Source organism: Emticicia sp. TH156, assembly GCF_002855535.1.
Lineage (GTDB): Bacteria > Bacteroidota > Bacteroidia > Cytophagales > Spirosomataceae > Emticicia > Emticicia fluvialis.
In genome coordinates this window covers 1-115343 of sequence record NZ_PKRS01000010.1, presented here as the reverse complement: position 1 = coordinate 115343, position 115343 = coordinate 1, and the positions used below count along the sequence as shown (strand labels likewise).

Annotated in this window: 93 protein-coding genes and 1 pseudogene (1 of these 94 running past the window's edge); 46 read left to right on the top strand and 48 right to left on the bottom strand. The window is 41.4% G+C overall.

Features of this window, described 5'->3' with window-relative positions; translation table 11 throughout:
* The 6 genes from C0V77_RS18390 to C0V77_RS18365 all read left to right on the top strand — a co-directional run.
* Positions 1-1931, top strand: partial view of an ATP-dependent Clp protease ATP-binding subunit gene (locus tag C0V77_RS18390; RefSeq protein ID WP_101727825.1) — the 3' portion only. Its footprint begins 607 nt before the window's first position; the window shows 1931 of its 2538 coding nt (coding positions 608-2538); its start codon lies off the left edge, out of view; its stop codon occupies positions 1929-1931.
* A 70-nt stretch (positions 1932-2001) separates the two neighbouring features.
* A complete protein-coding gene (locus tag C0V77_RS18385; RefSeq protein WP_101727824.1) occupies positions 2002-2772 on the top strand; it encodes an O-methyltransferase in 771 nt (256 codons plus the stop codon).
* Between the two features lie 51 nt (positions 2773-2823).
* Positions 2824-4074: a cysteine desulfurase gene (locus C0V77_RS18380; protein ID WP_229236320.1), complete on the top strand. Its 1251-nt coding sequence runs from the start codon at positions 2824-2826 to the stop codon at positions 4072-4074.
* Between the two features lie 18 nt (positions 4075-4092).
* Positions 4093-4521, top strand: coding sequence for a SufE family protein (locus C0V77_RS18375; protein ID WP_101727823.1), 429 nt, complete (start codon positions 4093-4095; stop codon positions 4519-4521).
* Positions 4522-4528: 7 nt separating this feature from the next.
* Positions 4529-4840 (top strand): DUF59 domain-containing protein, encoded by a 312-nt coding sequence (locus C0V77_RS18370; protein WP_101727822.1) that lies wholly within the window; start codon positions 4529-4531, stop codon positions 4838-4840.
* A 106-nt stretch (positions 4841-4946) separates the two neighbouring features.
* Positions 4947-5369: a BrxA/BrxB family bacilliredoxin gene (locus tag C0V77_RS18365; protein ID WP_101727821.1), complete on the top strand. Its 423-nt coding sequence runs from the start codon at positions 4947-4949 to the stop codon at positions 5367-5369.
* A 92-nt stretch (positions 5370-5461) separates the two neighbouring features.
* On the opposite strand, the gene C0V77_RS18360 is transcribed toward C0V77_RS18365, so the two are convergent.
* The gene (locus tag C0V77_RS18360) at positions 5462-6190 is read right to left on the bottom strand and encodes a TIGR00730 family Rossman fold protein (protein WP_101727820.1); all 729 of its coding nucleotides are present in this window, start codon (positions 6188-6190) and stop codon (positions 5462-5464) included.
* 119 nt (positions 6191-6309) lie between these two features.
* Here C0V77_RS18360 and rpiB point away from each other — a divergent pair, with 119 nt between their 5' ends.
* Positions 6310-6738, top strand: coding sequence for a ribose 5-phosphate isomerase B (rpiB, locus tag C0V77_RS18355; RefSeq protein ID WP_101727819.1), 429 nt, complete (start codon positions 6310-6312; stop codon positions 6736-6738).
* 24 nt (positions 6739-6762) lie between these two features.
* Here rpiB and C0V77_RS18350 read toward each other — a convergent pair whose 3' ends face one another.
* Complete coding sequence (locus C0V77_RS18350; RefSeq protein ID WP_229236319.1) at positions 6763-8172, bottom strand: hypothetical protein; 1410 nt, start codon at positions 8170-8172, stop codon at positions 6763-6765.
* Positions 8173-8292: 120 nt separating this feature from the next.
* Between C0V77_RS18350 and rbfA the strand changes: the two genes are divergently transcribed.
* The 6 genes from rbfA to C0V77_RS18320 all read left to right on the top strand — a co-directional run bounded on the left by rbfA (position 8293) and on the right by C0V77_RS18320 (position 15861).
* On the top strand, positions 8293-8670 hold the full coding sequence (gene rbfA, locus C0V77_RS18345; protein ID WP_101727818.1) for a 30S ribosome-binding factor RbfA: 378 nt from the start codon (positions 8293-8295) through the stop codon (positions 8668-8670).
* Between the two features lie 34 nt (positions 8671-8704).
* A complete protein-coding gene (locus C0V77_RS18340) occupies positions 8705-9910 on the top strand; it encodes an ABC transporter permease (protein ID WP_101727817.1) in 1206 nt (401 codons plus the stop codon).
* A gap of 19 nt (positions 9911-9929) precedes the next feature.
* Positions 9930-10934, top strand: a complete 1005-nt coding sequence (locus tag C0V77_RS18335; RefSeq protein ID WP_101727816.1) for a hypothetical protein — start codon at positions 9930-9932, stop codon at positions 10932-10934.
* Between the two features lie 76 nt (positions 10935-11010).
* Positions 11011-13527: a M1 family aminopeptidase gene (locus tag C0V77_RS18330; protein WP_101727815.1), complete on the top strand. Its 2517-nt coding sequence runs from the start codon at positions 11011-11013 to the stop codon at positions 13525-13527.
* A gap of 45 nt (positions 13528-13572) precedes the next feature.
* Positions 13573-14595 (top strand): SPASM domain-containing protein, encoded by a 1023-nt coding sequence (locus C0V77_RS18325; protein WP_101727814.1) that lies wholly within the window; start codon positions 13573-13575, stop codon positions 14593-14595.
* A 60-nt stretch (positions 14596-14655) separates the two neighbouring features.
* A complete protein-coding gene (locus tag C0V77_RS18320; RefSeq protein ID WP_101727813.1) occupies positions 14656-15861 on the top strand; it encodes a nucleoside permease in 1206 nt (401 codons plus the stop codon).
* A 76-nt stretch (positions 15862-15937) separates the two neighbouring features.
* Here C0V77_RS18320 and C0V77_RS18315 read toward each other — a convergent pair whose 3' ends face one another.
* Positions 15938-17158: an FtsX-like permease family protein gene (locus tag C0V77_RS18315; RefSeq protein ID WP_101727959.1), complete on the bottom strand. Its 1221-nt coding sequence runs from the start codon at positions 17156-17158 to the stop codon at positions 15938-15940.
* Between the two features lie 184 nt (positions 17159-17342).
* Here C0V77_RS18315 and C0V77_RS18310 point away from each other — a divergent pair, with 184 nt between their 5' ends.
* The 12 genes and pseudogenes from C0V77_RS18310 (at position 17343) to C0V77_RS18260 (ending at position 30140) form a co-directional block, all read left to right on the top strand.
* Positions 17343-18305, top strand: a complete 963-nt coding sequence (locus C0V77_RS18310; protein WP_101727812.1) for a hypothetical protein — start codon at positions 17343-17345, stop codon at positions 18303-18305.
* A gap of 28 nt (positions 18306-18333) precedes the next feature.
* Positions 18334-19299, top strand: a complete 966-nt coding sequence (locus tag C0V77_RS18305; protein WP_101727811.1) for a hypothetical protein — start codon at positions 18334-18336, stop codon at positions 19297-19299.
* A gap of 33 nt (positions 19300-19332) precedes the next feature.
* Entirely contained in the window at positions 19333-20796 is a 1464-nt protein-coding gene (locus tag C0V77_RS18300; protein ID WP_101727810.1) for an MBOAT family protein, read from the top strand.
* 317 nt (positions 20797-21113) lie between these two features.
* Entirely contained in the window at positions 21114-22337 is a 1224-nt protein-coding gene (locus C0V77_RS18295; protein ID WP_101727958.1) for a sterol desaturase family protein, read from the top strand.
* Between the two features lie 137 nt (positions 22338-22474).
* Complete coding sequence (locus C0V77_RS18290; RefSeq protein WP_101727809.1) at positions 22475-23761, top strand: O-acetylhomoserine aminocarboxypropyltransferase/cysteine synthase family protein; 1287 nt, start codon at positions 22475-22477, stop codon at positions 23759-23761.
* A 160-nt stretch (positions 23762-23921) separates the two neighbouring features.
* A pseudogene (locus tag C0V77_RS23615) lies at positions 23922-23996 on the top strand (hypothetical protein); the annotation flags it as partial.
* Positions 23997-24322: 326 nt separating this feature from the next.
* A complete protein-coding gene (locus C0V77_RS18285; protein WP_101727808.1) occupies positions 24323-24757 on the top strand; it encodes an Rrf2 family transcriptional regulator in 435 nt (144 codons plus the stop codon).
* 102 nt (positions 24758-24859) lie between these two features.
* Positions 24860-26293, top strand: coding sequence for an NAD(P)/FAD-dependent oxidoreductase (locus tag C0V77_RS18280; RefSeq protein ID WP_101727807.1), 1434 nt, complete (start codon positions 24860-24862; stop codon positions 26291-26293).
* A gap of 58 nt (positions 26294-26351) precedes the next feature.
* On the top strand, positions 26352-27611 hold the full coding sequence (locus C0V77_RS18275; RefSeq protein WP_101727957.1) for a YeiH family protein: 1260 nt from the start codon (positions 26352-26354) through the stop codon (positions 27609-27611).
* A 211-nt stretch (positions 27612-27822) separates the two neighbouring features.
* Positions 27823-28449 (top strand): redoxin domain-containing protein, encoded by a 627-nt coding sequence (locus C0V77_RS18270; RefSeq protein ID WP_101727806.1) that lies wholly within the window; start codon positions 27823-27825, stop codon positions 28447-28449.
* A gap of 54 nt (positions 28450-28503) precedes the next feature.
* Positions 28504-29085 carry an alpha/beta hydrolase gene (locus C0V77_RS18265; RefSeq protein ID WP_101727805.1) on the top strand — a complete coding sequence of 194 codons (582 nt, stop codon included), beginning with the start codon at positions 28504-28506 and terminating at the stop codon, positions 29083-29085.
* 152 nt (positions 29086-29237) lie between these two features.
* Positions 29238-30140, top strand: a complete 903-nt coding sequence (locus tag C0V77_RS18260) for an aldo/keto reductase family oxidoreductase (protein ID WP_101727804.1) — start codon at positions 29238-29240, stop codon at positions 30138-30140.
* Positions 30141-30192: 52 nt separating this feature from the next.
* Here the strand turns inward: C0V77_RS18260 and C0V77_RS18255 are convergent, their stop codons facing one another.
* From C0V77_RS18255 to C0V77_RS18235, 5 genes are all read right to left on the bottom strand, one after another.
* Positions 30193-31053, bottom strand: a complete 861-nt coding sequence (locus tag C0V77_RS18255) for an MBL fold metallo-hydrolase (RefSeq protein ID WP_229236318.1) — start codon at positions 31051-31053, stop codon at positions 30193-30195.
* Complete coding sequence (locus tag C0V77_RS18250) at positions 31040-31960, bottom strand: serine hydrolase (RefSeq protein WP_101727803.1); 921 nt, start codon at positions 31958-31960, stop codon at positions 31040-31042. Before C0V77_RS18250 ends, C0V77_RS18255 begins: the two co-directional genes overlap by 14 nt.
* Positions 31961-32130: 170 nt before the next feature.
* On the bottom strand, positions 32131-32790 hold the full coding sequence (locus C0V77_RS18245; RefSeq protein ID WP_101727802.1) for an oxidoreductase: 660 nt from the start codon (positions 32788-32790) through the stop codon (positions 32131-32133).
* Between the two features lie 80 nt (positions 32791-32870).
* Entirely contained in the window at positions 32871-34151 is a 1281-nt protein-coding gene (locus C0V77_RS18240; protein WP_101727801.1) for a type IX secretion system plug protein domain-containing protein, read from the bottom strand.
* A 175-nt stretch (positions 34152-34326) separates the two neighbouring features.
* A complete protein-coding gene (locus C0V77_RS18235; protein ID WP_101727800.1) occupies positions 34327-34992 on the bottom strand; it encodes an ABC transporter ATP-binding protein in 666 nt (221 codons plus the stop codon).
* A 181-nt stretch (positions 34993-35173) separates the two neighbouring features.
* On the opposite strand from C0V77_RS18235, the gene sucC reads away from it, so the two are divergent.
* The gene (sucC, locus tag C0V77_RS18230; RefSeq protein ID WP_101727799.1) at positions 35174-36394 is read left to right on the top strand and encodes an ADP-forming succinate--CoA ligase subunit beta; all 1221 of its coding nucleotides are present in this window, start codon (positions 35174-35176) and stop codon (positions 36392-36394) included.
* A gap of 209 nt (positions 36395-36603) precedes the next feature.
* On the opposite strand, the gene C0V77_RS18225 is transcribed toward sucC, so the two are convergent.
* From C0V77_RS18225 to C0V77_RS18175, 11 genes are all read right to left on the bottom strand, one after another.
* The gene (locus C0V77_RS18225; RefSeq protein ID WP_101727798.1) at positions 36604-36954 is read right to left on the bottom strand and encodes a heavy-metal-associated domain-containing protein; all 351 of its coding nucleotides are present in this window, start codon (positions 36952-36954) and stop codon (positions 36604-36606) included.
* A 32-nt stretch (positions 36955-36986) separates the two neighbouring features.
* Entirely contained in the window at positions 36987-38024 is a 1038-nt protein-coding gene (locus tag C0V77_RS18220) for a YncE family protein (RefSeq protein WP_101727797.1), read from the bottom strand.
* A 63-nt stretch (positions 38025-38087) separates the two neighbouring features.
* A complete protein-coding gene (locus tag C0V77_RS18215) occupies positions 38088-40343 on the bottom strand; it encodes a TonB-dependent receptor (RefSeq protein ID WP_101727796.1) in 2256 nt (751 codons plus the stop codon).
* A gap of 45 nt (positions 40344-40388) precedes the next feature.
* The gene (locus C0V77_RS18210) at positions 40389-41141 is read right to left on the bottom strand and encodes a heavy-metal-associated domain-containing protein (RefSeq protein WP_101727795.1); all 753 of its coding nucleotides are present in this window, start codon (positions 41139-41141) and stop codon (positions 40389-40391) included.
* 60 nt (positions 41142-41201) lie between these two features.
* Positions 41202-41789, bottom strand: coding sequence for an AraC family transcriptional regulator (locus C0V77_RS18205; RefSeq protein ID WP_101727794.1), 588 nt, complete (start codon positions 41787-41789; stop codon positions 41202-41204).
* A 108-nt stretch (positions 41790-41897) separates the two neighbouring features.
* The gene (locus C0V77_RS18200) at positions 41898-42341 is read right to left on the bottom strand and encodes an HYC_CC_PP family protein (protein WP_101727793.1); all 444 of its coding nucleotides are present in this window, start codon (positions 42339-42341) and stop codon (positions 41898-41900) included.
* A 68-nt stretch (positions 42342-42409) separates the two neighbouring features.
* Positions 42410-42763: a tRNA-binding protein gene (locus C0V77_RS18195; protein ID WP_229236317.1), complete on the bottom strand. Its 354-nt coding sequence runs from the start codon at positions 42761-42763 to the stop codon at positions 42410-42412.
* Positions 42756-43358, bottom strand: a complete 603-nt coding sequence (locus C0V77_RS18190; RefSeq protein WP_101727792.1) for a M949_RS01915 family surface polysaccharide biosynthesis protein — start codon at positions 43356-43358, stop codon at positions 42756-42758. Before C0V77_RS18190 ends, C0V77_RS18195 begins: the two co-directional genes overlap by 8 nt.
* Positions 43359-43372: 14 nt before the next feature.
* A complete protein-coding gene (locus tag C0V77_RS18185; RefSeq protein ID WP_101727791.1) occupies positions 43373-44218 on the bottom strand; it encodes an HAD-IIA family hydrolase in 846 nt (281 codons plus the stop codon).
* 14 nt (positions 44219-44232) lie between these two features.
* Entirely contained in the window at positions 44233-45276 is a 1044-nt protein-coding gene (locus C0V77_RS18180) for a hypothetical protein (RefSeq protein WP_101727790.1), read from the bottom strand.
* Positions 45273-45644, bottom strand: coding sequence for an MmcQ/YjbR family DNA-binding protein (locus tag C0V77_RS18175; RefSeq protein ID WP_229236316.1), 372 nt, complete (start codon positions 45642-45644; stop codon positions 45273-45275). The genes C0V77_RS18180 and C0V77_RS18175 overlap by 4 nt, the downstream gene beginning before the upstream one ends.
* Before the next feature lie 135 nt (positions 45645-45779).
* Here C0V77_RS18175 and C0V77_RS18170 point away from each other — a divergent pair, with 135 nt between their 5' ends.
* Together C0V77_RS18170 and C0V77_RS18165 are read left to right on the top strand one after the other, a co-directional pair.
* Positions 45780-48521, top strand: coding sequence for a DUF1553 domain-containing protein (locus C0V77_RS18170; protein ID WP_101727788.1), 2742 nt, complete (start codon positions 45780-45782; stop codon positions 48519-48521).
* The gene (locus C0V77_RS18165) at positions 48518-50002 is read left to right on the top strand and encodes a DUF1501 domain-containing protein (protein WP_101727787.1); all 1485 of its coding nucleotides are present in this window, start codon (positions 48518-48520) and stop codon (positions 50000-50002) included. Before C0V77_RS18170 ends, C0V77_RS18165 begins: the two co-directional genes overlap by 4 nt.
* Positions 50003-50104: 102 nt before the next feature.
* Here C0V77_RS18165 and fumC read toward each other — a convergent pair whose 3' ends face one another.
* On the bottom strand, positions 50105-51505 hold the full coding sequence (gene fumC, locus C0V77_RS18160; protein ID WP_101727786.1) for a class II fumarate hydratase: 1401 nt from the start codon (positions 51503-51505) through the stop codon (positions 50105-50107).
* Between the two features lie 199 nt (positions 51506-51704).
* Positions 51705-52097 (bottom strand): Co2+/Mg2+ efflux protein ApaG, encoded by a 393-nt coding sequence (gene apaG, locus C0V77_RS18155; protein WP_101727954.1) that lies wholly within the window; start codon positions 52095-52097, stop codon positions 51705-51707.
* A gap of 193 nt (positions 52098-52290) precedes the next feature.
* Here apaG and ung point away from each other — a divergent pair, with 193 nt between their 5' ends.
* Positions 52291-52956, top strand: coding sequence for a uracil-DNA glycosylase (ung, locus tag C0V77_RS18150; RefSeq protein ID WP_101727785.1), 666 nt, complete (start codon positions 52291-52293; stop codon positions 52954-52956).
* Positions 52957-53175: 219 nt separating this feature from the next.
* A complete protein-coding gene (gene guaA, locus C0V77_RS18145) occupies positions 53176-54705 on the top strand; it encodes a glutamine-hydrolyzing GMP synthase (RefSeq protein WP_101727784.1) in 1530 nt (509 codons plus the stop codon).
* Between the two features lie 209 nt (positions 54706-54914).
* Here guaA and C0V77_RS18140 read toward each other — a convergent pair whose 3' ends face one another.
* The 3 genes from C0V77_RS18140 to C0V77_RS18130 all read right to left on the bottom strand — a co-directional run bounded on the left by C0V77_RS18140 (position 54915) and on the right by C0V77_RS18130 (position 58090).
* Positions 54915-56147, bottom strand: a complete 1233-nt coding sequence (locus C0V77_RS18140; protein WP_101727953.1) for a glycosyltransferase family 4 protein — start codon at positions 56145-56147, stop codon at positions 54915-54917.
* A gap of 106 nt (positions 56148-56253) precedes the next feature.
* The gene (locus C0V77_RS18135; protein ID WP_101727783.1) at positions 56254-56820 is read right to left on the bottom strand and encodes a WcaF family extracellular polysaccharide biosynthesis acetyltransferase; all 567 of its coding nucleotides are present in this window, start codon (positions 56818-56820) and stop codon (positions 56254-56256) included.
* A gap of 13 nt (positions 56821-56833) precedes the next feature.
* A complete protein-coding gene (locus C0V77_RS18130; protein ID WP_101727782.1) occupies positions 56834-58090 on the bottom strand; it encodes a prephenate dehydrogenase in 1257 nt (418 codons plus the stop codon).
* A 210-nt stretch (positions 58091-58300) separates the two neighbouring features.
* On the opposite strand from C0V77_RS18130, the gene C0V77_RS18125 reads away from it, so the two are divergent.
* A complete protein-coding gene (locus tag C0V77_RS18125) occupies positions 58301-58627 on the top strand; it encodes a DMT family protein (RefSeq protein ID WP_101727781.1) in 327 nt (108 codons plus the stop codon).
* Positions 58628-58697: 70 nt separating this feature from the next.
* Here C0V77_RS18125 and C0V77_RS18120 read toward each other — a convergent pair whose 3' ends face one another.
* The 3 genes from C0V77_RS18120 to C0V77_RS18110 all read right to left on the bottom strand — a co-directional run bounded on the left by C0V77_RS18120 (position 58698) and on the right by C0V77_RS18110 (position 64559).
* Positions 58698-60008 carry a hypothetical protein gene (locus tag C0V77_RS18120; RefSeq protein WP_101727780.1) on the bottom strand — a complete coding sequence of 437 codons (1311 nt, stop codon included), beginning with the start codon at positions 60006-60008 and terminating at the stop codon, positions 58698-58700.
* A gap of 133 nt (positions 60009-60141) precedes the next feature.
* Entirely contained in the window at positions 60142-61446 is a 1305-nt protein-coding gene (locus C0V77_RS18115) for an amidohydrolase family protein (RefSeq protein WP_101727779.1), read from the bottom strand.
* A gap of 41 nt (positions 61447-61487) precedes the next feature.
* Entirely contained in the window at positions 61488-64559 is a 3072-nt protein-coding gene (locus C0V77_RS18110) for an amidohydrolase family protein (RefSeq protein ID WP_101727778.1), read from the bottom strand.
* Between the two features lie 120 nt (positions 64560-64679).
* On the opposite strand from C0V77_RS18110, the gene C0V77_RS18105 reads away from it, so the two are divergent.
* Together C0V77_RS18105 and C0V77_RS18100 are read left to right on the top strand one after the other, a co-directional pair.
* Positions 64680-65732, top strand: coding sequence for an aminodeoxychorismate synthase component I (locus C0V77_RS18105; protein WP_101727777.1), 1053 nt, complete (start codon positions 64680-64682; stop codon positions 65730-65732).
* A complete protein-coding gene (locus C0V77_RS18100) occupies positions 65668-66285 on the top strand; it encodes an aminotransferase class IV (RefSeq protein WP_101727776.1) in 618 nt (205 codons plus the stop codon). The genes C0V77_RS18105 and C0V77_RS18100 overlap by 65 nt, the downstream gene beginning before the upstream one ends.
* A gap of 50 nt (positions 66286-66335) precedes the next feature.
* Here the strand turns inward: C0V77_RS18100 and C0V77_RS18095 are convergent, their stop codons facing one another.
* The 7 genes from C0V77_RS18095 to C0V77_RS18060 form a co-directional block, all read right to left on the bottom strand.
* Positions 66336-68459 carry a PQQ-binding-like beta-propeller repeat protein gene (locus tag C0V77_RS18095; protein WP_101727775.1) on the bottom strand — a complete coding sequence of 708 codons (2124 nt, stop codon included), beginning with the start codon at positions 68457-68459 and terminating at the stop codon, positions 66336-66338.
* 37 nt (positions 68460-68496) lie between these two features.
* Entirely contained in the window at positions 68497-71793 is a 3297-nt protein-coding gene (locus C0V77_RS18090) for a hypothetical protein (RefSeq protein WP_101727774.1), read from the bottom strand.
* Between the two features lie 78 nt (positions 71794-71871).
* Positions 71872-73041, bottom strand: a complete 1170-nt coding sequence (locus C0V77_RS18085) for a Gfo/Idh/MocA family protein (RefSeq protein ID WP_101727773.1) — start codon at positions 73039-73041, stop codon at positions 71872-71874.
* A gap of 167 nt (positions 73042-73208) precedes the next feature.
* Complete coding sequence (locus C0V77_RS18080; RefSeq protein WP_101727772.1) at positions 73209-75332, bottom strand: heavy metal translocating P-type ATPase; 2124 nt, start codon at positions 75330-75332, stop codon at positions 73209-73211.
* 35 nt (positions 75333-75367) lie between these two features.
* Positions 75368-77530, bottom strand: coding sequence for a TonB-dependent receptor (locus tag C0V77_RS18075; protein ID WP_101727771.1), 2163 nt, complete (start codon positions 77528-77530; stop codon positions 75368-75370).
* 88 nt (positions 77531-77618) lie between these two features.
* Positions 77619-77942, bottom strand: a complete 324-nt coding sequence (locus tag C0V77_RS18070; RefSeq protein WP_143706127.1) for a DUF6660 family protein — start codon at positions 77940-77942, stop codon at positions 77619-77621.
* Positions 77943-78110: 168 nt separating this feature from the next.
* Positions 78111-79967 (bottom strand): CocE/NonD family hydrolase, encoded by a 1857-nt coding sequence (locus C0V77_RS18060; RefSeq protein WP_101727768.1) that lies wholly within the window; start codon positions 79965-79967, stop codon positions 78111-78113.
* A 441-nt stretch (positions 79968-80408) separates the two neighbouring features.
* On the opposite strand from C0V77_RS18060, the gene hisG reads away from it, so the two are divergent.
* From hisG to hisD, 3 genes are read left to right on the top strand one after another with little or no spacing between them, the layout of a single operon-like run.
* A complete protein-coding gene (gene hisG / locus C0V77_RS18055) occupies positions 80409-81278 on the top strand; it encodes an ATP phosphoribosyltransferase (protein ID WP_101727767.1) in 870 nt (289 codons plus the stop codon).
* 22 nt (positions 81279-81300) lie between these two features.
* Positions 81301-81606 carry a phosphoribosylpyrophosphate synthetase gene (locus C0V77_RS18050; protein ID WP_101727766.1) on the top strand — a complete coding sequence of 102 codons (306 nt, stop codon included), beginning with the start codon at positions 81301-81303 and terminating at the stop codon, positions 81604-81606.
* Positions 81607-82875 carry a histidinol dehydrogenase gene (gene hisD / locus C0V77_RS18045; RefSeq protein WP_101727765.1) on the top strand — a complete coding sequence of 423 codons (1269 nt, stop codon included), beginning with the start codon at positions 81607-81609 and terminating at the stop codon, positions 82873-82875.
* Between the two features lie 113 nt (positions 82876-82988).
* Here the strand turns inward: hisD and C0V77_RS18040 are convergent, their stop codons facing one another.
* Both C0V77_RS18040 and C0V77_RS18035 read right to left on the bottom strand, forming a co-directional pair.
* Positions 82989-84746 carry a glycoside hydrolase family 9 protein gene (locus tag C0V77_RS18040; RefSeq protein WP_101727764.1) on the bottom strand — a complete coding sequence of 586 codons (1758 nt, stop codon included), beginning with the start codon at positions 84744-84746 and terminating at the stop codon, positions 82989-82991.
* Between the two features lie 314 nt (positions 84747-85060).
* On the bottom strand, positions 85061-87019 hold the full coding sequence (locus C0V77_RS18035) for a sialate O-acetylesterase (RefSeq protein ID WP_101727763.1): 1959 nt from the start codon (positions 87017-87019) through the stop codon (positions 85061-85063).
* 363 nt (positions 87020-87382) lie between these two features.
* Here C0V77_RS18035 and C0V77_RS18030 point away from each other — a divergent pair, with 363 nt between their 5' ends.
* Entirely contained in the window at positions 87383-87847 is a 465-nt protein-coding gene (locus tag C0V77_RS18030; RefSeq protein ID WP_101727762.1) for an SRPBCC family protein, read from the top strand.
* A 77-nt stretch (positions 87848-87924) separates the two neighbouring features.
* On the opposite strand, the gene C0V77_RS18025 is transcribed toward C0V77_RS18030, so the two are convergent.
* The 5 genes from C0V77_RS18025 to C0V77_RS18005 form a co-directional block, all read right to left on the bottom strand.
* Complete coding sequence (locus C0V77_RS18025) at positions 87925-89277, bottom strand: serine hydrolase (RefSeq protein ID WP_101727761.1); 1353 nt, start codon at positions 89275-89277, stop codon at positions 87925-87927.
* Between the two features lie 38 nt (positions 89278-89315).
* Positions 89316-90023, bottom strand: a complete 708-nt coding sequence (locus C0V77_RS18020) for a LytTR family DNA-binding domain-containing protein (RefSeq protein ID WP_216824452.1) — start codon at positions 90021-90023, stop codon at positions 89316-89318.
* 3 nt (positions 90024-90026) lie between these two features.
* Positions 90027-91568, bottom strand: coding sequence for a sensor histidine kinase (locus C0V77_RS23410; RefSeq protein WP_229236315.1), 1542 nt, complete (start codon positions 91566-91568; stop codon positions 90027-90029).
* A 134-nt stretch (positions 91569-91702) separates the two neighbouring features.
* Entirely contained in the window at positions 91703-93685 is a 1983-nt protein-coding gene (locus tag C0V77_RS18010) for a S9 family peptidase (RefSeq protein ID WP_101727760.1), read from the bottom strand.
* A gap of 99 nt (positions 93686-93784) precedes the next feature.
* A complete protein-coding gene (locus C0V77_RS18005; RefSeq protein ID WP_101727759.1) occupies positions 93785-94639 on the bottom strand; it encodes an AraC family transcriptional regulator in 855 nt (284 codons plus the stop codon).
* A 277-nt stretch (positions 94640-94916) separates the two neighbouring features.
* Between C0V77_RS18005 and C0V77_RS18000 the strand changes: the two genes are divergently transcribed.
* Both C0V77_RS18000 and C0V77_RS17995 read left to right on the top strand, forming a co-directional pair.
* Positions 94917-95918: a phytanoyl-CoA dioxygenase family protein gene (locus C0V77_RS18000; RefSeq protein WP_216824451.1), complete on the top strand. Its 1002-nt coding sequence runs from the start codon at positions 94917-94919 to the stop codon at positions 95916-95918.
* Between the two features lie 2 nt (positions 95919-95920).
* A complete protein-coding gene (locus C0V77_RS17995) occupies positions 95921-96742 on the top strand; it encodes an aldo/keto reductase (RefSeq protein ID WP_229236314.1) in 822 nt (273 codons plus the stop codon).
* Between the two features lie 116 nt (positions 96743-96858).
* Here the strand turns inward: C0V77_RS17995 and C0V77_RS17990 are convergent, their stop codons facing one another.
* Positions 96859-98010 carry a LacI family DNA-binding transcriptional regulator gene (locus C0V77_RS17990; protein ID WP_101727758.1) on the bottom strand — a complete coding sequence of 384 codons (1152 nt, stop codon included), beginning with the start codon at positions 98008-98010 and terminating at the stop codon, positions 96859-96861.
* Positions 98011-98453: 443 nt separating this feature from the next.
* Between C0V77_RS17990 and C0V77_RS17985 the strand changes: the two genes are divergently transcribed.
* From C0V77_RS17985 to C0V77_RS17955, 7 genes are all read left to right on the top strand, one after another.
* Complete coding sequence (locus C0V77_RS17985; RefSeq protein WP_101727757.1) at positions 98454-100388, top strand: sialate O-acetylesterase; 1935 nt, start codon at positions 98454-98456, stop codon at positions 100386-100388.
* 17 nt (positions 100389-100405) lie between these two features.
* On the top strand, positions 100406-101608 hold the full coding sequence (uxuA, locus tag C0V77_RS17980; RefSeq protein WP_229236313.1) for a mannonate dehydratase: 1203 nt from the start codon (positions 100406-100408) through the stop codon (positions 101606-101608).
* A gap of 39 nt (positions 101609-101647) precedes the next feature.
* The gene (locus C0V77_RS17975) at positions 101648-103747 is read left to right on the top strand and encodes an alpha-glucuronidase family glycosyl hydrolase (protein WP_101727756.1); all 2100 of its coding nucleotides are present in this window, start codon (positions 101648-101650) and stop codon (positions 103745-103747) included.
* Positions 103744-104547: an SDR family NAD(P)-dependent oxidoreductase gene (locus C0V77_RS17970; RefSeq protein WP_229236312.1), complete on the top strand. Its 804-nt coding sequence runs from the start codon at positions 103744-103746 to the stop codon at positions 104545-104547. Before C0V77_RS17975 ends, C0V77_RS17970 begins: the two co-directional genes overlap by 4 nt.
* Positions 104548-104590: 43 nt before the next feature.
* Entirely contained in the window at positions 104591-105637 is a 1047-nt protein-coding gene (locus tag C0V77_RS17965) for a glycoside hydrolase family 43 protein (RefSeq protein ID WP_101727755.1), read from the top strand.
* Positions 105638-105666: 29 nt separating this feature from the next.
* Positions 105667-106716 (top strand): endo-1,4-beta-xylanase, encoded by a 1050-nt coding sequence (locus C0V77_RS17960; RefSeq protein WP_229236327.1) that lies wholly within the window; start codon positions 105667-105669, stop codon positions 106714-106716.
* A 211-nt stretch (positions 106717-106927) separates the two neighbouring features.
* The gene (locus tag C0V77_RS17955) at positions 106928-107347 is read left to right on the top strand and encodes a hypothetical protein (RefSeq protein WP_101727753.1); all 420 of its coding nucleotides are present in this window, start codon (positions 106928-106930) and stop codon (positions 107345-107347) included.
* Positions 107348-107416: 69 nt separating this feature from the next.
* Here the strand turns inward: C0V77_RS17955 and C0V77_RS17950 are convergent, their stop codons facing one another.
* The 6 genes from C0V77_RS17950 to C0V77_RS17925 all read right to left on the bottom strand — a co-directional run bounded on the left by C0V77_RS17950 (position 107417) and on the right by C0V77_RS17925 (position 114986).
* The gene (locus C0V77_RS17950) at positions 107417-110554 is read right to left on the bottom strand and encodes an efflux RND transporter permease subunit (RefSeq protein ID WP_101727752.1); all 3138 of its coding nucleotides are present in this window, start codon (positions 110552-110554) and stop codon (positions 107417-107419) included.
* A 9-nt stretch (positions 110555-110563) separates the two neighbouring features.
* On the bottom strand, positions 110564-111625 hold the full coding sequence (locus C0V77_RS17945) for an efflux RND transporter periplasmic adaptor subunit (RefSeq protein ID WP_101727751.1): 1062 nt from the start codon (positions 111623-111625) through the stop codon (positions 110564-110566).
* A 45-nt stretch (positions 111626-111670) separates the two neighbouring features.
* Positions 111671-113020, bottom strand: a complete 1350-nt coding sequence (locus tag C0V77_RS17940) for a TolC family protein (protein ID WP_101727750.1) — start codon at positions 113018-113020, stop codon at positions 111671-111673.
* 74 nt (positions 113021-113094) lie between these two features.
* Positions 113095-113562 carry a GbsR/MarR family transcriptional regulator gene (locus C0V77_RS17935; RefSeq protein WP_101727749.1) on the bottom strand — a complete coding sequence of 156 codons (468 nt, stop codon included), beginning with the start codon at positions 113560-113562 and terminating at the stop codon, positions 113095-113097.
* 142 nt (positions 113563-113704) lie between these two features.
* A complete protein-coding gene (locus C0V77_RS17930) occupies positions 113705-114592 on the bottom strand; it encodes an AraC family transcriptional regulator (protein WP_101727748.1) in 888 nt (295 codons plus the stop codon).
* Between the two features lie 10 nt (positions 114593-114602).
* Positions 114603-114986: a DUF983 domain-containing protein gene (locus C0V77_RS17925; RefSeq protein WP_101727747.1), complete on the bottom strand. Its 384-nt coding sequence runs from the start codon at positions 114984-114986 to the stop codon at positions 114603-114605.
* Between the last annotated feature and the right edge of the window lie 357 nt (positions 114987-115343).

Here is a 115343-nt window from a genome sequence, read left to right as displayed (position 1 = left end):
TAGGCAAACTTGACCCGATTGTTGGCCGTGAGAAAGAAATTGAGCGTGTGGCACAGATTCTTTCAAGACGTAAGAAAAATAACCCGATTCTGATTGGTGAGCCTGGTGTTGGTAAAACTGCCATTGCCGAAGGCCTTGCTTTAAGAATTGTACAGAAAAAAGTGTCGAGGATCCTTTTTGGCAAAAGGGTAGTAACGCTTGATCTCGCATCGCTGGTGGCAGGTACTAAGTACCGTGGCCAGTTTGAAGAAAGAATGAAAGCCGTGATGAACGAGTTGGAGAAATCGCCGGATGTGATTTTGTTCATAGATGAGATTCATACCATTGTAGGCGCCGGTGGAGCCAGTGGCTCGTTGGATGCCTCCAATATGTTCAAACCAGCTTTAGCCCGTGGGGATATCCAATGTATTGGGGCCACCACGCTTGACGAGTACCGTCAGTACATAGAAAAAGATGGAGCTTTGGCACGTCGTTTCCAGATGGTGATGGTTGAAGCCACCTCTATTGAAGAAACCATTGAGATTCTGAACAACATTAAAGATAAGTACGAAGATCACCACCACGTTAACTATACGCCTGAAGCGTTGGAATCTGCGGTTAAATTATCTGAAAGATACATTACCGACCGCTACTTGCCAGATAAAGCCATTGACGTATTAGACGAAGTAGGGGCTCGCGTACACATCAATAATATCTCGGTACCACCGGATATCGTAATGCTGGAAGAGCAGGTAGAACTGATAAAGAAAGAGAAAAATCAGGTGGTGAAGAGCCAGCGTTATGAAGAGGCTGCACAACTGCGCGACCGTGAGAAAAAACTGTTGGAGCAATTGGAAAAAGCCAAAATAGCCTGGGAAGAAGAAGCCAAAACCAAACGTTATAACGTAACAGAAGATAACGTTGCCGATGTAGTAGCCATGATGACTGGTATACCAGTGAAACGTGTAAACATGAATGAAGGAGAGAAAATCCTGAAAATGGGAGACGCGTTGAGAGGGCGAATCATTGGCCAGGACCCGGCCGTTGAAAAACTCGTTAAGTCTATTCAGCGCACACGTGTGGGTTTAAAAGACCCTAAAAAGCCGATTGGTTCGTTCATTTTCTTAGGGCCTACCGGTGTGGGTAAAACAGAGCTGGCCAAAACACTGGCAGAATATCTTTTTGATAAAGAAGATGCCTTAGTGAGAATAGACATGAGTGAGTACATGGAGAAATTCAGTATCTCTCGCCTTGTCGGAGCGCCTCCCGGATACGTAGGTTATGAAGAAGGTGGCCAGTTGACGGAGAAAATCCGCAGAAAACCTTATTCGGTTGTTTTGTTGGATGAGATTGAAAAAGCTCACCCGGATGTTTACAATATACTTCTTCAGGTTCTCGATGATGGTGTGTTGACTGACAGCCTGGGTAGAAAAGTTGATTTCAGAAATACAATTATTATCATGACTTCGAACATCGGGGTGCGTGACCTGAAAGATTTTGGAACAGGCATTGGTTTTGCCACCAAGGCCCGAAACGAAAATCAGGACGAAATGGTGAAAAGCACAATTCAGAATGCCTTGAGAAAAACCTTTTCGCCTGAGTTCCTGAATCGTCTTGACGATGTAATTGTGTTCAATTCTCTGGGTCGTGAAGATATCCATAAAATTATTGACATCGCATTGAAACGCCTTACCTCTCGTATCAGTAATATTGGTTATAAAATAGAACTGACCGAAAAGGCCAAGGATTTCTTGGGCGACAAAGGATATGACCAGCAATATGGCGCCAGACCATTAAACAGAGCGATTCAGAAATATGTGGAAGACCCACTGGCTGAAGAGATTCTGAAAGGTGAAACCAAAGAAGGTGATACCATTCTGGTTGATTACAGCGGAGAAGGCGAATCGCTTACTTTTAAAGTAATGAATAACGAAGCCGAAATTGAAAAGTAAAATTTGAGTTTCTTGGTAAATAAACAACAAAGGCACGGCTTTTAGCTGTGCTTTTGTTATTTTTGCGCTTATGATTTTTGATTATCTGAAATACATTTTTAGTGCCGGAAACGAACACGACCTGCACTCACCTTTTTTATTTGATTTTTATACAAAGGTGCTTAAAAATTCAGAAACTGCTGAAGCATTTAAGGCAGTAGAGGCATTGAGAAAATCGTTGTTGAAAGATGAGAGAACAATTGAAATAACCGATTTTGGGGCGGGTTCAAAAATTAACAAGTCGAACCTTAGAAGGATAAAGGATATTGCCCGAAACTCGCAGAAGTCTCCTAAACTGGCACAGTTGTTCTTCCGGATAATACGCTATTTCAATTACAATCAGATATTTGATTTAGGCACTTCATTGGGTATTACAACGGCTTATTTGGCCACTGCCAGTTCTGCAGCCAAAGTTTGTACGTTTGAAGGTTGCCCGCAAACAGCGGCAGTAGCCATCCAAAACTTTGAGAAATTGGGAATTACAAACGTTGAGATAATAACCGGAGACCTGAACGAGACGCTTCAAAACCAATTGCAGCAAACAAACCAAATTGATTTTGCTTTTTTTGATGCCAACCACAGATACGAGCCCACCATTGATTACTTTGAAAAGTGTTTAGCGAAAGCACACGAAGACACGTGCTTTGTTTTTGACGATATCTACTGGTCTGAAGGCATGAAAAAAGCCTGGGATTATATCAAATGCCATCCGCGTTCAACAATTACAATTGATATTTTTTATGTGGGGATTGTGTTTTTCAGATGCAAACAGCCCAAGCAGCATTTTATACTAAAATTTTAAAGCAAAACACTTTTCATATTTAAGGGGTACCAAACTAAAACGCCTTTTTAGATGTTAGGTAAAAACAGAAATTATAGAGCAACCATGTTAGATATACAGAAAATTAGAGCGGATTTCCCGATTCTGGATGAGCAAGTGAATGGAAAAGATCTGGTATATTTTGATAACGCAGCCACTACCCAGAAACCTTTACCTGTACTGAATGCACTGGCCAATTACTATGGGCATTATAACGCCAATATTCATAGGGGCATACATAATCTGGCCGAGAAGGCAACTGCAGCATTTGAGGAGTCACGCAAGGCTATTCAGAAATTTCTTAATGCCAGGCTTACCGAAGAAGTAATTTTTACATACGGCACCACAGATGGTATTAATCTGGTGGCGCAAACATACGGGCGCGCATTTTTAAAAGCCGGCGATGAAATCATTATCAGCACAATGGAGCATCATTCAAACATTGTGCCCTGGCAAATGCTATGTGAGCAAAATGGTTGTATCCTGAAAGTGATACCCATAAACGATAATGGAGAGTTGCTAATGGAAGAGTATGATAAGTTGCTGTCAGAAAAAACCAGATTTGTATCGGTAGTACACGTTTCTAACGCTTTAGGAACCATCAATCCGGTAAAACAGATTATTGAAAAGGCGCATCAGGTAGGCGCAAAGGTGTTGATTGATGGCGCCCAGGCTACTTCTCATATAAAAATTGATGTTCAGGATTTAGATGCAGATTTCTATGTGTTTTCTGCTCATAAAATCTATGGCCCTACAGGTATGGGCGCTTTATACGGCAAAAAAGATATTCTTGATGCAATGCCACCTTACCGTGGCGGTGGAGAGATGATTAAGGAAGTTACTTTTGAGAAAACAACTTATAACGAATTGCCATATAAATTTGAGGCTGGTACCCCAAACATTGCAGACGTAATTGCAGTTAAATATGCACTTGACTACGTAAATGCGCTGGGCAAAGAGAGTATTGCAGCCTACGAAAACGAACTGCTGGCGTATGCAACCGAGCAACTGTTGCAGATTGAAGGCCTCAGAATTATAGGTCAGGCAAAAGAGAAAGTATCTGTTATCTCATTTGTGATTGATGGCGTACACCCGCAAGATATCGGGGTGATTCTCGACCAGCAGGGTATAGCCGTTCGCACTGGGCACCATTGTACTCAACCGTTAATGAAACGATTAGGAATACCCGGAACTTCAAGAGCCTCATTTGCTGTTTATAATACCAAAGATGAAATTGACAAACTGGTAAAGGGTATAGAAAAAGTAAAGAAAATGGTACTTTAATTAACTATAAACATAAGCATGACCATTAACGAAATACAGGATGAACTCATTGAGGAATTTGAACTTTTTGATGACTGGGAAGGGAAATATGAGTATATCATTGATTTAGGAAAGAAATTACCGAAGCTGGCCGACGCATATAAAACAGAAGAAAATATAATAAAAGGGTGCCAGTCTGTTGTTTGGCTGCATGCTTTTATGAATGGCCATAAACTGATGTTTGAAGCAGACAGCGAGGCTATTATTGTGAAAGGCCTTGTAAGTATGCTCCTGAAAGTGCTTTCAGGCCATACGCCGGAAGAAATTCTTGGGGCCGACCTTTACTTTATCAATAAAGTAGGATTAAGCAGCCACCTGGCGCAAACCCGCTCAAACGGGCTTGCCTCAATGGTGAAACAAATGAAAACTTATGCAGTAGCGTTTCAGTCTTTAGAAGAAAATAAATAATATCCCAATGACCGACCAGGAACTTAAAGATAAAGTAGTAGAAGCCCTGAAAACAGTATATGACCCTGAAATACCAGTAGATGTGTATGAGTTGGGTTTAATATACGACATCAAGGTTTTTCCGGTTAACAATGTTTACTTATTAATGACACTTACGTCTCCTTCATGCCCTTCAGCGGAGTCAATACCTGTTGAAATTGAACAGAAAGTTAAGGCCATTGAAGGCGTAAGCGATGTAAGTGTTGAACTAACTTTTGACCCTCCGTACACCACCGAGATGATGTCTGAAGTAGCCAAACTGGAATTAGGTTTTATGTAATATGATAGTCCGGTTTATTAAAAAGAAACTGACCCCTTCTGTCTGGTAAGCCGGTTAATAAGTATTTTTTAAACCCCTGCGGGTCGGGGACTTATTCATAAATGTCATGTATCCTCCACATTTAGTAGCACCTATGAAAGCCGAATTAGTAAATGTCGGCTTCCAAGAATTACTGACTCCGTCAGACGTTGATAATTTCATTGAAAACCAAAAAGGAACATCTGTTGTAGTAATTAACTCCGTTTGTGGTTGTGCGGCAGGTACTTGTCGTCCGGGTGTTAAACTGGCATTAGACCGTTCTGAAGTAAAGCCAGATAACCTGGTAACTGTTTTTGCAGGTGTTGATACCGACGCCACTCAGCAATTGCGCTCATATATTCCGTTCCCTCCATCGTCTCCGGCTATTGCCATTTATAAAGATGGTGAGCTGGTACATTTTGTAGAAAGACACCACATTGAAGGCCGTTCGGCAGAAATGATTGCCACACACCTTACAGCCGTATTTGAAGAAATAGGCGAAGAGGCGTAAGCCAAATTAATAAAGAAAACCTCACCTTTTATTTCTCTTGTATCAGAACGAGAGAGCAAAGGTGAGGTTTATTTTCAGGCAGCTATCTGAAATCAGAAGTTTGGCTTTAAAAGGTATTTGGCATAAAAATCAGTAATTACCTTTACTGCATCTTCTGCGGTATCTACCAGCTTTATCAGATTCAAATCTTCCGGGTTAATATTCCGTTCGCTATTGCACATGGTTTCTTTCAGCCAGTTCAGTAAACCGCTCCAGTATTCAGTACCGACCATAACAATCGGGAAGCGCGCAATTTTCTTGGTCTGAATCAGCGTAAGGGCTTCAAACAATTCATCAAGCGTTCCGAAACCACCGGGCATTATAATAAAACCCTGAGAGTACTTCATAAAGCACACCTTACGTGCAAAGAAGTAGTCGAAGTTAATGCTTTTGTCAGGGTCAACATAAGGGTTGGGTACCTGTTCAAAAGGTAGTTTAATGTTTAGTCCTACCGACTTACCTCCGTTTTTACTGGCGCCCAGATTCCCGGCCTCCATAATACCCGGGCCACCGCCGGTTATAACACCATAGCCTTTTTGTACCAGTTGCTCGGCTATTTCTACCGATAGTTTATAGTATTTGTGGTCTGGTTTGGTTCTGGCAGAGCCATAGATTGTAACACAAGGGCCAATTTTGGCCAGTCTGTCAAAACCATCTACAAACTCAGCAACAGTTTTAAGTATTTGCCATGAATCCTGGCTATGAATTTCGTTCCATCCTTTTTCAACAAATGCCTCACGGATTAACAACTCCTCGTTTGATTCTATTTCGTTTTCGCTCATAATTATAATAATAGAAAGTTTGTCGTGCAAAATATAATTCTTCCCATCCAATATCACAGGAAATGGATTATGAAAACGTATATTTGCAAAAAAAAGTTTGAACCAACAAATTTATATCAATGAAAGTTGCAATAGGCGCCGACCATGCCGGGTACGAGTACAAGAATATTATCTTACAATGGTTGCAGGAACAAAACAATGAAGTAACTGATTTTGGCCCTGATTCGGGCGATTCAATGGATTACCCTGATACGGCACATCCATTGGCAAGTGCGGTTGAAAGTGGTGAATATGAATTTGGTATTCTGATATGCGGCAGTGGCAATGGCGTGTGTATGACAGCTAACCATCATAAGGGAATCAGAGCCGGATTAGCCTGGAATGTAGAGGTAGCAGAACTGATTCGCCAGCATAATAATGCCAATATTATTTGTCTCCCTGCCCGCTTTATTGACATTGATTTGGCCAAAGCTTGTGTAACTACTTTTCTGAATACGGCTTTTGAAGGAGGCAGACACGCCAGAAGAGCCGATAAAATATCATGCTGATACTATGGTTTATCAAAGGAAGTTTCAGAACTTCCTTTGATAAACACCTTTCATATCTGTGCTCTTGTAATCAACTGCCAGTGCAGGCAGGCGTTCAAAAATCTTCGGAACAACATTTTGTTTGTCGATAATTATTTTCGGAGGGTCTTTCTTGAAATTATCGAAAATATTAATGATACTCTCGTAATTGTCGGGGTTCTGTAAGTCAATCTTAGACAATTCCCAGTTCAGGTAACAAGTAGCGGGCGTTCCCCATTTATACTCATCAATTCTTTCGCCAATAATCAGCATCTTTTGTCCACGCATATTTGCAGGCAGGTAACGAGGCTTTATTCTCATATCAGACAATTGCTCGAAACCTTTACCAAAAATTGGTGTTGCGCCCTGATACTGAACAAACAAAACAACCAGTACTAATGATGTAAAAACCAACTCTGGTAAAAATGTACCTTTAAAATGTAAAAAGAAGGCCGTGCAAAAAAAAGCAAAGCAAGGAATAAAAATAATAAACTGCATGGGCGACACCGTTGGCGAAAGAAACAAAGCCAGAAAGGCCACCACAACCCATAGTAGCATAATCTGCTGAATACGCTGCTGATAATTGCTGTATCTGGTTGCCTGAGACTGCCGAAGGAAGCCCAGAAATGCAAAGGCTGCAGGTAATGTTATAGCCAGCAGCGAGCTCTTGAAGTCTTCGAGGCTATATTGTTTTATTTTCAGCATTCCGTTGAACCAGTTATACTGAAATTCGTCGAGGCTATCGTTAAAATAAAAAAACAGGGCGGCCAGTACAACAGGAATAATAAAGCCAAGCAGGGTAAGGAAATACTGTCTTAAATTGGCGTTGGTAAAGAAAATAAGCGAAGCGGCACACCAGATAATAAAAACCATGGCAGGCTGATAAAACAATACGGCAATACCAATGTATAAGCCGATTTCAAAAACTTCGTCTGACACACCTTCGCGGCGTTCTAATTGCTTAATGGTTTTGTTAAAAGCAAACAGCAGAAAAGTAGTGGCTAAAAGAACCGGCGATAACTTACTCATATCAAACGACAGATTCATGAGCAATATATACAGCAAACCGGGGGCATAGTTTCGTTCAAGAAACGCGTGGCGCGTGTTACATATAAAAACAAAATACAAAGCCTGAAAGTACACCAGCAGCATGGCAATAAACTCATAGGCAAACTGGCTACGCCCGAAAGATAAATCAATGAGCCAGTAGATGAATGCCGACAGCGGACCAACGTTTGTCCATAATTCTTTATAGAGAAAGTTTCCTTCATGAAGTTTCTCACCAACCAGCATCCATTCCAGTTCGGGTAGTAATACAGGTAACTTTTCCCCCAGAAAAGGAAGCTTCAGTAAAATCACCAACAATAACAATGACAGAAAATGGAAAAGCGTATTGAATCTGAAAAACGTTAGCAAGGCTGTATTGTTTATATATTTTTGGCAAAGTTATGAAAAAAGTGCTTGATGCGCGTAACTTTACTTTACATAACCGAAAATAGTGCTGATATTTGTATATTATTATTGAATTTGAATAAAATGGAATCGAAAAGACAAAGACAAGTAGCGAAACAAATTCAGAAAGATTTGGGAGAGATTTTTCAGAGAGAAATGAAACAGGTGTTTGATAAGGCTTTTGTTACAATTACAGACGTAAAAACTACTCCCGATTTAGGTATCGCCCGTGTTTACTTAAGTTTTTTATTAACCAAAGATAAAGAAGGACTGCTGGAGAGCATCAGAGAAAACACCAAAATTATCCGTAATCACCTCGCTGCACGCGTACGTCATCAGTTACGTATTGTACCCGAATTGCAGTTTTATCTGGATGATACTGCAGAATACGCCCAAAAGATTGAGAATCTGTTTGCCGGTATTGTTATTCCGCCTGCCCCTTTAGAAGACGAAGAAGAATAGTAAACCAGATACCTAAGATAACATACAAAACAATTTGAATCTAGCCTTTTTAATAGCCAGACGTTATTTTTTATCAAGAAAGAAAAGAAGTTTTATTAATTTCATTTCTTTCATGTCTATGTTGGGCATTGGGGTAGGTACCATGGCAACTGTGGCGGTTTTATCGGTTTTTAATGGCCTTGAAGAACTAAACAGAAGCATATTTAAGTCGTTCGACCCGGATATTAAAATAACTGCTACTGTGGGTAAAGTTTTTACGCCCGACACCGGTAAATTGGCTCACCTCAAAAAACTGCCGGGTGTTGATTACGTTACGGAAGTAATTGAAGACAACGCCCTGGTAATATATCAGAACGGCAAAATGGTGGTTACGCTCAAAGGGGTAGACGATACATTTCAAAAAAATAGTCGCCTGAAAGGGTCTTTGGTAGAAGGGCAGTTTTTGATTAATCAGGATGGCATTGATTACGCCTTTATAGGTGGTAACGTTTATGGCGCTTTGAATATCTCGCTTGATAACTTGCTTGAACCACTGGAAATCTGGTATCCAAAAAATCAGAAAAAGCTTTCGCTCATTCCGGAAAACAACATTAATAAAAAAGTTCTGAATATTTCTGGTGTTTATGCTTTGGAGCTACTACACGACGATTACGTGTATGTGCCTCTTTCTGTAGCCAAAGAACTGACAGAATATACCAGCCAGCGCACAGCTTTGGAAGTTCAGCTGAAACCAGAAGCCAATACTGAAAAAGTACAAAAGGAGATAGACCGCATTTTTGGAAACAAGTATGTGGTAAAGAACAGAGAAGAGCAGAATGCCAATTTGTTCAGAGCCATTAAAATAGAAAAGTTGTTTATTTTTATTGCTCTTATTTTTATAATCGGCGTGGCGTCGTTCAATATTTTCTTCTCTTTAACAATGTTGGTGATAGACAAAAAAGAAGAAGTCAGGACATTATATGCAATGGGCGCCGATGATTCGTTAATAAAAATGATATTCTTTACCGAGGGCGCCATAATTTCAGTTATCGGCACTGTTACTGGCCTTGTTTTAGGGCTGGTTTTCTGCCTGACTCAAGAACGCTTCGGATGGTTGGGCATGGGAATGGATACCGCGCTGATTGATGCCTACCCGGTTAAAGTCAATCCTTTTGATTTTCTGATTACTGCTGTGGCCGTTATCATTATTACCTTGCTGGTTTCTTATTTTCCTGCCAGGCGCGCTACCGGTCATATCTGACTAATAAATGTTTTTTTCAATGAACCTACTCTGTAAAATTTGCTTGCCGGCACTTTTTGTTACACAATCGTTTGCGCAAGACCTAAGCCTGCTTTCTAAGAAATGGATACTTCTGAATAGCAGAATCGAAAATAAAGATATTTATCTGGCATCTTACAGCCCTTCAAAACTAAAGGCTGATTCTTTTGTTATTCATTTTCTTCAGGATGGTAAAATCGATTATGATTATGAGACCAACCACTCATCAAAACATAGCAGAAGAACAGAGTTTCTTGACCTGGACACCGAGGTTTCGGGATGGCAATATGAGGCTTCCGAAAATATAATGACCCTGACCCTGAAAGGGGGTTACACCAGCATGGATGAATTTAATTTTAAACGTAGGTACAAAATGGAAAAAATAGCCGGAGGATACGTACTGAAAAATACCACAGATATTGTTAATGAACTTGCAGTAGTTAGTGTGCCAACGCAACCGGAGGAGTCGAAATTATTGGTTAAAGAAAGTAATGTTGAACCTGCCGCCATGGCAACAAGCGTTGTTGCAGGGCATTTGCCCGAATCTGTAAAAGAAACGGTGCATGAAAAAGCCAGAAATGTAAAAGACCATAAAGCCATAAGTAAGGCCGTATTAATGCCAACCAGACGCTGGATTCTGGTAGGAAATAAAATAACTAAAAATGTTATACGTTTAACTTCTTTTGATGCATCAAAATTCAGAATTAATACGCTGGTATTAAATTTTGAGGCCGATGGGAAGATTAGCTATGAGTACGAAATGGACCCGGAGCTGGAAGCCTGTGCTGGCATAAATTTTCTGGATATTGATACAGACGAGTCTGGTTGGGCTTTTAACGAAACTACCAATGTGCTAACATTAACCATTAAAGGAGGGGTATCAAGTCTGGACGATTTCAAGTTTAAAAGAGATTACAGAATTGAACAAACAGGTAACGAGTTTGTGTTGCATAAATTAACCGAGCACTATTTTATAGATTTTAAAAAGCCGCATCGCAGCAGATAAAACCAGTGGCAGTTCATTACAGAACTTTAACTGGGGTAAGTACAACAAAATTTTACTGAATCAACAATGTAGCCTTATGATACGCAGTTATTTTCTGTTTATATTTTTGAGCATTACTATTAACGTTCAGGCGCAGGAAATGCAACGTCTGATGCCAGCAAATGGAAAGTATAATCCGGAACGCACCAAAAAGAACGACCTGATTCATACAAAACTTGAATTATGGCCAGATTGGAAAACACAATATATGCACGGAGTGGCTACCATAACTTTTAAGCCACACTTTTATGAACAGCAAGCACTTGAACTTGATGCCAAAGGTTTTGAGATTCAGAAGGTAACCATGAATGGTCAGAATCTGAAGTTTGATTATGACAAACGTGTACTGAACATCAGACTGGGGAAAACATTCACCAGAAAAGATACAGCACAGGTTCAGATTGTTTATGTGGCAAAACCAAACGAACTCCCATCAGGAGGCAGCGATGCCATTACAGCCGATAAGGGTTTGTATTTTATAAATGCAGATGGCACTGACCCTGACAAACCCAGACAAATCTGGACTCAGGGAGAAACTGAGGCCAATTCCTGCTGGTTTCCGACTATTGATACGCCCAATCAGAAAACCACACTTGAAATTTTTATCACCTTAGACAAAGCTTCTACCGACGCCCGGTTTGTTACCCTTTCTAATGGAAAACTGATGTATTCAAAGGTAAACACTGATGGTACCCGCACCGACTACTGGAAACAGGATAAACCCGCTGCCCCGTATCTGACCATGATTGCCATCGGGGATTTCAGAAAAGTAGTTGACCCACGCTACAAGATTTTTGAGGTAAGTTATTACGTAGAGCCAAAGTTTGAAAAATATGCCATCAATATTTTCGGGCGTACACCCGAAATGATTACTTATTTTGAAAACCTGCTGGGTGTAAAGTATCAATGGGATAAATACGCCCAGATTGCAGTAAGAGAATATGTGTCGGGAGCTATGGAAAACACCACCGCAACCGTGCATGGCGATTTTATTCAGAAAGATAACCATCAACTGGCAGATGATAATGATGATGGCGTAATAGCCCACGAGTTGTTTCACCACTGGTTTGGAGATTTGGTAACCTGTGAGTCATGGTCTAATCTGCCATTAAACGAATCTTTTGCCAATTATTCAGAATACCTCTGGGCGGCACACAAGTACGGACAGGACGAAGCCGATTTAGTGGCTCATATAGCTTTTAACCAGTATTTTGGCGAAGCGCAGGAAAAACAGGAGCCGCTTATCAGATACAGATATCATGATAAGGAAGATATGTTTGATTCTCACTCTTATGCCAAAGGAGGCAGGATTTTGCATTTGCTTCGTAAACAGGTGGGGGATGATGCTTTCTTTGCCGCACTAAAGCTTTATCTTACCCAGAATGCTTTTAAAACAGCCGAATTGGACCAACTCAGACTGGCGTTTGAAAGTGTAACTGGGCAAGACCTCCACTGGTTTTTTGACCAGTGGTTTATGAAACCCGGCCACCCGGATTTACAGGTGGTGCAGGAGTTTGCCAACGGTAAACTAAAATTAACAATCAATCAGATTCAGGATACCACTTATGCCCCTGTTTACCGATTGCAGCTACCTTTAGAAGTTTGGGCTAATAATCAGAAAACTACCCATGAGGTGGTAATTGATAAAGCCACGCAAACATTTGAGTGGCCATTGGCTGCGGCTCCGCAATTGGTTTTGCTCGACCCTGAGAACGTGTTGGTCGGAAGAATTTTGCATCAGAAAACCCAGGAAGAGTATATTTATCAATATTACCATGCCGAGCGTATTCCGGCTCGTTTGCTGGCGCTTGAAATACTCACCTTTGAGCCTGATGACGACAGCACTGCTACTAACCCGGCGCTTGATAAAACCATAAGAAAAGTATTGCTTGATGCAACCAAAGATAAATTCTGGCGTATCCGCCAGCTGTCCGTACAGAAATTTAATGATTATGACGGAGATGATTTTCTGGAAGTAGAAAGAGCTTTGCAGAGCCGCGTGCAGTCTGACGACCGCTCTTATGTGCGTGCCGATGCCATTCTGGCAATGAAGGGTTTTCAGAATGCTCAGAACGATAAGCTATTTCGCCAGGCACTTACTGACACCTCCTACACGGTACAAGCTGCTGCGCTAGAGGCGATTCTTGCCAGCAGCCCGCCAGATGCAGGAGAACTGGCAAAAAAATATGAGCAGTCTGCCATTACAGCCATTTTTGCTGCTGTTGGCGGTTATTATGCCGAATCTGCATCGCCAGAAAAATTCAACTGGTTTTATGAACATTTAAATAAAATGAATGGCGGAGACTTGTATCAGGTTTTAGGTATATTTGGTACATATCTGGTTAAATCGCCACAAGATGTTCAGAAAAAAAGTTTGCCACTGCTAAAGAAAATAGCAATGAAGAATACCCAGTGGTATGTAAGATTTGCCGGTATGCAAACGCTGGCCCTGCTTACCGATATTCCGGAAGCCAAGGCGCTTCTGAAAGAAGTAATAGCTGCCGAAAAAGATGAGCGTTTGCAAAAAGTATATCAGCAATATAAAGATTTGTAAATAAATGTGCCCATTTTTGAGAACCATAATGTTTTAATCCACTCTATGAACAGGAATCTGAAAGATGGTCTGAATTTTTTCTCAAAGGTTACCCCGGCCCGCGCCTGGAATGCTCTTATGAATGTATTCAGTTATATAGCGTCTAAAATGACCGGCAAACCTGTACATAGAGGATTACCCATTGCTATATCAATTGAACCTACCACCTCGTGTAATTTGCGCTGCCCTGAGTGCCCCAGCGGTTTAAGGAGTTTTACCCGCCCAACGGGTATGCTTGAAGAGAGGCTATTTAAACAAACTATTGACGAACTCTCGGAGACACTTTTATATCTTATTTTCTATTTTCAGGGTGAGCCTTATCTGCATCCCAGGTTTCTTGATTTGGTAAACTATGCTTCTCAGAAAGGCATTTACACGGCTACATCAACCAATGCACATTATCTGAGCGATACCAATGCAAAAAGAACCGTGGAGTCGGGTCTTGACAGGATGATAATTTCTATTGACGGCACCACACAAGAGGTTTATCAGCAATACAGAGTAGGGGGGAACCTCTCAAAAGTAATAGAAGGTGCCAGAAATATTGTAAAGTGGAAGAAAGAATTGAAATCGGCAACACCACATGTAATTTTTCAGTTTCTGGTAGTAAAACCAAACGAACATCAGTTAGAAGAAGTAAAACAACTGGCTGCTGAAATTGGCGTAGATGAAATAGCCTTTAAAACAGCACAGATTTACGATTATGAAAACGGTTCAGATCTGATACCTACCATTGATAAATATGCCCGCTACGCCCAACAGGCCGACGGCAGCTACAAGATAAAAAATAAACTACTGGACCACTGCTGGAAAATGTGGCATTCGTGCGTTATTACCTGGGATGGACTGGTGGTACCCTGCTGTTTTGATAAAGACGGAGATTACCGGCTTGGAGACCTGAAGCAAACCAGCTTTAAAAGCCTTTGGCAAAGTACTCCTTATACCAATTTCCGGCAGTCGCTTATCCGGTCTCGTTCTGAAATAGAAATGTGCAAAAATTGCACCGAGGGAACCAGGGTGTGGGGTTGATATTTCGCCTTTCATTTTATAGATTTGCCCTTCTTTCATTTTTTAACCAACCGAACCTCTATGAAGCTCGACTTACGAATTAAATTAATGCTTATGATGTTCCTGATGTTTGTTACCTGGGGGTCATGGTACGGACAAATGGGCAAATACCTATTTACTACACTTAATGCCACAGGCGACCAGATTGGGCTGGCTTATACTACCTTTTCAATTGCGTCAATCGCTGCTCCTTTTTTTATCGGCTTAATAGCCGATCGCTTTTTTTCAGCGCAAAAAGTAATGGGAGTTTTGAATATTCTAGGTGCTGTTATTCTTTATTTTCTGATTCAGGTAAAAAGCGCCGACACCTTTATATGGTACATTCTGGCCTATACGCTCACTTTTGCGCCTAATCTGGCGTTGTCGAGCTCTATTGCCATGAACCAGATGAAAAATCCTGAAAAGGAGTTCCCGACTATTCGTGTGATGGGTACCGTAGCCTGGATTGTAATTACCAATATTATCGGATACTTTGGCGTAGGCGATAAAGTTGAGATTTTCCAGATTGCCATGGTTACATCTTTGGCCTGGGGTTTGTTTGCCTTTACTTTGCCTGATACCCCTCCAAAGGCTACCAAGGCTACCTCGTTCGGACAGATTCTTGGTACAGATGCCTTTGTGCTTTTCAAAGACCGCTCATTTCTGGTTTTCTTTATCAGTTCAATTCTGGTTTGTATTCCGTTATCGTTCTATTACGCGCATGCCAACCTTTCGTTGACTGAATCGCACATGACCAACGTTGAAAACAAGATGTCTTTAGGGCAGGTTTCTGAAGTGTTGTTCATGTTATTGATTCCGTTTGCCCTAACACGCTTTGGTATCAAGAAAATGTTGATTGTTGGTCTGATAGCATGGATTATCCGCTTTATATGCTTCGGTTACGGTGATGGTATTTCTTCAGAGTGGGTTCTATACATTGCCATTGTGCTCCACGGCGTATGTTATGATTTCTTTTTTGTAACCGGCCAGATATATACAGACAACAAAGCAGGCGAAAAAATCAAGAGTTCGGCTCAGGGGCTTATTACCCTGGCTACTTATGGTGTTGGTATGGGTATAGGCTCGCTTCTTTCTGGTCGCGTGCTTGATATTTACACCACCAAAAATGCAGCAGGTGAGTCTATTCATAACTGGCAGGGAGTATGGATGGTTCCGGCAGGTATTGCAGCAGCCGTTTTGGTTTTCTTTGTATTAATATTTAAAGACAATACACGTAAGGCAAATTAAGAAATTGTTTTATCTGCGTATCATAAAAAATGCTCTATCGGCCGATAGAGCATTTTTTATGATACATGAAGATTTTTTATTCTTTAAATTTAAGGGCTTCAACTACCCGCATTTTAGATACAATAAATGTAGGAATCGTTATTACCGCCAGTATCAAAATAATGGTGGCAATGTTCAGAATGGCTATTACTGCCCAGTCCCAAGCAATGGGTACATGATCAATATAGTAATTTTCAGGATCCAGAGGTACCAGCTTAAAGTAAAACTGAATAAAGCTAAGCCCAATACCCAGTATATTGCCATACAACATACCTTTCAGAATAATTTTCAAACCATTATAGACAAATATCTTGCGTATCTGGGTGTTATCTGCTCCAAGCGCTTTTAGCATGCCTATCATTGAGGTTCGTTCCATCATCATCACAAGTAAAACCGATATCATATTAAAAGAGGCAACAACCAGAATAAGCCCCAGCACAATCAGTATGTTTTTGTCTAGCAGGCTAAGCCAGTCAAAAATTGCCCTGAACATATCAGTAACACGCCTGGCTTTCATATTCAGGTCAATTTCTGAATTTATGGTTCCGGTGGCATAATCCAGGTCATCAAAATTTTTGAGAAAAACCTCATAATGGCCACAGGTGTTGTTATCCCACTCATTCATTTTCTGCACCAGGGCAAGGTCTCCGATAATAAAGTTCTTGTCAAATTCTTCCAGACCGGTTTCATAAATACCAACAACTTTTACTTTTCTTACTCTGGGTGGGCTTTGTATGAAATAAACAAGCACCTCATCGTTAAGTTTTATTTTTAATTGTAAGGCAATGCGCTTGCTGATTATTACTTCGCTTGAAAACGTAGAATCTGCAAGGTTTAATTGTCGCCCCTCAACCAGATTCTGCGAGAAAACGGCCCAGTCATAATCTTTACCTACGCCCTTTACAATAATCCCTGCCAGTTCTTCATTAGATTTAAGCATGCCAGCCTTGTTTGCAACTGCCTGTACGTGTTCAATCATTGTGTTTTTGCGGTATCCGGCATAAAAATTTGTTTTTATTGGCATCGGAATTTCCTCATACGATTGATTCAATGTAATTTTGCTCACTTGTATGTGTCCACTAAGGCTGAAAAGTTTATCTTTGATGGCCTGTTTATAGCCAATCAGGATTCCGAAAGAAATTATCATTACAGCCAGGCCAATGGCAATACTGGCGATACCGACTTTAACTACCGTAGAGGTAAAAGATTCAGACTTGGTTTTCTGGATTCGCTGAGAGATAAAGCGGGGTAAATTCATATTTTGTTCAATACAGGCCTGCAAAATTGCCGGGCAGTGTTTTTTTGCCCAAGATTTTACAAAACTATCATTTTTGTTTATTATTACCTTTATATTTTAAACAAATGAGCAGGCAAAGCATCGGTTTTTACATCAATAAAAGCCGTTTGATAATGGTCAGGAAGCTGACAAAAAGATGTAATACATGAATCAGAAAATTAAGCTGCTTTTATTTAAAATAGGTATTCTGGGATTAGCCACACTAGGAACCATCGAAGCCTTATATCAGATTAACCCCTATGCAAAAAAAGAAGCAGAGATATCGTACACTGCAAGTATAATAGAAAAATACGGCAGGCTCAAAGCACTTCCCTCACCCAAAATTGTATTAGTTGCAGGTTCTAATTTTGCTTATGGCATTAACAGCCAAATGATACAAGACAGCCTTCACCTGCCGGTAGTGAATATGGCAATGCATTATAATTACGGTTCTGATTTTATGCTTCGCCAGATAGAACCGCAATTGCATAAAGGAGACATTGTAGTGATGGGCTTTGAGTATATTGTAGAAAGCAAAGGCAATATAGGCGAGAAAATTACAATGGCCAGAATGTACCCTGAAGCCGCCAGTTGGTTTGACTACAAAAGCCCTATTCAATACCTGAAAGAAAATGCCATAGCCCGTGTTGCTAATATGAGGCTTACTATAGACAGATTTTTAAATAATGATATAACCCCTGCTGTTGAAGACACAACGAGTGTTTTTTTTAGAAGGGCTATTAACAAATATGGCGACCTCATAAGCCATATAAATAACCCACCTCTTAAAGTAATTCCGCCTGCCATTTTAGACGACAGCACCTCTATGCTGCCAGCCATTGCAGACATGAACCACTTTTACCGCAGGGTAAGTAAGAACGGCGTAAAGGCTTATTACACTTTTCCATCTTACGCAAGGTCTTCTTACAAGACCGATAAACCAGTGCTTGACAGGCTGAACAAGCAGCTTACGGAAGGATTAATGTTTCCGGTTTTAGGAAAACAACAGGATTTTATTTTTGCCGATAGCTTGTGCCAGGACATGGTATACCACCTGAACGCAAAAGGACGGGACCTAAGAACAGGCTTACTGATTGGCCTGATGAAAAAAGAAATGAGTATGAAATAAGGTATTATATGAGGGATGAATGGAATCGATGCGAAAGTTTGTTATAAAAGTTTTAATATTCAGTATTTCTTTGGCCGCTTCTGTAATTCTGCTGGATAATCTCTATATCCACAACAATTACCGGTACGATTATCTGGGAGGAATACTAAATGACAAACATAAAGTGGCTGCACAAACGCCTTCACCTAAGCTAATATGGGTTGGTGGGTCGAGCATTTCTTTTGGTATAAATAGTGATACCCTTCAACGCCATTTGGGTATTCCGGTAGTTAATATGGCGCTTGTTGCTCCGCTGGGTACGTATTTTCTGATGAATGATGCATTAAAGGAGGTAAAAAGGGGGGATAAAGTATTTATTACCACAGAGTACGATATTTCAAGATTTGGTAATGAAGAGGTTATCAGGTCTGCCATAGATTTTTACCCGCAAGGCGCAAATTTTGTAAAGAAAGAAAAATCTTTTTTAAAGCGGGTGAGCACGGATATCAGGCACAGATTTTCTAACATCCGTAAACTGTTCTGGACTTCGATGGGCATTAATAAGAGTGCCTATGCCCGAATTGAAGACAGCACATCGGTGTATTTCAGAGGGGCGTTTTCTGCAAAAGGAGACATTGTGAGCCACGTTAATAACCGGCCTTCCAGGTTTGTGTTTACCATGTTTCCTAAAGATACCATCGATTATTCAGGCCAGATAGAAGATATTAACCATTTGATTCGGGAGGCTGAAAGAAGAGGGGCTGAGGTAAACTTTGTTTTTCCTCCTATAGCCAAATCTACTTACAGGCATGGCAAAATGGCCGTGGAGTCTGTAGAAAGCCAGATTAAAACAGGCCTGAAATGTACAGTTTTGGGTAGTGCCATAGATTTTGTCTATGAAGATAGCTCTTTTTTTGATACGTTTTATCATTTAAAACCGTCGTCAAGAGATGATAATACCCAGAAGATACTGGAGTTATATAACCATAAGCCTTTAGTACAACAAATAGACTAAAATAAGCCATAAAACTTTTTAAGTTTTTTTATTATGATATTCAATTCTATAGAGTTTGCCATATTTTTTCCAATTGTAACTTTGGTGTATTTTCTGTTGCAGCATAAGCATCGCTGGTGGTGGTTGCTGGCTACCAGTTGCTATTTTTATATGTTTTTTAAGCCTGAGTACATTCTCATTCTGGCTTTTACTATTGTAGTTGATTATTTTGCCGGTATACTCATTGAGCAGTCTGAAGGTAAAACCCGAAAGTGGTACCTGATTATGAGTCTGGTTGCCAATATTGGCGTGCTGGCGGTGTTTAAGTATTATAATTTTTTTAAGCTGGCATTAGGCGAAGCCGGATTGGTAAGCTGGCCTTTGCTTGATATTCTGCTGCCCATTGGGCTATCTTTCCATACTTTTCAGGCGATGAGTTATACCATAGAAGTATACAGGGGCAACCAGAAAGCAGAGCGGCATTTTGGGATATATTCATTGTATGTAATGTTTTATCCGCAGTTGGTGGCTGGGCCTATTGAACGCCCGCAGAATATCTTGCATCAGTTTTATGAAAAACATACCTTTGATTACGACCGGATAACAAGTGGTTTGAAACTGATTGGCTGGGGCTTGTTTAAAAAAGTTGTGATTGCCGACAGGCTTGCGCTTTTTGTTGATAAAGTTTACAACACACCGCTTGAATATGAAGGTCTGCCTATAATTGTAGCCACCATTTTTTTCTCATTTCAGATTTTCTGCGATTTCTCAGGCTACTCTGACATTGCCATTGGCACCGCGCAGGTAATGGGCTTTAAGCTAATGAAAAACTTTGACAGACCTTATTTTTCAAAAAATATCTCGGAGTTCTGGCGCAGATGGCATATTTCATTATCATCCTGGTTCCGCGATTACCTCTATATTCCATTGGGTGGCAACAGGGTAAGCAAGTGGCGATGGTATTTTAATCTGTTTTTTGTTTTCACAATCAGCGGTTTCTGGCATGGCGCTAACTGGAATTATATAATCTGGGGCGCTATACATGGCCTGTTTTTGGTGGGGGCTATTATAACCGCAAAGCCTCGTAATTTTATAAACAACTTAACCGGGCTTACCAAATGGCCATGGCTGTTTAAAGTGGTGCAGATTGTAACCACATTTGTGCTGGTTTCTTTCGCCTGGATATTTTTCAGAGGTAGCTACATTGAACTTGGCTGGACCTGGCACCTGGTTACCCACCTTTTCACTAACATGCCTGGTTTAACCGAATTGTCAGATGCTGACTACATTGCCCGCAATATTTTTCTTGGTAATGGTGCCAGAGAGTTTTTTACAGCTGTAGCTCTAATCATTTTTATGGAAACCATTCATTACATTGAGCGAGACAAAAGCATTCGCAATGTAATTTCAACCAAGCCTACCTGGGTACGGTGGGGTATTTACTATCTGTTTGTAATGATGTTCTTTATTTTGGGTGTTTTCGACTCACCAGCGCAATTCATTTATTTCCAGTTCTGATTTTTAATGGATTGATTCCTTAGAATTTTTTATATCTGAGAAAGAGGTGAAAATATTTTTATTAATCTACTTGTTTGGTAGATTAAATGTATTTTAATTTGTATCAGAATCAGATAATCATCAACAGACGGAGAATTTCTTCAGATATATTATTTGAGACCACGGTCGTGAGTCTTATACGGAAGACAAAGAGTTTCATAAACTCTTTCAGGTGGTTCGAAACCACTCACGACAACCACAGTTTTGAATCTTGATTTAGTTGGATGTTGAACCACGCTATTGATTCAGTAAATTATTTAACAAAAATCAAACCTGCTATGGTACTCAATTATTTGGCGCTGGCTGTACCTTTCTTTTTGTTTTTTATCTGGCTTGAGTATTTCATTGCTAAAAAGCAAGGTAAGCCTTACTTTAAATTCAATAGTTCAATAGCTAATCTGAATGTTGGCATAGCCGAACGGCTGATTGATTTATTCACGGCCGGAGGTTTCTATTTTTTTTATGACTACCTGCATAAGAACTTTGCTATTTTTGATATTCAGCCAAGTTTGCTTTTATGGATTGCTCTTTTGCTGGCTACCGATTTTCTATGGTATTGGTATCATCGTTTCGGGCATGAAATTAATCTGTTCTGGGGGGTTCATGTAGTTCATCATACAAGTGAAGAGTTTAACTATACTGCCGCAACCCGCATAACTATTTTTCAGGCAGTGGTGCGCACTTCATTCTGGTCTGTTTTACCGGTTATAGGTTTTCCGGCAGAAATGATTACCGTTATTCTGTTAGTACATGGTATATATCCCTTTTTTACACACACTCGTTTGATAGGTAAACTGGGCTTGCTTGAGTACATTATCGTTACACCATCGCATCACCGGGTGCATCATGCCAGCAATGAGCAATACCTCGATAAAAATTATGGCGATATGTTTATCATCTGGGATAAGCTCTTTGGTACTTATGCCGAGGAAAAAGAGGAGCCTTCTTTTGGGTTAACCAAACAATTGGAGAGCTATAGTTTTTTATGGCAGCATTTCCATTTTCTGGTTGAAATTGCCTACGCAGCCAAGGAACAGAAAGGTTTGAGGAACAAGCTAAAAGTAGTTTTTGGGAAACCCTCTGATTTTGACCCTGAGATTCGGGTCAGAGCTGAGAAGCGATTTCTGGCTGTAAGAAAAGTACAGGCCTATACCACAAAATTCAGAGCTTATGTAATTGCCCAGATAGCATTTATAGTTACTGCTTTATTTTTGCTTTTACTGCTTGAACACTACGTGCCGGTATTTTTGCAGGTATTAGCGGCTTTATTTATCTTGGTAACTCTGATTAACTGTGGCGCTATTCTCGACCAGCGCCGCTGGGTTTTTTATCTCGAATTTGCTCGCGCAAGTCTGGTTCTGATCGCCACTTTTTATTATTTCCCTAACCCAACAATGGTGGGTATGTCAATTTTGTTAATCTTAATAAGCCTGGCTCGCTTTTCAAGCCTGCAAAGACACTACCTGTGGTTTATTTACGGAAAAAGAAAGGCTTTTAAATAGTTATAGATGTTTTATCATCGTAATAGGTTATGGTAATTAAATTAGCTTGGTTAATTTTTAACCAAGCGTAATTTTTTTCGTAATTATGAAAAATTTTTTTACTCAATTTATAAAGTACAATTAAAACCAATTAGAACATGAAATTTGAAACCCTTCAGCTGCATGCCGGACAGGAAATTGACCCGACAACCAACGCCAGAGCAGTACCTATTTATCAGACAACCTCTTATGTATTTAACAATGCCCAGCATGGCGCTAATCTTTTTGCGCTGAAAGAGTTCGGCAATATATACACCCGAATTATGAACCCCACCAACGATGTATTCGAGAAGCGCATTGCCGCTTTAGAAGGTGGGGTAGCCGCGCTTGCGGTTAGTTCAGGGCATGCTGCACAATTTGTGGCTATTAATAATATTACAACCGTTGGCGACAACTTCGTTACAACCTCTTTTTTATATGGTGGTTCTTATAATCAGTTTAAAAACTCGTTCAAAAATATTGGTGTAGAGGCTCGTTTTGCAGATGGCGACAAAGTAGAGAGTTTTGAAAAACTGATTGACGAGAAAACCAAATTTTTGTACCTGGAAACAATCGGTAATCCGGGCTTTAATGTGCCTGATTTTGAAGCTTTTGCCAAGCTGGCACAAAAATATGATTTACCACTAATTGTAGATAACACTTTTGGCGCGGGCGGCGCTATTGCACAGCCCATAAAATATGGCGCCCATGTAGTGGTTGAGTCGGCCACTAAATGGATTGGAGGGCACGGTACAACCATGGGTGGCGTTATTGTTGATGCCGGCACTTACAATTGGGGCAATGGCAAATTTCCTCAGTTTACTGAGCCTTCGCCTAGTTATCATGGTCTGGTGTTGAATGATGTATTTGGTATCGGTGGCCCATTTGGTAATATTCAGTTCATAATCAGAGCAAGGGTAGAAGGTCTGCGCGACTGGGGCCCGTCTCAGAGTCCGTTTAACTCATTCTTGTTAATTCAGGGGCTTGAAACCCTTACGCTAAGGGTAGAGAGAATCAGCGAAAACGCCTTGAAACTGGCACAGTGGCTACAGGCACATGAGCAGGTAGAAAGTGTCAATTATCTGGGTCTGGAAAACAATCCTTACCACCAACTGGCTAAAAAATACCTCAACCGCGGCTTTGGTGGTGTGCTGTCATTCAAATTGAAAGGCGATAAAGACCGTGCATCGAAGTTTGTGGATAGCCTGAAATTAATTAGTCATCTGGCTAATGTAGGCGACTCGAAAACATTGATTATCCACCCTGCATCCACTACGCATTCGCAGTTGTCAGATGCAGAACAGGTAACAGCCGGAGTTGAACCTACTCAATTGCGCATATCGGTTGGTATTGAACACATTGATGACATCAAAGCTGATATTGAGCAGGCTTTTGCTGCGCTTTAAACGGTTACAGTTAAGACCTGCAACGCCATTATTTGCAGGTCTTATACTCTTACAAGTAACATGGCAAACTAGATTGCTGATGCAAAAATAAAAAGGAGATTTACCACGCCTGAAAGTTTTATATACCGACAAACCCGACGAAAACTGAAAGGTTTATCTTGATTTCAATAATGTCATAAGCCCGCTATGTGCTTTTACTCATTACGCCAATTGTCCTTTAACCAAGGCAAAATAAGTTGCCGGTTGCCATTCGGGCAGAGGACAAAACGTATGAACAGCACTCAAAATTTTACGTAACTTTAGTTAAGGCCAGGTAGCCTCAAAAAAAGCAATGTGGTTTTTTGTACTCTGATAGGCTTCATTGTTTTTTTAAACTAATGAAGCAGTCTGGCCTGGCTTAGCATTAGCCGGGTCAGATTTTTTATGGGGTAGATAAGCCCTACAATTTATAATAATTTAATCTACTAAATTGGTAGATTATATAGAAATATAGATTATATTTGTACATCAATAAACTAAACTAAATACTATTTCATCAATTACAATTAACAACCGGGCGCCATGATTTCTAAAAAAGCTAAATATGCCTTAAAAGCCCTGAAGGTTTTGGCAGAAAAATATGGTGAAAAAGATTCACTTACTGTAACCGATATTGCCAGTGAAGAAAGCATACCTAGGAAATTTCTGGAAACTATTTTGCTTGAATTAAGGAATAATGGACTGCTAACCAGCCATAAAGGCAAAAACGGTGGTTATTCTTTAAGCATGGAACCCTCTAAAATTACGCTGGCAAGAATATTACGTATAACAGATGGCCCAATTGCGCCCACATTATGCGTGTCTATTTATTATTACGATAAATGTGATGATTGCGGCGACGAAGAAACCTGTGCCATACGACCCATTATGCTAAAAGTGAGAGACGCCAACCTGAAAGTTTATGAAAACACAACCCTGCTTGATTTCGTTAATAAAAAAGAGCTGGCCCTGGCATGATTCAGCTTAGAGCGGAATAAAAAGGCAGGAACACTTTTTTAAGTTAGCTCAAGTGAGTATTTTCAAATGGGCTAATTACGTAAATCAGTAAATTGAGGTAAAATGGCAAAAAAAGAGTATGATGCGGTAATAGTTGGGGCTGGCCCAAATGGGTTAGCTGCGGCTATAACCTTACAGCAGGCAGGTTTATCAGTATTACTGATTGAAGGACGGGGGAAAATTGGTGGCGGGCTTCGGTCTGAAGAACTCACATTGCCTGGGTTTATACATGATGTTTGTTCGGCTATTCATCCAATGGCACTGGCATCGCCTTTTTTCAGGTCGTTGCCTCTGACAGATTTCGGACTCGAATTTATCCAGCCCCCTGTCGCAGCCGCTCATCCGTTTGACGGCGGTTCAGCTGCCTTGCTTCTCCGCTCTGTGGTAGAAACAGCCTCTGCTTTTGGAATAGATGAAAAAACGTATTTCAAGTTAATTCAACCTTTAACTGCGGGTTTTTCAGGGCTGGTAAATGATATACTGGCGCCTTTACATTTGCCTAACAATATATGGCAGTTTACAAAATTTGGTCTCAATGCCTTGCAACCGGCTTCAATGCTTGCCGGGCGATTTAGCTCAAAAGAAGCAAAAGGCTTGTGGGGTGGTATGGCAGCACATTCAATGCTTCCGCTTGATAAATTAACCACCGCCGCCATCGGTCTGGTTTTACTTTCAGCTGGGCATGCGCATGGGTGGCCTATACCCAAAGGAGGCTCAAATCAGATAGCCACAGCTTTGGCAGCTTATTTCCAGTCTTTAGGCGGGCAGATAGAAACCGGTGCATATATAAAGTCATTGCAGCAATTACCTTCATCAACAGCTGTGTTATTTGATGTTACCCCCCGGCAGCTATTACAAATAGCTGGCCATACCTTCTCTTCAGTTTATCAATCACAACTGAAAAGATACAGGTATGGCATGGGGGTTTTTAAAGTAGACTGGGCATTAGCAGAGCCGGTACCATTTACTAATTCCGGTTGCCGACAGGCCGGTACTGTTCATATCGGGGGTACATTTGATGAGGTTGCCAATGCAGAGAAAATGAACTGGGCAGGTAAGCATCCTGATAAACCTTTTGTTTTATTAGCGCAACAAAGTATATTTGATACCACTCGCGCACCGAAAGGAAAACATACATTGTGGGGTTACTGTCATGTGCCTGCCAATTCAACTCTGGACATGACAGACCGAATTGAACAGCAGATTGAACGCTTTGCGCCCGGGTTCAGAGACAGGATTCTGACCCGGCATACCATGAATACGGAACAAATGGAAGAATATAACCCTAATTATATAGGGGGTGATATTAACGGTGGGGCTCAAACGCTTTCTCAGCTTTTTACAAGGCCCGCTCTCAGGTGGTCTCCTTATCGTACCTCCACCAAAGGTCTTTACATTTGTTCTTCCTCAACGCCTCCGGGTGGTGGGGTACACGGTATGTGCGGATACCACGCTGCACAAAGAGTTTTGAAAGATTTGTTTCCTCAGCACAGTTAAACAGTAATTAAGTATTTGAAACATAAACCACTATAACCCTCTAAAATTTCGCATGGACATGCCTACACCTGCCAAGAAAATCTTTTTTACTGAAGACTCAACCGTTATTTTACTCGGATTTTCAATCATTATTTTATCTATTTTGGGGGTATTGTTACCAACCCCTTCATTTGGCTGGCAAACCAGCAATGATTTGCTAACGAAAGTACTGTCTTATGATAACATTGTAAAAATTCTGGTGTTGTTATTAGCCGTGCTTACCTGTGCTATTGTTGGTGCCTTGGCACTCCGCAAGCCGGTAGTGCCTTTGCTGGCTGGTATACCGGTTATTTTTGTGCTTACCATGCTGGCACTTATTATAGCCGGCAACAATAAAGTAAAAAACCTAAACCTGGAAGCGGTGATTTTTAGTTTGCTGATAGGCTTAGTTATTGGTAATACCTTGCAATTACCTTTGTGGTTAAAAAACTCTTTGTCAACCGAGGTTTTTGTGAAAATAGGGCTTGTGATTTTAGGTACCAGCGTAATATTTTCCGATATTCTGCAAGCAGGTTTGCTGGGGCTTATTCAGGCTTTGGTAGTGGTAGTATCAGTATGGTATTTTGCATTCTGGGTATCTAAAAAATTAGGTATTGATGAAGAAATGGCCATTATGCTGTCAAGCGCTGTTTCTATTTGCGGCGTATCTGCGGCTATTGCTACTTCAGGGGCCATTAAAGGAGACTCTAAAAAGTTATCGTACGTTATTTCACTGGTGCTGATAACCGCTATACCTATGATGATTTTTATGCCTTACATTGCCAAAGCGTTGGGCTTGTCTGAAGAGGTAACAGGCGCTTGGCTGGGTGGTACAATAGATACCACCGGCGCTGTAGTTGCATCAGGAACACTGGTTGGGGAAGTGGCGTTGAAAACCAGCACAATTGTAAAATTTTCGCAGAATGTTTTGTTGGGAGTTGCTGCTTTTGCCATCTCTATTTACTGGACCTACACTAACAATCCGCTGGCAAAAGATAATGAAACAAAACCATCATTGACCGTAATTTGGGATCGTTTCCCGAAGTTTGTACTCGGATTCCTGGCTGCTTCGTTGCTTTTTTCTTTCTTTGTGCCTGCCGATACCATCAATGCAGTAAAGGGCAGCCTGAAAAATCTGCAAGGTTTATGGTTTGCTTTGGCCTTTACAAGTATTGGTCTTGAAACAAACTTCAGGGATATTTTCAATAAAGACAACAAAAAGCCACTGTATGCCTTTTTAATTGCACAAACATTTAATATTTTCATTACCCTGTTAATAGCTTATTTTCTGTTCAGATAATTGACTTAGAATAACCATAGCTTATGGCATGTTTAGTTTAAGCATGCCATTTTTTGTTAATTCAACAGGCACTGCAATAGTATCTTGTAGTAGATTATATGGATATACTATTTTATCTAAAATTAATCTACTAATATACTAGACTATATAGATTATTTGTTATATTTGCATCGTTAACGGAAAACAAAGTATTTTAATCGATTCAGACGTTATGAGCAATTACACACCCAAATCGGCTTTCTGGGATACAGATATTCAGGTAAAAAGAAACAACAGTAAGTTGTTGCCATTGCTTACTGGCTCTAAAGCACCCGATATCACTTTCAAAAAAGATTTGGGCATCTGGCAACAGGTTTCTTATCGGTTTAATTATACCCAGGCTACCATAAAGTCAATAATGGATAATAAGCCTCTGGTTATCAGTTTTTTATCTGGCGGCTGGAATAACTACGGTTTAAAACACCTGAAGTTACTGAGCCAGGCGTATCCTGAGATACTTGCTTTAGGAGGTAATCTGCTGGTAATTGTGCATGCTTCGTATCAGGACGTTAGAGAAATGGTGCAATACTTTGAAATTCCGTTTAATGTAATTGCAGACCCACATAACGAGATATCGGAAAAGTTCGGGCTTTTTTCGAAGGATGTACCTGTTTGGGATAAGGTGTCTGGCATTTCAGAAGAAGTACCTATTCCGGCTACCTATGTACTGAATCAATATGCAAACGTCATTTATCATACTATAGACGAAGATTTTTTACATACATTTTCGGCAACCAAAGTGCTGGGGGCTGTGTTTGCGGCTGTCAACAGGGTTCCGTTTGTTAATTATGCTGCCTGACACGCAGTCACAAAGTTTATCCGTTTGTTATTTATTTAATAAACAAAAAATAGCATGCAATTCAGAACAGACATCAATTATCTGACAATCCCGGGTCTGGCAAGTTCTGGTCCGAGGCACTGGCAGACTATTTGGGAAAAACAGAGTCCGGCTGTTTTTACCAGAGTAGAACAGGATAACTGGGATCTGCCCAATCGTGCCGAATGGGTTGACCGTCTGAATAGATATATAAGTAATCTTAAGCAACCTACCTTATTGGTAGCACATAGCCTGGGGTGTTTAACTGTGGCGCATTGGGCTCAAAAGTTTTACTCTCCATTCGTTAAAGGCGCTTTGCTGGTTGCCCCCGCAGATGCAGAATTATCAGAAAGGCTGAGTTTTGTAGAAGGGTTTAGTCCGATACCAAATACAAATCTGCCGTTTGAAACCCTTGTTGTAGCAAGTACCAACGATATATATGCCTCTATTGAACGCTCAGCATATTTTGCACGCCAATGGGGCAGTGCATTTATCAACCTAGGGGCAAAGGGGCATATCAATGCCAGTTCAGGCTTTGGTGAGTGGGCGGATGGTAAAGCTATTTTGCACGATTTTACCAGCCGGTTGACAAAACCAGCTGAGGTGGCCTATTTGTAAAGCTGGTATTTGTCAGGAATAAAATACTATCTGGCCTTGCTATAAGTAAGGCTTTGCGCTGAATGGTTGATTGTATTTTCACAATTTTTTACATTTACATGAAATATCCGAATTTTAATTATTTTTGTGGCGGATACAATTAAACTAACCTAATGAAAAAAGTTTACCTGAGTGATTCGGGCCCTAAAGTTTCGGAGGCAATTTACGGGTTCTGGCGATGGAACGATGAGGGACAAAGTACCACGGCAAAAATTGAAAAAATAATTAATCTCTGCCTTGAGCTGGGTATTAATACTTTTGACCATGCCGATGTTTATGGAAATTATACCATTGAAGAGCATTTCGGTAAAATTATAAAAAGCAAGTCTTTTAAGAGGGAAGACATTGTTCTTTTTAGTAAATGTGGTATCCGGAAGTCTGATGATGGTTCGTTTGATTACTATGATACATCAAAAGAGCATATTCTGAAAAGTGTTGATAATTCACTGAAAAGGCTAAAGACTGATTATCTTGATATTTTTCTGCTACATCAAAGCGATTTTCTTTCAGACCCTGAGCAAACCGCAATGGCCTTGGCACAGGTGGTAAATTCTGGCAAGGTTAATCATATTGGTGTGGCCAACTTTACTGTTTTTCAGCATCAGCTTTTGGCCTCTTACCTGTCTATTCCGATTGTAACTAATCATATTGAGTTAAATCTGATGAACACAAGCGCCATTGAAGATGGCCGGATAGATTTCATTAAGCAAAGTTTTAGCAAACCATTGGCCTGGGCGCCTTTGGCAGGAGGAAGGATTCTTAGCGGAGAAGACGAAAAGGCCGTTAAATTAAGAACAGTGCTTGAAAAAATTGGTGCCAGGTATAATGCTAACATTGAGCAAACGGCCGTTGCATGGCTTATGAAACTAGGTACATTGCCCATCATAGGATCAACATCAGAAAGCCGCATCCGTAATGCTGCCAGCGCCTCAGCTGTTAAGTTAACTCATCAGGAATGGTACGAGATATACAGAGTGGTTGGTAACTCTTTAAATACCGATATAGGGCATGAATAAAATGCTGGCAAATCCATTGCAGGCCTATAATACCTGCAATGGATTTTATTTTTCAAACTATTTCAGTGCTTTCTCCTAATTCTAATACCCTGTAAGGGGTTTCTATCTCTTTTGCTTTCAGAACAAAATTATTGGGGTCTTCTGTGTTAAATTCAAACAGGTCATAATGGTGCGGAATAGTAAGCCTTGCGCCAATTTCTTTACCCAGCCTCGCTGCTTCTTCAAAATTCAGATTTCCGGCTACTTTTCTTTCTGGTTTATTGCCGTTTATGGGCAATAATGCTACATCAACCTGAAAAGGTTTCAGTGTTTCAACTATACCTTCATACCATAGGGTATCGCCTGAGTGGTAAACTTTATATGGCCCGAATTCGGCAACAAAGCCCATGTATTTCAGTTTTCCTGCCTCGTCTCTTTCAAGTTGGTTATGTGCAGCAGGCAATCCATAAACTTTGAATGGGCCTATTTCGGTACTTTCATTATCGCTTAAGCCAATGGGCCAGTTGTAGGTACATTTTAATCTTTCCACAACAAAACTTCGGTTAGCTTCCGGGATAATCATGCTAATGGATGGATTAACCTCTAAAAGAGGTAGTAATGTTTCTGCATCCAGGTGGTCGGTATGATTATGAGACGACGTTACCACGTCAATCATATTCAGCAATGCAGGCTTAATGACTATTTCGCTGATGCGTGTATGCGGCTTGTCTGTCTGCGCATATTTTTTGGTGAGGGAATCTGACAGGTATGGGTCAAAAAGCAGGTGCCTGCCATTATACTGAATCAGAAATCCACTTTGGCCAAGCCACCAAAGCCTGAATCCCTCTCTTTTATCAATTGTGCTTTGTATGTCCTGAAGTAACTCCCTGTCTTTTTTGTAAGCCTGTATCATGTTGTATTTAGAAATTATCATAGCCATCAACCGGCTTCCATTTTGATTTAAGTTCATAATAATGCCACAGTAAGGCACTTACTTTACGCAATAATTCAAAGCCTTCGTTGGTGCGGGTCCAGGATTCGTCCTTCTGGTTTTTTGTAATAATACTGTAAACGTATTCTCCGCCTGGCGCGTGCACCAGAACAGTTTCAGAACGAGAGCGGTTCACGGCTCCGTTTTTGGTAGCAACCTTTACATTTTCAGGAATCTGTGATAATCCGTGGCTATCCCAGAACTGCCTGCCCAGATTCCGGTACATTCTGTCTGAATAAGCCGGTGATATAATTTCACCTCTTCGCAACAAAGTTAATAACTTCGCCATTTCGCGGGGGCTGGTCTGTCCCCAGCCATATTGGCTACGGTACGCTTCCCTGCCGGGAGTTCTTGAGTTAACTCTTGTTACAACAAAGCCCAGGGAGTCGAGGATTGCATTAATACGATTTCCGCCACCTGCTAAAGCTTGTAGCCATAAGCTGCCGGTATTGTCGCTAATGGTACACATCAGCATCATTACATGACTCAGCGGAATTTTCGCGCTGTCGCGAAGCGAGCCGACGATGCCATCGTCATAATGTAAAGAATCCCGGTAAATCAGTTCCTGCTCGTATTGCAAAGAACCCTGGCGTATTTTATCAAAAGTACCAATCATTATGGGTATTTTAACCATGCTGGCCGTAGGAAACACGGTGTCTGCATTAATAGCCACATACTTGTTGGTTTTAAGATTCTGAACATATATGCCTGCATCTCCATTAAAACCATTAAGAATTTCCTGTAGCTGCGCTTTCAGTTTTTTGTCTTCTTTTAAGGTTTGGGCAGTGGCAGAAGATACGTAGGCAATCAGGCATAGGGTAAGGATGAAGTAAGTTCTATGATTTTTCATTGAGTATCGGTAAAGCCACGAATATATAAAATTTCGGTGGCTTTAGCTGTTTCAAAACATTAGAAATGCTTACCTTCTCAACTAAATGCCATTTACCAAGCCTGATTAATAATTGAACAAACAAGTTTTATGGCAAGAATTGTTGATTTGGCTGGAGCAACACCAATATGTTATAACGTGATTGGAGTGATTGACGCAAAAGATTGCATTTCGGCTGATGTTACAATTTTTTTGCCTTTATGGCCTCTTTGCGCAATGGTAATCATGGCATTGGCAACGGTTTCACCTTTAATGGCCTTATATTTGGCCGGAATCAGGAAGTCAAGGCCTTTCATAATAACAGAAGCCATGCCCTCACCGGCTCTTGATTCTTTTCGTTCTCCTAAAAGTAAAGAAGGCTGAAAAACCACAAGGGTAGGGAAATGCAAATCGGTAAGAGACCTTTCAATTTCGCCTTTTACACGGTTATAGTAAAACACTGAGTTGGCGTTGGCACCCATTGCGGTTACAATAAAGTATTGTCTGGCGCCATTTTTAAGTGCAGCTTTTGCAATTTCAAAAGGGTAAGTAAAATCTACCTTATAAAAGGCTTCTTTTGAGCCCGCCTGTTTCATGGTCGTTCCCAGGCAGCAGAAAATATCATCGGCCACTACTAAAGAGGTATCCAGATGGTCAAAGTCAACTATTATCTGCTCTAATTTGGGGTGCTGAAAACTCAAAGGTTTTCTGACCAGCGCTTTTACTTTTGAATAGGCCGGGTGATTAATCAACTTTTGGGTAAGATGACCACCAATTAAACCCGTTGAACCAATGATTAAGGCGGTTTTCATAAATTTACGAAACTGATATACCTTTTTAACAGCAAAAATCTGTGTTTGTTCGCAGCCACAAAAAATTTAATCCGGTTTTATTATCTGCGCTTGTTAAAATCTATGAGTTTATAGCCCACAATTCTTTCAGAACGGGCAGTTACGGGTTTATGATACACAAAAATCTCATAAGTATTCTCGGTTTCAGCAAAGTTTCCTTCAAATGCTGTTTCGTCCGGCTTGCCATCTGTTACAACAACAAAATCATAGTTATAAATCCCCTGCTTTAACTGGATTGTAGCCGTGTAGCCTCCGAAATTATTGTCATAGGCCATTTCATTTAGTTTATCCAGCCGCCAGTCATTGAAACTGCCGTTTACAAATATTTTTTCATTGGCGGCTAGTTCCTGGCTTTTCAGGCCAAATGTCATAAAAATATAATCAGCATCGGTTTCGGCACGGTTACCTTCTCGATTGTCAATTATATACATACCGTTGAAATCGTTCTGTTCAATATAAACTGCTTCGCTTCTGTCTCTCTGCGGCGCAACCCACATATCATCTTCTTTTCCTCTTTGTATTTTGTCTATAAACATACCCCGGTTATAAGTACTTCGCGAGTCAAAGAAACGAAATTCGTTTCCTGCGGCAAAGGTGTTTTCATCATCAAAAAAGCGGTACTCCAATGCACTGCTTGAATTATTAACACTGAAAGGTTTCAGATTTCTGATGGTTTTATCCCAACGGTAATTCTGCCGGATAATCACCTTAAATTCATCGCGCGGCGACATGACATTATATCCTGCATAATTTAACTGAAAATCAATTTGCTGGTGCGTTTTAAATTTTGATGGGTTCTGAGCCTGTCTGATGGTCCCTCCGGCACCTACGGCATTTTCATAAACCATAAACCGGCGGGTCAGAATTATATCATCCCGTTTTCTGTCGCGCCATACCACCACCAGATAATTGCCGGACAATAACATGCCGGGCAGTGCAATTTTATAATGGTAAAAAGGTACTTTGGTATTCTGAGATACCTGGTAGTCGTTGATAATGAGGTCGTTATACTCTGGCATATATTCTATTTCAGAAAGCGCCGACTGTTTCCAGTCTATACCGCAATGTAGAATTTTAACATGATATTGCTGGTATTGTGCGTTCAACTCGTCAAATTCAAGCCAAAGATGATGGTTGTCTTTTAATGCTATCACGGGCGGATTGAGACTTTTGGCAGGGTCGTCGGCATTTCCAACCAGTGGGTATAACTGCACCGACCTGATGTTGGGTTCATAGGTATAGTCTTCAAATCGCAATTGCTTATTTTGAGCAGCCAGCCATTGAATAGGGAAAAGGAGTAATATAATAATCAGTTTTTTCATAAAGAGTAGAATCTATCTCGAACTTTGCCGCGACGGCGTACCGTTTTAACTGATTAAATGATTTTTTATCATGAATTATTGTTCTAAGGCTTTGAATGAAATGAAATCAGCAATAAAATGAATTCAATCAGGTTAATCAAACAAATCAGTTCAATCAAAGTTCAGACAAAATTACTCATAACATCTGCCCGTCTTGCATAACCAGTTTACGGTCTGACATCTCAGCCAGATTTTCATTATGCGTAATGATTACAAATGTCTGATTGAGTTTTTTACGAAGTTCAAAAAATAAATGGTGTAATTCTTCGGCATTTTTAGAGTCCAGATTACCACTGGGTTCATCAGCAAAAACTACTGACGGCGAATTTATGAGCGCTCTTGCCACAGCTACGCGTTGTTGCTCACCGCCTGATAATTCAGAAGGGAAGTGATTGATTCTTTCACCTAAACCCAGTAAAGTGAGCAATTCTGTTCCTTTTTTTTCTATCTCGGCATTTGTTCCTGCTTTACCTCTGCTTTGCTGTATCCAGGCAGGCAGGCACACATTTTCAAGAGCGGTAAACTCGGGCATCAGGTTATGAAACTGAAAAATGAAACTTATTTTTTCGTTTCTGAAACGAGCCATCTCTTTGTCTTTCAGTGACTGATAATTGATGCCGTCCAGGATTACTTCTCCCGAATCAGCTTTATCAAGGGTGCCAAGTATATGCAACAGCGTAGTTTTACCCGCACCGGACGCACCGACGATAGAAACAATTTCACCCTGATTGATAGAAAGGTCAATGCCTCTTAATACTTGCAGATTGCCGTAACTTTTTTTTATGTTTTTTGCTTGAAGCATAGTTGATGCGCCGGAGTGATTTCTGTGGATACAGTACCCGTTTTTTCTTGATTACCTGGCTCATGTTACGATTTCTTTAAATCGTAAAAAATGATTAGGCAAAGTAAACGATATTTGATTGATAATTAATAATTGTTCACTAATTTAGCGAAAATTTTATAACCTCTAAAATCTACTTTACATGAACGTTCATGAGTATCAAGGTAAAGAAATACTAAGCCGTTATGGTGTAAGAATCCAACGTGGGATAGTTGCCGAAACTCCGGAGCAGGCTGTAGAAGCTTACAAGCAGATAGCTGAAATGACAAATTCTAAGTTTGCGGTAGTAAAATCACAAATACATGCGGGTGGACGTGGGAAAGGTAAAATCGTCGGTACCGAACAACGTGGTGTACAATTAGCAAAGTCTGCCGAAGATGTGGAGCGTATTTCTACCAACCTTCTGGGGAATGTCCTGGTTACACTACAGACAGGTGCCGAAGGTAAAACAGTTAACAAAGTTTTAGTTGCTGAAGATGCATATTATCCGGGCGACAGTGAGCCTAAAGAATACTATATGGGTATTTTGTTAGACCGGGCCAAAGGTTGTAATGTTATTATGGCCTCAACTGAAGGTGGTATGGACATTGAAGAAGTAGCTGAACATACGCCTGAGAAAATTTTTAAAGAGTGGATTGACCCACGTGTTGGTTTGCAGGCTTTTCAGGCCCGTAAAATAGCCGACAAACTGGGTTTGACAGGTGAAGCCAACAAAGAAATGGTTAAATTTGTAGGTTCACTTTACAAAGCCTATGTGGAGTCTGACTCGGCCATGTTTGAAATCAACCCTGTTTTAAAAACATCTGATAACAAAATATTGGCTGTTGATGCAAAAGTAAATCTGGACGATAACGCTTTGTATCGTCATAAAGATTTAGCTGAAATGCGCGATAAAGCCGAAGAAGACCCATTAGAAGTTGAAGCTGCCGACAACGACCTGAACTACGTAAAACTAGATGGTAATGTGGGTTGTATGGTAAATGGTGCCGGTCTGGCTATGGCTACTATGGACATCATCAAATTATCTGGTGGTGAGCCTGCTAACTTCCTTGACGTAGGTGGTGGAGCCAATGCCAAAACGGTTGAGGCCGGTTTCAGAATCATTCTGAAAGATCCGAACGTGAAGGCGATTCTGATTAATATTTTTGGTGGTATTGTTCGTTGCGACCGTGTCGCTACTGGCGTTGTTGAGGCCTACAAAGCTATCGGCAAAATTCCAGTACCTATTATTGTTCGTTTGCAAGGAACCAACGCTGCTGAAGGCGCTGCCATTATTAATGAGTCAGGGCTGGAAGTTTACTCAGCTATCTTGCTAAAAGAAGCAGCAGAATTAGTTGAGAAAGTATTGAAAGAAAATGCTTAATTGATATTTTCTGGTTAACTATAACGGAAAAGGAGGTGTTATCACCTCCTTTTTTATTGGCATTCGATATGTTACTCTTCCTAAGAGAAATCAACGAATAAAGTGGTGCGTCACCCCGGTAACCAGATAGCAAAACAAAGGAACATTTTGTTTAGTGAACCCGACTAAAGTCAGGAGATTCAGCTTGGTAACCCTCTTCCCTTTGCCGATTAATCTTTATGCGCAGCCGCTGATTTCTGACAGCAAGATGGCAGTGCATCATGCGACTTCTGGTCTGCAGCTACTTCATCTGCATCATAACCAATTTTAGAAATAGCTCCTTTAATTTTCTCGGGGCTGGTTTTCTTAGGGTTATAAGTAACAGTTACTACTTTATTATCCAGATTAAGGTTCGAGCCTACAATTCCTTTGGTTAGGCCCAGGTCGCGTTCAATGCGTTTTTTGCACATACCGCATATGGCAGAAGTTTTAATTTTTACTTCAGCGGTTTTAGGTGGGTCTAACTTGGCAAAACCGTTAAAAACAACGCCAAAGAAGACAATGAACAATAAATTTTTCATGTTGGTAAATTAATTGTTTGGTTATAAATCTATTATTCTCTTAAAACAATTCCGTTTGGGTTCAACCCGACAGGTATATCCATTATTTTTTCGTGTGCGGCAGTATTAATGACAGACACCGTATTGCCGCGCTGATTGGCCACATAGGCAATCTTTTCATCTTTAGAAAACTTAACAGCATGGGCATCATCACCCGTAACAATAGTTGATTTCAGCACCCACTTATTATTCTTTCTTTCAAAATAGGCTATTTTGTTCTGGCCTGCCTGGCAAACCCATAATTCGTTTAATCCTTTATGATAAGCCACCTGCCCGGGTTTAAAATCTAAATCTATTGATTCGGTGGCATTCATGGTGGCGGGGTCTACTACATTAATAGTCAGCAGGTTTTTGTTTTCAACATAAATATATCCGTCATCGGCCAGCCAAACATTCGTTGGAAACTGGTCTACCTTAATGTATTTCTCTACTTTTTTCAGCTTTACATTCACTGCCAGAATGAAACTACTTTCGCCTAGCGCCACAAACGCGTAACGGCCATCTTTCGAAAAAACCACTTCTGTTGGGTCGGCTCCCAGAAAAATCTCGTCTTTAAGTACACCAGTGGCTGCGTCAAACACGTGCATTTCTCCGGCATGATTCGTAGAGGCCGTCCATATCTCTGTATTATCGTGCGTAAAAACAGCATTGAAATTTACGCGATCAAGCTGCATTTTTAACAGACTTTTGCCATTATTGGCATCAATAATAGCTATGCCACCTTTTAAATTGGTTGCATTGTGCAACTGATCATGGCTTAATGTAAAATCAAATTCCGGTAGGGCAACTGACAGCTTTTTGCCGTCGGGCGATAACTCAATATGGTGCGGAAAACGCCCCAGGTCTGTGAGCTGAATTAATTTCTTTACTTTACGTTCGTTCAGGTCAATTATTGAAATGGTATTACTACCTCCGTTTACCACATACGCAGCAGGAAAATCAATACTTTCGGTAGGTATTTCTTCTTTATCTTTACACGAAACCAGAAATACTGAAAACGAGAATAAAAATACCTTATAAATTTTGTTCATAAGCCTATTGTTCTTTTCATTTAAACGTTCAATTGCCTGCCGAACGTATAAAAACCCATTTACTTAAATCCGGCCCCCTAATTTATATCTGGTGCCAAAATAAATCATTCTTCCAACAACCGGCCCCCAGGCGCTTCCGGCATCAAATCTTGAACCAAATGGAGTATCAGGAGTTACAATTGGGTCTTTTTGTGAAAAGTTATTCAGGTTTTCACCACCCAAATATAAATCCCATCTACGAAACGACCTGCTTACCTGAGCATTGATATTGACAAAGGCAGGCGCATATTGAATAGGCATGGTTTCATAACTGGTATGCTGATAGTTTGGTGAAAGGTTGGGTACACGCCTTGTACCGTTGTATTGCAGGGTAAAGTCCCATTTCCATTTATCATAGGGCAGGGCATAACCTACATTGAACAAAACTCTATCGCGCGGTATAAACATTTTTCTCACCGTAACTGCCTGGTTATAAGGCTTACCCAGGGTTTGATAAACATCGGTGTACCTATACGCTATTTTAAATTCAAGTCTGCTAATAGGAACCAGATTTAATTCAATCTGTGCCGAGTTGGCATAGTTCTGTTTGCTGTTTATGCTGCCATCTGAGTTGTAAAAATACAAAAATTGCGGATGTTCAGTATCAGCAATCAGCTGGTTTACAAAATTGGTATGATACAAATCAAGAATGATGTTTGATTTTCCAAAATGTCGGGTATAGCTCAATCCATAATTCCAGCTGATTTCAGGTTTGATTTTATCAATGAACCTTACTGTTCTTGAACTTACCAGATTGCCGAAGTATTCTGCCAGAGGGTTAGGTGTACGGAATCCTTTACCGGCCGACAGCCTGATGGCATTGACAGAATTAACATTATACAAAACGTGCAGGCGAGGTGTGAAAATTGTGCCATACAAATTGTGGAAATCGGCCCTTGCCCCAGCCACTGCCGTAATTTTGTCGAGATATTTATAGGTGTACTCAAAAAATGCCCCCGGTACTACTTCCGTACGGGCAAGCAGGGTATCAGCAAATGTTTCATGGTAATTGTCGTAAAGGATACTAAAGCCCGTTTTGTAGGTATGATTTGTATTGCCTATGATGTCCTGATAAATCAGATTCCCATACATTGTATTCTGCCTGCCGTTGTATGGCCTGAATCCAAACTCAGACCTCGAGTCATGAATAACGCCGTTCAGAATCAACCCCAGACCCCGGTACGGCTTATTCTGGTATAATTTGGCTGTTTTTGAAAATAATTCAACCCGGTTGGTGGTATTGGTAAATTTGTAAATGGTGTTGTCAAGCGCTAATGGGTTTTTGGTTATCTGCCCACCCAGACGGTCTTCGTGTAGAAACTTTACACCAAATTGCGCCATAATTTTATCTGACTCGTATTTCCATCGGTTAATAAAATTCACCTGCGTATATTTGGGCAAATCATAAAAGTTGTCGTGGTTGTTATCAATGCTTGTTTGTAAAGTAGAGCCATGCGTTAACAAGCCGACAGACCATTTTGGTTTGCCTGTTTTGGGTTTCAGAATTTTAGCAAGATTCAGGTTTACTTCGCCGCGTCCGAAGCTGTTTACATAGGTATTCAGATATACTTTTTCTGCTAAGTCCGGTTTTTGAAGCTCAACATTTATCTGGCCCGTCATAGACTCATAGCCGCTTACAACAGACCCGGCGCCTTTGCCTACATCAATAGACTGCACCCACGTGCCAGGTATATAATTCAGGCCAAAAGTAGTTGCCAATCCCCTTATAGCAGGTATGTTTTCTGCATTGGTTTGCACGTAAGTACCTGCTAGTCCTAATAACTGAATCTGCTTTGAACCTGTAACGGCATCGGTATAGCTTACCGAAACCGACGCATTGGTTTCAAAACTCTCAGACAGATTGCAGCAGGCGGCTTTTGCAAGGGCTTTAGAGGTAATGATTTCGGTCTGTATGGGCGACATTCTATCTATGGCAGTTGAACCGCTTTTTACTACTACTTCCTTTAGTTGATTCTCAGATTTCAGATAAACTTTCAGCTCGGTTTCATTAGTAATGGTAAGAGTATCTGACCTGTAGCCAACAAAACTGATAACCAACCTGCCAGACTTGGTGCGCGGAATTGTGAATTTTCCTTCAATATCGGTTTGGGTAGCCACTTTGGTACCCAGCCAGTACACAGTGGCACCTATGATGGCTTCTTCTTTGGCATTTGAATTGTCAAACACTGTGCCGGTAACATTCTGGCTAAAGGCAGTACCTAAAGATCCGGCCATTAAAAAAAGCACACCAATTAATTTATTAATTTTAAAGCTGTTCATTTGGTTTAAGTTTTACAAAGCCCTGCGCTTTATAAATGATTAAATTTAGTATGTTAACAACATAACCACTGCCATGCCTACCATCAGCAAGTCTTCAATTATTGTAACCGTACTCATAGGTAGGTTAAAAACAGCTCCAAGGCAGGCACACCGTATTTTTTTCTTGTTTAAGACGCTCAAAATAACTCCTATTGAACTAAAACCCATAACTATAATGGTTACAATATTGGTTAGTTGAGGTTGATAATTTATCAGATAAGCCAAACCTAAAGCTAACTCAATAAAAGGATATATGTAGCCATAGGCAGGTGCTTTCATAGCCAGTAAGTCATACATGGCATAGCTTTCTGCAAAGCCTTTCAGGTTTAAAAACTTAAAGAAAGAGAAAACAATAAAAAAGCCGGCCATAAAATGATTCATGAAATGCATCGGGCTGAAATGCGCTGCCTCAAAAATGTTGGAATGAAAAGCCGTGATGGCAGATATGCCAGTAATGAACCCGAAAATTAGCAACAATGGTTTGTAAGTGGCCAGCCAGCTTCCTGGATTTTCTTCTTCAAAAGCCTTTGCCTGCGCTACGGCGAAGGCAACTTTGTCATTAATGTTATATTTGAGATACGGTTTCAATGCGTCCTGAAATAGGGCTAATGGAATGTTTTTTTCCATTTCAATAATAGCCGTATTATTGGTTTTGTCTGGCTTAACTGATTTTACCCCTTCAACTTTGCCCAATACATGTTGTATTTTATATTCACATGCCTCGCAGGTCATGCCTGTAACTTCATAAGTTTGTGTCATTGGTTTATATTTTAATGATACAAAAGTAGTGGATAGCCTGCACCAGCGCATTACAGAATTTTATGCCAGACTTACATGTTTTTTGACAGCATCAATAGGTATAAGTGTATTTTCTTTCCTGGACTTAAAAACACTGGGGCTCACACCCACCACCTGTTTAAACTGATTGGAAAGGTGCGCCACACTACTGTAATCTAACTGCCAGGCAATTTCAGACAGGCTTACATCTCCGTTCATAAGTAAGGCTTTGGTACGCTCAATCTTTTGGGCAATAATGAATTTTTCGATTGTAGTTTTTTCAGTTGAAGAGAAAAGACTGCTCAGGTAAGAGTACTCATACCCGGTTTTCTTCACCAGAAAATCAGAGAAATTTTGAGAGACGTTTTTTTCGCCTTTATGATGGTGGATTTCATTAATTATAAAATGCTTGATCCTTTCTACAATTGTGGCTTTGTGGTCTTCTATCAGTTCAAAACCTTCTTTTTGCAAGGTTTGCCGAATAAGGTTGTACTGAAAAAACTCGTCGGTGTGGTTTATAGTTACCATGCCCAGTTCTACTTTTAAAACACTTAAGCCTATTGCCTCAAGCTCTTCACGCACAACACGCACACAGCGGTTGCAAACCATATTTTTAATGAGTAATTGCATAAGTATGATAAATTAAATAATTAATTACTGGATATTATCCTAAAACAAGGATAAACGCAAAAACCACAAATCGTGAAAGACTTGCGGAAAATTAATTACTTAATTGTATCAAATTAAAAAAGATTGATGGGCAATAACTATATCACGCCCGACGAGCGGATTGGGGGAGGAACTCTGAGCCAGAGATGATTCCTGGCTTTCAAAGATAGTTTCGATGATGGTTTTAAAAAGCTCAGTAAATGTAGCTTTAAGCCAATCGATACTACTTTGTGTAAACTTGGCTACAAGTTGAGAAACAGACGAAGAATACTCAACATTTTCATATTTTTCTTCTTCAGTACAACAGGCTGATTTTTTAACAATTACACCTTTGTTGTCAGTCAGAGCAGATTTAGCGTTCTTGGCCGCACAACATAATTCTCCGTTTTTATGAAGTGAAACAGACTTACCCTTTACTATACAGCTATGTTCAACAAAGCCAAACCCTGTGCTGCTTAGCAACACAACCACGGCCATGATAACACTAAAGAGTCTGGATAATGCTTGTTTCATTCGTGTAATTAGAATTATATACAAATGTACGTATAATAACTGAGACTTCCAAGACAATTCAATAATATTTATGCCAGCCTGCTGCCATTTGGTACTTGCCTTTCCGCTTCGGCCAATACAACCGAGCCGTCGCTCAGAATAAAACCCGTAGTGAGAACCTCCGACATAAAATCGGCAATTTGCCTGGGCGGGAAATTGGTAACGCAAAGCACTTGTTTGCCTACCAGCTCTTCTTTTGTATAAAAAGTAGTTATCTGAGCAGACGAGCGTTTGATGCCCGTTTCCGGACCCAGATCAATCAATAATTTATAGGCCGGTTTCCTGGCTTTCGGAAAATCATCAACCTGAATGATGGTACCGACACGTAGTTCAACTTTTTCAAAATCTTCCCAACTAATGTGTCCTTTTGGCATTTTATTCATATTCAGTTTTAAATTTGTTCCATAAATTATCGGCGTGCTGTCTTATTACTTGTGGTAATGCCAGAAAAGCAGCATCCTGCTGTTTTTCATCAGTATTTTTAATGCCTTTAATTAACGTTTTACCTCTGATGGCAGCCTTTTTACCATTTTGCAGCACAATGAGTTTTAATCCTGACGGACTTACGTCGCCGTTGCAGCCGGTTTTATACATAAACATAATTTCTGCATAACCGTTTTTATCCAGGTCGGTTACTTCAAATGCTTCATCAATTAAGGCAAGCTGGTTATCAACCGGGCAGTCTTTTTCAAAATCTACTACCTCTTTCAATAACGTCAGCGTTTTGGTTGTGTCTTTAACATAATGCTCAATCCACAAAGTTCTGGAGTTATAATCATCTTTGGCTGCTTCTTCCATGGCAGCAATTACGTAGTTAAGGCCGTTTTTATCTTTAAATTCAATTTTTTTTAAAAGTAAAGTCCCAGAGGTCTTGAACTGCTTCAGGGTTTTGTCTGAAATCGGCCAGGTCTCTATTCTTTGTGCAAAGCCAAGCTGGTAAACAAAAAACAATAAGGCAAACAGGTATAAACGGCTCATTTTTTTATCTGTTTTTAATCTACTATTGCCGCTTCACATATATAAGTCGGAATAATTCCGCTGCTATGAATATTCACTTCCACATCTTCAGCCTGTGTGTTGCCACTTAATACCAGCACGGTGTCTAGGCCAAACTTATTACCTCCCAGAATATCAGTATGCAGGGTATCGCCTACCATCAGAATATCTTTTTTTTCTATGTTTTTACTTTTGATGTGTTCATAGGCAAAAATAAACATCTGGGAGTCTGGCTTTCCGAAACCTACAAACTGCTTGCCAACAATGGCTTCAATCATTCTTGACAAGCCGCCCATAGCTATGGCAATTTCCTTTTTTGATACCGGATAAGTGCCATCTGTATTGGCCACAATAACCGGAATGTTCTTCCGGCGCAGCAGGTTGATAGTCTTGTTCAGGTCATCTTTCCAATCAAAGCCCTCATCGTCAAGAAATGCCAGCGCCTGAATATCATTCAGGTTGTTTAAGTCCAGTTCACTAATGGGCACGGCCTCTAAGCCCAGGGTTTCTATATAATAAGCCGAATCATCAGTGCCTAAAAAAACAACTTTACCACCTTTTACCTTTTGCTTCAGGTAGTCCATAGCCAACATACCCGACGATATAATATTATTAATAAATACGTCTTTGATGCCTAATGAATGATAAGAGTCTGCCAGTTGCTGGGGTTTTCTTGAGGCATCATTTGTTAAAATATAAAACTCTTTCTGCGTTTCTTTCAGGTACCTAAAGGTATTTTCAACGCCAGGTATTAAACCTTTATAATTTTTTAAAACTCCGTAGGCATCAAAAAATACTACTTTATAATTATCTATTACTGTCTTGAAATCGTGTATCTGCATAAAAGTTTCGGGTTTTAAATATTGAGTGCTTTCAGAATCTTACCGGCATCAAATTCTTTATCTATAGATGGTAAATAAATTTCGTAGGCTTCTCGCTGCAATTTTGTGGCGTAAGTACGGTGAAAGAAATAACGACCATATTTTATTACATAATTAAGAATAAAGAAACGGTAGGCTTCTTTCATAAAAAGCACGGCGTTTTCGGTAAGTGGATACACCTTATGGTATTCTTTAAGGAATAAAACAAAGCGGTCTTCCATTAAAGGCCCTATTAAATAGCTAAAAGCCGTTCGGTCGCCTACGTCTGATGTTACCCTGCTAAAGAAGTAAAAATCCATTACCCGGTAACTGATTCTGAACCAGTCGTAGTCCCACCTTGAATACAACTCAAGATTTTTGGTAACAGAAAAGTTACCGATGTTCCAGTCCATAAAAACAGGCATGGTTTCCACAACACCTGCTACCAGGTTCTGGCGGTTTTCAAGAAATATCTCACATTGCTCACGAAGATACCCAATGTGCATGCGGTGTTCAAATTGACCTACCTCGGTATCAAGTATGTTCAGCAGGTCTTGTATATCAGAGCGAAGCGTTTTTGATGCCTTCGGCAAAACTGTACTTACTCTGGCACATGCTTTATGAAATTTGGCAATCTCGCTTCCCAGTTTTTTTATGTGCGCTTCATCCAGTCGGCGAGGCAAACGATGAAGACTCCGGATAGGATTATAAAACACCACCCAGGCATCGGTTATGCCATCCTGATAACGATAGGTGTACACTTCATTGTCTTTCACCAGCGACTTCGCCAATACGTTCTCAAACGGATACAGCAGGTTATTCTGCAAGGTATGTATAATCTGGTGGTCTTCTTTAAAATGCTCATAAGTGCCAAAATAAGAAAGTTTGGCAATGATAATATCGTCGTTATCAAACCTTACCCTGAAAACATGGTTGGTTGAAACCTTGGCGCTGATGTCTTCAATGGTATCTATGGTCTTTGAATCATCAAAGTTTTGCCAGGCAAGTTTAATAATGGCCGGATAATCAATTAATCTCATGGCATGGTGGGTTTAGTTTTTATTTTTTTCCTGATTACTTCATTATAGGCGGTTTCAAGTGCATCTAACATCAGTTCTTTCTCCAGCTTTTCAATTTCAAAGAGTGTCCAACCCTGTTTGCCCCATTTGTTCGGCACAGGATAGATGCCTCCTGATTTGTGTGTGCTGAATACCGACTGGTCAATTTCAGACAATTTCAGGCAGGCTCGTTTATCTGCCGCCGAATACGTAGCAAATATTTTCTTTTTTGTTCTGAACGATGTTTTTTCAAAATGTGGCTGTTCTTCAGAACCGGCAAAAGAAAGCGCCATCTCTCTTAGAGTTACTTCATCAACCATAATCTTAACTGAAATTAGTACCAAACTCAAATATAATCAAGACAATTTAATTTGGAACTCATTTATAATGGTAGTTTTTGGCCACACTACAGAATATTCATAAAAAAACTTGTATCCATACTATTTTTTAAGGATATTAGAGAGGTTTTTATGCCCCAATTAATAATGAATTTTCAGAAATTAACCTGGATAAGTCTTGCCGGGGCTGCAATTATTGCAGCTGCCTCAGTTTTTTATTCTACCCGCGGGCATATCAGTTATAATGAAGATATCCGTCCGGTTTTTAACAAGAAATGTATAGTTTGTCATGGCGGAGTAAAAAAAAGCGGGGGTTTTAGTCTGCTTTTCAGAGAAGAGGCACTTGCAAAGGCCAAGTCGGGCAGGTATGCTATTATTCCGTTTGATGCCGGAAACTCAGAACTTGTAAAAAGACTAAAAACGCATGACAAAGAAGCGCGCATGCCCTTAGATGCCGAACCACTCAGCGATGATGAAATAAGTAAAATAGAAAGGTGGATAAATGAAGGCGCAAAATGGGAAGACCACTGGGCTTATGTAAAACCGGATAAGTCTATTGTGCCGCCAGATATGAGCGACCCTTGGATTGTAAATGGAATAGACAACTTTATTATAGACAAGCTGAAAAAGGAGGGTTTAACGCATTCGACCGAGGCAGATAAAAATGTATTATTACGCAGATTAAGCCTTGATTTAATTGGTTTGCCGCCCACCATGCAAGAAACCCAGGCCTTTATTAATGATAAAAGTGGCAATGCCTACGAAAAGCAGGTGAACCGACTGTTGATGTCACCCCAGTTTGGTGAGCGATGGGCAACTATGTGGCTGGACCTGGCTCGTTACGCAGATTCAAAGGGTTATGAGAAAGATTTAGACCGGAGCATCTGGCAGTACCGCGACTGGGTAATCAGAGCATTTAATGCTGATATGCCTTTCAATCAGTTTACGATTCATCAACTGGCCGGTGATTTATTGCCGCAATCAGCTGACATCAGCGCCGGCGAAATTGAAAACCGGCTGATAGCCACGGCTTTTCATAGAAACACGATGGCTAATGATGAAGGTGGCACCAATGATGAGGAGTTCAGAAATATGGCTCTGCTCGACAGGGTTTCAACTACATGGGAAGTCTGGCAAGGCACCACTATGGCCTGTGTGCAATGCCATAGCCACCCTTATGACCCTTTCAGGCAGAAAGATTTTTATCAGTCGTTTGCTTTTTTTAACAATACACAAGACCGCGATCTTTATAACGACAAACCCCTGCTGAAAACCTACCACCCTGCCAAAGAGAGAGAACTGAAAAAACTGCTTACATGGCTGAAAAGCATTGAACATAACCCGGAACCCATCTCATCGAAAATTCCGCTTGACAGGCAAAAACAGGATTATTTACGCCGGATGGGTTTATATAGAATTGAAGCCGAAGATTTTGACAGCGCCAGCAGACACATTGAGCTATGGAATAACCAGAAAACCATTATGCAAACCACCGAAGGCGCTTATACGGTTTATGAAGATGTAGATCTGACAGGCATTACCCAGGTTACCTACGGATACCAGAGCGGTGCTGAAAATGCGTTTATTGAAATGCGGCTCGGGAGCTCGGAAGGAGAGCTGATAAGCAAAGTTGAAACCAAATGCAGTGAAGAGACCGTTAATGACGGGTGGTCGCGCTGGAAAGATTACACCACTACTACAGGTAAAATAAAGCCAACCAAAGGTGTGCATGATGTGTATCTGGTTTACAGAAAAGGCAGAAGTTTCTGGACTGACCTGATACATCTGGATTGGATGGACTTACAGCATAGCGCCCCTTTGAAGAATAAATTTGGCAGGGCATTCAGCGATTCTCTTGACAAGCTGGTGATGATAGAAAGCATTGCTACCCCTGTTATATTGGAAATGGCACCGAACAGAAGACGTAAAACCCATGTTTTTATCAGAGGAAACTGGATGGTGCATGGCGAACAGGTTAAGCCTGATGTACCTGGCTCATTGCCTGATTTGGGCCGGCTTAAAGCAGACCGCCTGGGCTTTGCACAATGGCTGGTAAGCAATGAAAATCCGCTTACGGCAAGGGTAATGGTAAACAGATTCTGGGAGCAACTGTTCGGTAACGGAATTGTGGAATCGCTGGAGGATTTCGGTACGATGGGTGCCAGACCTTCGCATCCAGAGCTACTCGACTGGCTGGCTGTGCGTTTCAGAGATGATTATAAATGGAGCGTAAAGAAATTACTGAAACTAATGGTGATGTCGGCAACTTACAGGCAAACAGAAATGGTAAATAAAACTATGCTCGAAAAAGACCCCCGCAATCTGTTACTGGCTCGCGGGCCACGGGTAAGGTTGTCGTCAGAGCAAATAAGAGACCAGGCGCTGTTTGTAAGTAACTTACTAAACAAACAAATGTATGGCCCAAGTGTAAAACCACCCAACCCGACTGACCAAAGCTGGCGAAATGAACCCAAAGACAACCTTTTTAGAAGAGCTGTTTATACCTATTGGCGGCGTACCAATCCATATCCGTCTATGATTACGTTTGACAGCCCGCAACGAAATGTCTGCACCTCACGCCGGATTCGTACCAATACACCATTACAAGCCTTAACCACTTTAAACGATACCGTTTTTTATGCAGCAGCCCAAAATATTGCCCTGAAAATGCAGGCAGTTAAAAGCGCCAGGGCAGAAGAGAAGCTGAAACAGGGATATCAGTTTCTGTTTCAGAAAGCCCCGGGCGACACTAAAACCCGTTTGTTATATCAATTGTATCAGGACGCGCTCCTTGAATTGAAAAAGAAAAAAGACCGTGAAGCAGAATTGGGAGCCTTAACCCTGACAGCCAACGCCATGATGAACCTAGACGAATTTTTAACCAAATGAAAAGAATATCGCTTACAGAAGAGGCTTTTTTAGAAGAAGCCAAGCTAAATACCCGGCGCCATTTTCTGAAACAATGTACTTCAGGCCTTGGTGGTTTAGCTGTTTCTTCTTTGCTGGGCGGTTGTTTTGGTGGTTCTTCAGATAAGCCGCAACTCAACGAAAACCCGCTGGCTGTCAGACCATCGCATTTCAGCCCCAAAGCCAAACGCATTATCTTTATGCACATGGAGGGCGCTCCATCTCAGCTTGAATTGTTCGATTACAAGCCAGAACTGGCCAAGCTGGATGGTCAACTATGTCCGCCTTCTCTGCTTGAAGGTAAGCGATTTGCTTTTATTAAAGGGGTCCCCAAAATGTTGGGGCCGCAGTCAACCTTTCAGCAATATGGGCAATCGGGTGCCTGGTTTTCAGACTACTTCAACTATTTGCCAAAGCTGGCTGATGACCTCACATTTCTGAAAGCTATGCATACCGACGAATTTAACCATGCACCTGCGCAATTGTTTATGCATACGGGTGCATCAAGAGTCGGCCGGCCGAGTATGGGGTCTTGGATAACCTATGGGCTTGGTTCTGAAAACCAGAATCTTCCGGGTTATGTGGTGTTGGTGTCTGGCTCTGAGCCAAGTGCTGGCAAATATCTTTGGGGCAACGGCTTTTTGCCATCTGTATACCAGGGTGTACAATGCCGGTCGAAAGGTGATCCGGTTTTATACATTAATAACCCGGGTAATATTGATAGTACACTCAGAAAAAAATCTATTGAAACAATCAATAAAATTAATGAACTGACATATCAGGAAGTAGGCGACCCCGAGATTCTGACACGTATATCTCAATACGAGTTAGCATACAGAATGCAGGCCGAAGTGCCGGGAACAATGGATATATCTGGCGAACCGGCATATATACATGAAATGTATGGCACTGAACCCGGCAAGGCCAGCTTTGCCAATAACTGCCTGCTGGCCAGAAAACTATTGGAGAAGGGCGTAAGGGTAGTGCAGTTGTTTGACCGCCGGTGGGATAACCACGGAACGGATGCCGGCAGTGGGGTAGATATTGGTTTAAGAAGAAACGTAGAATATGTTGACAAACCAATATCAGCCTTGATACTTGACTTGAAACAAAGAGGTTTACTGGAAGATACCCTCATTGTTTGGGGCGGCGAATTTGGCAGAACGCCTATGATGGAAAACAGGGCAGGGGACAACAATACGCCATTTAAAGGCCGCGACCACCACGTGGATGCCTTTACCATGTTTATGGCTGGTGCAGGTTTGAAAAAAGGGTATTCGCACGGAGAAACCGACGAGATAGGATATTACGGCATTAAGGGCCGCACCCATATACATGATTTGCAGGCAACTATTTTGCATCTGATGGGCTTTGACCACGAAAAGCTGGTGTTTCCGTTTCAGGGCAGAAATTTCAGATTAACCGATGTAGCAGGTAAAGTGGTGCAAGACGTACTGGCATAAAATACTTTCTGTAACATATATTTGACACAGTGATACCCCGTAGTAAAAATAAACCCCGCTTCCAATCAGGTTGAAAGCAGGGTTTTTATTGAAGTTGGAGTACTATTTCAAACTACCCACCATTTCTTCAGGTTTTACCCATTCGTCAAATTCTTCAGCTGTCAGGTATCCAAGTCTGATAGCCGTTTCTTTCAAAGTGCTTCCTGTTTTATGTGCAGTCTGGGCAATTTCAGCTGCCTTATAATAACCAATTTTGGTGTTAAGGGCAGTAACCAACATCAACGAATTATCAACATGCTTTTTGATATTTTCTTTCAATGGCTCAATACCCACGGCACATTTATCATTGAAAGACACGCAACCATCGCCAAGCAAACGTGCCGAATGCAGGAAGTTGTATATCATTACCGGTTTGAAAACGTTCAGTTCAAAATGACCCATTGAACCACCTACGTTAATGGCCACGTCGTTACCCATTACCTGCGCGGCAATCATGGTTAATGCTTCGCATTGGGTTGGGTTTACTTTGCCCGGCATTATTGATGAACCTGGTTCGTTGTCTGGTATGAAAATTTCACCAATACCTGAACGTGGGCCAGACGATAACATTCTGATGTCATTAGCAATTTTCATCAGGCTAACCGCAACTGTTTTCAAGGCACCGTGTGCTTCAACAATGGCATCATGCGCTGCCAGGGCCTCAAATTTATTTTCTGCTGTTACAAACGGAATACCCGTAAGGCCGGCAATATGTTTTGCTACCAGTTCTGAATACCCTTGCGGTGTATTAATACCTGTGCCAACAGCAGTACCACCCAATGCCAGCTCTGAAAGGTGCGCCAATGTGTTCTTGATGGCTTTCAAGCCATGATTCAGCTGAGACACATAACCAGAAAACTCTTGTCCGAGTGTCAAAGGTGTGGCATCCATAAAGTGAGTGCGGCCAATTTTAACTACATTTTTAAATGCTTCCGATTTCTCAGCCAGTGTATCACGTAGTTTTTCTATACCCGGAATGGTCGTTTCAACCAGCATTTTATATGCTGCAATGTGCATGGCAGTCGGGAATGTATCGTTTGATGACTGCGATTTGTTTACATCATCATTCGGGTGAAGAAATTTGGTTTTATCGCCCAATTCACCACCTTGCAGAACGTGTCCGCGGTAAGCAATTACTTCGTTGCAGTTCATGTTAGATTGCGTACCAGAACCCGTCTGCCATACTACCAGCGGAAACTGGTCGTCCAGTTTACCATCCAGTATTTCCTGGCAAACAGTGCCTATCAAATCTGCTTTTTCTTTAGGTAGAACACCTAATTCAAAGTTGGTCAGGGCTGCTCCATGTTTCAGGTAAGCAAAAGCCTTGATGATTTCTTTCGGCATTTTATTGATATCCTGCGCAATTTTAAAGTTTTCAATAGAGCGTTGCGTTTGTGCACCCCAATATACGTCAGCAGGCACCTGCACCTCGCCCATTGTATCTTTTTCTATTCTGTACTGCATAATAATTTATGAATTAGATATAATAAGTTAAATAGGAATTTTGGTGCAAAAGTAAGTCAGAAAAAAACAGGTAAATAGTTTTTTTCTGTTTTTTTCAATGAAAAATTTATTAAAAAAGCACAGCCTGAGCTGTGCTTCCATGTATACGGTTTGTTCAGATTTAATCAATGCAAAAGTTTAAAATGAGGTAAGCATTACCTTAGTTTAGTCTGTAAGGCGTTATCAGATTAAACTCCGGAATCTGGACACTGAATTTGTTGCCGTCAACAAGACGCTCCATAATAAAAGTGCCCACCATCTTACCTATGGATGATTTCAGGCTACAGCCCGAAATGTATTCATGACTTTCACCCGGTTCCAGAATGGGGGTTTGGCCCACCACACCTTCGCCTTCTACTTCTTTTACCGGTGCAACAGAGTCATATATCAGCCACTTTCTTCTTTGTAATTGTATGGTGTTGTTACTGTGATTTTCAATTCTTATTCTGTAACTGAATACAAAATGCGATTGAAATGGGCTTGAATAGTCCGGTTGAAATTCCGTTCTTACACTAACTTCTATGCCCTCTGTAGTTGCCGTAATCGTGTTCATAGTTTCTGACATCTACATCATTTTTGCAAAAATGATGTTTAAAAGTTTTAGCAATTTGAGAATCTAATATGTAAATTAACAAATAAATATTTTTTGAGTGTGTTTTTTTAGAAAAAAGTTGCTAAACGGTAGCATTATCTATTGGCATAACAATTTTTTCTATCTTTGTTCCGCACCTAAAAAAACAAAAAATATGGATGTAAGGATTGCCGAGAGTTGGAAAATCCGGCTGAAGGATGAGTTTGAAAAAGATTATTTTAAAAGTCTCAGTGATTTTGTACGCAACGAATATAAAACAGCGGTTTGTTATCCACCAGGCAGGCTGGTTTTTAATGCTTTTGATAAATGCAGCTTTGAAGATACCCGGGTTGTTATTCTGGGGCAAGACCCGTATCATGGCCCCGGTCAGGCAAATGGCTTGTGCTTTTCTGTCAATGATGGCATCCCGTCTCCACCATCGCTCATCAATATTTTTAAAGAGATTCACGACGATTTAGGCAAGCCTATTCCCAAAAGCGGAAACCTTGAACGTTGGGCAAAACAAGGTGTTTTGCTTCTCAATGCAACATTAACGGTTAGAGCTGCCTCGGCAGGCTCACATCAGGGCAAAGGTTGGGAGGTTTTTACTGATGCGGTTATCAAGCACCTGAATGACGAAAAAGACGGCATTGTTTTTATGCTTTGGGGAAAATACGCACAGGAAAAGGGCAAAATAATTAATGACAAAAAACACTTTGTTCTACGCGCAAAACACCCGTCACCTATGTCGGCCAATTTTGGCGGGTGGTTTGGCACCAGGCACTTCAGCCAGGCCAATAATTATCTGGTAAGTAAAGGCCTGCCAACTATTGAATGGTAAATTGCTTCTCGGTATAATCATAACAAATTTGAAACTTCCAGTTTATGATTCATTTGGGCGCTTAATTGGCTGATTATTGCATACTGGCTAGGCTTCTTGTGCACAATTACTAATAATTTAACAGATACAGGACTTTTGCAGTATCAAATTAATACTTTTTTATAAACTTAATTGCACAGGCATACTAAATCTGCTAATTTTGCATTTTAGAAACCTATCATGACAGAACAAATTCTTATTCTTGATTTCGGCTCGCAATTTACTCAACTTATTGCCCGAAGAGTTAGAGAACTTAATGTGTATTGTGAGATACACCCTTTCAATAAAATTCCAGCCATTACTTCTGATATTAAGGGAATTATCCTTTCCGGAAGCCCCTGCTCAGTGCGTGAAGAAGATGCCCCCATTGTTAACTGGCAGGATTTCCCCTCTCATGTACCAGTACTGGGTATTTGCTACGGTGCGCAGATGATGGCACAGACAGGCGGAGGTGAAGTACTTCCGTCTTCCATCAGAGAATATGGCCGAACCATCCTTAATAATCTGGATAACCGCTATGCCCTTTTTAAGGATGTGGCAGATAACACACAGGTATGGATGTCACACAGCGATACCATCGCCGCACCTCCTGCCGGGGCAGATATTATCGCCTCAACAGATACCGTAAAGGTAGCTGCTTTCAAAATGCATGACCAGCCTCGCTATGGTATACAGTTTCACCCCGAGGTTACTCATACCCTTCAGGGTAAAACCATTCTTAAGAATTTTGTAGCAGATATCTGCCATTGTTCTCAAAGTTGGACACCCGATTCTTTCGCCGAAGCTGCAATCAGAGAATTAAAAGAAAAGTTGGGTGATGACAAAGTCATTATGGGTCTTTCGGGTGGTGTTGACTCATCAGTTGCAGCCACGCTGATACATCATGCCATTGGTAAAAATCTATACTGTATTTTTGTTGATAACGGCTTGCTACGCAAAAACGAGTTTGAAGAAGTACTTGAATCCTATAAAGGTCTTGGCCTAAACGTAATCGGAGTTGATGCCAGAGAGCAGTTTTACAAAGCGCTGGAAGGTTTAACAGACCCGGAAGCAAAACGAAAAGCCATTGGTAAAACCTTTATAGATGTGTTTGATGCCGAGTCTCATAAAATTGAAGGAGCTAAATGGCTTGGACAGGGAACTATCTACCCCGATGTTATCGAGTCTGTATCGGTAAAAGGGCCTTCTGTTACCATCAAGTCTCATCATAATGTTGGTGGATTGCCCGACTTCATGAAGCTGCAAGTGGTAGAACCGCTTCGCCTTTTGTTTAAAGATGGCGTGCGCGAAGTAGGCAAATCTTTAAATGTACCTGATAACATTATTGGTCGTCATCCCTTCCCGGGTCCAGGGTTAGCCATACGTATTCTTGGCGATATCACCCCCGAAAAAGTAAATATTTTACAAGAAGTAGATGCTATTTTTATAAATGCGCTGAAAGACAGTGGCCTTTACGATAAAGTTTGGCAAGCCGGAGCCATTTTGTTGCCTATACAGAGTGTTGGCGTAATGGGCGATGAAAGAACATACGAAAAGGTGGTGGCGCTTCGTGCCGTAACCAGTGTTGACGGTATGACAGCCGACTGGGCTCATTTGCCTTATGAGTTTCTGGCAGATGTTTCAAATGAAATTATTAACAGGGTAAAAGGGGTAAACAGAGTGGTGTATGACATCAGCTCTAAACCACCAGCTACTATCGAGTGGGAGTAAAATTTGCGCTCATTTATACCATTAAAAAAGCTCTTTCGCAGGAAGGAGCTTTTTTAATGATGTAAACAGAATGACAGTGATTATTTGGTTCTTGTGTCTTTGAGGCGATTCAAAAAAAGAACCCCGAAACCATTTTTCCTAAAAGTTTCAGGGTTGGTTATAAAGCTGCAATATATCTTGTGAGTTTTTTTACTAACCTTCAAGATAAATTAGTTTGCGCTGATTTCGCGTAACTCCAGTTTCTCTTTTCCTGCAATTTTTCCACCGGCAGGTTTCGGGTCTGTATCGCTACCGTTAGGTTTCTCAATCAGTTTAGCTTCCACCGTATTTTCTTTTTGTTTTTTGGCTTGTAAAGCTCTTAGCCTTCTAACTTCAAGCCAATTGGCAGTAAAGAAATAGCATACCAACAAAAACATAATAAAGAAACAAAGTTCGGTATTGCTAAAATATACCCTTGCCGAGTAGGTAAGCACCGTTAACACAATTGTAACCGCATAAAGTATAAAAGACGCCTGCATGTGCGAAAGGTTGTTGTCTATCAATAAATGATGCATGTGCATGCGGTCTGCCTTAAAAGGAGATTTGCCTCTTAAAATACGAACCGAAAATACGCGTATGGTATCAAAAATTGGAACCACAAGTATAACTACTGCAATGATAGGCGCACTGACAAAAGCACTGGTGGGGTCCCATTGGTGCATGACGTTGAAGTGAATAAACTTAACCGCCAATACAGTAATGATATAGCCCACTATGAGCGAGCCGGTATCACCCATGAATATTTTACTGCTCTTGGAGAAGTTAAATCTTAAGAAACCCAGCAATGAACCTGACAGACATAAGGCCAGACAAGCCAGAGAATAATGATGGTTAATTAAAAACCACAGACCAAAACCACCACCGGCTATCATTCCAATTCCGCCGGCCAATCCATCAATACCATCAATTAGGTTGAAAGCATTAATCATGGCAACAAAAATGAAAATGGTTAATCCTATGCTTAACAGGTAGGGTATCTGGCCAATGCCAAAAATACCGAAAAGGTCAGAAATTCGGAGGTCGCATCCCACCACTACAATAGCAGAGGCAATAATCTGAATACCCAGCTTTTTGGTTGGCGACAGCGCGTATAAATCGTCTTTTATTCCAAGAAAGAAAAGAATAGTAATACCGGCAAAAACTTTATGAAGTAAGATACCTTCGTCTCCAAAATTCCATAGCATGTAACCAATCAGGATACCGGCAAAAATAGCAACTCCACCAAAAGTAGGCGTTGGCGCACTATGTGAACTCCTTTTTACCGGATTATCCATCAAACCGCGCAAGCCACTGATATTTATAATGACAGGTATTGAACGCAGATTAATGAAAAGTGCGATAAGTGCAGAAATTAAAACTTGAATATTCTTATCAGGTATCAGCGATTCAAATGTTGGAAACATTATATATTTTTTAAGATTAAAAAATACTTCAGAGGCATCTTTAATTACAAAATAAATACTTTTTTTTGGGGTAAAAAGAAAAAAGTTTATTTCTTTTTCAATAATTTTATTCTGTGGCTGCAGTTCTCTGACGAACAAGAGCAGCCGGATTACCCTGGTATATACCATAGGCTTCCAGATTTCGGTTAGCTACCGAATTAACAGCTAAAACCGAATGAGTGGCACATGTAACACCCGTGCAAACTACCGCTCTGGCGCCAATCCAGACACCATCTTCGAGAATAATATCTTTAATAATCAGGTCAAAGCTTTCTTTTTTGTAGTTATGATTACCCGATAGCAGCAATGCTCCTTGCGAAAGGCAGACATTATTTCCGATTTTTACTTTACCTAAATTATCAATCCATACATTTTCGCCAATCCATACGTAATCTCCGATTTCCAGGTTCCAGGGTGCTTTAATATTAACCATTGGTTTAATTGTAATGCCTCTGCCCAGTCTGGCTCCAAAAGCTCTCAGAATCCTTATTTTTATAAAAACAGGTAAAGGCAGATAAGAATTAATGAAAATACGATTACAGATGAACCACAATAATGTGGTCAGGAAACCTCTGGTAAAATCAGAGTTTTTATACCAATCGTTGTTATATTTTGCCAAGTCGGTTGTCACCATTGCCCGTGTCTTTTTAAATGCTCCGCAGTTTGTTGATAAGTAAACCACTTTTGTATCGGCCTTCTTCCAGTCTTGGTGCCAGATACTCTTTTGTGGCTTCAAAGTGTTTTTTGTAACTTTCTTTATCGCCCATTTCCACTATATTGGCCCATTCATGCACGGCTGTATGAAACGCCAGGTCTTCTCCTCTGATGCTCTTGTCAAACAGAGCAGTTTTTATGGTTTCTTCCAGTAAATCTTCATTCATAAATAGGTATTCGGCCATGCCTACCCGCAGCTTGAATGGGGGGGTCTGACATACCAGATTCTTGTAAGGGTTGGTACCCAGTTTATGCCAGGTATCTACCATTGCCAGCAAGCTCAAATGCGAATTAGGTTTGTGGCCGGTATCCTGGCTAAGGCTAAATTCGCTCATGATTTTGTCGTCCAGCATCAATGTTTCGTCTTTGTCTTTAAAAACATGGTCTCGGGCAGCATAAATCCGTTTACGGAATTTCTTCTCGTCTTCCTCAATCATCATTTCAAACAAATCCATTTCGCAACTCGCATATTTGCGCACGTCTCTCTTGGCATAAGGATTCAACATTGCCAGACCCGAATACACATGAAATTTATAGCTGTAAATACGAAGAGTCATCAGGAACTTGACATTGTCAAGTCCGTTAGGATGCAACGGGTTCTCCCACGGATACACCTTCCTATGCATACAGGCAGTGCCTATGCTTTCAAAGCCAACATGGGTAATGGCCTGGATATCGGCCATCATTCTGTCATGTTCATGGTAGTCGGCCAGTTCATGGATTATCGAACCAATTTTATTAAAGATATGCAAAGATTCAGCAAAAGCCTGTTTACTTGCCCTGTGGTTAATCACTACCAGTGTCTGGTTTTCCGGATTAACACTAGGGCCATATAAGGCATGGCAGGTAACAATTTGAGTATCTTTGGGTAAGTGTTTTTCAAAAGATGCAATTTCAGGTGTTTTTACTGACGTTTGGCCGGCCACAATGGCGCCAAATTTTGTAGCTGCCCCGCACTGCGCCACCACTTTTTCGATGTTTTCGGCTTCAACAGAATATAAAATAAAATCACATAGTCTTGATACAGCCGTTCCGTCTTTTAGCACCTCTATTCCATCAGGCTCCAGTTCTGCTTTTAGTGCTTCAATGTTTTGTGGGAGGTCGCACCCGTACACCTGAAAACCAGCTTGGGCCCAAATCCGGCCAAACATTTTCCCCATATCTCCCAGACCAATTATCCCTATTTTCATTTATTTTCTGTTTACACTTTTTTAATTAAACGTAAAGCTGGCAAGGCTTTTTGAACGCTCTAAAATTAAAATTTGCCTAAAATGCTTTAATTTTTACAGTTTTGTTGGGTTTTAGCAATATTTTTGCTGCCTTTACCAGATAAAATCTATTGATTTTGCCACTGCAAAATTAATAATAATTATAAATCACAAACGAACTAAATTTTTATCATGCGTACAATTTTGTTGCTTATAGTATCAAACACCTTTATGACATTTGCCTGGTATGGTCATTTAAAAACACCGAATATGCCCATCTGGAAAGCCATTGCTATTAGCTGGGGCATAGCCTTTTTTGAGTATCTGTTTATGGTGCCAGCCAACAGAATAGGTTACGGACAGTTTAATGCCTTTCAGTTAAAGACAATTCAGGAGGCCATCACCCTTTGTGTTTTTGTGGTTTTTGCAGTTCTTTATTTAAAAGAACCCTTAAAGTGGAATTATCTGGTCGGGTTCGGTCTTATATTCCTGGCTGTTTGGGTGGTATTTAAGAAATAGACGGGTATCATGAAATTCAATATTTAAGCTTATCCATAAAGTATGCATTGAAATTTGTGATACCGACGCATTATTTTTCAAACTCAATAAAATGTTCTGATGCATAGGAGTCGTCGCCGGGTTTGATACGTTTTACAAAGAAGCGTGCTTTTTTGCCCAACTTCAGACAGGTATTACGTGCTTCAATATCTTCGGGTGTATTTAATGGCTGTAATGACGGATACCATAAAATATAACCTGGTTTTTCGAAAACCAGCTGTGGTTTTGTCCATTCCTGTGAATTTAAGGCACTGCCCAAATCTGGATTCTTATTGAATGAAATATACACTTTATCGCCTCTCCATGATTTTTCTTCTGTTTTTGCCATCATCATTACCCAGCAATTAAGGTAGGTGTTCCAGCTGACAGATGGCCCCCAATGAAAACCTGTTGATGGTGCTGACGCCGGCCCCCCGCCTTGAGCCATTGGTATTTGTAAAGCAGCCACCGGTTTGCCAACGCCATTATGTGGGGCGTTAAAGCCTTGTCCATCCCATCTTTTTGCTTTTCCGACCGGGTTATCTAAATCGGCAATTGCAATGCGGGCTACGCTGATACATTGCCCTGCCCATTCAGTTTTTGGGTCGTAGCTGGTTTCGTCGTAGACGCCCGGGTAGCCGTATTCGCCATAAAATAAATACAGGTAGTCGCCACTGGCAACGGCTGAAGGGTCTCCGACACCACCCGCAAATGTATTTGACCTGTTATGAGGCTTCATAATCATGCGAGGGTTGAGGTCTTCAATAAAAATGCCTTTATTGTTCCAGCTTTTTCCTCCGTCAACCGACTTCATAATGCCAATCCGGCAAACGGCAGCCGGACTGGTTTCGCCAGTGAGACCCTGTGGCCATTTTTTATCATTTTTGTATCCCTGTCCGGTTTTTTCGTCATAAGGCAAGGTTTGAGGGTAGTTTTCGTTATGGTACACGGCATACAGCGTCTTACCACTGGCATCTTTCGGTGACTGATAAACGGTCTCAAACCATACAGCCCCATGCAGACCTTCTTGCCCGATTGGAGCATTGGCAGGCATTATGGGTTGGTGAAAATTATCTACCTTGCTTTTAAATGCCTCATCGGCATTTTTGCCATCGGCATATTTCAGGTCACGGGCATCACCCCAAAGCGGGTCTTCACCATATTTGCCCGGGAATATCCTGAAAGTGTCACCCACCCATACTTCGGCCATGTTGCAATCTACAAATGAATTGAAAGTGATTTTTTCAGCAGAAATAAGTTTGAATTTAGGATTAAACGCATGTTGCTTATCGCCCGGCGTGCAAGCGTTAAATAGCAATAGGCTTACAGACAAGGCAATTACAGATTTAAATAGAAGTTTCATAGGTTGATAGCAGTATAATGGAAATAGAAAAATTTATAGGTTAAATAGATTGTATCAAAGTTATCATTTACCTGCTGAAAACAAAAAAGGATTGCAAATTTCTTCGCAATCCTTTTCGTAAATTTTACCGGAATTATTTCTCAGAAATACCGTATTTGCCCACGTATTTCTTATATAATCTTTTTTGTTTGTCGTCAAGGTCAATCTTTTTACCTCTTATAAATGCCTGCTCCACTTTGCTGGTGCGCATATCCAGAATATCTCCGGCCGATACCACAATGGTAGCGTGTTTACCAACTTCCAACGAACCCACCTGTTTATCGATTCCCAGAATTTTAGCATTATTGAGTGTTATCATTTTCAGGGCATCTTCCGGCGACATACCATAAGCAGCAGATGTCCCGGCTGCAAAAGGCAGATTTCTGGTTCGCCAGAATTCAGGTGTATAGTACATACCTACCGTTACGCCGCCCTTCATTAATATGCCGGGTAATTTATACGGATTCCATACATCTTCATCAACTGTATTTGGTAGGCGGTGAGTACCGTTTACAATTACAGGTATATTGTTTTCTTTCAGAAAATCAATTGCCAATTCCGCCTCTTCTCCGCCAACTATAACAATTTTTCTGATTTTGTATTTCTGAGCCAGTTTTACTGCCTCAACAATTTCTTTTCCGTATTCAACTCTGATAAACAATTGTTTCGAGCCATCGTATAATCCTTTCATGGCTTCAAGCGGCGCATTTTTTGGATTTGGATTACTGATTTCAGAATAAGCCAGGGCTTCAGAGAAAAGCTGCTCCAATTCAGCTTTTTGCTGAATGTATTTGTCGTTTTTCTTGATAGCAAACTTCATTTCTTCAATGCTGAACTGACGCGTTACCAGGGCAGGGTAGTTTAGCCAGATACCGTCATCCTTTTTCAAGGCTGCGTCTTCCCAGTTCCATCCGTCATATTCCATAATGGCCGATGTGCCTGAAACAATGCCACCTTCTGGTGTGCTTTGGCCGATTAAGATACCATTCCCTCTGAAAGTTGGTATTACCTCTGAATCAGTATTATGAGCAATCAAAGCTCTAACGTGTGGATTTAAGTCACCAGTTTCGCGTTGATCAAGTGTGGCTCTTACCGAAGCGATTTCAACAAGACCCGCTAATGCCGACGGAGCGATAATACCCGGGTAAACGGCTTTGCCGCTTACATTAATTACCTCAGTGGTGTTTTTATTGAAGTTGGTAGTGGCATCACCAATGGCGGTAATAATACCTTTGTCGAACACCACAGTGCCATTCTGGATAATTCTGCCGTCGCCCACGTGGATGGTTCCGCCCACCAGGGCAATCGGTTTGGTTTGTGGTGAAGCAGGCGCCTGATTCTGCGCTTTGCTGCACAACCCAAGCAATGATAAACCAATTACTATTATATATTTTTTCATTTTGAAAATCTTATTTTAATGGAACGCTATTAATTAATGTATCAGTCTTTGTTGTTGAAAAATCTTGCTTCGGCTTCGTGGTCGTGCTCATCGGTACGGTTTTCGGTTACGCCCATTTCCATAATAGTATCGCAATGTACTTCAAGGTTGCGTCTTGGCACAGGTCTTTGCATGGGTGCACCTGTCGATTTTTCAGCTAACATTTTCAACATTAAACGGTTACGTTCTTTCGCTACTGACTGACGCATTTGCTCATCTTTTTCTACATCAAAATAAACGGCGCCGTCAATGATTGTTTTTTCAGGGCGCGCATATATAGAAAGTGGATTGTTGTTCCAGAGTACTACGTCTGCATCTTTACCCGTTTTTATACTTCCCAAGCGGTTATCAAGGTGTAGCATTTTTGCCGGGTTCAATGTTACCATTTTCCAGGCTTCTTCTTCCGAAATACCACCATATAACACAGTTTTGGCAGCTTCCTGATTCAATCTGCGGGCCATCTCGGCGTCATCAGAGTTAATGGCGGTTAAAACTCCCATTTTGGTCATAATGGCTGCGTTGTATGGAATAGCCTCTTTTACTTCCATTTTATAAGCCCACCAGTCAGCAAATGTTGAAGCTGCCACGCCGTGGGTTTTCATTTTGTCGGCAACTTTGTATCCTTCCAGAATATGGGTGAAGGTATTCATTCTGAAATTGAAATACTCGGCCACTTTCATCATCATGTTAATCTCTGACTGCACATAAGAGTGGCAGGTAATGAAGCGTTTGTTGTTCAGGATTTCTACCAATGCATCAAGCTCAAGGTCTCTTTTAGGAGGGGTTACACCGGTTTTATTGGCCAGCACTGTGTAATTTTTCCAGGCTCTTTCGTATTCCTGCGCTCTCTGGAAAGCATCCATATACACTTGCTCAACACCCATACGTGTAGCAGGGAAACGGCTTGTTGCCTGTGCACTGTTGCCTTGTTTTACGTTTTCGCCCAATGCAAATTTAATAAAACCATCGGCACCTTTAATTAAAAGATTATCAGGGTTTTCGCCCCATTTCAATTTAATCAATGCCGATTGACCACCGATACAGTCGGCCGAACCATGCAGTAATTGAGATGACGTAACGCCACCTGCCAGTTGGCGGTAAATGTTTACGTCTTCAGAGTTTAATGCGTCTTCCTGACGAACCTCTGCCGATACCGTTTGTACCTCATTGATTGAGAACAAGGCAATATGCGAGTGCTCATCAAAGATTCCGTTAGTAAGGTGTTTGCCTGTGCCGTCTATGGTTTTGGCGCCTGCCGGGGCTGATAAGCTTTTACCTATCTTGGCAATTTTGCCATTTTGAAGCAATACATCAGTATTTTGTACAATTCCTTCTTTCTCATTGGTCCAAACCGTTGCATTTTTTATCAGCATGGTTTCTTGCTGAGGCTTGGTTTCACTGCCATAAGCCGTGAAAGGAAACAACACTTTACCCAAAACAGGTGTCTTGGCTTTTGTGCTGTCTTTCTTTGTAGTTTCTTTGTTGGTTTCTTTAAACAAGGCAGCCCATTTTACTTGTTTGCCATCTGGCAGCACGGCATCGCCTTTCAGGTTTTTGCCATCATAATAGCCACTTAAGCGGGTATCGCCGGCATCTTTTTTGTCCAGCTTGGTTGTAATAGTAAATAGGTCAGAGAAGCGCGTAACTTTAGTAGCCAGCTTAACGCTGTCACTAACCACAATCTGGTATTCAGGTTTATCTATTTTACCTGTAATGTTCAGTTTCAGGCCTGTTTTATCACCAACCGATAAATCATAAGTACCTCTTACATCGGTTACATCTGCTTCAGTAATAATATATCTTTTACCCTGTATCCAGTTTTCATAAATTACGTTGTCTTTACTGAACAGGTTGTCTGAGGTTATTATGAAGTTGGCCATCATGCCTTTTTTAAGACTACCCAGCTGATTATCAACTTTCAGTAATTTTGCAGGGGTAGTAGTCAGAGCCTCAAGAGCTTTGCTTTCAGGCAAGCCATTTTCAATGGCTTTTCTAAGATTAGCCCAGAACTCGGCTTTGCTTCTTAAAGCATTGGTAGTGAATGCGAAACTGATACCTGCGTTAGCTACTGCGGCAGGGTTGGCAGGGGCCATTTCCCAGTGTTTCATTTCTGATAACGACACCTGAGCCGCATCAAATGGGTCTTCGACGTCAAAAGCAGCCGGGAAATTCAACGGCAATATTAATGAACTGTTGGTAGCCTTGATTTCATCAATGCGTTGATATTCATCACCTATACCTTTAAAAATGTATTGAATATTAAATTCTTTACCTATTTTATTACCTCTCAGAATACCCAGTTTATCATTGGCTTCATAGATTTGAGGCAGGTCTTGCTGTGCATTAAACGCTTCAAGAGAAAGATTTCTTTCTTCTTTAACCCCGCCTTTTTTATACCAGTCGGCATCGTAGTAAGTCTGGCGAAGTAAAGCTACCGAACCCATCATTGATACTGGGTAGGTCTGGGTAGAAGTACCCTTGTTTAGTGAATAATGTGCCGAGGTTTTTTCTTTTATCAGCAAATCATTTTCTTTACCATTACCCAAAGACACCAAAGCGCCTGTTCCTCTCACAATGCCGTCGGCAATATGTACACCTGCCACACTAAAACCTATTTTTCTCAGTTCTTCGGCTTTTGCAGGGTTGGCTTTAAATTCTTTTGCCGCGTCAATTTCAGGCTTTACGGCCTGGTTCCAATCATAAGCGCCTTTTTTGTTGCTTTCCATCTGAGACGGGCCGCCAAATCCCCGGCCACCTTGCGGGCGGGTAATTTCAGGCATGCCGTAGTCTGAGTAAATGTCAATCAGACCCGGGTAAATTCTTTTACCTTTCAGGTCATAAACTACTGTTCCGCTTGGTATTTTTAAATCTTTGCCAACCGACTCGATAATGCCGTTTTTGATGTAAATCATGGCGTTGTCAAGTACGGTTTGTGCATCTACAACAATGGTTGCATTTTTAAAAGCATACTGAGCCGGACGCTCATCATACACTCCGTTGCGAGGAAAAGTAACCTGAGAAAACGCTTGAATGTTGATGAATAAAATGAAAAAACTGAGAAGAATTTTTTTCATGGATAGGTTTTTGATGTTTGGTTAATGATATTGCGAAATTGACAATTTTGCATTAATAAACAAAACTATCTGTACTTTTGTACTGATTATCGTCTAAATGTATAAAAAACGCTTTTAAAAGTGGAAATCAATAGACAGAGCGCAATCTCGAAAATTAATTTTTTTTCATCTGAAAACATCCCTTTTTTATTCCTGATAGATTTTACAGGTAATAAGTGGGTGGTAGAGCCGCTAGACAATATTGATAGTAATGAAATAAAATTCTGGATTAACGGGAAGACAAACGACCACAGCATCAGTGCAGAAGGGCCAGACATTGTGCTTGAAAAATATGCGTTGGCTTTTGATCAATACAAGGCCGGATTCGACTATGTAAAGCAGCAGATTCTGCACGGTAACAGTTTTCTGGTAAATCTGACGGCAGAAACGCCAATTGCCCTGAATATTAGCCTGGAAGAGGTTTTTAAAAGAAGCGAAGCAAAATATAAACTTTGGTGGAAAGACCATTTTGTGTGCTTTTCGCCGGAAATATTTGTAAAGATTGACCAAAGCGGGCTGATGTCTTCTTTTCCGATGAAAGGAACCATCGATGCAGGTTTATTAAATGCCGGTGAGATTTTGTTAAGCGACCGAAAGGAATTGTATGAACACACCACAATTGTTGATTTGATAAGGAATGATTTGAGCCAGGTAGCCGAAAAAGTGTGGGTTGAACAATTCAGATACATTGATAAAATAGAAACCCATAACCGGAGCGAGTTACTTCAGGTAAGTTCTCAGATATGCGCACAACTAAGCCATCAATGGCATGTGCAACCCGGCGACATTCTGGCTGCCATGTTGCCTGCGGGGTCAATAACAGGCGCGCCAAAAACAAAAACAGTTGAAATTATACGTGCAGCCGAAAAACTTACTTACCAGGAAGGTAGCGAAAGGGGTTACTACACAGGTATTTTTGGTATTTTTGATGGAAAGTCAGTGGATTCAGGGGTGATGATTCGTTACATTGAACAGAAAAAAGACGGAAGCCTGACTTTTAAAAGCGGAGGCGGAATAACTGCCAAAAGTATTGCAGAGAAGGAATATGAAGAAATGATTCAGAAAATATATGTCCCTATTGTTCGAAACCATTCAATTACAAAACCGGAAACTCCACAACCTTGCCTACCATAACCAACGGATGCATAAAAGCCGGACAGAGCTTTTGGGAATTGATAGAGAGGTGAGTTTAGCAGAGTTAATAAACATACCTGCTTGGGTAGGTGAGGGGCTATATCGTTGCAGAGTAAGCTATCAGCATGAAATTGAAAAGGTTGAGTTTTTCCCTTATAAGCCAGTTCATCCGGGCAGAATTGACTTGGTAGAAAACTGCCAGCTTGAATACCCTTACAAGTTTGAAGACCGGAGCGGGTTTAGGCAAATGCTGAATCAAAATCCTGAGGCTGATGATTTGATTATCCTACATAATGGAATGCTTACTGATGCTACTTTTGCCAATGTTGCGTTTTATGATGGCAGCCAATGGCTAACAACAGACGCACCTTTGCTGAAAGGTACAAAAAGGCAGTTTTTGTTAGATTCCGGAGTTTTAAAAGAAGCATCTATTAAAGCCGAAGACCTGAAGTATTTCAGTCAACTGGCCTTAATAAATGCCATGCGCGACCTGGATATTATTTATAAATACAGCTTTCATGATAATTACCTGCTTATTCAGGGCAATTACTGAAACACTTATGCGCAATCTATAGCCGCAAGGCTATTTGTTTTATGAGGCAGTCAGGGTAATGCGAAAGCTACATATTGGTTGCCTTTTTTTGCCCCCAGTTTGGTGCCGCCGCAAGCGATAACAATATACTGCTTTCCGTTAAGCATATAGGTAGAAGGCGTGGCGAATCCGGCTGCTGGTAATTTAGTTTCCCAGATAAGCTCTCCTGTTTTTTTGTTAAAAACCCTGAACTTCTCGTCTTTTGTGGCGGCAATAAAAAGTAAGCCATTAGCCGTTACTAACGGGCCACCATAATTTTCGGAGCCGGTTGTGGGTATTCCCTTCTGCCTCAGCGATTCAAATTCTCCCAAAGGTATTTTCCATAAGTATTCGCCTGTGTTCATATCAATTGCATTCAGTGTCCCCCAGGGCGGAGTAATCGCGGGCAGGCCTTTGCTGTCAAGAAACTTATTGTAACCGGTACTTACAAACGGTAAATAAGGGTTTTTAAAGCCTTTGGTGTCTGCAATGCTTACTTCTTTCTTTTCTTCACCGTATAAAAATGCTACTAATGCCTGCTTTTCAGCCTGGCTTAACGACGTAAAACCCGGCATCATACCTTTGCCGTTGCTGATAATTCTGGTTACGTAATCTTTGTCTTTTCGCTTGTCTATATCAATCAGCGACGGATAACCACTTTTGGCATTACCTTTTCTGTCGGCTCCATGGCAGCTAGTGCAGGTGGTGGCATAAATTCTTTCACCGGTACTTAACCCCACCAAAGCATCTTGTCTGGGGGTTGGTTTCATGGTAAGTATCCAGGCCATTTCGTTGCTGTTTACATAGAGTATCCCGTCATGTGGGTCAGCAGCAGCGCCGCCCCATTCGGCGCCTCCATCAAAACCGGGAAATATAACTGTACCTTCTCTGCCCGGAGCTGCAAATCTGTTCCGCTTAAAGGTTCTGAATCTGGCTAGTAATGAATCGCGGTCTTCAGCATAAGCACTAATGTCTTTTTCGGTTAAGGTATGCGCCTGCCGGGCAAATGGCGCTGGTTTAGTGGGTATAGGTTGCGTTGGCCAGGTTTCTTCACCGGGCAGGTCAGATTTTGGCGCGGGTATTTCCTGAATCGGGAAAAGTGGTTTCCCTGTTACCCTGTCAAACAAATATACATACCCCTGCTTGCTTACCTGAGCCACTGCATCAACTTTCCTGCCTTTATGCTTTACGGTAATCAGGTTAGGCGGCGCGGGCAAGTCTCTGTCCCAAACGTCATGGTGAGTGGTCTGGAAATACCAAAGCAATTTACCTGTTTTGGCGTTCAGGGCTAATAAACAGTTGGCATACAGGTTTTTACCTTTTCTTTTGCCGCCATAAAAGTCGTAACCTGCCGAACCAGTGGGTACATAAATAATACCGCGTTTGCGGTCTATGGCCATACCAGCCCAGTTATTGGCTGCGCCTACTTCTATGTTTTTGTAGGCACTCTTTGGCCAGGTGTTATAGCCCGGCTCGCCAGGGTAGGGGATGGTATGGAAACTCCAGGCCAGTTTGCCGGTCTTTACATTAAATGCTCTGATGTCGCCCGGGGCAGCATCTGCCCCTTCAGATAGTCGCACGGGCATTACAATTAAATCTTCATAAATAGTACCTGGGGTATTAGATATAATAAATTTAGACCTGGCAATTTCTGGCAGGCCTGTATGTAAATCTACCCGCCCGTTATTGCCAAAAGAGGTTATTGATTTGCCGGTTCTGGCATCAATAGCATATAGAAATGCACCAATGGTATGTAATATGCGTTTGTCATTTCCTTCGCTCCAGTAGGCCACTCCCCGGCTGGTGCTTGCATAATTGTTCAGCTTATCGCCAAAACGCCATAGCTCTTTTCCTGTGGCTGCATGAAGCGCAAAAGCCTGTACAGATGGAGTAACGCCATACAAAATACCCTCTACAATAATAGGGTTAACCTGCATTTGCCCCGAGTCTGGTGTTGCGTACGACCAAGCCACTTTCAGATTTTTTACATTTTCAGGATTTATCTGACTCAGTCTTGAATAGTGGTTACGGTCCGGGCCTCCAAGATATTCACCCCATTGCGTATAATCATCGTTTTCAGGTTGATTCTGCTTTTGAATTGCAGCAATCAATAGAAAACATCCGGCCAGAATCAGGGCAGAAATATGTTTTTTCATAGGTTATATAGGGGTATGGCTTACTTCATTTATAAAACTAGTTTTTATTTTTGTCTTCTATTTTGTCTGAATCGTATAATCGGGTATCTTCCTGATTTGCAAAAATATCAGGGTATCTTGTTTTTATCCATCTATACTGACTGCCCGATAAAAAGATATACTGTGGACCGGGTTGCTCGTCTTCTTCGTTAAGTAATTCATAGAACAAATACTCAGAGTTTTGGTCTGCAAGCGCATTGTTTACAAACGCTAAAAATTTAACAGTATCAAAGTCAAAGTACTCATAGTCAGACTTTTCTGTTTTGCCTTTAGGTTTGGGTGTTGCTTTTACAAACTGGCTTTCTGAGTACTTTTTGCCATTCAGTTCAAAGCCATACTTAAAGGTTCTGTTGGCGTATTCGCCTTTTTTGAGCATCTGTTGAAAATTGTCTTCAAGCCGTACCGGATTAAATTGCCCTCGTGAAATGGTTTTTAGTGAATCTATCATTGACCTGAAAAGATCTTTGAAGTTGTCCAGCTCCCAGATATTGGATGTAATTACTACTTTAGGCAGGTTTTCAAGCATGCTTTTACCCGTAGTATAGTTGCGTCTCAATTTTAAAATAAATGCTTCTCTTTGCTCTTCATCCATCGGGTTGTATAACCCTAAACGCCCTAGCTCAAACAATGTATTGTGCAGGCTGTCGCGGCTGAAATCCCGGCTGTACAAATTAAAATCTACGTAATTATTAGGCAGAGATTCCTGCACAAGCGAGGCCTGGGTACTGTCGAAGAGAACAAACGATATAAAAGGGCTGCGGTAGTCGCAGACAATTACCAGACGATTCGGATTGCCGGAGTCAGTCAGGAAATCGTTTATAATTTTGAACTGATGCTCTCCTATGCCAGGGAAATATTGTGAATTGGGGCTTTTGAGTGAATCTATGGCATTTTTAACTACCTTGGGTAACGGTACATACAATATTTGCTCGTAAGGTTTGCCGTTGATTACCATTGAAACAAGATGTTGGCTAATGCCGCTTGAATCGTCTTCTGAACTTAGTTTTTTTACACTTACATTACTGAAACCAGCATCAGGCAATAGCTTTTCATTGATTTTACCGATAACATACGTAAACAAGTCTGCGTCATTTTTACCGGTAAGTTCATTCATGTTTATAAGCAATGCCTGTTTACTGGCTTTTAGAACGTCAGATGGTTCTTTGGTTTTGGTCAGGTCTAAAGATTTAAATGCCTCTTCGGTTAGCATATTTTCTCTTTTCAACGCTTCTGCAAAAGCATCTGTTCTGAATGACGCAATCTGCGATTGGTAAGACTCATACATCTTTTGTTCAACAGGCTCATTGAAAACTTCAGAATGATTGGCTTCAAGGTATTCATATTGTTTACGTGTCAGAAATATATAATGACTGGCTTCACCAATATTGAGTAAGTTAAATCCGGTGCTTATTTTATAAAATGCCCCGTCTGTTTTACTTTCTTCAAGCGACGAATTTATTAACCCAATCAACTCGTATTCATTCAGGCTTACCGTACCGATATTGAAAATATTGTCTTTTAGGGGTTCAGCATCTTTTTCCTGCTCCTGTTCAGTCTTGGGGATGTCCTGCCGGTACTCATACTTTTTGTCATTGAGTTTATAACTCATCAACAGGGTTCTGTCTTTTGAGCCGGGTTTAAGGAGTTCTACATCTAAATTGTCAGTAACTTTTTGCGGGCTGAACCTGCCTTGCGTAACACGAGCCAGCTCTGCCAATGCTGATTTAAATGTATCTGCATTTCTGGCATCTCTGCCCAGGTTGAAATTGACGCCGGCTACCAGAGAAGGGTAACTTAATAACAGGCTTCTTTTCAGGTATTCGGGTTTGCGTGATTCAAATCTGAAATCTGAAATGGCATTATCTGCGCCCACGGTGTCGTTGGCAGGTAAAATTCCGTTTTCCTGAAAATCTTTTATTATCTGCAGGAGTTTACCTTTGCTGTATTTATCAGAAAAATCAACTTTGGAATTATTGGGGAAAATCGGTAAATCAATTAAATTTTGCCAGTCATTTTTAAAAAGACCTGCCTGAGAGCTATCAAGCAACATCAGGGCTTTGCGTCCGTCTTTTACCGGAAGCAAGGGGTTCATTTCATTGGCAACCACCATTAGCCGTTTGGCCGACCCAGTGTCGGTCAGGTAATCATTAACAGCCTGAAAATCTTTGGTGCCAATGCCTGTAAGCGGAGAAAAAAAAGTGGCATAGGATTTAATAACTACGGTATCCAGATTGATATCCGGCGGAAGGCTCTTCGATATGGTTTTAACCCACCAGAAGTCGGTATCTGCCTTTTGCGCATAACTAAAGCCATTTGCTTTAAATACCAGCCTGAATGTCTTTTTGTCTTTAGAAGTGCCAAAATCTAATACTGAACCAAATATACCGGATGGCGAGTTGGGATTATTTTTTTTGATTTCTGAAATATTGAAATCAGCGTAGGTGAAATCGGGTATTAGTTTGGCAGTTATCTGTTTGTATAGATTTTCGTATATCTCTTGTCTGGTAAAATTTCCTTGTTCTTCCGGTATCAGCAGGGTGTTGGTGCAATAAGACAGCAGCTCAACCCTGCTTTTTAGCTCGAAAGGCTGGTAAGATTTTCTTAGGTTTTCTGCACTTAGCGATGTGAGCATCTTGTTCGATACCAAGGAGTCAATAAACTTAAACTGTTTTGCTTTAAGCGACTCGTAGTTGTCATAAAACCAGGTTTGCCGGGCGGCATAGATAAAGAAACTAAAGTCTTTAATGAGTTTAATGTGGTCTTTTTCAAGCCATTTTATCAGCTCCTGGTAAACTTTTTCATCGACCAGACCGATGCGCCTTAATTTTTCGGCTACCTGAAGATATTGAGTTTTAGAGTTTTTCAGGTTTTGCTCAAGCCCAAGAAACGAAAACGGATTTTTAGGGTTGGGGTCTCCTTCTATTTCCGGCTTGAAATACATGCTTTCGCCCAGTATTTTTTCAGACATCTCTCTGAATCGTACCAGCTCATCAGCTGCCGAACCTACATTACGGATGAGTTCATACACGCCTACAAAACCAAGAATAGCGCCTCTTGACATGAATACTGAGTCGGGGAAATTACCCAAGGCGCCAATGGGCATGCTTGAAAGCCGTTGTTTGATGGCAGAATTCTCTTTGTCGAAGGCTTTCAGATAACCGTCTTTACCGAATTCAGAAATTATTTCTTCTTTTTGTAGTGCATCCAGGTATTGCCTTACCTGTTGTTCAGATAAGGTCTGGGCATAAGAATTGATTGCAAAAATTGTAAGGACAAATAAAAGTATGTGTTTCATGTAAGGAAAAATTAAATCAAAAGATGTTGTTTTAGTTAAGCAAAAAGGTGGTTTATGTAAAAGTGAATGATTCTGAATTTAAAGTAATGGCCATTTGAAGTTACTGGTAAGTTTAATTTTCATACCGGTTGCTGATGATTTCCGGGCTGCTTCTATTATTTCTAAAACGTGCAGGGCATGTTCTACATTAATAATTGGCTCAATACCTTTAACAATACTTTCGCCTACTACCCGCGCACCTTCCTGCCATTCGTAACCGCCCTTTTCTGTACTGGTCAGTACTGGTGGGTCTGTCCACGATGTATCAAGTACAACGCCGTTTGTTTCCCAGTCATACCCTATTAACCGCATATTACCGCGGTCGCCGTAAATCTGAATCGAATGTAAAGATTGATTGGTGGCCTCATGCCCATGAGGGTCGAAGTAATTAAACCCACACATAATATGAGAAATCACGCCTTTGTCATGTTCAAGCAACACATGGGCATTGTCTTCGGCTTCTACTTTTACTTTGCCTTTGTCGTCAACGGTTCTTTCAGGGTTTACAATGCTGGTCATGGCCATTACGCTTCTGGCAGGGCCAAGCAGGCCGGTCAGGGTTGCCATATTATACACACCCAGGTCTGGCATGCTGCCGCCTCCTTTCTCGTAGAAAAAGGCGCTCCAGGTGGGCCCGGTATGCCCATACTGCCCATGCGCAGCCGCCAGTCTGCCCAATTTGCCTTCCTGAATAGTTTTGTTCATCAATGCAAACTGAGGGCTGTTTACCACGGCTGGGGCTCCCCATATTCTTAGTTTTTTGTTCTTTGCCAGTTCAAGCAAGGCTTTACCTTCTGCATAAGTGTTGGCCATTGGCTTTTCGCTCCAAACGTGTTTCCCGGCAAGCAGGGCTTTTTTATTTAATTCTCCGTGTGCCTGCATATCGGTGAGGGTAACCATCATGTCAAATGGTTCTCCGGCCAGCATCTGGTCTATATTTGCATAAGTTCTGGCATTTACCTTGTATTGTTTGTTTTGCTCAACTGCTCGTTCAGGCTTAATATCACAAAGGCTAACCACCTGAATCAAGGGTGATGAAATTAACTGAGGCAGGTATCTGTTGCTCACGCTTCCGCAGCCAATAACGGCTACCCGCAGTTTTTTTTCGGTGGTTTCCAGGGCAAAACCCTCAAGAGAAGAAAGAAGCAACGCTGCACCAGCAGACGCGGTGTATTGTAGAAACTTCTGTCTGGAAAGCGTTTCGTTCATTGAAATACCATTTATGTTGAATAGAGGCTGAATAAATATACAAGTATAGCTAAAAAAATGATATTTCCGTATCTGAAACTTGTCAAATTGTGGGCAATGGGCTTGAAGCGTTAAAGGTAATGGGGCAGCTTTGGTTTAAAGCTACCCCATTTGTAATGGTAACTTATTCAGAATTGCATTTTCTGTATTCTTACGGCATTTAAAATGGCCAGCAGTGCTACACCCACATCGGCAAATACGGCTTCCCACATAGTGGCTAGCCCCCCGGCGCCGAGAATCAGTACCAATATTTTTACGGCAAAAGCCAACGCAATATTCTGAAACACAACGTTTCTGGTGGCTTTACCAATTTTAATGGCCGTTGCAATTTTAGAAGGCTGATCAGTCTGAATAATCACATCGGCGGTTTCAATGGCGGCATCGCTGCCCATAGCGCCCATAGCAATGCCTATATCACTCAATGCCAGCACGGGGGCGTCGTTAATACCGTCTCCTACAAATACAGTTACCCTTGTCGGGTCTTTGCGTAGTTCTTCAACTTTCTGTACTTTTTGTTCAGGCAGCAAATCGCCGAATGCCGTCTCGATACCAATAGATTGTGCTACCTTTTGCGTAATAGAAGTTTTATCTCCACTTAGTATAACAATCTGCTTAATACCATTGGCTTGCATTTGGCTGATAGCTTCTGCTGCATCTTCTTTTATCTCATCAGCAATAATAATATAGCCTGCAAATTTACCGTCAATGGCCACTGCCACAACACTTTCAACTAAGTTTTGCATTGTTCTGTCATAATCAATATTATACTTCTGCAACAGTTTAATATTTCCTGCCAATACTTCTTTTCCGCTAATGATGCCTTTCAGGCCATGCCCGGCTATTTCTTCAATGCTACCGATTAAGAAGAGTGCTTTGTCTTTATTGGCGTGTGCAGCAATAGCTTTGGCGATTGGGTGGGTTGATTTACTCTCAAGCGCTGCCACTAACTGCATAAATTCATCTTTATCTATGCCTGTGGTTACTACTTCCTGAACCTTGAAAACGCCTTTGGTGAGTGTTCCTGTTTTGTCTAAAACTACTGTATTTACCTTGGTCATCAAATCCAGATAATTGGAGCCTTTGAAGAGAATGCCATTTCTGGAGGCTGCGCCGATTCCACCGAAATAACCCAGCGGAATTGAGATAACCAATGCACAGGGGCACGAAATAACCAGGAATATCAAGCCCCGGTATAGCCACTCGCTGAATACATAATTTTGTACGAACAATGCAGGCAATAATACAACAGCCAGCGCCAGAAAGAACACAATAGGGGTGTAAATACGGGCAAACTTACGAATGAGTAACTCTGTTTTTGCCTTACGGGTAGTGGCATTCTGTACCATATCAAGAATACGCGCCAACGAGCTGTCCTGAAAGGCTCTGCTTACTTTCAGTTCAATCACTTTGTCCAGATTCAACATACCGGCCATTACAGTTTCGCCTTTAAAAATACTGCTCGGTTTGCTTTCACCGGTTAAAGCCGAAGTATTGAAACTACTGCCAGCACTTAACATTTCGCCGTCTAGCGGTACTTTTTCTCCGGCTTTAATCTGTATGATATCCCCTATGTTTACTTCTTCAGGTTTCAGATTTACAAATTGATTGTTTCTGAGAACACTGGCAGATGATGGCCGAATATCAAGTAAGGCTTTGATATTGCTTTTGGCTCTTCTCACTGCGGCACTCTGAAATAATTCGCCAACTGCATAAAAAAGCATTACTGCCACGCCTTCGGGATACTCGCCAATGGCAAATGCGCCAATTGTAGCCAGTACCATAAGGGTAAATTCTGTAAAGAATTCTCTTGCTTTAATACCAACCCAGGCTTCTCTTATTACCGGAAACCCAACCGGAACGTACGCTGCCACATACCACATAAGCCTGATATAGCTATGGAAGAACGAGCCTGAAAAATTGGAGTCTAGCACAATGCCTGATATCAGCAGTAAAAAACTGATAATGGCGGGGCGGTATTGAACCCACCCGCCGGTATTACCGTGGTCGTGCTCATGGTCATGGTCATGACTGTGGCTCTCTTGATTTACGGGAGTATGACTGCTACAGCAACTATCATGGTTTAAAGACTCCGTAATTTCATTTTTTGATGCAAGCAGCTCTTCGGCATTGGCTTGCGTGTAAATTTTCTCTTCCAGCGAGCAACAGGTCATTCTGCCTTCTGCATCATAAGTATGCACATGGTTGGGGTCTGTATTAAGCTCCTTTGGTGTATGGTCATGCGCGTGTTTCATATATGCAACGTTTTACAAAGTGGTCAATTAATAAATTAAATTTTAATCTTAATGCCACCATTAAACGACCGCCCCTCGGTATGGGTATATACCTCATTGAAACGCGGCGTGTTATGAGCATCAGTAACTACTTTTTCAAATCTGTTCTGCCGGGTATCTGTAAAGTTTTCGGCATTGACAAAAACACTTAGTTTGCCGAAGGTCTTTTCTAAGAACAATCCAAATTCCCAGAAAGGTTTGGTTAATCGGCCGTCGCTCAGTACCTGTCTGTCAGAATAATAAGCCTCGAGCCCAATTTTGAAGTTCCTGTGTTTTTCTGCCAGCAAAGCCATGTTAATTTTGTTTTTAGGTAACAAAGGCACCGTCTGATTCCCGAGCTTATAAGTGGCTTTGGCGTTTGTAAAGGTGTATCCTGCAAAGAGCTTTATCCAATCGGCAAAGGTGATTCTGACATTAGTTTCGAAACCTTTTGAAATGACGGGTTTCAAGGCATTTTCAAAATAGAAGGCATTGTCTGCGTTATTGGTAAGTACCAGCGGCCTGTTGATTTGTGTTACAAAGAACAACTGGTTAACTGTAAAACTCAGATTTTCTCCAATACTGTTCTGGTAGTTGAAATCTATTGTACTACCATAAGATTTCTCGGCTTTGGCTTTGTTATCTATTGCCAGCACATGCCGGAAAGCCAGCGTTTCAGTTGCCTCTGTAAACATTGTGGGTAGTTTATAACCCAGGCCACCCCCTAAACGGCTGCTCCAATTTTCTGAAATTTTATAAAGTACCGATACCCTGGGTAAGGTAAAAACGCCATAACGGTTTGCATAATCGAGCCTGAAACCACCCTCAAACAGAAGTTTTTCTGTTAAATCCCAATTGTCTTGCACATAAGCTCCGGTAATCAAGTTATTTTCTTTTCTCGGAGTATCACTTTCTTTTTCTCTGAAATTATCAAAAATCAGATTTGCGCCCGTTACGATTGTATGTTTATTGAGCTGGGTTATGTATGAGAAATCGGTATAAGCATGGGTTTGCAAGCCTCTGAAACTATAGTCCGGAATTCTGATTTGTCTGTCAAAAACACTCAGGCTCTGTTTTAGTACCCATTTATTGTTTCCGGAAATCTGCCTGCTTAACTGTGCCGTGGTAATGTTCCTTACTGATTCGTTTTTTTCATAATAAGCGTGATGGTCATCTGCCTTTCCCTTAATTACGTACATATCGCCGCCAAAACGATATTGTAAAGTGGTGGAGTTGCCGAGTATTAATCTGGTTTTATCATTGAAATAGACAAACAAACGAGGGTTGATGTTCAGATCCCGGCTTTTCGGAATCTCCGTAAAATCGTCTTTATCTACATCATAAGGTTTCTGAATAGTACCCGATACCAGAAAGGAATAACCCACTTTTGCATTTCTTTTGGCCGAAAAGGTACTGAAATTTGTTCCACCACCTGTTGAGGTCTGGTTGATAATAGCCGAAAACTCCGGTTTTTCACGAGGCTCTTTTGAAATAAAATTGACAACCCCGGCTATTGCACCACCGCCATAGAGTGTTGATGCTGAGCCTTTAATGATTTCAACCTGCCTTAAATCAAGCGGCGGAATATCAAGAATGCTTAATCCGCTCGAAAAGCCTCCGAACGCAGGGAAACCGTCTTTGAGAATCTGGGTATACCGGCCATCGAGTCCCTGTATTCTGATGCTCTGGTTGGCAGATGTATAACTGGTTTGTTGTACCTGGATGCCCGTGCTTTCGTGCAGCAGCATTGATACATTATTGGGTCTCATATTGGCTTTTTCATCTATCTCTTCCATTGAAATGGCCTCTATCCGTGTGGGAATACTCTCGATGTTTCGGCTGATGCGCGTGGTAGAAACCACCACTTCTTCCAGTTCTTCATCATCGCTTTCCAGCAGAATTATGATATCTGCCATCAGCGGGATTGTGATTTTTTGGGTGAGTTTCTCATAACCAATGAATGAAATTACCATGGTTTGTTCGCCATCAGCTACGCCTTTAAGGTTTAATCTGCCTTCTGCATCGGTCGTGCCTCCGTTTGTAGTGCCTTTAATACTTACTGTTGCCCCTATTAAACTCTCTTTGGTTTTGCTGTCTTTTACAATAATACCGGGTATGCTCTGGGCAAAACTGTTATGTGCTACAACGAAAAATATATATAGTAATCTTAATTTTTTCATGATTCCAATTAGGTAATACAATACTTGTTAAGGCTTACTGTTGAGTAAGCACTGGGTTTTCGCAGAGCGAAAATCTATCTAAGTCGTATTAAACTAATTGTGGCGGTTGCCAGAGCAAGGAAATAAAACCTGCGGTATCTTTGGTTTCGGCAAGATACACCGTTCTGGCTGAACCAACGCTGTGCACAACGGCTTGTTCGGTGTAAGGAGAAATCATAAGATTACCACAGCAGGCACAACTGCATAAAGGCGAACAGAGGTCAGACTCCTCACCATGCCCCGCCTGTGAATCAGTGTTGGCACGTACAACAACCTTAGCCATAGTATCTATACTGCCGGCGATATCATGGCAGGGCATACACGCCAGAAAAAGCAGATAAAAGCTAAAGAATATGTTCGAAAACCGACTCATACTGCAAATGTAGGTAAGAAACCCATGCAACAGGAGTGCAAGAAAAATATTTATTTTTTTCTGAAAAAGATGGCCGGTAAATCTATAATCTTTACAAATACCCAGTATTTAAACAAAAAAAATCGCAGGAGTTGCCTGCGATTTTACGTATGCCAGAATTGACTATTGTTACTTTAATACCTGTACCTCAATGCTCGAGTCAGAATAAACTTTGTGTGTGGCTTTTATAAAATCAGCCTCATCAGCTTTGTAAATATTCGGCACAAATTTCTGAGGGTTGCGGTCAATCAACGGGAACCACGTGCTTTGTACCTGAATCTGTATCTTGTGGCCCTTTTTAAAAGTATGAAGCACATCCTGCAGCTGAATATTGACGTCAGTCAATTTGTTTGGCACAAATGCCTCGGGTTTCTCAAAGCTGTTTCTGAAACGGCCTCTCATTACCTCACTACGGACCATCTGGTGATAATTAGCCAACATCACATTTTTATTTGGCATATAGGGGTGGTTCACCTCGTTGCCCGGGTACACATCAATCAGTTTTACAACCCAGTCGGCATCGCTGCCTGTTGTGCTTACTTTCAGTTTAGCAAAAATCTCTCCTCCCAGAGTTATGTCTTCCGTTAATACATCTGTTTCAAATACCAGTACATCCGGGCGTTTGGCAGCAAAGCGCTGGTCTTCCGACATATAGTTGAAAGGGGTAAAGCCCGTCATGGATGCAAGGTCTTCACTGTAAGGTACCGGCTTTTTAGGGTCACTTATATATTCACTGGCACCAGCCTTGACAGGTTTAGCCTGGTCAAGTTTGCCATTTGTATTCAGGTAAAATGTTAGCTTTTGCGCAGCGGCTGACGGCCATTTGTCAAATTGTTTCCATTCTTTGGTGCCTGTGTCAAACAGATAAGCGTCTGGCAGGCCTGTTTTACCGTCACCTGCTTCTTTCAGAAAATGGCGGAAGAATTTAGCCTCAATGTTTCTTTGGTAGAAAGTAGCAATACTATCTCCAAAATACACATTGCTATGCAAAGTATGGCCTGTCTCTGCCGACCAGCGGCCATGCCCGAAAGGCCCCATTACCAATGTGTTATAAGTACCCGGGTTGTTTTTTTCTATTTTTTTGTAAACATTCAACGGGCCATATAAATCTTCGGCATCAAACCAGCCACCCACTGTCATAACTGCATGTTTGATGTTTTTCAGATGCGGAATAATGCTTCTTTTTTGCCAGAAATCGTCATAATTAGGGTGGTTTATGGTTTCCTGCCAATAGAAATTGTCTTTGTAGTATTTCTGAGCGTTTTTCAGCGGGCCTAAATCAAGCTGAAACTGGTAGCCGTCTTTCATCTGGCTGGTATTAATCATCTGGCTGTTATACCAAGCCTGAGACGTAGGGCTGGGTGTTTGAACACCAAATACAGGAAAGGTGAAAAGATAAGCCTGTATGAATGCCCCGTTGTGGTGGAAGTCGTCAAAGAAAAAGTCGCTCACTGGAGCTTGCGGCGATGACGCCTTTAATGCCGGGTGGGCATCTACGGCTCCGGCCACGGTATAGAACCCGGGGTACGAGATTCCCCATTGGCCAACGCGGCCGTTATTTGAGGGGATATTTTTTAATAGCCATTCAATGGTATCGTAGGTATCAGAGCTTTCATCAGGCGCTGTGTTGGCACCATTGCCCGGGTTATTGGGTGTCATGTTGGTCCAGGTACCTTCCGACATCCAACGGCCTCGTACATCCTGATACACAAAAATAAATTTGTCTTTCATTAAGGTTTGTGATGGCCCCAAACGGTACGGATATTTGTCTTCACCATAAGGCGCAACACTATAGCAGGTTCTCTGCATCAGTATCGGGTACTTGTTAGACTCCGACGCATCGTTCGGTACATAAACTGCTGTGTGCAGTTTGGTGCCGTCGCGCATGGGTATTTTGTATTCGCGTTTGGTATAATTTTGTTTTACAAAATCATTTTGCGCTAAAGCTACAAACGAGCATAGCACAAAAAAGATAATCTTTTTCATGAAGAGGTAGTTTGAAATAAAGTATGAGTTAAAAACCTGACGCTAATTTAGAAGGAATGCCAGAGCATTTCATCAAAAGCGAACAGAATTTTTAAAGAGAATTTCTGAATGGGCTAAATAACTTGAATCAGAAAAAAATGGCAAGCAGACAAATCATAACGACAATAATAGCCGAGACGATTTTTTTTACTTTATTTAGTTTCATTTCACGAGTAGCCCGGTAACTGAGATGCACCGAATGTCTCATAAATTCTAGGGTGTTTTAGGAGTGGTATTAAAATTTTGCAACGCGTTTAACGTGATACAAATATAGTTGATTTTAAGCGTTTTACAAGTTAAGCCAATGTTAATATTCAACTAAATTGCTTTAAACAATATATTCCTTTGTGAAAAGCGTTCCAAACTGTATTTTTGCAGACTTTTCAATGAAATCAAAAATAAATGGCGAATAAAGATTCTATTTTACGCATTGCCCTGCAGAAATCTGGCAGGCTGAGTGAAGACTCCTTTGGACTTTTCAAAGAATGCGGTATAAAGTTTGAAAGTGGCACAGGCAAGCTTAAAACTTCGTCGTCTAACTTTAATGCAGAGTTCCTTTTTCTTAGGGATGACGATATTCCGGGCTATGTGGAAGACGGCGTGGCAGATATAGGTATTGTTGGCGAAAATGTATTTGTTGAGTCAAATCGTGAAGCCGAACTGGTTTACAGGCTGGGTTTTTCGAAATGCAGATTGTCAATAGCTGTGCCTCGTGGCGTTGAGTATAATGGTATTGAAGATTTCAACGGTAAAAGCATAGCTACTTCATACCCGCGTATTCTGGGCGGTTATCTGAAAAGTAAGGGGGTAACGGCTGAAATACATGAGATCAGCGGGTCGGTTGAGATTGCCCCCAGCATTGGTCTGGCCGAAGGTGTTTGTGACATCGTCAGCTCGGGTAGCACCTTGCTCAGTAATGGTTTGAAAGAAGTAGAGGCCATTTTTAAGTCTGAGGCCATTCTGGTTGCCAGCAAAAATTTGTCTGACGAAAAGCGGGAAACCCTTAACAAATTATTGTTCAGAATAAGGGCAGTACAAACCGCACAGAATTACAAGTATATTCTGCTGAATGCACCCAATGATAAGCTGGATGAGATTATTGGCTTGCTACCGGGCATGAAGAGCCCCACTATTGTGCCGCTGGCCATGTCTGGCTGGTGCTCGATTCATTCTGTATTGGAAGAAAACCAGTTCTGGGAGAATATCGAGGCTATTCGTGCCGCAGGTGCCGAGGGCATTCTGGTGATACCGATAGAAAAAATGATTTATTAAAAACTACATTTTCTTAATAGCCATGACCACCTACGATACCTCTGCCGATGCTATAAATGCTTTAACAGCGAATGGCTACGAGCATAATTTTAATCTGAAAAACGAAGCACTGTATTGTTATACCCATGACACGCACCTGCCACCGGATGATTTTCAGATTGATGAGGTACATCGTTTTGAGGGCGAAACTGACCTTGATGATGAACTGGTGGTGTATGCCATTTCTTCGCCATCTACGGGTTTAAAAGGAGTTTTAGTGAATGCTTATGGCGTATATGCTGAGGGAGTCTCGGCAGAATTGGTAGAAAAACTGAAAATCATCAGATAAATGAAAATAGTATCTTTTCCTCCACGAGCTGAGTGGAAACAGTTGCTGGCACGACCCGTGCAGGAAATGGCAGATATTGAGCAAAAAGTACAACCAATTTTAGCCAAAGTTAAAATAGAAGGCGATAATGCCTTGCGTGAATTTGCTTTGAAATTCGATAAGATTGAATTAGGTGCCATACAGGTACCGCAATCTGAAATTGATGCTGCCGGCGAGCATCTTTCAGGAGAGCTGAAGGCAGCCATTCATCAGGCATATCAGAATATCTATACTTTTCATGCTGCACAAAAGCAACAGCCACAGGTAATTGAAACCATGCCGGGTATAAAGTGCTGGAGAAAAAACGTGGGTATACAAAAAGTCGGGTTTTATATTCCGGGGGGTACTGCTCCGCTCTTTTCAACAGTGTTGATGTTGGGTGTACCGGCACAAATAGCCGGTTGTCAGGAGGTAATCCTTTGTTCGCCAAGTAACCATCCGGCTATTTACTATGCAGCCAAACTGGTAGGTGTAACTAAGGTTTTCAGGGTAGGCGGGGCTCAGGCCATTGCGGCTATGGCCTATGGTACTGAAACTATTCCGCAGGTATTTAAGATTTTCGGCCCGGGTAACCAGTATGTAACGGCTGCCAAACAATTATTGAGTAAAGAGGGTGTAGCCATTGATATGCCCGCAGGACCATCAGAAGTGGCTGTTTTTGCCGATGATTCAGCTATTCCGTCTTTCGTAGCTTCTGACCTGCTTTCGCAGGCTGAACATGGAGCCGATAGCCAGGTATTACTGGTAACAACCAGCAAGAAACTGGTTTCGGCTGTTAATCTGGCTGTATCTGGTCAGTTAAACCGTCTTCCAAGAAAAGAACTGGCTGCACAGGCTATAGAGAATTCAAAGATAATTCTGCTTGAAAATGAAGCTGATTGTATTGAGTTGCTGAATGATTATGCACCCGAACACCTGATATTATCGGTTGAGAATTATTCTGATGTGGCAGAGCAGATAGTCAATGCAGGCTCGGTGTTTTTGGGTAATTACACGCCTGAATCATGCGGAGATTATGCGTCAGGTACTAACCATACCCTGCCAACCAATGGCTATGCACGTGCTTACAGTGGCGTATCTTTAGATAGTTTTGTAAAGAAAATTACTTTTCAAGAAATATCAGAAACCGGCATCAGAAACATCAGTAAAACTGTAGAACTAATGGCTGAGGCTGAGTCGCTGGAGGCTCATAAACGAGCTGTTAGCCTGAGAGTAGAAAGTCTGGGATGATTGTAAAGCGCTTTTAAATAATCATAAAAAAATCCAGTTCTGGGAGGACTGGATTTTTTTATGCCTTCAGCATGCCCCTTAACACATTAAGGCATCAGTGTTTTGCTGCCTGTTCAGAACTGCTTTTGCAGGGCCTCAATTGCCGCTGCCAGATAAACCATTGGGGCATTCCAGTTAATGGCAATTTCGTTTGATGCATAAGAACACTCATCATCTGTAAATGACTCGTCAGCAAACAAAGAAGTGTAAGAGGCGCATTTATCTTGTCTGCCAACATTAGGCCCGCCAGATAGCAAACCCGGCACCGGCTGTGGAATGCCGTCGGATACTGATGGCCTGTGGTGTGCGTGCATAACCTGCTTTGAGCCATAGCCGGTAAGAAAAGAATATCCGGTTGCATTTCTTCCAAACAAATAATCCAGATTAGATAAGGCCGCTTCAAGGTACCTCTTGTCAGAGGTAATTTTGTAGGCTTGCAAAAGTGCAATTCCCTGATTGGCCGCATGAGAACTACTACCCCACATGTAATCCTGGGCGCTTTTGCCCATTACAGTGTTAAAGGCTTGTTTGTCAGAACCTTCTAACAGTTGGTCGGCAAAGGTTTTCAGCAACTCTTTTACTTTAGGTAAAGCAGTCAAAGCTTTGGGCGTAAGCGTTTTCTCCGACCTCACTAAACTGTAATACCCCAGCATTCTGACCTGATTCCACGAGGGTAATTGTAAAGGCGTTTCAGGGAACAGATTGTTAACGTCGGCATAGTTATCGTCTTTGGTGCTTATCCAGAGTTCTATTGCAGCCCAAATCCACTCATCAGATGAGTTTCTGTCGCCATATTCACCGGTTACAATATCGGGGTCAAACTGTTTATTGATTTCATTTTGCCTGTAGAACGCATTTTGGTTGGCTCTGGCCCATGCCCAGGCTTTGGTAGCGGCTGTCAGGCATGAATCTGCAAGGCCGGGTAACTGCTTCTGATAGTCTTTCAATATCCGGCTTGCTTGCGCCATTACGGCTACGAAATTTAACGAGGCTGTAATGCTTTTTTGTACCACATAGCGTGGCTTTGTGGCTTTGTCTGGCATTATCATTCCATCGAACAAAGGGTTGGTCAGCTTATGATAAACACCGCCGTCGGCGGGGTCTTGCATGGTTAGCATCCATCTTAAATTGTACAGTGCCTCGTCCAGTAAATCTGGCATGGCATTCTTGCTTTCAGGAATATTGGCCTTGAAGGTCTTAAAGTATGCCGGATGGTCTTCATACAATGAAAACAGTGTAGCCATTGTTATACCCGAGTTTACAATATATTTGTTGTAGTCTCCGGCATCATACCAACCTCCAGGCGAAGAAATTACCGAATTTTCTGGTCTCTCTTCGGAAGCTGCCGAGGCGTGTATCAATACTTTGTCATCCGGGTGCCCGGCACTTCTGTGCCATTTGCCTGCATATTTTTCAGGCAGCTCAGTAGATGCCCTCTGGTAATAAAAGCCTTTCAGCGAAGCAATGGCAGCACTATGATGCACATCGTTTTTGATTTCGAACGGATATGAAATACCTTTTTCTCCGATACTCACATAGTAAAGACCGGTCTTCTGAAAGGCTGAAAAATCGGCAATCTGAGTGGTTTTCTTAGAAATACTGTTAGTCCTTTGCTCAGACAGCTTCCCTCGGTAAACCACATCTTTTTTGTTTGGCGCCAGTACACTAAAATCACTTTGCTTTTCGCCTACCCAAACAGCCAATTTAGGTGCTTTTGGATAAAAGCCCAATTGATTAAGCCTGATGTTTTCTGTTTGGGCAGCGGCATCGGACATACTGCCAATGGCGACAAGAAACAGTACAATTGAATACAGGTTGAATATAGGTTTCATAAATTACAGGTTGATTAAAAATTAAGCCACACTCAATGTTAAAACAGAAAGTGTGGCTTTTAAAATATTATTGGCATTGAGATAATTATCTTTTGGGCCCTTCAGAATCATAAACATTCATTTTTTTCCATAGATGTGAGTATTCTTCTACTAAATTTTAAGTAGATGGGATGTTTCTGGTATATTTCTACCCCTCAGAAATTATGCCATAAACCCAGAGATACGGCCGGTAGTTTGAGTCCGCTTTTACCGCATTGGCGCTAGGTCATTTGCCCTTATCGGTTATTATTTGCTGAATACCCCATATTTTAGCTTTATTCAAATTTACCGTTAATGGTTATACCTTTCCAGTCGTCAGTTCTGAACGGGCTTGCGGGTAATCCATCTGCATTAAATAAGTTGGCATCTTCTGGCGCATCTGCCCACGCATACCTAACCGCAACAGGTTTTAATCCTTTCGGATGAAACACCACTACTTTATTACCCACTATTTCTGCTTTGGCATAATAAAACACCTTATCGTCTCCGGCTATTTCAAAACCTTTCAGGTAGCCGAATTTGTCTTTGGCAGTCAAACCTTTGCCTGTATATTTAAACGACAAAGTAGCTTTGCCTTTCTCAAATTTCACGGATTCGTACATCGGGCCTGAATGCAGCAAGTCTTGTCCGTAATCAAATTTCAGCGCATTCAGGGCAAGCCTGTGGCCTACGTCCTGTTTGTTGGTGGGATGAATATCTTTCGGGTTGCCTACATCTGTAGAAACTGCCATTCCGGTTTTTGGCAGGCTCAAGGTCATGGTTTGTGCTTCGCGCAGTTCTCCCCAGTTACTACCCTGATTACTGTTCTGGTATCCGCCGTAACTAGACAACTGTACAAAATAAAACGAGAATTCATCATTCCATTGCTTGCGCCAGTCGTTTATCATCAAAGGAAAACTCTTGCGATATTGGTAGGCACGACCGGCATTGGTTTCTCCCTGATACCACAGCGCACCACGAATCGCAAAAGGTACCAAAGGGGCTATCATGGCATTAAAAATAGTGGTACCTACATTGTTACTCGAATGCAGATACTCGTGGTTATCAGCAAATGACGGCAGGATTCTCCATTCATTGGCCAGGCTGATTTTATCAGTTCCGGCGCTCAGGTATAAATCTTCATTACTGCCCATTATACCTAACCCGTACCATGAGGGGTCAGCCATTTTACCAAATTTTATGGTCAGGCGGTTGTTGCCCGCTTTCCAGGTATTGGCAGGAACAATAATTTTACGGTTTCCTTTCAGAATACCTTTAAATAGCAGCTGGCCATTTACATAAATCTCATTTGGGCTGTCCTGAATACCCAGCCCAAGGGTGGTTTCTTTACCGGCCATGTCGGCAGGTACATTTACATTACGGGCCATGAAGCCATTCCCTCTGAACATCCATACGCCTTTCCAATCCCATTGGCCAAGCGGGCTACCTGCATTAAGCCATTTAGAAATGTCATAGTTTTCTTCCAGATACTTCTTTTCATACGCCGCATCTGGGTTTATTTCTTCACTGCCTAGAAGTGCTTTTCTGGTTTTGGCATCATGAATGGCATCTGCCGCCTCCCAATTGTCGGGCAGTTTTTGTGCATAGGTTTTCAGTTCATTGTCTGTCAGCATCGCCTCTCTGCTTATCCAGCCTTCAATCTGAGAGCCTCCCCATGATGAATGCAGTAAACCAACCGGGATATTCAGTTTTTTGTATAAGTCGCGGGCAAAAAAGAAGCCTACCGCCGTAAAATTGCCAAATGTCGCTGGTGTGCAAACAACCCATTCGCCAGTTTTCAGATCTGTTTGTGGGGTCATGGTAACTTCATGGTCCACATAAAAATGTCTTATCTGCTGATAGTTAGCATCATTTTTCTCGTTCATATAGTTGTCGGCCTGCATTACTCTCCATTCCATGTTCGATTGTCCCGAACAAAGCCAGACTTCACCAATCAGAATGTCTTTTACGGTTAGATTACCTGATTGCGCCAATACGTTTAGTTGATGCGGCCCGCCTGCTTCCAGCGGGTTCAGTTTTACAAGCCATTTGCCCGAGGCATCTGCCTGAGCTGACTGTGTTTGGTTAGCCAGGGTTACTTTCACGGTTTCATTTGGGTTTGCCCATCCCCAAACCGGAATAGGTTTCTGGCGTTGCAGTACTAGGTGGTCAGAGAATAGCCTGGCCAGCCTTAATTGAGCAAATGCAGTTACATTGAGCGTAAGCAGCAGCAGAACCGACAGGAATCGTTTCATATAAAAAATATTATAATTGGTTGAATAATGAATTAGATACAATGATAAGCAAAGTTTTATGAAAAACGCTCCTTTTCGGGAGTTCCCGGCTTAACATTAATACTGGTTTAATTTTATAGTTTAAAATAGTAGCGATTGACTGATTGACTTTTACTAAAACCCTTTGCAATTGTTGTTTCTTTTTCTTTTAAAAACAGAATTTGTGGCAAAATGAGAAGGAAGAGAAGGTAGTCGTGAAGTTCATTTACAGGCTTTGTATTTATCCTTTTTAGCCGTGGGTATTAATAATATAATTAAAAGACACTAAAAAATATTAAAACATTTAATAGAAACAACTGGTTAAATAGAAAAACTGCCTTTTAAATGCACAGCCTGTATAAAACTCAAAAACTACCCATAGATATAGAAACCGCCTGGAAGTTCCTGTCGGTTCCTGAAAATCTTAAAACTATTACGCCCTCCTATATGGGCTTCGAAATGACCTCCAGGCATCATGGAAACGTAATGTATGCAGGCCAGATAATTACGTACCTGGTAAAACCTGTGATGGGGATACCCCTGAAATGGTGTACTGAAATAACGCATGTGCAAGAGCCGCACTATTTTGTTGATGAGCAACGCATGGGGCCTTATCAATTCTGGCATCATCAGCATAAGTTAAAGGAAATCAAAAATGGTGTTTTAATGGAAGACATCATTCATTACAAACTTCCTTTGGGTGTTCTGGGTAATATTGCCAATAGTATTATGGTCAGCGGGCAATTAGAAGAAATCTTTGAATACAGACAAAAGAAGTTAATTGAGCTCTTTGGCGATTACAAGGAATAAGCCGCTGGTATAGGAGTTAATATAATCAGCGCTGGCCATTTTGTTAAAGCCAGCGCTGATTTTTTGTTTATTAATGGTTAGCGTATCCTGTGCCCGGTTCTGATAATGCCGCCAATATCCAATTTTAATTTATTATATTTTCCGGTTTCATCTTTTGCAAAAGATATCTCTACGGCTTCCTGCTCAATATCGAAAAAGTTGGTTTCGTCTGCTGCCGCCAGAACTGACCTGGGCCCATTAACAGGGTAGGCAATTAATATACCATTTTCTATCCTGAAATCAATGACCAGTTTCTGTTGCTCAACCTCAAAGGAACCTGCGTATTGAGCTAATATATCGGCCGATAATTTTACTACATGCTTAACTTTTGGAAGTTTGTACGGCTGGTTATACAAAACAGCCACAATATTTCTGGTTATGATACTCATTCCGGGCGTTTCGGTATTGTTCAGCAGAATAATACAAACATCATCTTCCACTATTCTGGCAAAGTTACTTCTGTAGCCTGGTATGCCGCCGCTATGAGATACAACGCGCCTACTAAAAACTGAATCAATTATCCAGCCGTATCCATAATTCTGCTTTACCGGTGTGTACGCCTTCGCTGAAGTCTGGATTTTAATAATCTGATTTTTCTGCAAAACCTGATGCCATTTGTATAAATCCTGAACGGAAGAATAAATCGCTCCTGCCGCAAATACAACCGACGAATCATACAGTGGAGCCAGCTTGTTGTAGTCTTTTCCGGAGTCTGAGTAATAACCCAACGCTTTCTTATCTTCCGGCTGGCCAGCGAAATCAAACCCGCTGTTTACCATGCCTGCCGGTGTGAACAGGTATTTTCTAACTGCCTTTTCATAAGACATGCCACTTACTTTTTCAATAATGTATCCTAAAAGGATGTAACCTGAGTTGCTGTAATTCCAGCCCTTACCAGGTCGGAAATCAAGCGGGTGGTCTTTAAATAAAGATAACATTCTTTCCTGGCTTGCGTGCCGAGTTGCCTCTTTAAACATAAAGTCGCTGTTGTTGGTGTAGTTATAAATGCCCGCAGTATGGCTTAGTAGCTGTTCAATGCTTATGCTATCACCCAGCGGATAATCAGGATAATACTTACTTAGTTTGTCTTGCAACGATAATTGTTTCATTTCAGCCAGCTTTTGTATTAAAGTGGCTGTAAAGGTTTTGGTTACAGAGGCAATGGGGTAAAGAGTTGCAGTAGTGTTCTTTCGTTTTTTCTGCAGGTTCTGAAACCCATATCCTTTTTCTAATAATATTTTACCCTTTTTAGCCACCAGAACGGTTCCGTTAAACTCGTGGTTTTGGGTATATGCGCTCATCAGTTCATCCAGCTTTTGCGAGGTACTTTGTGCGATAACTGTACCTGATAGGCTTACTAAAAGGCAAAGCGCTGCCATTATCTTTTTCATAAGATAAAATTTTAATGTGTAATAATGATAATTGAGAATTATGCTTTAGCGTGCGCCATAATAAACCTCTCTAATTCATTGCTGTAAGCTGCGCCGATTGGTAATTCTTTGGTTCCAATCCAGACACACCTTTTGTCTGTCTTAATGATTTTTTTGCGCGCAACAATAAATGATCGGTGAATACGGATGAACGCCTTGGCCGGCAATAGCAATTCGGCCTCTGTCATGGTAAGTCTTGAAATGACAGTTTGTTTGTCTGTTACAAATTTTATATAGTTACCCGTGCTTTCGGCATAGAGTAAATCTTCCAGGTCAACCCTAATCTGCTCATATCCGCTTTTAATAAATATAGCCGGAAGCGCAGCTTCATTAAACTGACGGTTGTTCCGCACCTCATATAGCTCATTGGCTTTGGTACAGGCTTGTAAGAAACGGGCAAATGAAAACGGTTTCAGCAGGTAATCAATAGCATTGAGTTCAAAGCTTTGCACGGCGTGTTCGCTGTAGGCGGTGGTGAATATCACAAATGGGTTATGCGGCAAAGCCTTTACCAATTCAATACCAGAAATACCCGGCATTTTTATGTCCAGAAACAACAAATCAATTTTTTGAGTCTGCATCAATGATATTGCCTCAGCAGCCTTGGTAAAACAGGCCGACAAATTAACAAAGCTGATTTGAGCTGCCAGATTTTTAATAATCTCCAGCGCTATGGGTTCGTCATCAATGGCAATGGCGTTCAGCATAATTTATTGATTCGGATGGATGATTAATACGACTTTGAACTCATTTCCGTCTGACTCGATTTGAAGTTCATGTCTGTTTTCGTAAAACAAATGTAATCTTTCCCGCACATTTACCAAGCCAATACCCGAGTGCTCCTTTTCAGGGTCATTGTCAGCGGCAGTATGAATGCTATTCCGTACTTCAAACCTGATATTATGGTAGTCACAATTCAGTCTGATTTTTATCCAGGATGGTTCATAGAGATGTACCCCATGTTTAAAAGCATTTTCAACAAGCGGAATCAGCAACATAGGGGCAATTACATGGTTACAGTCTTGCTCTGCAATGTTTTCTTCAATAGTAATACTCGGGCTGGTCTGTATACGCAGTTTTTGTAAACTGATGTAGTTTTTCAGATAGTTTATTTCGCTACTCATAGGTATAAAATCCAGGTGGTTTTCGTGCAGCATAAATCGCATCATGTCTCCGAGTTTTTGTATGCCCTCGGCTGTTCGTTTTGAACCGTCTATCAGAGCAGTACCATACAAGGTATTAAGGGCATTGAACAGAAAGTGCGGATTTATCTGCGAACGCAGGAACTGTAAATCAGCCTTCGATTTCACCAGCGCTTTTTCGGTGCCTCTTAATTGCAGCAACTTATCTTTTTGCATTGTATAAACCAGCCAGCTAATAGGAGTTACCATCAATAATTGGGCTATCCATGAGGTGATGAAAAGTGGCAATGGAGCAAACCGCCGGAATAGAAGCAAACATAAAAAAGTATAAAACAATGAGAATGCAATGGTTAGCACAATGGTGCGGATATTCAGCAAGGGCTTTGAGTCTGACAACGGAAAAATCAGGAAAATATTAGTCAGCGAAACAAAGAGAGCAGGCGTAATAATGGAGAAATAGATAATAAAAAAAATCTCGTTATCTCCGTTAATAAAAGTTAATGTAAAAAACGGTATAATCAGATAAACTACAATCGCTAAGGCTATTTGATTGGCAACCAAAATGCGGTATTCTTTCTTTGCTGATTTTTGAATGAGCAGAATCAGGTATTCTCTGAGGCAGGCAAAAATCAGATAAATGCTGATAAAAACAAAAGCTCTCTGAAAACCAAAAAAGATATCGGTAAGCGGAGCATCATTATACCCGAACAAAGCCAGGAATTTATACCCTTTATAGCTAAAAAGGTAAGGATGTGCAAAATAGGTAGCTACATTTGCATTAAGTGCCAGTAAAAATGTTACTATAATTATAAATGCCCCGAGCCAGAAATACTGTAAATTGCTTTTGTTCCGGGTAATGAGCAATTGAGGAATACTGAGCAGATGCAGGCTTAAATACAATAAATAAAAAAAAATGATGCTGCCTATGCGGGGAGACAACACATTGGTGAAATAATGGAACGACAATCCATTGGCTGTAAATATTTTTTGGTAATTTTCATAAATAGCATCATTACTGATGTTAAAAGCCTCCCATAAATAGTTGGCGAGCGTAATACCTGCCAGCAAGGTAACTAATGTTAATTCGTAACTTCTGATTCTGTTTTTCATTATCTTGTATTTTTCTGACAAGATTACGGATTCTTCAGGTACATTTCCAGCAAATGTGACAAAGCCTTAAAAACAGGGACAGAAATAAAAAAGCGGCTTTCTTTTGGATGAAAGCCGCTGCCTAAACCTATAAGTTATTTTTTTAGATACTTGTCAAACCAGTTGATATAACGCTCGAACCGGTCTTTCTGAAAGGCCGGATTGGTTATGCCATGAAACTGACCCGGATAAATTATGAGTTCGGTCGGGATACCCAATGATTTAAACGCCTGATACATCTGCTCGCTTCCAACCGAAGGTACGTTGAAATCGCTTTCGCCCACCATAAATTGCGTTGGCGTTTTAATGCGGTCGGCCTTTAGAAACGGATAACTCAACGCCACATATTTATCAAAGTTTTTCCATGGCGAGCCCAATTCGTTTTCATATTGAAGAATGTATTGGTCGACACCATATAAAGACGATATCATGGCCACACCCGCACCGCTGGATGCTGCTTTGAAACGGGTATCAGATGCAATGGTATAATTAGTAAGTATACCTCCGTAACTCCAGCCACCTATGCCCAGTCTGGTTGGGTCGGCTATGCCGTTTTGTACCACGTAGTCTGCTGCGCCCAATATGTCAATTACTTCTTTGTTGCCCCAGTCAGCCCAGATGGCCTTGCAAAAATCAAGACCTCTGCCTGTTGAACCTCTGTAATTAACAGCCACAACGGCATAACCTGCAGCGGCCAGCATCTGTCGACCCAGGTCGAAACTATACTCATCCTGTGCTACTGGTCCACCATGAATAAAGAATATTGTAGGAAATTTATCTGCCTTACCGGCACTGGCAGGGCGATAAAGAATATTAGATACCAGCGTGCCATCTTTGCTTTTTGAAGTGAAGCCTTCTACGGTTGCCAAAGAAACCTTAGATAAAAAGTTTTCCTGATGTGCGGTTAGTTTTCGTAAATTGTTGTTTTCAAGTACATAAATTTCAGATGGTGTTTGCGGGTCGCTCATAGTAGTCAGAAAACTGCCCGATGGGTGTCTTTCCAATCCTCCAAAGCTTCGGCTACCACCCATTACTTTGGTCATTTTGCCATCTGTTGCATTAAATTGTGCCACGTAGCGAATGCGGTCGTCGGAAACTAAGGCATAAATACTATTGCCATCTTTGGCCCAACGCAAAGTGCTTACGGGTCTGTCTAAAGATTGGCTCAATAATTTTGGTTCTCCACCATCTTTTGAAACAATGCATAGTATGGACTGGTCGTACATGATGTAGTTTTCGCTTGATGTACTTCTCAAATAGGCTATCTGTTTACCGTCGGGGCTCCATTCAAAACCAGAATCCCGGCCCGGCCATTTAGTAATTTGTTTTATCTGAGCATTGGGTCTGGCATCAATCACCCAAATATCCGCATTAGAGTTTCTGTCGGGGTCATCCGTCCGGTTACTGCTAAACGCAATCTGGCTTCCATCCGGCGACCACTTTGGGTTGGTTTCATCAAAATTTCCTCTGGTAAGCGTATCCAGTTTTTTGGTACCTATATCATATAAATACAGGTGAACAGTCGCTTTGGTGAGATAACCTTCTACATCCTGCTTAAAATGGAACCGGTCTACTACAATGGGTTTCGGAGTTTTAACCTTTGCGGTATCGGCAGGGGTTTTAATAGCCAGCACCAGTTTTTTACTGTCCGGCGACCACGCGTAGTCTGTCAAAGAACCTTTTTTCAAATCAGTCAGTTGCCGCGCCTCACCACCTCTTCTGTCCATCAGCCAAATCTGGCTGCTTGCAAGCCCGTTTCTGGACGATACGAATGATAAGAACCTGCCGTCCGGGCTCCATCTGCCCTGCGACTCCCCATCGGGTGTATGTGTTAACTGTATGGTTTCTTTTCCATCCCACGATACCATCCAGATATCGGCATTGCGCTTGTTTTTGGTCGAATCCACAGCAGACAAGGTATAAGAAACCCACTTTCCTTCGGGCGAAATCTGTGGGTCGCCCAGTGTTTGAATTAGGTAAACATCAGATGGCTTTAGCGTTCTTTTGGCGGGTGTCTGGGCAAAACCAATCGTTTTAAATAAAAGTAGAAGCGCCAGTAAAGGCAAAGTCTTTTTCATGGATGGACAGTATTGTTTAGTTCTTTAGTTTGAGAAAATCAAATTTAAAGTGCAGTAGCTTATTTTGAAAGTATAAATGTATTTAATATCATATAATTTCTACTTTGCGTTATTCAGAAATCGTTTTTTGAAGCCAAGTGGATTTTCGCCGGTAACCTTTTTAAAGGTTCGGTTAAAGTAAGACAAACTCTCAAAGCCGCATTCAAAACAGGTTTCTGTTACGTTTTTATCCAGAAGCAGTAATTTCTGTGCCTGATTGATTCGGTAATGGTTGAGAAATTCAACAAAGGGCAGCCTGGTTAATTTTTTGAAATACCTGCAAAATGCCGATTTACTAAGGTTAGTCAGCGCGGCTACATCGTCAAGTTCAATTTTTTGCTGATAGTTTTCATCAATAAAATGGTAAATGCGTTTCAGCCTTTCCTGTTCTTTTTTATTATGCTGGTTTTCTACAGGTTTGTTGTGCAGTAAATTCTTTTCAGGGCTATGGGCCAAGACCTGCAAAATGCTTAGTATTTCAAGAAACTGTTCAAAATGCCCCAGGTTTTTAAGATTCAGTAATCGTTCTCTTAATTGCTGCTTGGTTTCTTTGCCAAATGCCAGCCCATGTTTTGACTGCTCAAATAGTTGATACACTGCCGATAGCTCAGGTATATTGGCAAAGGCATTGCCCAGAAAATCCTGGCGTATCTGTACTACTACTTTTTCGCATTCGGTTTTTACGCCGTAGTCAAAGTTAAGATGAGGTATGTATGAACCTATAAAGACCAGGTCGCTTTCTTCGTATCTGCTAATGTGCTCGCCTACATGGCGCGTACCATTGGCGCCCTCAATATAAACCAGTTCCAGTTCCGGATGAAAATGCCAGTAAAAGACGTCGTTCAGGCGAGGGTTAATAATTAACCTGAATGAGCTGTCTGAGTCGGGTGTAAATTCTTCAAAATGGAGCTTCATAGAGTAGGCCGGAGTGGTACTCCGGCAATTAGTTTACCAGAGTGTGTTCTGAAAAAACTCAGCGAATCTTCAGCACAGTTTTATTTAACAAAAAATAAAATGTTAGCAATTGTAAAGCGATTAGGTACAGTGATTATTGTCTGTTATTTTCAATGGTTGCCTAAATATATAAACAAAATGTCAATATTGTTCAAATAATGGTAATTATCGGAGTAGAAATGCATCTGCCAGGGTCTGTACATTTGTATCATTATTTCAACCAAAAATAGAACTAATTATGGAAGCTGAACAAACCATGATACCAACGATGGCCCCCACAATGGCTCAGCCAATGCAAAACAATGCACATAAAGATATACCGGGTAACCCCTCAACAGCCACCAGCAGCACCATTAAACTTAACGACCGCTCTAACGGAAAACCATTAAGAGTGTTAAGCGAAACAGACTGGGATTTCTGGATTAAAAATGGCTATATTGTTATTAAGAATGCCGTACCGCGCGAACAGGCTTTGGCAACCGCCGGTTTTATATGGGAATTTGAAGAAAAAGACCCCAATAACCCAAATACCTGGTATACCGCCCCGCGTGCCGATATGCAGATGAAAGAACTGATTGGTAGCGGAATGGTTGAGGTTTACAATAATCAGCACCTCTGGAATAACCGCCAGATGCAGAAGGTATATGATGCCTTTGTTGATATTTGGGGCACCGAAAAACTTTGGGTTACTATTGACAGAGCGAATCTCAATTTTCCGTTAAGGCCGCAAGATGAATTTAAGGGTTTTATACACTGGGACTACGACCCTGAAACCAAACCACAGAACGTGCAGGGGGTATTGGCATTGGCCGACCAGACCGATGAAAACATGGGTGGTTTTCAGTGTATACCTGAGCTTTTTCGTACTTATGATACCTGGAAGCTAACGCAGCCGGAAGACCGGAACAGATTTAAACCAGATATTACAGGCTTTGACGATAAGCTGGTAAAAGTAAAATTGGAAGCCGGCGATTTACTGATTTTCAACAGCAGCCAGCCGCACGGAATCAGACCCAACCGCTCAGCAGACAAAGTAAGAATAGCCCAGTATATTTCTATGATGCCCGCAGAAGAAGATAATGAGAGCCTGCGTCAATGGAGAATTAACTCATGGAAAAACCGCATTGCTCCGGAGGGTTATGCTTTCCCCGGCGACCCCCGGAAATGGGAACAAACAAAATATAGCGTGGCCGGGCTAAACGAATTAGGCGAAAAACTTTTAGGATTGAAAAACTGGTAAATATGCAAACGAAACAGTTAATGACAAGCCTCAGCAATGGTGTGCAAATGCCGCTGTTGGGGCTTGGTGTGTACGACATGTACAAAAAAGAAGCCGAACAGGCCGTGCTTTATGCATTAGAAACCGGTTACAGGTTAATTGATACAGCAAGTATGTATAGAAATGAAACCGAAATTGGTAATGCAGTAAACCAAAGCGGTATAAACAGAAAAGAACTGTTTATTACCACAAAAGTAAACAATGACGAACAAGGCTATGAAAAAACCCTGCGTGCATTTGATGCCAGCCTCCAGAAAATGAACCTTGATTACGTTGATTTGTATATGGTACACTGGCCAATAAAACTGACAAGAAAATTTACTTGGAAAGCGCTTGAAAGGCTGTATAACGAGGGCCGTGCAAAAGCCATAGGCGTAGCTAATTATCTGATACCTTTTTTGGATGAACTAGGCATTGAAGCCACTGTGATGCCTGCCGTGAATCAGGTCGAATTCAGCCCGTATCTGTTTCAGGAAGAACTGCTGAATTATTGCCGGGAAAAAAACATTCAGTTGCAGGCGTATTCGCCATTGGTAAGAGGGCAGCGCATGAATGACCCCAAATTGCTGAGCGTAGCACAAAAATACAATAAAACACCTGCTCAGATTATCCTGCGCTGGGCAATGCAGCTTGGTATATCTACCATTCCTAAATCAGCCAACCCGGAGCGACTGAAAGAGAATTTTGATGTGTTTGACTTTGAAATCAACCAGGAAGACATCAGCTTTATTAGTAGTTTTAATGAAAACCTGAGAATTGTTGATGACCCGATGGCGCTTTTATAGGTTGGCTTCAAAGTCTGAATTTGCGTTATTCGTCAATCAAACTTCCAGGCTAGGTATTTCATTTATTAAAAAGGATTGCGAGAGAACTACGTTTTTATAAAACCCTTGTTTACCGATCAGCGTCTGCGGGAGGACTTCCTGATTATCAGTTCTCCCTCTATTGTTCGGGTATAAGGTTCAAAATTATCTTTATTGATGATGTTGTCTATTAAAACACGTGCTGCGGTTTCGCCAATGCTGAATGGAAACTGCTGAAAGACCGTAAGCGATGGCTCTATTAGCGAGGCTATCAGCTCATCTCCAAACGCAACAACGCCCATTTCTTCCGGAATTTTTATGTTTCTCTTCTTTAGCTCCATAATGAGTTCTATTCCATTACCATAATGAACCGTAAAAACGCTGTCAGGTTTTTGTGGTAGGGCCAGCCAGTATTCTAGCGCTTTCAGAGACTCTTCGGTACTGAAATTGCTATAGTAGACCAGCTTTTCATCAAATTCTATTCCGTATTTCTGTAGTGCAGCCTTATAACCTTCTAATCTGTTTTTACTGATAAGTAAGTCGGCTGGTCCTGCCAGAACCGCAATTCTTTTATATCCTTGCTCAATCAGATGCCGGGTAAGTATAAAACTGCCTTCATAATCTTGCTGAACTACCTTTGCGGTATCAACCTCGTTACAAACCCGGTCGAAATGCACAATCGGAACTCCTTTTTTCAATTGCAGTTTAACGTGTTCAAATGAACTTGTCTCTTTTGAATGGCTGATCAGCAAGCCATCTACCCGGCTTGTAACCAATGCCTGCACATTCAGGGTCTCTGTATGATGTGATTCATTAGACTGGCAAATCATTACTCTGTAGCCGGCTTCTGTTGCTACTTTCTGAATGCCAGCCACTACTCCGGCAAAAAAAGGCCTTTGTATATCCGGAATAATCACACCTATGGTATGTGTTTCACCACGATTGAGGCTTTGTGCCAGAAAATTAGGGCGATAGTCCATTTCATTCGCAATCCTGAGCACCTCTCTTCTGGTGTTTTCATTAATTTCGGGGCTGTTATTCAATGCCCGCGATACCGTCGAAGCGGCTATACCAAGCACCTTGGCTATATCAATAATGGTTGTCTGGCGAGGTTTTTTGGCTTGCGACTGTTGGTCTGTTGCAACCGTAAAATACAGGTCGCATGCTTTGCAATAGAGCCGCTGTTTCCCTCTGACGAATCCGGCCCTCACTATTTGGTCGGTATTACCACATTTTATGCAAGGTGTCATTCAAATTAGATTATTTCAATATTGGTTTCAGCCATTAATTTTAATGATTGGTTTTTAAACCGGGCTGGTTTTAAATGTATTAATCAATACCATTCTGCCTGTAAAAATACTTTTTGGTACGGAAACGTTTCCGGAAACGCAACCGATAGATGCCTGGCTCAAAACTATTAAAAATAGCTATTTAAATCTTTCATTTATACAAAATTAGCCATAATATACATGGCTGGAAGCGGTTAAGGAGCGTCTGATACAATCAATTCAATTGTATTATTTGAAGAAATACTTCTTACCAACCATCATCGCCATGAGACAGTATCCGATTGGATACACCCAAAAAAGTACCTAATTTTATATTCATACATTTGTTTTTAGCCAATGTCGGGTGGTGTTTTTCACCACCCTCATTTTTACAGCCCGAACAAAACCTTTGTCAGTATTAACGCATGAAAGCCCTTACCAGGTTTGTATTTTTTTTTCTTATCTGCTGCTTCAGAGATTCGCAGGCCATCGTGAAACTCCCGCGTCTAATCAGCAATGGGATGGTTTTGCAGCAGTTATCAAGAGTAAAAGTTTGGGGATGGGGCGCACCGGCAGAAAAAGTTAGTGTAACTTTTAATGGTCAGGTTTATGATACAACCACCGGTGAAGACGGCAAATGGATAACCACTATTGCCACACCTAAAGCAGGTGGCCCTTATGAAATGAAAATTAAAGGCACAAACGAACTGCTTGTAACTAACATTTTGGTGGGCGAGGTATGGCTTTGTTCGGGGCAGTCAAATATGGTTTTGCCATTAGAGAGAGTGAAAGAAAAATATGCAGACGTAATAGCAGCCACCGACAATCCGCTGATACGTCATTTTTTTATACCTACCCGGTTTGATTTTAATGTACCATTGGATGATTTTCAGTCCGGTAGATGGGAGACCGCCACTCCAGAAAACATTTTGCGGTTTTCTGCCACTGCCTATTTTTTTGCTAAAGATATTTTTGAAAAATACAACGTGCCTGTGGGGCTGATAAATGCCAGCGTAGGAGGCACACCTGTTGATGCCTGGATAAGTGAAGACGGCCTCAGGGAATTTCCCGGGTCGCTGGCTTTGCTCAATCAGGTTAAAGACAGTAGTTATGTAAACAGAATCAGAAGACAGGAAAACGCGGTTTCCAGAGAATGGTACACCAGACTCAGAAGAAATGATGAAGGCATGAATGGCCCGGTAAAATGGTTTGAGGCTGATTATGATGCATCTGGCTGGAAAACCATGAACCTGCCTGATTTTTGGGATAACCAGGGTCTGCCAAATACTAAAGGCGTAGTCTGGTTCAGAAAAGAGATTGAAGTGCCTGCCTCAATGGCTGGCAAAGCTGCCAGGTTCTTTATGGGACGCATTGTTGACAGCGACTCCGTCTACGTTAACGGTCGGTTCGTTGGCACTATTGGGTATCAGTATCCACCCCGAAGATACCAAATACCGGAGGGGCTTCTAAAACCCGGAAAAAACATAATTGTAGCAAGGGTAATCAATACATCCGGGCGCGGAGGGTTCATTAAAGATAAAAACTATGAAATCAGAACAGCCGATGCCTCAATAAACCTTGCTGGATTATGGCAGTATAAATTGGGTACAAGACAAGAACCCCTGGCCGATGTTACTTTTTTTCAGTACAAACCAGCTGGCCTATACAATGCCATGATATCGCCGGTTATCAATTACGGCATTAAAGGTGTCATTTGGTATCAGGGCGAATCCAATACCAGCAATCCATCGGGCTATAAATCGGTTTTTTCTTCCTTGATTGCAAACTGGCGGCAAAAATGGAATCAGGGAGATTTCCCTTTTATTTATGTGCAGCTTGCTAATTTTATGGAAACAAAAAGCCAGCCTGTCGAAAGCCAGTGGGCGCAGCTGAGAGAAGAACAAAGGCTGGCGCTCGGCGTAACTAATACTGCTATGGCTGTGGCCATTGACGCCGGTGAATGGAACGATATCCACCCGCTTGACAAGCAAACCATTGGCAAAAGACTTGCTTTGGCGGCCAGAAAACTGGCTTATGACGAACAAAAGCTGGTATCTTCCGGCCCGCTTTATCAGTCAATGCAAATCAGGAAAAATAAAATTGTTCTTTCTTTTAGCCATACCGGCTCCGGTTTAATAGCAAAGGGTGCTCAACAATTAAAGCATTTTGCCATAGCCGGTGCCGACAAAAAATATGTCTGGGCAAATGCCCGCATAAAGGGCCATAAAATAATAGTTTGGAGCCATGAGGTAAAACAACCTTTATCCGTACGTTATGCCTGGGCAGACAACCCGGCCTCAGCTAATTTATATAACAAAGAGGGGCTTCCGGCTTCTCCGTTTTCAACAGATTTAAATTAAAATAAGTTAGAAAAAGTATGATTCATACCATGCGATGGTTTGGGCCAAACGACCCGGTTTCATTAATGGATATCAGGCAGGCCGGTTGCGCAGGCATCGTTACGGCTTTGCACCAGATTTCTGTTGGTGAAATCTGGTCGGTTGATGCAATAAAAGAACGAAAAAATTTAGTTGAGGCCGATAATAATAAGTTCGCTCCCTTAAAATGGCTGGTGGTTGAAAGCCTACCCGTACATGAAGATATAAAAAAGGGATTGCCTGAACGAGAAAAATGGATTGAAAACTATAAAACTTCTCTCAGAAATCTGGCGTTATGTGGCATTAAAACGGTGTGCTATAATTTTATGCCTGTACTTGACTGGTCAAGAACCAACCTTAATTTTGAAATGCCAGATGGTGGTAAGGCTTTGAGATTCGTATGGGAAGATTTTGCTATTTTTGATTTATATATATTGAAGCGCCCTGGTGCAGAAAAAGACTACACCGATGAAGTGAAAACAAGTGCGTTGAATAAAATGCAGGCCATGTCGGCCAGTGAAATACGTACCCTTACCAATACAGTTTTGCTGGGCTTGCCTGGGTCAGAGGAAGCTTTTGATTTGGCCACTTTTCAGGGGCTTTTAGATGCATACAAACAAATAGGAGATACCGAGCTGCGCAATAATCTATATTACTTCATCCAACAGGTGGCACCCTTGGCGCAGGAGGTTGGCATCAGCTTATGTATTCATCCGGATGACCCTCCGAAACCACTTTTAGGGCTGCCCAGAGTGGTAAGTACCGAAAACGATTTAAAACAACTGATGGCCGCCTGCAATATCCGCAATAATGGTATTACATTCTGTACCGGGTCTTTGGGGGTTCGGCCGGATAACGACCTGCCGGGTATGATTGAACGATTGGGAGACCGCATTCATTTTCTGCATCTGAGAACCACCCGGCGGGAAGCAAATCCGCTTGATTTTCATGAAGCTGCGCATCTGAATGGCGACGTAGATATGTATGCAGTTGTGAAAGCCGTAGCCAAGGAAGCGTTAAAAAGAAAGGCCAATGGTCTCGACGATTACGAAATACCGATGAGGCCAGACCACGGACATCAGATTCTGGACGATTTGAACAAAAAGACCTATCCCGGCTATTCGGCTATTGGTCGCCTGAAAGGTCTGGCAGAATTAAGAGGGCTTGAAATGGCCATCGGCAGGAGTCTGACTAGCATATAAGATTTAATTGATAGACAAAAACCTAAAGACAGCAACCACATGATAAAGAAAATATTTGTTTTGTTGATGGTCTTTTCTTTAGCTGCCCGCGCGGATGATGGCTCCAGACTATGGCTTAAGTATGATTTACTGAAAGACCCGGTTTTAAGAACTTCTTACACCTCATCTACCAGGTTTATTGTTGCACATGATGAGTCACCCATCATTAAAACGGCCGTAACCGAATTGCAATCAGGGCTTGGCGGACTACTGGGCAGAAGGATACAGGTTTATAGCAAGGCAGACACCAGAACCGGAGGCATAATATTACATTTAGATAATGAAGCGCCACTACTGATTAATGATGGTTTCAGCATTAGGTCTCAAAAAGGAAATATTGTTATTTCTGCCAGGAATCCATCCGGTATTCTTTACGGTACTTTTGAATTGTTAAGACACATACAAACCGGCAAAAGCCTGCAAAACCTGAATCTGGTTAGTAACCCCAAGGTAAAGCTAAGAATGCTGAATCATTGGGACAACGCCAACGGAACCGTTGAACGTGGCTATGCGGGCTCGTCTATGTGGAAATGGCCCGAGTTACCTTTCAGAATTGACCCACGGTATATTCAATATGCAAGGGCCAATGCTTCTATAGGTATCAACGCGGCTTCAATTAATAATGTAAATGCCAGTTCAAGGTTTCTGACTGCCGAATACCTTGAAAAAATAAAAGCTGTAGCAGATGTACTACGCCCTTATGGCATCAGTGTATTTATTTCTGTCAATTTTCGTTCTCCTCGCACATTAGGAGGCTTAAAAACCTCTGACCCGCTTGACCCCGAGGTAAGAAAATGGTGGAATGAAAAAACCAAAGAGATTCATCAATATATACCCGATTTCGGAGGTTTTCTGGTCAAGGCAAACTCAGAAGGCGAGCCGGGCCCGCAAGACTATGGCCGTACCCACGCTGATGGAGCCAATATGCTGGCTGAGGCCATGAGACCTTATAAAGGTATCGTTATCTGGCGGGCCTTTGTTTATAAAGCAGACCCCAACGGCGACCGCTTCAAAGAGGCCTACGAACAGTTTAAACCCCTTGAAGGGACTTTCGACCCAAAAGTAATTGTGCAGGTAAAAAATGGCCCTATTGATTTTATGCCTCGCGAGCCTTTTCATCCAATGTTTGGTGCATTTCCTAAAACTACCCTGGGTATGGAGTTTCAGATAACGCAAGAGTACCTGGGGCAGTCAACCCACCTTACTTATCTGGCACCCATGTTTAAAGAATGCCTCGATGCCGACACTTACGCCAAAGGAAAAGGGTCAACAGTTGCAAAGGTGATAGATGGCAGCCTTGACGGACACCAGCTGTCGTTAATGGCTGGGGTTGCTAATACCGGCTCTGACAACAACTGGACAGGCCATCCATTCAATCAGGCCAACTGGTATGCTTTTGGCCGCCTCGCCTGGGATTACACCCTGAGTTCAGAACAAATAGCGTCTGAATGGATAGCCATGACCTTAACGCCAAATAAATTTGCCCAACGCAAAATAAATGAAATGATGATGAGGTCATTACCCTTATACATTAGTTATACGTATCCTCTTGGCACGGCACACATGATGGGCGAGGGCCACCATTATGGGCCGGAACCCTGGCTTGAAAAAAGCGGCAGACCAGACTGGACCTCGGTCTATTATCATCGTGCTGATACCATTGGTCTGGGTTTCGACAGAACCGGTAAAGTAAGTAATGCACTGAGTCTGTATCAGCCTGACGTACAGAAAATATGGGGAAACCCGGATAATTGTCCTTTAGACTACCTGCTTTGGTTTCACCATGTTTCCTGGAAAAAGAAACTGAGCACAGGCCGAACTTTGTGGAACGAGCTATGTTGGCGCTATTATGACGGTGCCGAGCAGGTAAAAGCGCTACAAGCAGATTGGGAAAGCATTAAGCCACTGATTGACAAAGAAACTTATGAAAATGTAAAAGGGCGGTTAATGATTCAGGAAAAAGAAGCCCTCTGGTGGCGTGATGCCTGCGTGCTGTATTTTATTAATTATGCTAAAATGCCACTTCCGGCGCCATTGAAATTACCGGCGAGGTCGTTGGATGAAGTAAAAAAACTTGTTGAAATATACCATTTAAGATGATTGAAGATAAAAGTATGGACAAGGAAGAGAAACCTGCCGCAGCAAACCCCGTTTTTTCTTTAAAAAACAAACTGGCTTTAATAACAGGTGGTGGCAGCGGTATTGGCTTTAATATTGCCCAATGTATGATTGCCGCAGGCGCAAGAGTGGTTATTACTGGTCGGCGTGAACACGCCCTTCAGGAGTCAGTTAAGGCTTTAGGAGAATCGGCCATGTATGTGGTAAATGATGTTACGGAGTTAAGCACGCTCAATGGCCTTGTTGATCACATTGAATCCAGCATTGGGTCTATTGATATTCTGGTTAATAATGCGGGTATTAATATGAAAAAACCTGCGCTGGAGGTTTCTGACGAAGACTTCAACAGAATCATTCATACTAATCTGAGTGCAGTTTTTGCCCTTACCCGTGCCTGCGCAAGCCGTATGATTGCCCGTAAAAGCGGCTGCATACTCATGATATCATCTATGGCTGCCTATTATGGAATTGACAGGGTGGTGGCCTATGCGGCCTCGAAGTCTGGCGTTGAGGGTATGGTGAAAGTACTGGCCTCAGAGTTTTCAAAATTCAATGTGCGTGTTAATGCCATTGCGCCTGGCTTTATAGAAACTTCAATGATGAGAACCGCCATGAACAGCGACCCCGACAGAATGAACCGCGCATTAGGCCGCACACCCATGGGTAAATTCGGGAGGCCCGACGATATCGGCTGGGCCGCAGTATTTCTGGCATCAGAAGCAGCGGCTTATATAACCGGAGCTTCATTGCCTGTAGACGGAGGTAACTCTATTGGATTCTGATCATTTGCAAAACAATCAATTTTTTAATTTAATACTCAAATAAATGCATAGCCTTAAACAAAAAACGCTTGCGCTGTTAGCCTTTACTGTTGTAGCTACAACAAGCCATGCCCAAACCAAGAAGCAACCCATTTCTCAGCCATTGGTGAGCCATATTTTTACTGCAGACCCTTCGGCTCATGTTTTTAAGGGCAGGATATATATTTATCCGAGCCATGATATAGAATCTGGCATTAAGCAGGATGACAACGGTAGCCATTTTGACATGAAAGATTACCATATTCTTTCAATGGACAGCCCTACCGGAAAAGTAACTGATCATGGCGTAGCACTTGATATTAAAGATATTCCCTGGGCTGGCCGCCAGCTTTGGGCGCCTGATGCTGCCTATAAAAACGGTACTTATTACCTGTATTTTCCGGTAAAAGATAAACAGGATGTGTTCAGAATAGGGGTGGCCACCAGCAAAAAACCGGAAGGGCCTTTTAAACCTGAAAAAACACCAATGGAAGGTACATTCAGTATTGACCCGACTGTTTTTCAGGATACCGACGGAAAATATTATATGTATTTTGGAGGTATCTGGGGCGGACAATTGCAACGCTGGGCCAGTGGCAAATACGAGGCCGACGGAAAACTAAGAACAACCAATGAACAAGCGCTTCTACCCAAAATTGCCAGACTAAGCAACGATATGCTTACCCTTGCTGAACCCGCAAAGGATATCCGGATTGTTGATGAAAACGGCAAGCTGTTTACCGAGGGCAATAACGACAAACGTTTCTTTGAAGCCGCATGGGTGCACAAATACAAAGGTAAATACTATTTGTCTTATTCAACCGGCGACACGCATAATATCTGCTATGCCATAGGCGATAATCCTTACGGACCATTTACTTACAAAGGTATAGTATTGAAACCGGTAGAGGGTTGGACAAACCATCATTCAATTATTGAATTTAAAGGTAAATGGTACTTGTATTATCATGACGTTCAGATTAGCGGACAGACTCACCTGCGCAACATCAAGGTAACAGAATTGAAGTATAATCCGGACGGTACTATCCAGACCATCGAACCTTACAAATAAGTAATCCAATCATGAAAAAAAATGTGGCTATGGCCTGGGTTGTTCTGATTTGCCTGGTTACAGCACAGGCACAGGAAACCAAAGGATTGAAAGATTATTACAAGGGGTATTTCCCGGTTGGGGTGGCCGTTAGCCCCCGAATGATGGAGCCTGGTCCGGAGTCTGCCCTGATATTGCAACATTTTAACAGCGTAACACCTGAAAACGCTATGAAAATGGGGCCGATTCATCCGGAGGAAAACCGGTATAACTGGGAACCAGCCGATAAAATTGTAGACTTTGCTGTTAAAAATGGTCTGAAAGTACGGGGTCATACGCTTTGCTGGCACACCCAGGCACCCAATTGGTTTTTTACCAGAAATGGTCAACCGGTAACGAAAGAAGAACTTCTGGCGCGCATGAAGCAACACATTACAGATGTAGTAACACGCTACAAAGGTAAACTATATGCCTGGGATGTAGTGAATGAGGCCGTGCCGGATGCGGGAGAAGAGGTTTACAGAAAAACCAAGTTTTATGAGATTATTGGTGAAGAGTATATCGAAAAAGCCTTTGAATATGCCCATGCCGCAGACCCTGACGCCGTATTGTTTTATAATGATTATAACACCGAAAACGCATCGAAGCGCGATAGGATTTTCAGGCTTGTAAAGAAACTGAAAGATAAAGGAGTGCCTATTCATGGCGTTGGCTTGCAGGGGCACTGGTCTGTTTATGAGCCAACAGCACAAGAACTGGAAGAGTCAATCACTAAATTTGCTTCTTTAGGTTTGCAGGTGCAGATAACTGAAATGGATGTGTCGGTATATGTAAAAGAGCATGAACGCCGGGAGAAACGGCCTACTGATATAACGTCTTACCCGCCTGAAATTCAAAAAAAGCAGGCTGAGCATTATAAAATGCTTTTTGAGGTATTCAGAAAATACAAAGGCCAGCTGACAGGGGTTACCTTCTGGAATTTGTCAGATAAATCAACCTGGCTGGATGCCTTCCCTTTTGTGGGTAGGAAAGACTATCCCTTGCTATTTGATGAAAACTATAAGCCTAAGCAGGCTTATTGGGAAGTAGTTAAGTTTTAATTGAGTACTATGATGAAACGTACAAGGGGGTGATTGCAAAATCGCTCCCTTTTTTAATATCTGGTCGAACGCCTATTATGCGAAAGTTCATTGATGAAGGTTTCTTAACTGCCAATGGAATAAGTGCTGCTTTTGATTATAAGATTTATTATGGCTGCCTTAATCTTTTATCAGGACTTATGTATTTTTGAATTTTTAAAATTCATTTCGCATGAAGAAGTTACTTATTTCAATCGCAATTCTATTTACTGGCGGCAGTTTGTTGGCGCAAACCAAGGCGCCTGAAATACAAAAGGGTAATTTTATGGACGATTACAAAATTACCTATACCATTAATGATACCCTCTGGACACAAAAGCCCAATGCCAAATATCATATTATTAAATGGAATGAAAAAGAGCAGTATTTGATAGCCAGAAATGATGTGGGGAATCCTGCCGATGGCGGGTTGTACACCAGAATTGACTACATGGCATTTGAAAACATGAGTCCGTTCTTATGGGGATTCTGCCTGAGCGCTTATAATGCCCCTACAGCAGAGGCCGCAGAAGCCATAAAAATTGCCGACAGAGCCAATCCACGCAAAGGCTGTAACGGGTTTCCGTTTTCGAGAATGAAGCGGGTAGAGTAGTGGAGATGCAAAAATAAAAGCGGATGAAAATTCACCCGCTTTATCCGTTCAACTATTATTTGACATCATTTAAACCGTTTCAACCTTATGTACTTTGGTTTTGGCTTTTTGCTTTCCGCCTATGCCAAAGATTTTATTTACTTTTATTCTCCAGCCTTCAATAACCAAATAAACTGATGGAACAAGAATTAATGTCAGCACCATTGAGCTGGTTAACCCGCCGATAATTACCCACGCCATACCATTTTTTGTTTCAGCACCTGCACCAGAGGCCAATGCTATGGGCAGCATACCGAATATCATGGCAAGGGTGGTCATTAATATCGGGCGTAAACGTTCTTTACCCGCTTCAATCAACGCTTCTTTTACGCTCATGCCTTCACTTTTCAGGTGGTTGGTGAAGTCTACAATCAGAATCGCATTCTTACAAACCAGGCCAAGCAACATAATCAGACCCAGAATAGCGAAAATAGTGAGCGAGTTCATGGTCAAAGCCAGTGCCAGAATGGCGCCAATCATGGCCACAGGTATAGAGAATAACACCACAAACGGATACACCACACTTTCGTAAAGGGCAATCATAATCAGGTAAACCAAAAGAATACCGATACCCATTGCCAAACCTAAACTTCCGAAAGCATCTCCCTGGTTTTTAGCGTCTCCCAGATAATCAATAATCACACCTTCCGGCAATTTGGTTTTGGCCAGTTCTTTCTTGATGTCTTCAACAATGGTACCCGATGGGCGACCCACAGCCGCTGAGTTTATTTTAATTGAACTCAGCCGGTCTGTTCTTTCAAGAATAGACTGCCCAACCATTTCAGTAATATTGGCAAAGTCGGTCAGTTTTACGATCGCACCGCGGTTGTTACGTATGGTCAGGTTCTTAACGTTCTCAATATTGCGTTTATCTGACTTATCAAATATAATATTGATACCGTATTCTTCACCTTTATCCTTAAATTTGGTGTTATTGTTTCCCTGAAAAGCTATCTGTACGGCAGAGCCTACTTCCGGAATACTCAAACCCAGTTTAGACATCCTGTCGCGGTCTATGTTAATAGCCACTTCTGTTTTAGGGCTTTTAGTACTGTATTTTACGTAGTCTGTTCCGGGTACTTTTACCACAATCTGTTTCACAATGGCTGCGGCTTTTACTACGTCGTCCATTACGGTTCCTTTCACGGCAATGGTAATAGGTGCCTGCGCATTACCTGTAGCCGATATTGGCTGAATATTGACACTCAGACCCGGAATCTTCGCAATGGTATCGCGCATGACTTGCCCGAACTCATCAGTTGATAATTTTCTATCATGCTTATCAACTAATGTTACTGTAATTTCGGCAAGGTTACTGTTTGAAGAATTACCCACTACCGAAGACTGTGTACCAACATTCGAGAAAACATTGGTTACTTCTGGCCTTTCCAGCAACATTTTCTCAACTTTTGCAACTGCCTGATTTGTCTGTACTAATGGTGTCTCAGGCGACATATCCAGCTGTATAGACAACTCACCACGGTCTGCATTGCCTATAAATGATGCTCCTACAAAACCTTTTGCAAGCAGGGTGAATGTAGCAACAAACAAGAGTATGATACCAATGAACACGTAACGCTTATGACCAAGAGACCAGCTGAGGGCAGATATGTACATATCACGTATCTTGTCAATGATGCTCTCAAAACCAAGGTTTAGTTTACCCCAAAGCGTTTTTTTACTCAGAATCTCAAGCTTACCCCATCTTGAAGCCAGCAGAGGCGTAAGAGTAAATGAAACAAACAAACTCATAAGGGTAGAGAACACAATTACCAGCGAAAACTCTTTCAGAATGTTTCCAATTAAGCCACCCGCCAAGGCCAGAGGCAAAAACACCACCACGTCAACCAGTGTAATGGCCATAGCAGTAAAGCCAATCTCATTTCTTCCTTCCAATGATGCTTCGCGTTTGTCTTTACCCATTTCAAGGTGGCGGTAAATATTTTCTAGCACCACAATGCTATCATCGACAAGAATACCTACAACTAAAGACAAGGCCATCAGGGTCATCAGGTTCAGGGAGAAACCAAACGCCCACATCAGTATAAAGGTGGGTATCATGGCTGATGGAATAGCCACCAACACAAACAACGAGCTTCTGATACTGTGAAGAAACAACACCATAACCACACCAACTATAATAATGGCCAGGTATAAGTCGTGCATAACGGCATCAGCAGAAGCAAGGGTATATACTGACTGGTCTGAGGCGATTTCGTAATTGAAATCTTTTGACGGATAACTAGCCTTGATTTTAGCCAATGCCGCCTTTGCGCCTTTACTTACTTCTACAGCGTTGGCATCGGTTTGCTTCATTATCTGAATACCAATGGCTGGTCTGCCGTTTATGCGGTTAAGCGTACTGGCTTCTGTTTGAGAGTCGGTTACACTGGCAATGTCTTTCAATAATATACGGCTGCCGTTGGGGTTTTCTCGTATTACCAGATTTCTGATGTCTTCTACTTTTTTCAGTTTCGCATCCAGTCGCAATGAAAAACGCGACTGATCGGTTTTAATACTACCCGCCGGGTAAGAAACGCCACTGCCTGCAATAACCTGGTTAACGGTTGATGATGAGATATTGTAAGTCTGAAGTTTATCGTTGTCCAGATATACTTCAATCTCTCTTTCGTTGCCTCCAATAATATTTACCTGTGCCACACCGGCCACATTGGTAAGCAATGGTTTTACCTGCAGGTCAATGAAATCGTAAAGCTCGGTTTGCGGTATTCTGGATGTGGCGCTCACTTTCAGAATCGGCAGGTCATCAAGGCTTAGTCTTGTTACCACTGGGTCATCAATGTCGTCAGGAAGTCTCGACTTTATCTGATTAACCTTTCGTTCAGCATCTTGTTGGGCATTAATTACATTAAAGCCAGACTTCAGGGTTACGGTTATCAGCGAAAGACCCTCTTGAGAAGAAGAGGATATCATGTCTACCCCTTCAATAGATGATACCGCTTCTTCCAGAGGTTTGGTTACACTGCTTTCTACTTCGTCGGATGCAGCGCCTCTGTAAGTAGTCTGCACCATAATTACATTCGTTTCAAATTTCGGTAACAAGTTATAATTTAATGTTTTATAACTGATAAAGCCGAATAATATGAGGGTAACGAAAATTACTGTAATCAGTAAGGGTCGTTTAATTGATAATTCTGTTATTGACATAGCTCAGGATTATTTATTAGGTGAAATCAGCACATTACTACCGTCTACAATGTTGATGATACCCTCTGTAATGATAGTTTCACCTTCATTTAAACCACTTAAAACTTCTACGTTTTCGCCAATTTCTCTGCCCAATACAATTTTACGCAGCACTGCCTTCTTACCTTCCACTACAAATACATAAGGGTTTTTCATGCCGTCGCCCAAGGCTTTTTTAGGTATCTGCAAAGCATTGGCGCTTTTGTTCAGGTTAAATTCCACTTTTACGTAAGTACCGGCTTTCAATGCCGCATTGCCATTGGCCAGTAAAACATCTACTTTGTAATTGTGGTTGTCGTCTCCCTGAGGGCTGATATAGATGATTTTACCGTTGAAGGTTTTGGTTGGGTAAACGTCTGTTGTAACGGTAGCGGGTTGACCAAGTTTCAGTTCGTACACATCTTTTTCGTTTACATAAACTACTGTTTTTAACTGGCTTACATCAACCAGCGAAGCAATCACAGTACCCATGTTTACGTACTCACCGGCTGTCAGCTTTTTATCGGTTACTATGCCGCTGATTGGTGAAATAATGCGCGCATCGGCAATTTGCTGTTTCAATTGCGCCGCCTGTAGCTGGTTGTTTTCGTAGTTAAACCGGGCATCATTTACAGCGGTTTCGTTAATGGCGTTTCCTGCCAGCAAATCTTTGTTACGTTCGTAGTCAGTTTTGGCCTTATTGATGGTCAGCTCTGTTGATTGCAGGTTGATTTGCTTCACTTTTGAATCAATGGTTCCAATTATCTGGCCTTTGTTTACTCTTGAGCCCAGCTCAATATTCAGGGTTTCAATTTTACCCTGGGTTCCTGTGGATATAGTAGCTTTTTCTTTGGGTTCTAAAACGGCAGGCAAGGTCAGGTTGCCGCTTACGGGCAGCAGTGCTACTGTTGTAGTAGCTACATAAACAGGCACCTGGCTGCGGTCTACCACCTTTTTGCTTTCGTCTATTTTCTTTTTGTTGGCCACCAGCTTGAACGAGATGGCACCAATAATGCCCACGATAATAGCTATTGTGATGATTCTTGTTTTCATTTTTTTGTATTTTAAAAGCTAAGGAAGCTATGGTTTTTAATGATGTTACTTTAATTGATTTACGTAGGTTGATAAGTTACCCTGAGCCTTCTCAAAGTCAACGCGAGCGGTTAAGAAGTTGAGCAATGATGATATATAATTGCTTTGTGCTTCTTTATACGAATAGTCGGAGTTCAGAAAATCGGTGAGGGATGCCGTTCCTTTCTGATACTGCAAACTAGTGTTTTTAAGAATGTCTGCAGCCAGGTCAAGTGTTTCTTTGTTGTCGTTCATACTGGTGTAAGAACGGAATAAAGCAGTGTTGGCGTTCTGAAACTGCAACTGGTAATTTCTTGAGCTTATTTTCAGGTTTTCTTCTGCATTCAACAGGCTTAGCTTGCTTTGCGTCAACTGGCTTTTCTTCCGGTTACCGTCAAAAATCGGTATGTTGAGTTTTAGCCCAACAGAAGAGTAATCGAACCAGTTACCGAAAGATTTGCCAAAGTCGTTGCCGAATGTCTGCGCTCCATAGCGCGCATACCCGGCCAGTGTGGGGTAAAAAGCAAACTTTTTACGTTCCACATCTAATTGCTGAAGTCTGATATTGTTTGATAAAATCTTGTAATCGAGCAGGTTTTTGGTTTCCAGTGTTGTATTAACCGGCATACTTACCTGCATAGAATAGTCCAGCGAATCATTGATGGCAATATTTTGTGCCAGATCCATGCCCATCGCGAATTTCAGTTTGTTAAGCGCCAGCTCTTTGTTGGTTTTTAAAAGCGACAACTGCGACCTGATGTTGCTCTGGCTTACACGCATACGGTCGTAATCTATCTTTTTGGCTACACCTTTTTCGTACTGCAATTGAAGGATTCTCAGTAACTCTTCATATTTTTTTTCGTTTTCAACCAGCAGTTTTTCCTGTTCGTTCAGCGTCAATATCTGGTAGTAGGCTGCTACAGTATTGTAAACGATGGTTTCATTGTTTTGCAACAATTTAAGGTCTGCCAGCAGGGTATTTACGCGGTTGGCTTCTTTGGCTACCGTTATGGTTCTATCAAAGATGGTCTGATCTACCTGTGCCACCAGATTGGTATTATATTGGTTACCAAACTGAATCTTAATTTCTTCTTTACTGAAAGCCCCTGCCGGAAGCACCGTTACCTGGCGTTTCAGGTTGTCGTCAAATGTTCCTGTACCATTTACTTGTGGCAGATATCCGGCCAGCGCCTCGATTTTCTTTTGCTTGGCTATCAGAACCTCATTTTTATAAATAGTACTGCTGGGGTTGTTGGCAAGGCTGTAAGCAATGCTTTCTTTCAAACTAAAAATAGTAGGGTTTGCCGGTTGTGCCTGAGCTACAATTGTGGCACATAAAGCAAAAACAGCAAGTGGTATGACTTTTACTTTTTTCATTATTTTGTACAATATTGAGAATTAGTTTTATTTTTTTAGTTCAGAAATAAAAGAACTAAAAAGGGTAAAAAAATTTACTTTTTGGATTGTTCCCACTTTTTGAATAAAGTTGGAATTTCTCGACCCATAAATTCCATAAACTGAATAAATTCTTCCAGTTTAAGATTGAAATCTTTTGTTGAGTGTGGTCTTTGGCCAAGTACCTCACGCATAATATTATTCACCTTGTCGAAGTCAAGAAACTTAGCTTTCATGGTTTCTTTCCAGTCAGACAAATTACTTCTGAAATACCTTTTTCTGTCGCCTGGCTTAGTAATGTACTCAATTCTGTTCACATTTAATAATAAATTAAGTGCATTGCTGGTGGCGCTTTTACTGAGATTCAGTGCTTCACATATTTCATCAAAGGTCAATTCCAGCCTGTCAGACACCAGCAATAGCGCTGCAATTCTGGCAGCTGCCGGTTGTAAGCCCTGCTCAAATAGGAGGCCTACTTTTTCAATAAGTGCTAATTTTTCGTCGCTTAATTTCAAACTGTCCATCGTATCACTGAATAACGTTACAAATGTAATTGGTTTTTTTGGTTCTGCAAGTAGAGAACTAAAAAAAGTAAAAGAAAGTTTAATATTTACGACAATATCTTTTTTTTGTACAATTTATTGTGTGGGCATTGAAGCATTTGCCCTATAATAGAACCTGGCTGGTCTTTTTTCTGAATTCCTCTGGGGTAATGCCTTCATATTTCTTGAAGAATTTTGTGAAGTAGGAGTTGTCGCTGAAATTGAGTGCATAAGAAATCTCAGAAATGCTCTGATTCTGGTTTACCAGCATTCGCTTGGCTTCAAGCAAAATCCGGTTTCTGATAACTTCACCGGCAGTTATGCCCAGATTTTCTTTGCAAAGGGCATTGAGATGGTTAGGTGTAATGTAGAGCAGCCCGGCATAATCCATCGGTCTTTTCAGGCTTATGTATTGTTTTTCAACCAGTTTCTGGAAATTCTTTAACAAGGTGTAGTTAAATGCCGGCACACCCGGCAATTTATGTACCTGGGTGTGCTTTTCTATTTCAATAAATGCCTGCAGCAGTAATACACGTACCATGTCACGGCTGATGGTATTGTTTTGCTGTACCTGCCTGGTTGTTTCTTCAAATATTTGGATGATTGTGTCTTTTACCTCGTCTGTAAGTTGAATGACACCGTCTTCGGCAATGCCGTTGAAAAACGAGAAAGACTCCAGGTAGTCGGGCCTGAGCAGGAAAGATTGAAAAAATGAGGTGGAGAAGTTAATAACGTAGCCGTCAACCTCGCCCTCGAAACTCCAGCTATGCACCTGCCCCGGTACCATAAAATAGATTTGATACGGAATAACCGGGAAATTACTGAAATCGATGGTATGTGAACCACCTCCTTTGGTAAAAAGCAATAAGTGATAAAATGTATGCCTGTGAGCCGAACATAAATTATGATGGGCTTTCAGATAGTCGGCAAAGCGGCTGACAAGGATATCATCTTCTCTGAAATCTGTCAGATTGCAAATATCAACTATCGGAATTTGATTGGTTGGGCTCATGCTTTTGTGCTTAATTAGCCGCTTCTTTGTGTTGTGGCTGGTAATCGTTAAAGAACTGTAACCATAGAGACCTTGAGAAGCGGTAAAATACCGGAAATAAAATGAAGGTTACAAGTAAATAAAGCCAGATATACACGCGCCAGTCTACTCTGGTTTCAAAATACACATAATAGGCTATGGTGGCCATTACAAAAAGTGCTATATTAAATGCATAACTCAGATACATGGAACCATAAAAAAAGCCCACCTCTTTTTCATATTTCAGGTGGCATTGCGGGCAATGTTTGTGCATGGCCGTCATTTTGCCCAGCGCAAACGGATTTTTAGTTTCAAATATTTCGCCCTCATGGCAACGGGGGCATTTCATTTTTATAGCTGCTTCGAGTTTGTTCATTTTGGTTTCTGTTTTATGCTTACAAAGTTAAAGCAGCTAAAAATGAAACTGTGGTAGGCGACATTGAATCTATGGTACTAATTACCGATTTGGATTTTTTGAGGATATCTGTTTCGTAGAGGTGCTGTGTTAAAAGTCAAATAAATGGGAAAAAATATTTAAATTTGCGTCAATAAAAAGCAGGAGTGTTAGTCCATGCAGTTTAGGCAGTCCAACTTGTTTGTGTCTGCCTAATTTTTTAAGCAGCATTCTTGGGTACATAATTAGGGAAACCTTATGAGAGATAAGTAATTAAATATCAGCGTATTACATAAAAAAACAACCCCGAAAACTGCCAATTTCTTGGAATTTCGGGGT

Excerpts from the sequence above, each read along its gene's own strand:
- C0V77_RS17950 (WP_101727752.1), bottom strand. The coding sequence starts at position 110,554 with ATGTCAATAACAGAATTATCAATTAAACGACCCTTACTGATTACAGTA.
- rpiB (WP_101727819.1), top strand. The coding sequence starts at position 6,310 with ATGAAAGTTGCAATAGGCGCCGACCATGCCGGGTACGAGTACAAGAAT.
- C0V77_RS17945 (WP_101727751.1), bottom strand. The coding sequence starts at position 111,625 with ATGAAAACAAGAATCATCACAATAGCTATTATCGTGGGCATTATTGGT.
- C0V77_RS18200 (WP_101727793.1), bottom strand. The coding sequence starts at position 42,341 with ATGAAACAAGCATTATCCAGACTCTTTAGTGTTATCATGGCCGTGGTT.
- C0V77_RS18140 (WP_101727953.1), bottom strand. The coding sequence starts at position 56,147 with ATGTTTCCAACATTTGAATCGCTGATACCTGATAAGAATATTCAAGTT.
- apaG (WP_101727954.1), bottom strand. The coding sequence starts at position 52,097 with ATGAACACGATTACGGCAACTACAGAGGGCATAGAAGTTAGTGTAAGA.
- C0V77_RS18240 (WP_101727801.1), bottom strand. The coding sequence starts at position 34,151 with ATGAAAAAACTGATTATTATATTACTCCTTTTCCCTATTCAATGGCTG.
- C0V77_RS18025 (WP_101727761.1), bottom strand. The coding sequence starts at position 89,277 with ATGAAAAAGATAATGGCAGCGCTTTGCCTTTTAGTAAGCCTATCAGGT.
- C0V77_RS17965 (WP_101727755.1), top strand. The coding sequence starts at position 104,591 with ATGCATAGCCTTAAACAAAAAACGCTTGCGCTGTTAGCCTTTACTGTT.
- C0V77_RS18225 (WP_101727798.1), bottom strand. The coding sequence starts at position 36,954 with ATGAAAAATTTATTGTTCATTGTCTTCTTTGGCGTTGTTTTTAACGGT.
- C0V77_RS18185 (WP_101727791.1), bottom strand. The coding sequence starts at position 44,218 with ATGCAGATACACGATTTCAAGACAGTAATAGATAATTATAAAGTAGTA.
- C0V77_RS18360 (WP_101727820.1), bottom strand. The coding sequence starts at position 6,190 with ATGAGCGAAAACGAAATAGAATCAAACGAGGAGTTGTTAATCCGTGAG.
- C0V77_RS18010 (WP_101727760.1), bottom strand. The coding sequence starts at position 93,685 with ATGAAAAAGACTTTGCCTTTACTGGCGCTTCTACTTTTATTTAAAACG.
- C0V77_RS17940 (WP_101727750.1), bottom strand. The coding sequence starts at position 113,020 with ATGAAAAAAGTAAAAGTCATACCACTTGCTGTTTTTGCTTTATGTGCC.
- C0V77_RS18165 (WP_101727787.1), top strand. The coding sequence starts at position 48,518 with ATGAAAAGAATATCGCTTACAGAAGAGGCTTTTTTAGAAGAAGCCAAG.
- C0V77_RS18035 (WP_101727763.1), bottom strand. The coding sequence starts at position 87,019 with ATGAAACGATTCCTGTCGGTTCTGCTGCTGCTTACGCTCAATGTAACT.
- C0V77_RS18300 (WP_101727810.1), top strand. The coding sequence starts at position 19,333 with ATGATATTCAATTCTATAGAGTTTGCCATATTTTTTCCAATTGTAACT.
- C0V77_RS17930 (WP_101727748.1), bottom strand. The coding sequence starts at position 114,592 with ATGAGCCCAACCAATCAAATTCCGATAGTTGATATTTGCAATCTGACA.
- C0V77_RS18195 (WP_229236317.1), bottom strand. The coding sequence starts at position 42,763 with ATGAATAAAATGCCAAAAGGACACATTAGTTGGGAAGATTTTGAAAAA.
- C0V77_RS18190 (WP_101727792.1), bottom strand. The coding sequence starts at position 43,358 with ATGAGCCGTTTATACCTGTTTGCCTTATTGTTTTTTGTTTACCAGCTT.
- C0V77_RS18170 (WP_101727788.1), top strand. The coding sequence starts at position 45,780 with ATGAATTTTCAGAAATTAACCTGGATAAGTCTTGCCGGGGCTGCAATT.
- C0V77_RS18280 (WP_101727807.1), top strand. The coding sequence starts at position 24,860 with ATGGCAAAAAAAGAGTATGATGCGGTAATAGTTGGGGCTGGCCCAAAT.
- C0V77_RS18125 (WP_101727781.1), top strand. The coding sequence starts at position 58,301 with ATGCGTACAATTTTGTTGCTTATAGTATCAAACACCTTTATGACATTT.
- C0V77_RS17955 (WP_101727753.1), top strand. The coding sequence starts at position 106,928 with ATGAAGAAGTTACTTATTTCAATCGCAATTCTATTTACTGGCGGCAGT.
- C0V77_RS18120 (WP_101727780.1), bottom strand. The coding sequence starts at position 60,008 with ATGAAACTTCTATTTAAATCTGTAATTGCCTTGTCTGTAAGCCTATTG.
- C0V77_RS18040 (WP_101727764.1), bottom strand. The coding sequence starts at position 84,746 with ATGAAACCTATATTCAACCTGTATTCAATTGTACTGTTTCTTGTCGCC.
- C0V77_RS18365 (WP_101727821.1), top strand. The coding sequence starts at position 4,947 with ATGTATCCTCCACATTTAGTAGCACCTATGAAAGCCGAATTAGTAAAT.
- C0V77_RS18075 (WP_101727771.1), bottom strand. The coding sequence starts at position 77,530 with ATGAAAAAATTAAGATTACTATATATATTTTTCGTTGTAGCACATAAC.
- C0V77_RS17935 (WP_101727749.1), bottom strand. The coding sequence starts at position 113,562 with ATGGACAGTTTGAAATTAAGCGACGAAAAATTAGCACTTATTGAAAAA.
- C0V77_RS17985 (WP_101727757.1), top strand. The coding sequence starts at position 98,454 with ATGAAAGCCCTTACCAGGTTTGTATTTTTTTTTCTTATCTGCTGCTTC.
- uxuA (WP_229236313.1), top strand. The coding sequence starts at position 100,406 with ATGATTCATACCATGCGATGGTTTGGGCCAAACGACCCGGTTTCATTA.
- rbfA (WP_101727818.1), top strand. The coding sequence starts at position 8,293 with ATGGAATCGAAAAGACAAAGACAAGTAGCGAAACAAATTCAGAAAGAT.
- C0V77_RS18305 (WP_101727811.1), top strand. The coding sequence starts at position 18,334 with ATGCGAAAGTTTGTTATAAAAGTTTTAATATTCAGTATTTCTTTGGCC.
- C0V77_RS18180 (WP_101727790.1), bottom strand. The coding sequence starts at position 45,276 with ATGAGATTAATTGATTATCCGGCCATTATTAAACTTGCCTGGCAAAAC.
- fumC (WP_101727786.1), bottom strand. The coding sequence starts at position 51,505 with ATGCAGTACAGAATAGAAAAAGATACAATGGGCGAGGTGCAGGTGCCT.
- C0V77_RS18315 (WP_101727959.1), bottom strand. The coding sequence starts at position 17,158 with ATGAATTTACCCCGCTTTATCTCTCAGCGAATCCAGAAAACCAAGTCT.
- C0V77_RS18380 (WP_229236320.1), top strand. The coding sequence starts at position 2,824 with ATGTTAGGTAAAAACAGAAATTATAGAGCAACCATGTTAGATATACAG.
- C0V77_RS18325 (WP_101727814.1), top strand. The coding sequence starts at position 13,573 with ATGAACAGGAATCTGAAAGATGGTCTGAATTTTTTCTCAAAGGTTACC.
- guaA (WP_101727784.1), top strand. The coding sequence starts at position 53,176 with ATGACAGAACAAATTCTTATTCTTGATTTCGGCTCGCAATTTACTCAA.
- C0V77_RS18235 (WP_101727800.1), bottom strand. The coding sequence starts at position 34,992 with ATGCTTCAAGCAAAAAACATAAAAAAAAGTTACGGCAATCTGCAAGTA.
- ung (WP_101727785.1), top strand. The coding sequence starts at position 52,291 with ATGGATGTAAGGATTGCCGAGAGTTGGAAAATCCGGCTGAAGGATGAG.
- C0V77_RS18100 (WP_101727776.1), top strand. The coding sequence starts at position 65,668 with ATGTCCCTATTGTTCGAAACCATTCAATTACAAAACCGGAAACTCCAC.
- C0V77_RS18130 (WP_101727782.1), bottom strand. The coding sequence starts at position 58,090 with ATGAAAATAGGGATAATTGGTCTGGGAGATATGGGGAAAATGTTTGGC.
- C0V77_RS18310 (WP_101727812.1), top strand. The coding sequence starts at position 17,343 with ATGAATCAGAAAATTAAGCTGCTTTTATTTAAAATAGGTATTCTGGGA.
- C0V77_RS18290 (WP_101727809.1), top strand. The coding sequence starts at position 22,475 with ATGAAATTTGAAACCCTTCAGCTGCATGCCGGACAGGAAATTGACCCG.
- C0V77_RS18110 (WP_101727778.1), bottom strand. The coding sequence starts at position 64,559 with ATGAAAAAAATTCTTCTCAGTTTTTTCATTTTATTCATCAACATTCAA.
- C0V77_RS18250 (WP_101727803.1), bottom strand. The coding sequence starts at position 31,960 with ATGAAAAATCATAGAACTTACTTCATCCTTACCCTATGCCTGATTGCC.
- C0V77_RS17995 (WP_229236314.1), top strand. The coding sequence starts at position 95,921 with ATGCAAACGAAACAGTTAATGACAAGCCTCAGCAATGGTGTGCAAATG.
- C0V77_RS18135 (WP_101727783.1), bottom strand. The coding sequence starts at position 56,820 with ATGGTGACAACCGACTTGGCAAAATATAACAACGATTGGTATAAAAAC.
- C0V77_RS18335 (WP_101727816.1), top strand. The coding sequence starts at position 9,930 with ATGAACCTACTCTGTAAAATTTGCTTGCCGGCACTTTTTGTTACACAA.
- hisG (WP_101727767.1), top strand. The coding sequence starts at position 80,409 with ATGGCGAATAAAGATTCTATTTTACGCATTGCCCTGCAGAAATCTGGC.
- C0V77_RS18255 (WP_229236318.1), bottom strand. The coding sequence starts at position 31,053 with ATGATAATTTCTAAATACAACATGATACAGGCTTACAAAAAAGACAGG.
- C0V77_RS18020 (WP_216824452.1), bottom strand. The coding sequence starts at position 90,023 with ATGCTGAACGCCATTGCCATTGATGACGAACCCATAGCGCTGGAGATT.
- C0V77_RS18370 (WP_101727822.1), top strand. The coding sequence starts at position 4,529 with ATGACCGACCAGGAACTTAAAGATAAAGTAGTAGAAGCCCTGAAAACA.
- C0V77_RS17970 (WP_229236312.1), top strand. The coding sequence starts at position 103,744 with ATGATTGAAGATAAAAGTATGGACAAGGAAGAGAAACCTGCCGCAGCA.
- C0V77_RS18220 (WP_101727797.1), bottom strand. The coding sequence starts at position 38,024 with ATGAACAAAATTTATAAGGTATTTTTATTCTCGTTTTCAGTATTTCTG.
- sucC (WP_101727799.1), top strand. The coding sequence starts at position 35,174 with ATGAACGTTCATGAGTATCAAGGTAAAGAAATACTAAGCCGTTATGGT.
- C0V77_RS17975 (WP_101727756.1), top strand. The coding sequence starts at position 101,648 with ATGATAAAGAAAATATTTGTTTTGTTGATGGTCTTTTCTTTAGCTGCC.
- C0V77_RS18375 (WP_101727823.1), top strand. The coding sequence starts at position 4,093 with ATGACCATTAACGAAATACAGGATGAACTCATTGAGGAATTTGAACTT.
- C0V77_RS18050 (WP_101727766.1), top strand. The coding sequence starts at position 81,301 with ATGACCACCTACGATACCTCTGCCGATGCTATAAATGCTTTAACAGCG.
- hisD (WP_101727765.1), top strand. The coding sequence starts at position 81,607 with ATGAAAATAGTATCTTTTCCTCCACGAGCTGAGTGGAAACAGTTGCTG.
- C0V77_RS18245 (WP_101727802.1), bottom strand. The coding sequence starts at position 32,790 with ATGAAAACCGCCTTAATCATTGGTTCAACGGGTTTAATTGGTGGTCAT.
- C0V77_RS18260 (WP_101727804.1), top strand. The coding sequence starts at position 29,238 with ATGAAAAAAGTTTACCTGAGTGATTCGGGCCCTAAAGTTTCGGAGGCA.
- C0V77_RS17990 (WP_101727758.1), bottom strand. The coding sequence starts at position 98,010 with ATGACACCTTGCATAAAATGTGGTAATACCGACCAAATAGTGAGGGCC.
- C0V77_RS18030 (WP_101727762.1), top strand. The coding sequence starts at position 87,383 with ATGCACAGCCTGTATAAAACTCAAAAACTACCCATAGATATAGAAACC.
- C0V77_RS18085 (WP_101727773.1), bottom strand. The coding sequence starts at position 73,041 with ATGAACGAAACGCTTTCCAGACAGAAGTTTCTACAATACACCGCGTCT.
- C0V77_RS18295 (WP_101727958.1), top strand. The coding sequence starts at position 21,114 with ATGGTACTCAATTATTTGGCGCTGGCTGTACCTTTCTTTTTGTTTTTT.
- C0V77_RS18090 (WP_101727774.1), bottom strand. The coding sequence starts at position 71,793 with ATGAAACACATACTTTTATTTGTCCTTACAATTTTTGCAATCAATTCT.
- C0V77_RS17960 (WP_229236327.1), top strand. The coding sequence starts at position 105,667 with ATGGCCTGGGTTGTTCTGATTTGCCTGGTTACAGCACAGGCACAGGAA.
- C0V77_RS18070 (WP_143706127.1), bottom strand. The coding sequence starts at position 77,942 with ATGAGTCGGTTTTCGAACATATTCTTTAGCTTTTATCTGCTTTTTCTG.
- C0V77_RS18060 (WP_101727768.1), bottom strand. The coding sequence starts at position 79,967 with ATGAAAAAGATTATCTTTTTTGTGCTATGCTCGTTTGTAGCTTTAGCG.
- C0V77_RS17925 (WP_101727747.1), bottom strand. The coding sequence starts at position 114,986 with ATGAACAAACTCGAAGCAGCTATAAAAATGAAATGCCCCCGTTGCCAT.
- C0V77_RS18205 (WP_101727794.1), bottom strand. The coding sequence starts at position 41,789 with ATGCAATTACTCATTAAAAATATGGTTTGCAACCGCTGTGTGCGTGTT.
- C0V77_RS18320 (WP_101727813.1), top strand. The coding sequence starts at position 14,656 with ATGAAGCTCGACTTACGAATTAAATTAATGCTTATGATGTTCCTGATG.
- C0V77_RS18330 (WP_101727815.1), top strand. The coding sequence starts at position 11,011 with ATGATACGCAGTTATTTTCTGTTTATATTTTTGAGCATTACTATTAAC.
- C0V77_RS18285 (WP_101727808.1), top strand. The coding sequence starts at position 24,323 with ATGATTTCTAAAAAAGCTAAATATGCCTTAAAAGCCCTGAAGGTTTTG.
- C0V77_RS18215 (WP_101727796.1), bottom strand. The coding sequence starts at position 40,343 with ATGAACAGCTTTAAAATTAATAAATTAATTGGTGTGCTTTTTTTAATG.
- C0V77_RS18000 (WP_216824451.1), top strand. The coding sequence starts at position 94,917 with ATGGAAGCTGAACAAACCATGATACCAACGATGGCCCCCACAATGGCT.
- C0V77_RS18210 (WP_101727795.1), bottom strand. The coding sequence starts at position 41,141 with ATGACACAAACTTATGAAGTTACAGGCATGACCTGCGAGGCATGTGAA.
- C0V77_RS18115 (WP_101727779.1), bottom strand. The coding sequence starts at position 61,446 with ATGAAAAAATATATAATAGTAATTGGTTTATCATTGCTTGGGTTGTGC.
- C0V77_RS18080 (WP_101727772.1), bottom strand. The coding sequence starts at position 75,332 with ATGAAACACGCGCATGACCATACACCAAAGGAGCTTAATACAGACCCC.
- C0V77_RS18275 (WP_101727957.1), top strand. The coding sequence starts at position 26,352 with ATGCCTACACCTGCCAAGAAAATCTTTTTTACTGAAGACTCAACCGTT.
- C0V77_RS23410 (WP_229236315.1), bottom strand. The coding sequence starts at position 91,568 with ATGAAAAACAGAATCAGAAGTTACGAATTAACATTAGTTACCTTGCTG.
- C0V77_RS18385 (WP_101727824.1), top strand. The coding sequence starts at position 2,002 with ATGATTTTTGATTATCTGAAATACATTTTTAGTGCCGGAAACGAACAC.
- C0V77_RS18270 (WP_101727806.1), top strand. The coding sequence starts at position 27,823 with ATGAGCAATTACACACCCAAATCGGCTTTCTGGGATACAGATATTCAG.
- C0V77_RS18005 (WP_101727759.1), bottom strand. The coding sequence starts at position 94,639 with ATGAAGCTCCATTTTGAAGAATTTACACCCGACTCAGACAGCTCATTC.
- C0V77_RS18265 (WP_101727805.1), top strand. The coding sequence starts at position 28,504 with ATGCAATTCAGAACAGACATCAATTATCTGACAATCCCGGGTCTGGCA.
- C0V77_RS18095 (WP_101727775.1), bottom strand. The coding sequence starts at position 68,459 with ATGAAAAAACATATTTCTGCCCTGATTCTGGCCGGATGTTTTCTATTG.